This window comes from Bacteroides sp. 224, assembly GCF_010500995.1.
GTDB lineage: Bacteria > Bacteroidota > Bacteroidia > Bacteroidales > Bacteroidaceae > Bacteroides.
Genome location: NZ_QVMK01000004.1, coordinates 1 through 115,343 on the forward strand (window position 1 = coordinate 1; position 115,343 = coordinate 115,343).

The 115,343-nt window shown below is 37.2% G+C and carries 94 protein-coding genes, 1 tRNA gene and 1 pseudogene (1 of these 96 running past the window's edge); 56 read left to right on the forward strand and 40 right to left on the reverse strand.

The genetic code is table 11. The features are described 5' to 3' along the window. Positions 1-259: 259 nt before the first annotated feature. The 6 genes from D0T60_RS03525 to D0T60_RS03550 form a co-directional block, all read right to left on the reverse strand. Complete coding sequence (locus D0T60_RS03525) at positions 260-1,036, reverse strand: N-acetylmuramoyl-L-alanine amidase-like domain-containing protein (protein WP_163216775.1); 777 nt, start codon at positions 1,034-1,036, stop codon at positions 260-262. Positions 1,037-1,069: 33 nt separating this feature from the next. Beyond that, complete coding sequence (locus tag D0T60_RS03530; protein WP_163216776.1) at positions 1,070-1,930, reverse strand: alpha/beta hydrolase; 861 nt, start codon at positions 1,928-1,930, stop codon at positions 1,070-1,072. A 97-nt stretch (positions 1,931-2,027) separates the two neighbouring features. Beyond that, positions 2,028-2,435, reverse strand: coding sequence for a DUF1573 domain-containing protein (locus D0T60_RS03535; protein WP_163216777.1), 408 nt, complete (start codon positions 2,433-2,435; stop codon positions 2,028-2,030). Positions 2,436-2,559: 124 nt separating this feature from the next. Next, positions 2,560-3,156: a DUF4923 family protein gene (locus tag D0T60_RS03540; RefSeq protein ID WP_163216778.1), complete on the reverse strand. Its 597-nt coding sequence runs from the start codon at positions 3,154-3,156 to the stop codon at positions 2,560-2,562. A 19-nt stretch (positions 3,157-3,175) separates the two neighbouring features. Continuing rightward, entirely contained in the window at positions 3,176-3,778 is a 603-nt protein-coding gene (gene yihA / locus D0T60_RS03545; protein WP_163216779.1) for a ribosome biogenesis GTP-binding protein YihA/YsxC, read from the reverse strand. 2 nt (positions 3,779-3,780) lie between these two features. Then, the gene (locus tag D0T60_RS03550) at positions 3,781-5,223 is read right to left on the reverse strand and encodes a sodium:solute symporter (protein WP_163216780.1); all 1,443 of its coding nucleotides are present in this window, start codon (positions 5,221-5,223) and stop codon (positions 3,781-3,783) included. 71 nt (positions 5,224-5,294) lie between these two features. Between D0T60_RS03550 and recR the strand changes: the two genes are divergently transcribed. The 3 genes from recR to D0T60_RS03565 are packed head-to-tail and all read left to right on the forward strand — an operon-like array spanning position 5,295 to position 6,913. Further along, positions 5,295-5,912, forward strand: coding sequence for a recombination mediator RecR (gene recR, locus D0T60_RS03555; protein ID WP_163216993.1), 618 nt, complete (start codon positions 5,295-5,297; stop codon positions 5,910-5,912). 21 nt (positions 5,913-5,933) lie between these two features. Next, entirely contained in the window at positions 5,934-6,389 is a 456-nt protein-coding gene (locus D0T60_RS03560; RefSeq protein ID WP_163216781.1) for a hypothetical protein, read from the forward strand. After that, entirely contained in the window at positions 6,386-6,913 is a 528-nt protein-coding gene (locus tag D0T60_RS03565) for a GNAT family N-acetyltransferase (RefSeq protein WP_163216782.1), read from the forward strand. Before D0T60_RS03560 ends, D0T60_RS03565 begins: the two co-directional genes overlap by 4 nt. A gap of 11 nt (positions 6,914-6,924) precedes the next feature. Here D0T60_RS03565 and D0T60_RS03570 read toward each other — a convergent pair whose 3' ends face one another. The 3 genes from D0T60_RS03570 to D0T60_RS03580 form a co-directional block, all read right to left on the reverse strand. Beyond that, on the reverse strand, positions 6,925-7,512 hold the full coding sequence (locus D0T60_RS03570; protein WP_163216783.1) for a YqgE/AlgH family protein: 588 nt from the start codon (positions 7,510-7,512) through the stop codon (positions 6,925-6,927). A gap of 173 nt (positions 7,513-7,685) precedes the next feature. Then, complete coding sequence (gene aspA, locus D0T60_RS03575) at positions 7,686-9,074, reverse strand: aspartate ammonia-lyase (protein ID WP_163216784.1); 1,389 nt, start codon at positions 9,072-9,074, stop codon at positions 7,686-7,688. Between the two features lie 156 nt (positions 9,075-9,230). Then, the gene (locus D0T60_RS03580; protein WP_163216785.1) at positions 9,231-10,547 is read right to left on the reverse strand and encodes a pyridoxal phosphate-dependent aminotransferase; all 1,317 of its coding nucleotides are present in this window, start codon (positions 10,545-10,547) and stop codon (positions 9,231-9,233) included. 426 nt (positions 10,548-10,973) lie between these two features. On the opposite strand from D0T60_RS03580, the gene D0T60_RS03585 reads away from it, so the two are divergent. Both D0T60_RS03585 and D0T60_RS03590 read left to right on the forward strand, forming a co-directional pair. Beyond that, complete coding sequence (locus D0T60_RS03585) at positions 10,974-11,909, forward strand: UDP-glucuronic acid decarboxylase family protein (protein ID WP_163216786.1); 936 nt, start codon at positions 10,974-10,976, stop codon at positions 11,907-11,909. A 26-nt stretch (positions 11,910-11,935) separates the two neighbouring features. After that, a complete protein-coding gene (locus D0T60_RS03590) occupies positions 11,936-13,057 on the forward strand; it encodes a response regulator (RefSeq protein WP_163216787.1) in 1,122 nt (373 codons plus the stop codon). A gap of 74 nt (positions 13,058-13,131) precedes the next feature. On the opposite strand, the gene D0T60_RS03595 is transcribed toward D0T60_RS03590, so the two are convergent. The 4 genes from D0T60_RS03595 to D0T60_RS03610 all read right to left on the reverse strand — a co-directional run bounded on the left by D0T60_RS03595 (position 13,132) and on the right by D0T60_RS03610 (position 21,485). Then, complete coding sequence (locus tag D0T60_RS03595; protein ID WP_163216788.1) at positions 13,132-15,990, reverse strand: PD-(D/E)XK nuclease family protein; 2,859 nt, start codon at positions 15,988-15,990, stop codon at positions 13,132-13,134. Further along, positions 15,990-19,172, reverse strand: coding sequence for an exodeoxyribonuclease V subunit beta (locus D0T60_RS03600; protein WP_163216789.1), 3,183 nt, complete (start codon positions 19,170-19,172; stop codon positions 15,990-15,992). The genes D0T60_RS03595 and D0T60_RS03600 overlap by 1 nt, the downstream gene beginning before the upstream one ends. Before the next feature lie 193 nt (positions 19,173-19,365). Beyond that, positions 19,366-20,037: an OmpA family protein gene (locus tag D0T60_RS03605; RefSeq protein ID WP_163216790.1), complete on the reverse strand. Its 672-nt coding sequence runs from the start codon at positions 20,035-20,037 to the stop codon at positions 19,366-19,368. Between the two features lie 107 nt (positions 20,038-20,144). Then, on the reverse strand, positions 20,145-21,485 hold the full coding sequence (locus tag D0T60_RS03610) for an MATE family efflux transporter (protein ID WP_163216791.1): 1,341 nt from the start codon (positions 21,483-21,485) through the stop codon (positions 20,145-20,147). A 114-nt stretch (positions 21,486-21,599) separates the two neighbouring features. On the opposite strand from D0T60_RS03610, the gene ileS reads away from it, so the two are divergent. The 5 genes from ileS (at position 21,600) to D0T60_RS03635 (ending at position 27,421) form a co-directional block, all read left to right on the forward strand. Continuing rightward, entirely contained in the window at positions 21,600-25,031 is a 3,432-nt protein-coding gene (gene ileS / locus D0T60_RS03615) for an isoleucine--tRNA ligase (RefSeq protein ID WP_163216792.1), read from the forward strand. Positions 25,032-25,060: 29 nt separating this feature from the next. Further along, on the forward strand, positions 25,061-25,441 hold the full coding sequence (locus tag D0T60_RS03620; protein WP_163216793.1) for a TraR/DksA C4-type zinc finger protein: 381 nt from the start codon (positions 25,061-25,063) through the stop codon (positions 25,439-25,441). A gap of 101 nt (positions 25,442-25,542) precedes the next feature. After that, positions 25,543-26,196: a lipoprotein signal peptidase gene (locus D0T60_RS03625; protein ID WP_163216794.1), complete on the forward strand. Its 654-nt coding sequence runs from the start codon at positions 25,543-25,545 to the stop codon at positions 26,194-26,196. Continuing rightward, on the forward strand, positions 26,186-27,163 hold the full coding sequence (locus tag D0T60_RS03630) for a DUF4296 domain-containing protein (RefSeq protein ID WP_163216795.1): 978 nt from the start codon (positions 26,186-26,188) through the stop codon (positions 27,161-27,163). Before D0T60_RS03625 ends, D0T60_RS03630 begins: the two co-directional genes overlap by 11 nt. Beyond that, positions 27,164-27,421 carry a hypothetical protein gene (locus D0T60_RS03635; protein WP_163216796.1) on the forward strand — a complete coding sequence of 86 codons (258 nt, stop codon included), beginning with the start codon at positions 27,164-27,166 and terminating at the stop codon, positions 27,419-27,421. An 8-nt stretch (positions 27,422-27,429) separates the two neighbouring features. On the opposite strand, the gene D0T60_RS03640 is transcribed toward D0T60_RS03635, so the two are convergent. Continuing rightward, positions 27,430-28,185 carry an RNA methyltransferase gene (locus tag D0T60_RS03640; RefSeq protein WP_163216797.1) on the reverse strand — a complete coding sequence of 252 codons (756 nt, stop codon included), beginning with the start codon at positions 28,183-28,185 and terminating at the stop codon, positions 27,430-27,432. A 179-nt stretch (positions 28,186-28,364) separates the two neighbouring features. On the opposite strand from D0T60_RS03640, the gene D0T60_RS03645 reads away from it, so the two are divergent. Further along, positions 28,365-30,671, forward strand: coding sequence for a BamA/TamA family outer membrane protein (locus D0T60_RS03645; protein WP_163216798.1), 2,307 nt, complete (start codon positions 28,365-28,367; stop codon positions 30,669-30,671). Between the two features lie 221 nt (positions 30,672-30,892). Here the strand turns inward: D0T60_RS03645 and D0T60_RS03650 are convergent, their stop codons facing one another. The 3 genes from D0T60_RS03650 to uvrB form a co-directional block, all read right to left on the reverse strand. Next, positions 30,893-31,441, reverse strand: coding sequence for a DUF3332 domain-containing protein (locus D0T60_RS03650; protein WP_163216799.1), 549 nt, complete (start codon positions 31,439-31,441; stop codon positions 30,893-30,895). Positions 31,442-31,482: 41 nt separating this feature from the next. Further along, positions 31,483-31,914 (reverse strand): DoxX family protein, encoded by a 432-nt coding sequence (locus D0T60_RS03655; protein ID WP_163216800.1) that lies wholly within the window; start codon positions 31,912-31,914, stop codon positions 31,483-31,485. Between the two features lie 83 nt (positions 31,915-31,997). Beyond that, positions 31,998-34,025 carry an excinuclease ABC subunit UvrB gene (uvrB, locus tag D0T60_RS03660; protein WP_163216801.1) on the reverse strand — a complete coding sequence of 676 codons (2,028 nt, stop codon included), beginning with the start codon at positions 34,023-34,025 and terminating at the stop codon, positions 31,998-32,000. A 230-nt stretch (positions 34,026-34,255) separates the two neighbouring features. On the opposite strand from uvrB, the gene D0T60_RS03665 reads away from it, so the two are divergent. The 5 genes from D0T60_RS03665 (at position 34,256) to D0T60_RS03685 (ending at position 37,779) form a co-directional block, all read left to right on the forward strand. Further along, positions 34,256-35,554, forward strand: coding sequence for a phenylacetate--CoA ligase family protein (locus D0T60_RS03665; protein ID WP_163216802.1), 1,299 nt, complete (start codon positions 34,256-34,258; stop codon positions 35,552-35,554). Between the two features lie 97 nt (positions 35,555-35,651). Then, entirely contained in the window at positions 35,652-36,077 is a 426-nt protein-coding gene (locus tag D0T60_RS03670) for an amino acid-binding protein (protein WP_163216803.1), read from the forward strand. A gap of 82 nt (positions 36,078-36,159) precedes the next feature. Next, the gene (locus D0T60_RS03675; RefSeq protein ID WP_163216804.1) at positions 36,160-36,978 is read left to right on the forward strand and encodes an outer membrane protein assembly factor BamD; all 819 of its coding nucleotides are present in this window, start codon (positions 36,160-36,162) and stop codon (positions 36,976-36,978) included. Between the two features lie 14 nt (positions 36,979-36,992). Beyond that, positions 36,993-37,328, forward strand: a complete 336-nt coding sequence (locus D0T60_RS03680; RefSeq protein ID WP_163216805.1) for a DNA-directed RNA polymerase subunit omega — start codon at positions 36,993-36,995, stop codon at positions 37,326-37,328. A 1-nt stretch (position 37,329) separates the two neighbouring features. Further along, entirely contained in the window at positions 37,330-37,779 is a 450-nt protein-coding gene (locus D0T60_RS03685; protein ID WP_163216806.1) for a DUF4293 domain-containing protein, read from the forward strand. A gap of 77 nt (positions 37,780-37,856) precedes the next feature. On the opposite strand, the gene D0T60_RS03690 is transcribed toward D0T60_RS03685, so the two are convergent. Beyond that, positions 37,857-38,351 (reverse strand): DUF4488 domain-containing protein, encoded by a 495-nt coding sequence (locus tag D0T60_RS03690; protein ID WP_163216807.1) that lies wholly within the window; start codon positions 38,349-38,351, stop codon positions 37,857-37,859. Between the two features lie 249 nt (positions 38,352-38,600). Here D0T60_RS03690 and D0T60_RS03695 point away from each other — a divergent pair. The 6 genes and pseudogenes from D0T60_RS03695 to D0T60_RS03720 all read left to right on the forward strand — a co-directional run. Further along, positions 38,601-39,191: pseudogene (locus D0T60_RS03695) on the forward strand (GDSL-type esterase/lipase family protein); the annotation flags it as partial. Positions 39,192-39,205: 14 nt separating this feature from the next. Beyond that, complete coding sequence (locus tag D0T60_RS03700) at positions 39,206-40,006, forward strand: alpha/beta hydrolase family protein (protein WP_163216809.1); 801 nt, start codon at positions 39,206-39,208, stop codon at positions 40,004-40,006. 303 nt (positions 40,007-40,309) lie between these two features. Then, the gene (locus D0T60_RS03705) at positions 40,310-42,730 is read left to right on the forward strand and encodes an SLBB domain-containing protein (protein WP_163216810.1); all 2,421 of its coding nucleotides are present in this window, start codon (positions 40,310-40,312) and stop codon (positions 42,728-42,730) included. Between the two features lie 5 nt (positions 42,731-42,735). After that, positions 42,736-43,854: a Wzz/FepE/Etk N-terminal domain-containing protein gene (locus D0T60_RS03710; protein ID WP_163216811.1), complete on the forward strand. Its 1,119-nt coding sequence runs from the start codon at positions 42,736-42,738 to the stop codon at positions 43,852-43,854. 155 nt (positions 43,855-44,009) lie between these two features. After that, entirely contained in the window at positions 44,010-44,792 is a 783-nt protein-coding gene (locus D0T60_RS03715) for a HipA family kinase (RefSeq protein WP_370524374.1), read from the forward strand. Further along, positions 44,770-45,153: a DUF3037 domain-containing protein gene (locus tag D0T60_RS03720; RefSeq protein ID WP_163216813.1), complete on the forward strand. Its 384-nt coding sequence runs from the start codon at positions 44,770-44,772 to the stop codon at positions 45,151-45,153. The genes D0T60_RS03715 and D0T60_RS03720 overlap by 23 nt, the downstream gene beginning before the upstream one ends. 25 nt (positions 45,154-45,178) lie before the next feature. Here the strand turns inward: D0T60_RS03720 and D0T60_RS03725 are convergent, their stop codons facing one another. Genes D0T60_RS03725 through lon form a run of 3 tightly spaced genes read right to left on the reverse strand, consistent with a single transcriptional unit; the run spans position 45,179 to position 49,877 of the window. Continuing rightward, positions 45,179-46,270 (reverse strand): LptF/LptG family permease, encoded by a 1,092-nt coding sequence (locus D0T60_RS03725; protein ID WP_163216814.1) that lies wholly within the window; start codon positions 46,268-46,270, stop codon positions 45,179-45,181. Between the two features lie 3 nt (positions 46,271-46,273). Then, positions 46,274-47,404, reverse strand: coding sequence for a tRNA guanosine(34) transglycosylase Tgt (gene tgt, locus D0T60_RS03730; RefSeq protein ID WP_163216815.1), 1,131 nt, complete (start codon positions 47,402-47,404; stop codon positions 46,274-46,276). A gap of 4 nt (positions 47,405-47,408) precedes the next feature. Beyond that, positions 47,409-49,877, reverse strand: coding sequence for an endopeptidase La (gene lon, locus D0T60_RS03735; RefSeq protein WP_163216816.1), 2,469 nt, complete (start codon positions 49,875-49,877; stop codon positions 47,409-47,411). A 187-nt stretch (positions 49,878-50,064) separates the two neighbouring features. On the opposite strand from lon, the gene D0T60_RS03740 reads away from it, so the two are divergent. Continuing rightward, the gene (locus tag D0T60_RS03740; protein WP_163216817.1) at positions 50,065-50,775 is read left to right on the forward strand and encodes a tRNA1(Val) (adenine(37)-N6)-methyltransferase; all 711 of its coding nucleotides are present in this window, start codon (positions 50,065-50,067) and stop codon (positions 50,773-50,775) included. Between the two features lie 81 nt (positions 50,776-50,856). On the opposite strand, the gene D0T60_RS03745 is transcribed toward D0T60_RS03740, so the two are convergent. The 4 genes from D0T60_RS03745 to D0T60_RS03760 all read right to left on the reverse strand — a co-directional run bounded on the left by D0T60_RS03745 (position 50,857) and on the right by D0T60_RS03760 (position 54,157). Next, positions 50,857-50,931 (reverse strand) — tRNA-Pro (locus D0T60_RS03745). 249 nt (positions 50,932-51,180) lie between these two features. After that, positions 51,181-52,065 carry a vitamin B12 dependent-methionine synthase activation domain-containing protein gene (locus D0T60_RS03750; protein WP_163216818.1) on the reverse strand — a complete coding sequence of 295 codons (885 nt, stop codon included), beginning with the start codon at positions 52,063-52,065 and terminating at the stop codon, positions 51,181-51,183. Beyond that, on the reverse strand, positions 52,062-53,417 hold the full coding sequence (locus D0T60_RS03755; protein ID WP_163216819.1) for a dihydroorotase: 1,356 nt from the start codon (positions 53,415-53,417) through the stop codon (positions 52,062-52,064). The genes D0T60_RS03750 and D0T60_RS03755 overlap by 4 nt, the downstream gene beginning before the upstream one ends. Beyond that, entirely contained in the window at positions 53,414-54,157 is a 744-nt protein-coding gene (locus D0T60_RS03760) for a polyprenol monophosphomannose synthase (protein ID WP_163216820.1), read from the reverse strand. Before D0T60_RS03760 ends, D0T60_RS03755 begins: the two co-directional genes overlap by 4 nt. 132 nt (positions 54,158-54,289) lie before the next feature. On the opposite strand from D0T60_RS03760, the gene mfd reads away from it, so the two are divergent. Then, positions 54,290-57,661 (forward strand): transcription-repair coupling factor, encoded by a 3,372-nt coding sequence (gene mfd / locus D0T60_RS03765; protein WP_163216821.1) that lies wholly within the window; start codon positions 54,290-54,292, stop codon positions 57,659-57,661. Between the two features lie 143 nt (positions 57,662-57,804). After that, the gene (locus D0T60_RS03770; RefSeq protein ID WP_163216822.1) at positions 57,805-58,110 is read left to right on the forward strand and encodes a hypothetical protein; all 306 of its coding nucleotides are present in this window, start codon (positions 57,805-57,807) and stop codon (positions 58,108-58,110) included. Between the two features lie 338 nt (positions 58,111-58,448). On the opposite strand, the gene fucO is transcribed toward D0T60_RS03770, so the two are convergent. After that, a complete protein-coding gene (gene fucO, locus D0T60_RS03775) occupies positions 58,449-59,603 on the reverse strand; it encodes a lactaldehyde reductase (protein WP_163216823.1) in 1,155 nt (384 codons plus the stop codon). Between the two features lie 293 nt (positions 59,604-59,896). On the opposite strand from fucO, the gene D0T60_RS03780 reads away from it, so the two are divergent. Further along, positions 59,897-63,394, forward strand: coding sequence for a proline dehydrogenase family protein (locus D0T60_RS03780; protein ID WP_163216824.1), 3,498 nt, complete (start codon positions 59,897-59,899; stop codon positions 63,392-63,394). Here D0T60_RS03780 and D0T60_RS03785 read toward each other — a convergent pair. The 6 genes from D0T60_RS03785 to D0T60_RS03810 form a co-directional block, all read right to left on the reverse strand. Beyond that, positions 63,342-63,938 carry an HU family DNA-binding protein gene (locus tag D0T60_RS03785; RefSeq protein WP_163216825.1) on the reverse strand — a complete coding sequence of 199 codons (597 nt, stop codon included), beginning with the start codon at positions 63,936-63,938 and terminating at the stop codon, positions 63,342-63,344. The genes D0T60_RS03780 and D0T60_RS03785 overlap by 53 nt on opposite strands. A gap of 421 nt (positions 63,939-64,359) precedes the next feature. Beyond that, positions 64,360-66,162, reverse strand: a complete 1,803-nt coding sequence (locus D0T60_RS03790) for a YgiQ family radical SAM protein (protein WP_163216826.1) — start codon at positions 66,160-66,162, stop codon at positions 64,360-64,362. After that, positions 66,159-66,635: a DUF456 domain-containing protein gene (locus D0T60_RS03795; RefSeq protein ID WP_163216827.1), complete on the reverse strand. Its 477-nt coding sequence runs from the start codon at positions 66,633-66,635 to the stop codon at positions 66,159-66,161. Before D0T60_RS03795 ends, D0T60_RS03790 begins: the two co-directional genes overlap by 4 nt. A 3-nt stretch (positions 66,636-66,638) precedes the next feature. Beyond that, entirely contained in the window at positions 66,639-66,986 is a 348-nt protein-coding gene (locus D0T60_RS03800; protein ID WP_163216828.1) for a hypothetical protein, read from the reverse strand. Continuing rightward, a complete protein-coding gene (locus D0T60_RS03805) occupies positions 66,979-67,200 on the reverse strand; it encodes a sulfurtransferase TusA family protein (protein ID WP_163216829.1) in 222 nt (73 codons plus the stop codon). Before D0T60_RS03805 ends, D0T60_RS03800 begins: the two co-directional genes overlap by 8 nt. Beyond that, positions 67,197-67,502 carry a hypothetical protein gene (locus tag D0T60_RS03810; protein WP_163216830.1) on the reverse strand — a complete coding sequence of 102 codons (306 nt, stop codon included), beginning with the start codon at positions 67,500-67,502 and terminating at the stop codon, positions 67,197-67,199. Before D0T60_RS03810 ends, D0T60_RS03805 begins: the two co-directional genes overlap by 4 nt. Before the next feature lie 303 nt (positions 67,503-67,805). Between D0T60_RS03810 and D0T60_RS03815 the strand changes: the two genes are divergently transcribed. Continuing rightward, the gene (locus tag D0T60_RS03815) at positions 67,806-68,144 is read left to right on the forward strand and encodes a zinc ribbon domain-containing protein YjdM (protein WP_163216831.1); all 339 of its coding nucleotides are present in this window, start codon (positions 67,806-67,808) and stop codon (positions 68,142-68,144) included. A gap of 13 nt (positions 68,145-68,157) precedes the next feature. On the opposite strand, the gene prfH is transcribed toward D0T60_RS03815, so the two are convergent. From prfH to D0T60_RS03835, 4 genes are all read right to left on the reverse strand, one after another. Further along, positions 68,158-68,781 (reverse strand): peptide chain release factor H, encoded by a 624-nt coding sequence (gene prfH, locus D0T60_RS03820; protein WP_163216832.1) that lies wholly within the window; start codon positions 68,779-68,781, stop codon positions 68,158-68,160. Between the two features lie 6 nt (positions 68,782-68,787). Beyond that, on the reverse strand, positions 68,788-70,185 hold the full coding sequence (locus tag D0T60_RS03825) for an RtcB family protein (RefSeq protein ID WP_163216833.1): 1,398 nt from the start codon (positions 70,183-70,185) through the stop codon (positions 68,788-68,790). A 423-nt stretch (positions 70,186-70,608) separates the two neighbouring features. Further along, the gene (fabD, locus tag D0T60_RS03830) at positions 70,609-71,490 is read right to left on the reverse strand and encodes an ACP S-malonyltransferase (protein ID WP_163216834.1); all 882 of its coding nucleotides are present in this window, start codon (positions 71,488-71,490) and stop codon (positions 70,609-70,611) included. Between the two features lie 52 nt (positions 71,491-71,542). After that, positions 71,543-72,376 carry a hydroxymethylpyrimidine/phosphomethylpyrimidine kinase gene (locus D0T60_RS03835; RefSeq protein ID WP_163216835.1) on the reverse strand — a complete coding sequence of 278 codons (834 nt, stop codon included), beginning with the start codon at positions 72,374-72,376 and terminating at the stop codon, positions 71,543-71,545. A 382-nt stretch (positions 72,377-72,758) separates the two neighbouring features. On the opposite strand from D0T60_RS03835, the gene D0T60_RS03840 reads away from it, so the two are divergent. Genes D0T60_RS03840 through xylE form a run of 4 tightly spaced genes read left to right on the forward strand, consistent with a single transcriptional unit; the run spans position 72,759 to position 77,749 of the window. Continuing rightward, positions 72,759-73,493 carry an NrtR DNA-binding winged helix domain-containing protein gene (locus tag D0T60_RS03840; RefSeq protein WP_163216836.1) on the forward strand — a complete coding sequence of 245 codons (735 nt, stop codon included), beginning with the start codon at positions 72,759-72,761 and terminating at the stop codon, positions 73,491-73,493. Then, on the forward strand, positions 73,490-74,980 hold the full coding sequence (locus D0T60_RS03845) for a xylulokinase (protein WP_163216837.1): 1,491 nt from the start codon (positions 73,490-73,492) through the stop codon (positions 74,978-74,980). Before D0T60_RS03840 ends, D0T60_RS03845 begins: the two co-directional genes overlap by 4 nt. A 43-nt stretch (positions 74,981-75,023) precedes the next feature. Next, on the forward strand, positions 75,024-76,340 hold the full coding sequence (xylA, locus tag D0T60_RS03850) for a xylose isomerase (RefSeq protein ID WP_163216838.1): 1,317 nt from the start codon (positions 75,024-75,026) through the stop codon (positions 76,338-76,340). 5 nt (positions 76,341-76,345) lie between these two features. Next, complete coding sequence (xylE, locus tag D0T60_RS03855; RefSeq protein ID WP_163216994.1) at positions 76,346-77,749, forward strand: D-xylose transporter XylE; 1,404 nt, start codon at positions 76,346-76,348, stop codon at positions 77,747-77,749. Between the two features lie 65 nt (positions 77,750-77,814). On the opposite strand, the gene D0T60_RS03860 is transcribed toward xylE, so the two are convergent. Both D0T60_RS03860 and D0T60_RS03865 read right to left on the reverse strand, forming a co-directional pair. After that, positions 77,815-78,948: a DNA recombination protein RmuC gene (locus tag D0T60_RS03860; protein ID WP_370524375.1), complete on the reverse strand. Its 1,134-nt coding sequence runs from the start codon at positions 78,946-78,948 to the stop codon at positions 77,815-77,817. Positions 78,949-79,322: 374 nt separating this feature from the next. Next, a complete protein-coding gene (locus D0T60_RS03865; RefSeq protein WP_163216840.1) occupies positions 79,323-81,455 on the reverse strand; it encodes a Tex family protein in 2,133 nt (710 codons plus the stop codon). Between the two features lie 198 nt (positions 81,456-81,653). Between D0T60_RS03865 and D0T60_RS03870 the strand changes: the two genes are divergently transcribed. From D0T60_RS03870 to D0T60_RS03880, 3 genes are all read left to right on the forward strand, one after another. Then, the gene (locus D0T60_RS03870; RefSeq protein WP_163216995.1) at positions 81,654-83,507 is read left to right on the forward strand and encodes a sensor histidine kinase KdpD; all 1,854 of its coding nucleotides are present in this window, start codon (positions 81,654-81,656) and stop codon (positions 83,505-83,507) included. 458 nt (positions 83,508-83,965) lie between these two features. Further along, on the forward strand, positions 83,966-86,260 hold the full coding sequence (locus D0T60_RS03875; protein WP_163216841.1) for a TonB-dependent receptor: 2,295 nt from the start codon (positions 83,966-83,968) through the stop codon (positions 86,258-86,260). A 208-nt stretch (positions 86,261-86,468) separates the two neighbouring features. After that, positions 86,469-87,368, forward strand: coding sequence for an AraC family transcriptional regulator (locus tag D0T60_RS03880; RefSeq protein WP_163216842.1), 900 nt, complete (start codon positions 86,469-86,471; stop codon positions 87,366-87,368). Positions 87,369-87,375: 7 nt separating this feature from the next. On the opposite strand, the gene D0T60_RS03885 is transcribed toward D0T60_RS03880, so the two are convergent. Beyond that, positions 87,376-88,314 (reverse strand): ribose-phosphate pyrophosphokinase, encoded by a 939-nt coding sequence (locus D0T60_RS03885; protein ID WP_163216843.1) that lies wholly within the window; start codon positions 88,312-88,314, stop codon positions 87,376-87,378. Between the two features lie 285 nt (positions 88,315-88,599). On the opposite strand from D0T60_RS03885, the gene D0T60_RS03890 reads away from it, so the two are divergent. The 6 genes from D0T60_RS03890 to proS all read left to right on the forward strand — a co-directional run bounded on the left by D0T60_RS03890 (position 88,600) and on the right by proS (position 97,372). Next, positions 88,600-91,260 carry a TonB-dependent receptor gene (locus D0T60_RS03890; protein WP_163216844.1) on the forward strand — a complete coding sequence of 887 codons (2,661 nt, stop codon included), beginning with the start codon at positions 88,600-88,602 and terminating at the stop codon, positions 91,258-91,260. Positions 91,261-91,283: 23 nt separating this feature from the next. Beyond that, positions 91,284-93,161 carry a choice-of-anchor J domain-containing protein gene (locus D0T60_RS03895; protein WP_163216845.1) on the forward strand — a complete coding sequence of 626 codons (1,878 nt, stop codon included), beginning with the start codon at positions 91,284-91,286 and terminating at the stop codon, positions 93,159-93,161. A 91-nt stretch (positions 93,162-93,252) separates the two neighbouring features. After that, positions 93,253-93,867, forward strand: a complete 615-nt coding sequence (locus D0T60_RS03900) for a YigZ family protein (protein ID WP_370524376.1) — start codon at positions 93,253-93,255, stop codon at positions 93,865-93,867. Positions 93,868-93,886: 19 nt separating this feature from the next. Beyond that, entirely contained in the window at positions 93,887-94,936 is a 1,050-nt protein-coding gene (locus D0T60_RS03905; RefSeq protein ID WP_163216847.1) for an HpaII family restriction endonuclease, read from the forward strand. A gap of 15 nt (positions 94,937-94,951) precedes the next feature. Further along, positions 94,952-95,515 (forward strand): nitroreductase, encoded by a 564-nt coding sequence (locus tag D0T60_RS03910; protein ID WP_163216848.1) that lies wholly within the window; start codon positions 94,952-94,954, stop codon positions 95,513-95,515. A 375-nt stretch (positions 95,516-95,890) separates the two neighbouring features. After that, positions 95,891-97,372 carry a proline--tRNA ligase gene (gene proS, locus D0T60_RS03915; RefSeq protein ID WP_163216849.1) on the forward strand — a complete coding sequence of 494 codons (1,482 nt, stop codon included), beginning with the start codon at positions 95,891-95,893 and terminating at the stop codon, positions 97,370-97,372. 111 nt (positions 97,373-97,483) lie between these two features. Here the strand turns inward: proS and D0T60_RS03920 are convergent, their stop codons facing one another. Then, a complete protein-coding gene (locus D0T60_RS03920) occupies positions 97,484-101,935 on the reverse strand; it encodes a translocation/assembly module TamB domain-containing protein (protein ID WP_163216850.1) in 4,452 nt (1,483 codons plus the stop codon). Between the two features lie 198 nt (positions 101,936-102,133). On the opposite strand from D0T60_RS03920, the gene tsaD reads away from it, so the two are divergent. From tsaD to D0T60_RS04000, 16 genes are all read left to right on the forward strand, one after another. Beyond that, positions 102,134-103,153 carry a tRNA (adenosine(37)-N6)-threonylcarbamoyltransferase complex transferase subunit TsaD gene (tsaD, locus tag D0T60_RS03925; protein ID WP_163216851.1) on the forward strand — a complete coding sequence of 340 codons (1,020 nt, stop codon included), beginning with the start codon at positions 102,134-102,136 and terminating at the stop codon, positions 103,151-103,153. Between the two features lie 93 nt (positions 103,154-103,246). Further along, positions 103,247-103,726, forward strand: a complete 480-nt coding sequence (locus tag D0T60_RS03930) for a CinA family protein (protein WP_370524368.1) — start codon at positions 103,247-103,249, stop codon at positions 103,724-103,726. Positions 103,727-103,848: 122 nt separating this feature from the next. Beyond that, a complete protein-coding gene (rpmB, locus tag D0T60_RS03935) occupies positions 103,849-104,109 on the forward strand; it encodes a 50S ribosomal protein L28 (protein ID WP_163216853.1) in 261 nt (86 codons plus the stop codon). A gap of 20 nt (positions 104,110-104,129) precedes the next feature. Beyond that, positions 104,130-104,318, forward strand: coding sequence for a 50S ribosomal protein L33 (rpmG, locus tag D0T60_RS03940; protein ID WP_008761579.1), 189 nt, complete (start codon positions 104,130-104,132; stop codon positions 104,316-104,318). A 12-nt stretch (positions 104,319-104,330) separates the two neighbouring features. Next, a complete protein-coding gene (locus D0T60_RS03945; RefSeq protein ID WP_163216854.1) occupies positions 104,331-104,489 on the forward strand; it encodes a DUF4295 domain-containing protein in 159 nt (52 codons plus the stop codon). A gap of 153 nt (positions 104,490-104,642) precedes the next feature. Then, positions 104,643-105,602 carry a signal recognition particle-docking protein FtsY gene (gene ftsY / locus D0T60_RS03950; RefSeq protein WP_163216855.1) on the forward strand — a complete coding sequence of 320 codons (960 nt, stop codon included), beginning with the start codon at positions 104,643-104,645 and terminating at the stop codon, positions 105,600-105,602. After that, the gene (gene rimO / locus D0T60_RS03955; protein ID WP_163216856.1) at positions 105,599-106,897 is read left to right on the forward strand and encodes a 30S ribosomal protein S12 methylthiotransferase RimO; all 1,299 of its coding nucleotides are present in this window, start codon (positions 105,599-105,601) and stop codon (positions 106,895-106,897) included. Before ftsY ends, rimO begins: the two co-directional genes overlap by 4 nt. Positions 106,898-106,969: 72 nt before the next feature. Then, a complete protein-coding gene (locus tag D0T60_RS03960; RefSeq protein WP_163216857.1) occupies positions 106,970-107,242 on the forward strand; it encodes an HU family DNA-binding protein in 273 nt (90 codons plus the stop codon). Between the two features lie 12 nt (positions 107,243-107,254). Beyond that, positions 107,255-108,400, forward strand: coding sequence for an HU family DNA-binding protein (locus D0T60_RS03965; RefSeq protein WP_163216858.1), 1,146 nt, complete (start codon positions 107,255-107,257; stop codon positions 108,398-108,400). Between the two features lie 498 nt (positions 108,401-108,898). Beyond that, positions 108,899-109,894, forward strand: coding sequence for a MoxR family ATPase (locus tag D0T60_RS03970; RefSeq protein WP_163216859.1), 996 nt, complete (start codon positions 108,899-108,901; stop codon positions 109,892-109,894). A gap of 85 nt (positions 109,895-109,979) precedes the next feature. Then, positions 109,980-110,849, forward strand: a complete 870-nt coding sequence (locus tag D0T60_RS03975; RefSeq protein ID WP_163216860.1) for a DUF58 domain-containing protein — start codon at positions 109,980-109,982, stop codon at positions 110,847-110,849. Between the two features lie 7 nt (positions 110,850-110,856). Further along, positions 110,857-111,927, forward strand: coding sequence for a BatD family protein (locus tag D0T60_RS03980; RefSeq protein WP_163216861.1), 1,071 nt, complete (start codon positions 110,857-110,859; stop codon positions 111,925-111,927). 23 nt (positions 111,928-111,950) lie between these two features. Beyond that, the gene (locus D0T60_RS03985) at positions 111,951-112,934 is read left to right on the forward strand and encodes a VWA domain-containing protein (RefSeq protein ID WP_163216862.1); all 984 of its coding nucleotides are present in this window, start codon (positions 111,951-111,953) and stop codon (positions 112,932-112,934) included. Between the two features lie 18 nt (positions 112,935-112,952). After that, the gene (locus D0T60_RS03990; RefSeq protein ID WP_163216863.1) at positions 112,953-113,978 is read left to right on the forward strand and encodes a VWA domain-containing protein; all 1,026 of its coding nucleotides are present in this window, start codon (positions 112,953-112,955) and stop codon (positions 113,976-113,978) included. Positions 113,979-113,983: 5 nt separating this feature from the next. Next, complete coding sequence (locus tag D0T60_RS03995) at positions 113,984-114,709, forward strand: tetratricopeptide repeat protein (RefSeq protein ID WP_163216864.1); 726 nt, start codon at positions 113,984-113,986, stop codon at positions 114,707-114,709. A gap of 35 nt (positions 114,710-114,744) precedes the next feature. Next, positions 114,745-115,343, forward strand: partial view of a BatD family protein gene (locus D0T60_RS04000; RefSeq protein ID WP_163216865.1) — the 5' end (the start) only. Its footprint extends 1,261 nt past the window's final position; only the first 599 of its 1,860 coding nucleotides appear in the window; it begins with the start codon at positions 114,745-114,747; its stop codon lies beyond the right edge, outside the window.

Sequence of the window (115,343 nt, forward strand, 5' to 3'; positions counted from 1 at the left end):
AGTTATGAATGACAACCAGTTTAGAAGAAAAAAAGATATTGTGACAACCGGTTTAGTAACAAGCAGCAAAAAATGACAACCACTTTCAGTATAAGTCAACGTATTCCATACTTAAAAGGTCAGACCTAACACTACATTAGGTCTGACCTTTTCAATAATTAGATCCGACCTTTTACCTCGTTAGGTCTGACCAAACTAAAAATTGCCCATCGGGCAATTTATATCAATAAAAAACCAATTATAAGCATTTACTTAAGCGTTATTTTTTTAGTCTGAATACCCGGATTCCTGTTTGGTTTTTACTTCTTGCCAGTTGGCGGTTTAGTGAAAGTTTGTCTACTACTACTTTACCTTCTTTCGAGGAAGCGTGTAATAAATGTAGGTTTCCTTTGATGTAAATGGCAATTCCTATATGGCTAACGTCTAATCCCGGGATGTCTGTAGTCAACATAATGATGTCGCCGTTCTTAATCCATTTCAATCCTTCCACCGGAAGCTGATCTTTTGGAAGATAGAAGAAACTCTGACTGGATAATTCTCTTTCAATAGCAACAATTTTGTTCACATTGCCCGGAGAATTTCTTAGGTGCTTATACTGTTCCGGATGAGTAGACATATATGAAACAGTTACCTTTTTCTTTGTTGGGCTGTATGTTGCTGTAATATCTTCAATGATTCCCATACGCACATTGTCTTTTGCCCAATCGCTTGCATAATGCAAGCGCGAAGTATATCCCTCGATCTTTCCGTTGCGATAACGTATGTTTTGCAGGTTTTTAGCAAAATCGCTTTCCTGCATATCATCTCCTTGTTCTGGACAAAGTGACATAGCTAAGGCAAACTCTACAAAAGTAGTACAGTCTAATTCGTCGCCATTGATGATTAATTCTTCTTCATCAGTCACCTCTAAAGTGTTGGCTACATAAGGTGTGCCTACATATTTTAATGCATTACTAAGCATTAGGTTGTAGCTCTCTTGTGCGAATGTTATTGTAGACAAAGCACAAGCTATCAATAATAATGTAATTTTTCTCATATTCTTTTTAGTTTGTAATTATTCTGTTATTTCTTATGGTTGAATGACGGCTCTAATCCATTTTTCTAATTCCTCTGTCCATTGACGTTTATATATGAAATTATCACGGAATCCCCAACCATGTCCTCCGGTAGGATAAGCATGTAGGGCTACGGGTACCTTATGATTTACCAATGCCAAGTAATAATTTACTCCATTAGCTGCGGGAACTGCGCGATCATCGGAAGAAAGAGTAATAAATGCCTGAGGAGTATCTGAATTAACTTGTAGTTCGTTGGAATATAGAGTCTCTAATTCTTTAGAAGGTTCCTTACCTAACAAGTTTAGTCTGGAACCTCCATGTGTATAACTCTTATCCATGGTTATGACCGGATAGAGTAAAATTTGAAAATCCGGACGAGTTTCTTTACTACTGTAATGAGTAGCAAGGGTAGAAGCCAGATGTCCACCGGCCGAAGCACCCATGATACCTACTTTATTGAGATCAATATTCCATTCTGATGCATGCTTTCTTACTATACGGATAGCTTGTTCTGCATCTGATAATGGAATTTGGTGGTTTCCATTGGGCATTCTGTATTTGAGTACTACATAAGTAATGCCCAAGCTATTAAACCAGGAAGCCATATCGTGTCCTTCGTGATTCATGGCTAAGCGGGCATATCCGCCTCCCGGGCACATAATAATAGCTGTTCCATTGGGATTTTCTGCCTTATACACTGTTATAGAAGGATCTGTGATGTTGGCCACACGACCTTCACCCATATTCTGTTCATTACCTTGCTGTCCGTTTGTATTAGGAGCTCCTTCAGCCCAAAGAGGAAGAGTAATCGGTTTCTGCGCCATAATGCTTGTGGCTATACCCAATAAAGTCATTAATAATACCTTTTTCATTTGCATAATCTCATTTGTATCTATTGAATCAGGTGTCAAAGAAAGCAAAAAAGAAGGAGAATCGAAAGATTCTCCTTGGGTATGTTACGTTGATTATTTACTTTTTGCTTTTCTTATCTTCTTTCGCCAACATGGTTCCTTCTATAAACAATCGCATCATTTCTGTTTTGGCATTTGTGCGGATTGTTATTGATTTCTTAAAATAACCGGGATACTTACCAGTGCCGTTGTAAGTTACTTTGATAGTACCGCTTTTTCCGGGTAAGATGGGCTCTTTAGGATAATCGGGTACGGTACATCCGCAAGATGCAATAGCCTGATGAATAACCAACGGAGCTTTTCCAATATTGGTGAAAGTATATGTTACAGATACAACAGGGTCATTTTCAGAGAATTCACCCACATCTTGGGTCGTTTTATCAAACTTAATTTCGGCCGTGGCTTGTGCAAATGCAAAGTTTATGCTTAGTGCCAGTACGGCTATCAATGCTACAATCTTTTTCATTTTCTTTCTCTATTTTAGAATATATACAATGCAAAGGTAAAGCTTTTTTTTAAATTAAATCTGGTATATTAGCCAAATTGTTTTAAAAACGCCCTAATATAGCTTGTATAAATAAAAACTAATACTACTTTGGAGAGAACTCAAGACCCAGCATCATGCCATCATATCCTTTTGCAAGAGTAGTAATGGCTTTTAGAGTGGTGTTCGTAGATTTATTTCCGAAATATACCAGTAGTTGCAACAGTTTATCTGCATCAAACATCAATGACATACTATTTGATTGTTGAGCAACCTTGGCATTGAGTCCTACAAGACCGGCATATTTCAAGTTGACTGTTTTGTTTTCCTGATCGTATCCATAAGTGCCATTGAAAGTACGACTACCAATAGTACTGGTGAAAGTACTATCTGCATTAAAAGTAAAATTCGTGATACCTTGTTTAACACCTGCTTTACTTAAATATCCATTCAATTTATTTTCTACGGTACTTGAAGCCAAACTACCACCTGCTTTCTTTAATATATCATCGGATTCGAATTCAACGGCCGAACCTGTGTAGCTCCACGTTCCGGTTAAATCAATAGTGCTTGATCCTCCGGTTACTGCATTAACGATACCGGATACAGTTTCTTTGTTAAGAAGATCTTTCCATGATTGTGCCCATGTGCTTGTACATAACAGGCAAGCTGCAATTACTAAAATCAGTTTTGTTCTGTTCATCTCTTTTTTCGGTTTTAAGTTATTCATTTATTGCTTGATTAATGCTCTCAATATAATTGAGTATTTCATTTCTTCCTAATCTGGTTTCTGATGAAGAAATAAAATAAGGAGGAAGTTCTTCCCATTGTTTTCGTAATTCATTTAGATAGGAATTTATATTGTTACCCAGTTTGCCTCCTTTCAGTTTATCAGATTTGGTAAATACAATAGAAAATGGAACTCCGTTTTCTCCTAACCATTCCATAAATTCCAAATCAATTTTCTGAGGTTCCAATCTGCTATCTATTAAAAGGAATAAATTGGTCATTTGTTTACGCTCCAGGATATAATCTTCGATAATTTTTTGTATCTGGCTTTTACCCTTTTGCCCGCGGCGTGCATATCCGTATCCCGGTAAGTCTACAATATACCAATTATTATTAATCAGAAAGTGATTGATAAGCATTGTCTTTCCCGGAGTAGCAGAAGTCATGGCTAATCCTTTTCGCGAGGTCAGCATATTGATTAAACTTGATTTTCCCACATTGGAGCGTCCGATAAAAGCGTATTCCGGTAAGTCGCCGGTAGGGCATTTTTTTACGTCGGTATTACTAATAATAAATTCAGCACTGGTAATTTCCATAATTAATTGTTTTTGGATTGTGAAAACATCCACATTCCGGTAAATGTAAGTAATCCGTTTAGCATGAGTAATTCATAACCAAACTGATAACCTGTATATGAGGATACTATTTTATCAATAGCATAACAAAGTAGCGGAGAAGCTACGGCAATAAACGGAACATAGCTATCTTTGGTTTGCCGTTTTGTAAACAAACCGAAGGCAAACATACCTAATAGCGGTCCATACGTATAAGAAGCAATGACATAGATGGCATCTATCACACTTTGATTGTTCACTATACGGAAGAAACAAATAAAGCAAATCAATATAATAGACATGCCCAGATGCACTTTCTTTCTTTTGCTGCGAGCTACTTCTTCTTTATCTTTATCAGTTTCCAATATATCAATACAGAAGCTTGTAGTCATAGAGGTTAAAGCAGAATCTGAGTTACTGAAAGCTGCTGCAACAACTCCGATTGTAAACAAAATAAGAACAGCTTGACCTAAATGTCCTTGTGTGGCAAACATCGGGAGAATATCATCATTGGAAGCCGGAAGCTCAATCTGCATTTGATTAGCCAGAATAAGTAAAAGTATTCCCAGCGAGAGAAAAAGAAGATTCAAAGGAATAAAGGAGAAACCATAACAATACATATTCTTTTGTGCATCTTTCAGGTTACGACAAGTCAGATTTTTCTGCATCATATCCTGATCAAGCCCGGTCATTACAATAACAATGAATATACCACTTGTGAATTGCTTAAAGAAGTTTTGTTTAGACATCCAGTCGTCAAAAACAAAAATACGCGAGTGCTCATGAACGCTTATAGCTTGAACCATCTCTCCGAAACCCATTTGAAGATGCCCTGTAACAGCGATGATGATGCATATCAATGCAGCTATCAAACAAAAGGTTTGCAAAGTATCTGTCCAGACAATCGTTTTGATTCCGTTTTTTTGAGTATATATCCAAACAAGTGCGACAGCCCCCACTGCAATAGCCCAAAAAGGAACTCCCATTTCCTGAAACACATAGTGGTAAAGGATAAGGCATACCAAATAGATTTTAGCTGCCGTACCTGTCATGCGTGAAAGTAAAAAGAAAAAAGAACCTGTAATATAAGAACGTCGCCCGATTCGTGTACCTAAATAAGTATATATGCTGGTGAGGTTGAGCTTGTAATAAAGAGGCAGCAATACATGAGCTACTACCATATAGCCAAAAAAGAAACCGATAACAGTCTGCATATAAGTCATATCCATACTGCGAACCATGCCTGGAACCGATACGAAAGTAACCCCTGAAATGGTGGCTCCAATCATTCCGAATGCAACTATATACCAAGGAGATTGATTCTCTCCCCGAAAAAAAGCGGCATTGGAACCTCCTTTCTTCCCAGTGATGCGTGCTATGACCAATAAAGCAGAGAAATAGCAAATAATGGTAATGAGTATCATCATGGCGCAAAGTTAATACTAAATATCGATATTTTTATCTACATTTGTCGACAGAAAAGAGGAGATCATCTATGATAAATCAACAATATCCATCTATACTACTGGAAAAAGCGGTGAATGAATTTGCCAAATTGCCCGGTATCGGACGGAAAACAGCAATGAGGCTGGTGCTTCATTTGCTCAGACAGGAAAAAACTACTGTAGAAGCCTTCAGCCATGCCATAACTACTCTAAAACAAGAGGTGAAATATTGTAAGGTATGCCACAATATTTCTGATACGGAAGTATGTCAGATTTGTGCGAATACTCAACGAGACTCCTCTGTGGTTTGTGTAGTAGAAAACATTCGGGATGTAATGGCGGTTGAAGCTACCCAACAATTCCGGGGTTTATATCATGTGTTGGGAGGTGTAATTTCTCCGATGGATGGGGTAGGACCCAGTGATTTGCAAATCGAAAGTCTGGTAGGAAGAGTGACCTCCGGCGAAGTGAAGGAGGTAATCTTAGCTTTAAGCTCTACAATGGAAGGAGATACAACGAATTTTTATATATTCCGTAAATTGGATAAAATGGACGTAAAGCTTTCTGTGATTGCTCGTGGTATATCCATAGGGGACGAATTGGAATATACGGATGAAGTAACCTTAGGACGCAGTATTGTGAACCGGATGCCTTTTAATGGTACTCTTTAAATTAATTACTCAAACATACTTATGGAAAAACAAATAAAACAAACGATAAACGGACTTAAAATACAATATGTATTATTTTGGATACTCCCGATTTTATTAATTATAGCCGGTGAAAGCAATTGGATGCCTGTGGGGCTCTATGCCGATGATGCAGGAATGCAATATATATGGGATACTGTTGGAATATTGGTGACTATAGCCTTTGTACCTTTGTCATTGAAACTTTTCAGTTTGGTATTAAAAAAACAAATAGATACGCTGACCTTTCCGGTTGCCTTAAAGAGATATTCTCTTTGGAGTGGTATTCGGTTGGGATTATTAGAATTTGTTGTTATTTTGAATATTGTTATATACTATCTTACTTTGGGTAATATAGGTAGTTTATGTGCATTGATAGCTCTTACGGCTTCTTTCTTTTGTATGCCAAGTGAGAAACGCCTAAGAGAAGAACTTCATATTATTGCAGATCAACCATGAAAAGTTATTTAAGCAATGAGTACGTGAAACTTCGTGCCATGGAGCCGGAAGATTTGCATTTGATGTACAAAATAGAAAATAATCCGGATCTTTGGGAAGTTAGTAGCTTTACGGTTCCTTATTCTCGTTATGCATTAAAGGAGTATATTGAACAATCGCAGAGTGATATTTTTGCAGATAAACAGCTTCGGTTAATGATTGTTCGTTGTGCAGATAATCGGGTAGTTGGTACCATCGACATAACGGACTTTGTTCCCCTCCATGCACGAGGAGCCTTGGGAATCGCTATACTGGAAGAATTCAGACATAAAGGATATGCGCGGAATGCCTTAGAGTTATTATGTGAATATGCTTTTGAATTTTTACGTATGAAGCAACTGTATGCACATGTTCCGGTGGATAATACATCAAGCTTAAACCTCTTTTTGAATAATGGATTTCAACAATGTGGCGTATTGAAAGAATGGATACAATCCGGCAATGTATATAAAGATGTATTTCTTTTACAAAAAATACGTACTTAAGCAGGCGGAATCTAATTAAGTGTTGGAATTTGTGGAAAGCGCGACCATGTTTGATATTTACTACCCAAATGCCTTAAAGATCTTTTCCACATGCTTTCTATTTTATCAGACATGAGTTCGGTTATTTCTTCTTTGCTGACGATCCAGGTATCTTCTTTTATTTCATGATCCAGTTGTTCCAGCTCCCAACCAGAGTATCCAAGGAAGAATTTTATAACTCCATCTACCGGTTTACCTTTTAACATATACTCTTTAATGAATGAGAAATCACCATTCATATATAAACCATTTGAAATAGAGAGTGCCCCGGGTACATCGGGTAAAGTATGTAAGAAGAATAAGGTGTCTGTTCCTATTGGCCCTCCTTTATAAATAGGAATGTCATCCAGGTATTTGAATTCCTTAATAACTTCGTTTAAAAGCAGAGGAAGTTGTTTATTCATAATAAGCCCCATACTTCCCTCATTTGTATGATCGACAAGTAATACTACAGATCTTCCGAATGTAGCATCTCTAAGGAAGGGTTCTGAAATCAGAATCTTTCCTCTGGAAGGAAGTGCGTTGTTTGATTTTATTTTAAATATATCCGTATCGTTCATACACCGAATATAAACAAATAATTTACACCTTCCAAATTTATGATTGATTTTCTCTACTTATCTGATAAAAAAGATGATTGAAGATTAAGAATAATAGGATAAATAAAAGCTGCAAATTTAGAAAATGCAGCTTTTATGTAGAAATATTGGGGGTAATGTGTTATCTGACCGGATTATTTTGTTCCAACCATGTTTTCTGGATTTAGTATCTTATCAAGTTCCTCTTTAGAGAGTACATTCTTTTTCAGAACTAAATTATAAACACTTTCTCCTGTTTCCAATGCCTCTTTGGCTATGGATGTACTATTGTTATAACCGATGTATGGATTTAAGGCTGTTACAATACCGATACTATTCATTACCAGAGATTTGCAGTGTTCTTCGTTGGCGGTAATTCCATCGATGCAATTGGTACGGAAACAATCAATAACATTAGTCAAAAGGTTTTGCGACTCCAATATACTATATGTTATAACAGGCTCCATTACATTGAGTTGCAATTGTCCGGCTTCGGATGCCATCATTACAGTGAGATCATTTCCCATTACTTTGAAACAAGTTTGAGATACCACCTCGGCAATAACCGGATTTACTTTTCCCGGCATAATAGATGAACCTGCTTGTCGTGGAGGAAGATTAATTTCATATATTCCGCAACGAGGTCCGGAGGTAAGTATTCTGAGGTCGTTTGCCATTTTCGACAGTTTGGTTGTCAACCTCTTTAGTGCAGAAGAATAAGCAACAAAAGCTCCTGTGCCGGAAGTTGCTTCTACAAAGTTTTCTGCGGGATAAAAATCATAACCGGTTATCTTTGCTAAAGTTTTAGCACAAAGTTCGGCGTAGCCGGGAATTGCGTTTAAGCCGGTTCCTACCGCAGTTGCGCCCATGTTTATTTCAAGGCACTGATCTGCATTGTATTTTAAATATTCAATTTCTTTTTGAAGAGTAGCTGCATACGCATTAAATTCTTGCCCTAAAGTTAAAGGTATAGCATCTTGCAAATGTGTGCGACCCATTGTTATTACATGAGCAAACTCTTTACCTTTGTTCTTTAGTGATTCTACTAAATTTAATAAAGCCTTGGTTAGTTTTTCATTATAAAATAGAATACCTAGTTTCAATCCTGTTGGATAAGCATCGTTAGTTGATTGAGAAAGATTTACATGGTCGTACGGAGAACAATATTTATATTCACCTTTTTGATAACCCATGTCTTCCAAGGCAATGTTGGCAATTACTTCATTTATATTCATGTTGGTTGAAGTACCTGCTCCCCCCTGAAGCATATCGCTTGGAAACTGATCGAGATATTCTCCACTAACAATCTTTTTACAAGCTTTTATGATAGATTCCTCTACCTTCTTATCTAATGCCTGTAATTGGCAGTTAGATTCGGCCGCAGCCCATTTAACATAAGCAAGAGCTTTAATAAACTCGGGGAAATGAGAAAGCTTTACTCCCGAAATGTTGAAATTATTAATCGCTCTCTGTGTGTGAATTCCATAATAAGCGTCGGCCGGAATATTTAAACTGCCGATCAAATCTTTTTCTGTCCGATTCATAATGTATCAAATTGTAAATAGTAAACCTTAGTTTTAATAATAATAAAGTCTTCAAAGTTACAAAATGATTTTTGAATGACGCAACGTTTAGAGTGAGAAAAATAAAATCTTTTCTCACTTTCGTTTTTTTGTGTTCTAAATAATCTCTTAATCGAACTAAGAAACCGGATTGTTTTGAGCAAATAAAGCCATTCTTTCTTCCAACTGATCATACTGATGATCTCCAATGAAAGAAGTGCAAGCGCGTAAACCTTCCTGGTCGCTACCCGTAGTAACTAACGAAATGGCACTTACTCCATAATACATTAATTCTTTGGCAAGTTCTCCACTCGTCATTCCCGGATAACCAATGGTGAAATAGAAGCCATCAGCTACAGGCTTATCAAGGTCTTTATCGTATACCAGATAGAAACCATTGCGCAGGAATATGTCTTTTAATTTGCGGGCACGGTCACCATAAATCTTTACTTCGTCTAAGAAATTATATTCTCCCTGATTGGCGGCTTTTAGCATAGCTGCCATAGCATACTGAACAGAATGACTTGTACCGGATGATAAAGCATAAAGAACCCGATGAATAAATACTGTACCAAATGTTCCCCCGCCATAGCGTTTAGTTAAGCCTGGGTAAGAACGGTGATATAGTTTGTTGGAAATACAACTTACGCCAATACGTTGTCCGGCATAGCTGAAAGCCTTGGAGCCCGAAATGAGCAATACATAATTATCTGTGTAATTGGCTATGGTAGGTTGGTAGGGTGCTTGGTAAGGGTTGCTTAAATCGTTGCGGAAGTCCATGGCAAAATAAGCCAAGTCCTCCAATACAATCACATCGTATGTAGTGGCAAGGTTGCCAATAATTTGAAGTTCTTCTTCATTGAAACATATCCAACTTGGATTATTGGGATTTGAATAGATCACAGCCGATATATTTCCTTTTTTCAAATAACTCTCCAGTTTTTCTTTGAGCTTATCTCCCCGGTAATTATATACATCGAAAGTCTCGTACTTTTGCCCCATTACTACCAACTGTTGTTTTTGTACGGGAAATCCAGGATCAATAAAAAGGATTGTATCTTTTTTCTCATCACACTGACTGCAAGTTAGGAAAGAGGCAAATGTGCCTTGCATGGAACCGGTAACGGGTACACATCCTTCCGGACGAAGGTCAACATTCATAAAGGCTTTGATAAATTGAGAAGCAGCTTCTTTTAATTCCGGTAGTCCGTTGATATCCGGATAAAGACCTGCAACTCCTTGTTGTAATGCTTCTATTTCGGCTTTTACTCCTACAGCAGAAGGAGGCAGACCCGGAACGCCCATTTCCATTTTTATGAATTCTATACCGGATTGAGCTTCGGCTTTGGCAGCTATGGCCTTTACTTCACGAATTGTTGCTTTGGAGAAATCTGTAATATGAAACTCATTGATTGTATTATCAATGAGCTGACGATTAATGGGTGTATTTTTCATTTTCTCTTTAGTTTGTAATTTCCTATAGATGCAAAAATACACAATAATAAATTCAAAACGGTTTCTAAGTAGTATTTATTTTATTATGTCTTGTGCCACTCATTGCCATAGGCTTGGCACAGTTGTGCCACGCGCAAGGCACAACAGTGCCACAAGCATGGCACACTTGTGCCACAGGCATGGCACAACTATACTGTTTTAAAGGTGCAAAATCAACATTCAAACATCTAATATAGATGAATTCATACTTTAAGAAAATGGGCGAACGGGCGTGTATTTAATATGTAATCTTCAACTAAAAACTGGTTCTTGTTTTTTTCTTAAAATATGTTTTGCCATTTTCTTGCGTATTCTGGTCAAAACTTATATTTTTGTCTCTGTATTCTATAGCAAAAAACCTTTTTATTCCTATTTAACAATTTATTGATGAAGCGAATATTAGTAACCGGCGGTGCCGGCTTTATTGGATCACATTTGTGTACCCGACTCGTAAATGAAGGACATGATGTGATTTGTGTAGATAATTTCTATACCGGGTCAAAAAAAAATGTAGCCCATCTGATTAGTAATTATAATTTTGAGTTGGTTCGCCATGATGTAGTTTTTCCTTATTTTGCAGAAGTTGATGAAATCTACAATTTAGCCTGTCCGGCATCACCAATTCAATATCAGATAGACCCGATACAAACGGTTAAAACTTCTGTAATGGGAGCTATTAATATGTTGGGGTTGGCCAATCGTGTAGGTGCAAAAATCTTACAGGCTTCTACCAGCGAAATATATGGAGATCCTACCATTCATCCGCAACCTGAGTTGTATTGGGGAAACGTTAACCCTATTGGGTATAGGTCTTGCTATGATGAAGGAAAAAGATGTGCCGAAACTTTATTTATGGATTATCACAGGCAAAATGGAGTTCGTATTAAAATAATACGTATCTTTAACACGTATGGACCTCGTATGTTGCCCAATGATGGTCGGGTGGTTTCTAATTTTATTCTTCAGGCTTTGCAAGGAGAAGATATAACGATTTATGGAAATGGAAGCCAAACTCGTAGTTTTCAATATGTGGATGACCTTATAGAAGGTATGATTCGTGTGATGGGAACAGACGATAATTTTATAGGTCCAGTAAATATTGGTAATCCTAATGAGTTTACTATTTTGGAATTAGCAAAAAAGGTAATAGAAATAACAGGTTCTAAATCGAGTATAGTATTTAAGCCATTACCCCATGATGATCCAAAACAGAGACAACCGGATATCTCTTTAGCTAAAGAAATGCTAAATTGGAAACCGACTGTGCAGCTAAACGAGGGATTACACAAAATGATCAATTACTTTAAAGAATTTGTTATATAAGATAATTGTAAAAAAAGCATAGAAGCATGGAAATTAATCCTTCGGACTATAAGATCCTTATCGTTGACGATGTGATGTCAAACGTTTTGTTGTTAAAGGTACTTTTAACAAATGAAAAATTTCAAATAGCAACGGCAAGCAATGGAAAACAAGCCCTTGAACAAGTAGCAGCAGAAAAACCGGATTTAATTCTATTAGATGTTATGATGCCTGATATGGACGGTTTTGAAGTGGCTCAACATCTGAAAAAAGATCCAATAGCATACGATATACCTATCATATTTTTAACGGCGTTGAATAGTACGGCAGATGTTGTTAAAGGATTCCAAGTTGGAGCTAATGATTTTATATCCAAGCCTTTTAATAAGGAAGAATTGATTATTCGTGTTACTCACCAGATTTCATTAATTGCAGCTAAAAGAATTATTTTGGCACAAACCGAGGAATTAAGGAAGACCATTATGGGACGAGATAAACTTTATTCCGTAATTGCTCATGACTTACGTTCGCCAATGGGATCTATTAAGATGGTGCTTAATATGTTGATTCTGAACCTACCTACTACTACAATAGGAGAAGAGATGTATGAACTACTGACAATGGCTAATCAGACCACAGAAGATGTTTTTGCATTGTTGGATAATCTTCTGAAATGGACAAAGAGCCAGATAGGCAAATTAAAAGTTGTTTATCAGGATATGGACATGGTGGAAGTGGTAGAAGGTGTTATTGAAATTTTCTCAATGGTTGCCGGATTGAAATCCATAAAAGTGGAACTAACTGCTCCTGAAAAAATGGCTGTACATGCTGATATTGATATGATTAAAACTGTTGTTCGTAATCTATTAAGCAATGCCATTAAGTTTAGCAATAAAGGAACGGAAGTGCAGGTTACTGTAGAAGAAAAAGATGGAATGGCTATGGTAAGCGTTCAGGATTATGGTTGTGGTATTGATGAAGAAAATCAAAAGAAACTATTACATACAGATACTCACTTCAGTACATTTGGCACAAATAATGAAGAAGGTTCGGGCTTAGGATTACTTTTATGCAAGGACTTTGTGCAGAAAAATGGTGGTGAATTAGGATTTACTTCGGTTAAAGGTGAAGGATCCACTTTCTATTTTACTATTCCTCTAAAAAAATAGAGAAAACAATTAAGAATTAGAAATTAAGAAGCCATCTCAGTGATCTTAATTTTTAATTCTTAATTGCTCAAAGATTATCTTTTGCAGATCGATTTATAATCACAATATTCACAGAACTTTTTATTATCGGTCTGTACAAAAGGAATTTCAGGATTGAATATTTCTTCCAGCAGATTTTGTAATCGTTCTCTGAATTCATCTTCATAAAAGGCAAAGTTATCTACCGGATATTTCTCTTTTCTGGCTTCTCCCATTTCTATAATCGGAGAATAATCTTCTGATGCCGCCCGATGTATATAGAGTAGGGAAGGGGCCACTTTTAAAGACTGCTTTTGGGTCATTATAGCTGCATACAGAAAGGTTTGGAAGATATAACTGGGACGATCTTCCGAAGGAGTAAACAATTGCTCTATGTTAGCGGGAGTTTTAGGATTTCCTCCGGTTTTGTAATCTACGATGCGTAGTGTAGCTTCTTTGCTGTCTAAACGGTCGATGGTTCCTCCAATATTAACTTCGGTAATTCCTTTTGTTGTTTTTATGTAGAGGGTTTCTTGCACATTCTTTTCCATCGCAACCATCTGAAAAGGTGCATATTGGGCATCAATACGAAGCAATTGCTTTATATAAGTGGCAATAACCTTAGAGTTAATTAGTTGAGTACCATTGTATTCGGATTTTTCTTCCGGGGGTATCTTGAAAAAGTGTTTTTTGAAAGAGAGGTCTACGAATTCTTGTATAGTTACCTCACTTTTTGCTATTTTCTCAAGATCTTCTTTGATGATTTGCTTATTTTTCTCAGTCAGCTTTTTATAGATACGTTCTACGGCATCATGGAAAATAATTCCGAATGTGCTTGAGTCTATTTCTGTGTTAACTTCATTAGGTTCTTTCAGCCTTGCCACATATTTATAATAAAATCGTAATGTACAATTTAAATAAGCGTTTAGGGCTGAGGGCGACAGAATTCTTGTTGTTTTCTTTGCATCATATAGTGTATGAAGCAATTCTATAATTTCCTCGGACTTAAGTACCTCTATGTTATGAGTACTTTGAGGGGATTGTCCTGCCTCTAAGAACTTCCGAGTGATTTCATGGGGCCATTCAATCAGGAATTGTTTGAGGAATCTGGATTCTTCTCCTTTATTTAAACCATCAGATGAGGTATTATATAATAAAGTAATATTCTCGGCCCGTTGTATCAGGCGATAAAAATAGTAGGCATAAAGTGCATCCTGATGCTCAACCGTTGTCATTCCAAACGCTTTGCGAAGTGAATAGGGGATAAACGAAGAACTTCCTCCTGTTTTAGGAAGCAATCCTTCATTTAAAGACATGACGATGATGTTTTTAAAATCAAGATTACGTGTTTCCAGTACTCCCATTACTTGCATTCCAATGGCAGGTTCTCCGTGGAAAGGTATATTAGTTGCTGAAAGGAGTCTGTGAATGAGGCGTTTAAAGGTATCTGTTCTTACAACCAATTCTCCCGAACTTACTAAATTCAGCATGCGGTTGCAAATAGTATAGCACTTAAACAGCGATTCACGATATAATTGGCTAAACACATCTTTATATTCGGATTCCTCCCGATAGATTACTGCTGTTTCTTTCAACAATACAGTAGTATAATAGCATAAATCTCCCAGTGTAGCACATGGACTGAAAATCATGGTTAAGAATGGATCTCGTTTAAGTTCCGAGGGCAAAGGATAAAAACGATTTGTAACAGTGATTTCTCTTTCCAATGCATCTGCATGAGGAGATAATCTTTGTGTATATGGATGTTTCAGTACCTTTTGTACGGCTTCATAAGTGTATCTTCCGGTTTTGGGGTCGTATCCATTTGTTTGCAGCTCCAGAATAGCATCCACAAAAGTATATGCCGGAGTCTGTGCAAGAGGAAATCCCATGGTAACATTGACATTCTTTACACTGTCAGGGATACTGTGTAGTGTTGGAAGCAGCAAAGATTCATTACAGAGTACAACGGCATTTTCTTTTTCTTTGCCTGATAAATTGGTTCGTATCCATTCCGGAAGATATCTTGTCTGGGCATTTTCGGTAGAAGCGGATATAAATTGTACTTTCTTTGGTTTTCGTAAATTGTCGAATGATTCTTCCGATAATTCAGAAGGAAACTCTTTTAAATTACGATTGATGTATATACCTGCTTCGTGCTTGGTTTCCTTCATTTCGGTGTAGAATACATCATAATCCCAGTAGAAAAGTGCTCTTTCTGCGTCTTTTAGTTCTTGAAATAACTTGGTTTCGACTTTATTTAGCACATTGAAGCCTACAAATACATATTTATCATAAGGTAAAGAAGAGAGAGAAAGATTATTAATCCCATCTCTGTAAAGCATTCCTTCATAAGCTATTCCTAATTCCTCCAAACGTTTCTTATAGGTATTGTAGATGGCTCCCAGCTTATCCCAAAGAGAAATAAACCGCTCTTTCAATTCAGTATGTTTCTCAATGGAGAAGTTCTGAAAGAACTGCTGGATAGCTTCTTCCTGCTCTTCGTTCAGGAAATCATAACCTTCCATAATCTGTTTCAGGTCTTTTAGATTGGTGAATAATCTATCCGCTTGAACCAGATTCTTATCTATATCATCGAAATCGGCTAATAATAATTCTCCCCAAAAATAGAATTCATCCAGAGGTTCCTCTCTTTCTGTTTCTTTAAGGAAGGCTTTATGAAGTTCGCAAATCAAACGAATGGAATCTCCGAGATGTAATTTGGAGAGACTTTGCAATAATTCGCTAATGTTTAGATAGGCAGGAGACCAGATCGGAATATCCGACTCATTGGCCAGGTATTCATTGAAGAATAATCCGGCACGCTTATTAGGAAATACAACGGCTACACGAGAAAGATCATTCCCTACTTTTGAATATAAATTTTTGGCTACTAATTGCAAAAAGGTTTCCATTATTGTTTTATTTTCTCTATCAGATTTTCTTCTACATACCATAAATAACCTTCTACATTATCATATCCCATTTGCTCCAGAAGGTTTATATATGCTTTTACTTGTTTATTGTATTTCTTTTGAGATTTTCCGAACTTAAAATCAACTACCACGGTTTGATCCTCTTTCATCATCACCCTGTCCGGGCGACGAATTTGCAATTCTCCTTCTTCTGTATAGAGAATAGTGCATTCGCTGAAAAGTCTCCATGAATCTGAATACCAATTCTGTACTTGAGGATCTAAAAATGCTTTTCGGGTAATCTCTCTAATTTCTTGTTCGGTTTCCTGATCTCCTATAATTCCTTCAAATATAAGCTTATCAATAGCCGGTTCTATGTCGGACAGGATTCGTATATCAGAAAATAAGGTATGAAGCAGCTTTCCACGATCAATAAACCTGTTGGTAGATTCGGATTCATCGATGCCTTGTATAAAATCTGCCGATCGGTTGGATTGTCGGAATTGGATATCATGCCGCATGGCTTCCATTTTAACCGGAAGTTTAGCCGGCTTTTGCAGCAGCTTATTGGTTACTTGCTTAGATTCTTCCTCGACAGAAGGACAAAGTTCTCCCCATTCGTAGGGGTCTTCTTCTTCATTCCAAATTATTTTTTGTTCGGCAGCAACCGAACCGAGTGAGTTAAATAATAATTCGGATACTGTGTTTCGTTGTGCCTTTTTGCTCCAGATAATCAGGTTCTTTCCTGCGCGGGTAAAAGCTACATAGAGTAGATTTAGGTTATCTACCCATAGTTGCAGGCGTTCGTTTAAATAATCTTCCCGATATACAGACTCCGCCATTGTAGATGAATAAGTAATCGGAACTATATCTATTTCATTGTATGGTGCTTCTTGTGGAGCACACCATACAAGTTGATTAAAGGTTTCGTTTTCCAGTTTCCAATCACAGAAAGGAACCAAAACCGTGTGAAACTCCAACCCTTTGGATTTATGAATGGAAAAGATACGTACTCCTTCTATTTCTCCACCCGGAATGGTTTTTGATCTTAGTTTTTTCTCCCAGAACTCAATGAAACTGTCGAGATCAGAAGAATGATCTTCCAGATAATTCATAACAGCATCAAAGAAAGCAAACAGGTAAGCATCCTGCTCTTTAATCAATTCCATTCGGAATATAACAAAGAGTTCTTCCAATAGCTCGTACAAGGGCATCAGGCGGAGTGAATGAATGCTTTCAATAAATTGTTTAGGCAAGAAATGAGAGGCCTCGTTTAGCAGAAGCTCATTCAGCTCATACTGATTACCTAAAACCTCGTTTTGGTAGGTAATGATTAACTGTGCCCGGGCAATATTATTTTCTGTATCCGAAAGATATCGTAGTGCATCAATCATTATATTGATGGCTAATGAAGCATCCATCCGAAATGCCTCGTCCGATACTACTTTACATTGCATCTCTTTATCGAAGTAATCGGCAATCAGAGGGATATTCTTATTCTTACGAACCAGTATGGTTATATCATTCAGATGCACCCCATTCTCTAACAGACGATTCACTTCATTACCCAGTTCAATCAATGTTTGTTCTGAATAGTCGCTTGTATCATCTCCTTCTAAAAAAGAAACTTTTACATATCCTTTTGCTTCTTCGCGAGGAGATTCCTGTGCTACATCTTGATAAGCTTTCTTCAACGGACGACACTCTTCTTCCAATTGACTTTTGTGAACCATATTCAGATACTCCACAGCTTCCCGGAAAAAGAGGTTGTTGAACTGAATGATGTTAGTTTCGCTTCTTCGATTGGTGGTCAGTGTTTTCGACTGAATAGAGAAATGACCAATCCGATCATTCAGACCGTTCAGGATATTCCAATCCCCATTTCTCCATCGGTAAATAGACTGTTTTACATCTCCCACAATTAAGCTGTCGGCTCCTTGAGCGAGTCCTTCCAGTAATAAGAGTCGGAAGTTGCCCCATTGCATTCGACTGGTATCCTGAAACTCATCAATCATAACATTGCGTATGCTCGTACCTATTTTTTCGAAAACAAAGGAGGGGTCATCATCTTGTATCAACTGATGTAAAAGCGCGTTGGTATCTGATAGCAGGAAGCGATTATTTTCTCTGTTCAAAGTACGGACTTCTTCATCAATATTAGCCAATAATTGCAGCTTGTTGAGATGTTGCAAAGACAGTTTGCAGCTATTTACAATGTAATTGTTTCTTTCTCGCATTTTCTCTGCCTGTTGCAGTAAAGGCATTAGTGTAGAAGATGCAAGAGATATGATTTCTTTGTAAGAAGGCGATGTTTTGGCAGCCCATTGTTTTTCATCTGTCAAGCACTTCTCTACGGTGGCTGTTCTTATTTTATTGTTGATTTCGCCATTTCTTAATTTGCGAAAATAGCTTCCGATGCCTCTTGAACCACTCTTTAAATCTTCGGGTGTCAAGGCTCTTCCGGATAGTTCTTCTTCAAAACGATCGGCAAAATCCTCCATATCTTTTAAAGCGGCTGCAGTTAGCTCATTTAGCTTTTGGCGGTAGCTTTTTATCGTTTCCGGATTTTTAAGGCGTTCGCGTAGGTTTGCACCTCTTTCCTGATAACCTTCATCGAAAATGTTCTTGCCGAATTTCTTTATTTCGTCAGATACATTCCAACGTTTATCGTTTGCTATTTTCTCGTTAATATAGTCCAAAAGCCAGGCAAGGAGGGGAGAGGTAGGCTCCAATTTCTCAATCATAGAGTCGACTGCATCACTTAATACTTCATCATTATTGAGCTCCACATTTAGATTGGGGCTTAACTCCAGTTCTCTGGCCAGATTGCGCATTACAGATTGAAAGAACGAATCAATGGTTTCTACGCGAAAGTGACTGTAATCATGAATCATATTTCGAAGAGCCTGTCCGGCAGCTTTTCTTATGTCCTCCTCTGACAGGGATGTTTCTTCAATGATTCGTTTTAGATAGGGTTCCGAGGCTTTATCGAATGTTAAGATGCCATACAGTTGGCTTAAGATTCTCTCTTTCATCTCAGCCGTAGCTTTATTGGTAAAGGTAACAGCCAATATACGGCGATAAGCTCGCGGATTCAGAATTAATAATTTAATGTACTCAACTGCCAATGTAAATGTTTTACCAGACCCGGCAGATGCTTTGTATATAAGTAGTTCTCCCATGAAACTGCATTCCTTATTTTAAAAGCAAAGATACAACTTATTTCTATCTTTAATGGTATATGCATTTCAGATTGCCAGTTTATTACCAATCAAAACACCCGGGTGTTTTAATGCAAAAGACCCAGGTGTTTCTGGTTAAAACACCCGGGTCTTTTTAAACTTATATATAGTTAAGAACTATAACTACTATTCTTTAGTTACCTGCTTGAGCATTCTTAATCATTTGCTCACTTGCATACATAAAGATTTCTACTCTACGATTTTGTTCTGCAGATACAGAGTTGTCATATTGATCATAACCAACACCTTGTACCGATTTAATTTGAGCAGGAGCTACTCCACATGTTTGTAAGTAATCGCTTACTGCTTTGGCACGTCTTGAAGATACAGTAATATTTGCATCGTATGTACCCACTTTATCTGTGTGTCCAATAACTGCAATATCAGTAGTTCCATCTTCTTTCAGAATATTAGAAAACTCGCGCAATGCAGATTTAGAAGTTTCATTCAATGTAGAAGAGTTAAATCCAAATAATATACCTGAGTTGAAAGTTACTTTAACTGCAGTTAAACCATTATTATCTGTTACTTTTTCTACTTCAGCACCTTTAATAGCTTCAGCAGCTTTAGCTTTCTTATCCATTTTGTTACCAATAATAGCACCGGCACCACCACCAACAGCTGTACCAATAGCAGCACCAATAAGCGCACCTTTACCATCTCCGGCAATACCACCGATAATAGCACCCAATGCAGCACCGCCGCCTGCACCAATAGCACCACCTTGCACAGTTTTGCTGGCATTACAACTTCCTAATACAATAACTGCACTTAATAACAGTGCTGTAAACTTAAATTTTTTCATACTAATTTCAATTTGATTAATCTGTTTTCTTAAAAACTATAATATTATAACAAACAACAATATTAAAGGTTTGCTCACGAACAATTAATTTATTTTAGTTAAAAAAACTAATTGCCAATTTTCAAAGCATTCCTTTTTATGGAAACAAACCAGATGGTAAGTATAATTCCTTTGGCAATACTTGTAAGGCAAACAGCCCACCAAATACCTTCAATTCCCATTCCGAGATGAATGAGGAGTAAAGAAAGAGGAATACGCAAATAATTGCATGTTATACCAATAATAGCCGGAGGAAGAGTACGCCCGAGACCATAGAAAATTCCTTGAGTTGTGATTTCAAGCATCATAAATAACTGCGAATATCCATCGATTCTTAAAAAGATTCCACCAGCAGTGTATGCTTCTTTTTCGGGTACGAATATTGAAAATATTTCACTTCCAAAGCAGATAAACAGGATGGTGCATAATCCTCCGAAAATAGATGTTATCCATAAAGTGGTATGCCATGATTTAATAACCCTGTCTACTTTCCCTGCTGCAAAGTTTTGAGCAACAAAAGCACTTAGTGCAGTGGCAAAACCTTGTGAAGTATTCCAGGTAACAGCTTCTATTTGCCCGCCGGTAGTGAAAGTCATAAGTCCAATATGTCCTCCGGTTGCAGATGCAGTACGGCTAATGAACATATTAACAAAGGCAAACATGGTATTAAATACAGCAACAGGAAGCCCTATCTTAATAATTCTGAGAGTATATTTGTTCTTAAGGCGAACAAAGAAAGGAAATTTATCGAGTAATATATTGCGATAACGTAAATGATAGATGAATAAACAAAAAACAACAGCTTGAGCTATCCAGGTTGCATAAGCAGCTCCTTTTGTGCCAAGATTTAAGCCGAAGATAAACAAAGGGTCTAATACTATATTTAGAACCAATCCTGTGCCACTGATATAGAAAGGCACCTTACTCCTTCCGGATGCATTATAGATACCCGTAAAAGCCGCAGACAGAAAAACAAAAGGGAAAGCGGTGGATACAATACGTAAATAGGTAACAGCTTCAGCAGCAATATGGCTTTCTAATTTGTATACTTCGATAATAGGACCAGCCAACATAAATAAAAGTCCTCCCCAACAAAGAGAAATAATCAATGAGATGGTAATGTTGTGAGAAGCAAAATTGCGCGCATCCTCTGTGTTTCTGGCACCAATGGCTTGTGCTACGCTAACCTCCGAACCTACTTTATTTAATAAAGATATGGAAGATGACATCCACGTTAAAATACCTACCGCACCTACTGCGGCTACTGCTTCGCTACCTAAACGACCTACCCATGCCATATCAGTTAAACTGTATGCCATTTGTATAAATGAAGTAGCCATAATAGGCATGGCTAAATTGAATAATTGTTTGCGGATAGAGCCGTGAGTTAAATTTTTGGTACCTTGCATGATTGTTTTTCGTCTGTAATCGCTTAGGAAATATGGTTTGCAAAGGTAGGAAATAATAAATGTTTTTGTAAATTTGCACCTTATTTTTAGATTGATATAAAACAATATAAATTTATGAGTAAGAAATTTGCTGAATATTCTCAGTTTGACCTTTCCGAAGTGAACAAAGAAATACTGAAGAAATGGGATGAAAACAGCGTTTTTGCTAAAAGCATGACAGAGCGCGAAGGATGTCCTTCGTTTGTGTTTTATGAAGGACCTCCTTCGGCTAACGGAATGCCGGGAATCCACCATGTAATGGCTCGTGCCATTAAAGACATATTCTGTCGTTATAAAACGATGAAAGGTTTTCAGGTAAAACGTAAAGCCGGATGGGATACACACGGCTTGCCGGTAGAACTTAGTGTGGAAAAAGCATTGGGAATTACCAAAGAAGATATTGGCAAAAAGATTTCGGTAGCGGAATATAATGCAGCCTGTCGGAAAGATGTAATGAAATATACCAAAGAGTGGGAAGACCTTACTCACAAAATGGGATATTGGGTGGATATGAAGCACCCTTATATTACGTATGATAATCGTTATATCGAAACCCTTTGGTGGTTACTCAAACAGTTATATAAGAAAGACCTGCTTTATAAAGGTTATACTATACAACCGTATTCTCCCGCAGCAGGTACCGGTTTGAGTTCTCACGAACTGAACCAACCGGGTACTTATCGCGATGTAAAGGATACCACTATGGTTGCTCAGTTCAAAATGAAGAACCCTAAGCCTGAAATGGCAGCATGGGGAACTCCTTACTTTTTGGCATGGACAACTACTCCCTGGACACTACCCTCAAACACAGCACTCTGTGTAGGACCTAAGATTGACTATGTAGCAGTACAATCTTATAATGCATATTCAGGAAAGCCCATAACAGTAGTATTGGCTAAAGCTTTACTTAATGCGCACTTTAATCCGAAAGCGGCCGACTTGGCTTTGGAGGATTATAAGCAAGGCGATAAACTGATTCCTTTTAAAGTAGTAGCCGAATATAAAGGTACAGATCTTGTGGGCATGGAATATGAACAACTGATTCCTTGGGTAAACCCGGGAGAAGGAGCTTTCCGTGTTATTCCCGGCGATTATGTAACCACAGAAGATGGTACCGGTATTGTACATATTGCACCAACTTTCGGTGCCGACGATGCTCAGGTAGCTAAAGCCGCAGGTATTCCTCCCTTACATTTGGTTAATAAGAAAGGTGAATTGCGTCCGATGGTTGATCTTACCGGTAAATTCTATAAATTGGATGAACTGGATGATGAATTTGTAGGAAAGCAGGTGAATGTTGAATTATACAAAGAATTTGCCGGACGTTTTGTAAAGAACGTATATGACCCAACATTAAGCGAAACAGATGAATCTTTAGATTTAACTATCTGTATGATGCTTAAAACCAACAATTTGGCATTTAAGATTGAAAAGCATGTACACAACTACCCACATTGTTGGCGTACAGATAAACCGATACTTTATTATCCGTTGGATAGCTGGTTTATTCGTTCTACTGCTTGTAAAGAGCGGATGATCGAATTAAATAAAGAGATCTATTGGAAGCCGGAATCAACAGGGACCGGACGTTTCGGTAAATGGCTTGAAAACCTGAATGACTGGAACCTGAGTCGTTCACGTTATTGGGGAACTCCTCTTCCTATTTGGAGAACAGAAGATAATAGTGCCGAAATCTGCATCGAGTCTGTTGAGGAACTTTATAACGAGATAGAGAAATCTGTAGCTGCCGGATTTATGCAATCAAATCCGTTAAAAGATAAAGGATTTGTTCCAAGAGATTATAGCGATACAAACTATGATAAAATAGACTTGCATCGTCCGTATGTTGATGATATTATCCTGGTATCGGCAGATGGAAGACCTATGAAGCGTGAAGCAGATTTAATTGATGTTTGGTTTGATTCCGGCGCTATGCCTTATGCGCAAATTCACTATCCGTTCGAGAACAAAGAACTGTTGGATAGCGGAGAAGTATATCCGGCTAATTTCATCGCAGAAGGAGTAGACCAAACACGTGGATGGTTCTTTACCCTACATGCCATAGCCACTATGGTATTTGATACAAAATCATTCAAGACTGTTATCTCTAATGGATTAGTACTCGATAAAAACGGCAATAAAATGTCGAAGCGTTGGGGAAATGTAGTAGATCCATTTATGGCTATCGAAAAATATGGTTCCGATCCGGTACGTTGGTATATGATTACCAATTCATCTCCTTGGGATAATCTTAAATTCGACTTAGATGGAGTAGAAGAGGTACGCCGTAAGTACTTTGGTACCTTATATAATACCTATTCTTTCTTTGCGCTGTATGCTAACGTAGATGGCTTCGATTATAAAGAAGCTGATGTTCCGATGAATGAGCGTCCTGAAATTGATCAATGGATTCTGTCATTGTTGAATACATTAATTAAAGAAGTGGATGCATGTTATGACGATTATGAACCCACTAAAGCTGGACGATTGATTTCTGATTTTGTGAATGATAATCTTTCTAACTGGTATGTTCGCTTAAATCGTAAACGTTTCTGGGGAGGTGGTTTTACTCAAGATAAGCTTTCTGCCTATCAAACCTTATATACTTGTTTGGAAACAGTAGCTAAGTTAATGGCTCCTATTGCTCCATTCTATGCAGATCGTTTGTATGCTGATCTTGTTGCTGCAACAGGAAGAGATACTACTGTATCTATTCACTTGGTTAAATTCCCGGAACTAAAAGAGGAATTGATTAATCAAGAACTGGAAACGCGTATGCAAATGGCGCAAGATATCACCTCTATGGTACTTGCTTTGAGACGTAAAGTAAACATCAAAGTACGCCAGCCATTGCAACGTATTATGATTCCTGTGCTGAATGATGAACAAAGAGCACATATTGAAGCGATTAAATCGCTTGTAATGAATGAAGTAAACGTTAAGGAAGTTGAGTTCGTTGATGGTACTGCCGGCATATTGGTTAAGAAAGTTAAATGCGACTTTAAGAAATTAGGACCTAAGTTTGGTAAACAAATGAAAGCTCTTTCTGCCATAGTATCGGAAATGCCTCAGGAGGCTATTGCTGAACTGGAGAGAAATGGTCAATATACATTAATGTTGGATGGCCAGGAGGCTATTCTCGAAGCATCTGATGTTGAAATTATCAGTGAAGACATTCCAGGTTGGTTGGTTGCTAACGAGGGTAAATTAACAGTTGCTCTTGAGGTAACAATCACGGAAGAACTGAGACGCGAAGGTATTGCACGCGAATTAGTTAATCGTATTCAGAATATACGTAAATCAAACGGTTTTGAGATAACAGACAAAATAGAAATTACATTATCTAAAAATCCGCAAACAGATGATGCCGTAAAAGAATATAATACCTATATTTGTAACCAAGTTTTGGCTACATCATTGAATCTTGTTGATGAAGTGAAAGAGGGTACAGAACTGAATTTTGATGATTTCACTTTGTATGTGAATGTAACCAAAAGCAATAATTAGAACTTAACCTTTTAAAAACGAATAATGTTATGGCAGAAAAAACTAGATATTCGGATGCTGAATTAGAAGAATTCCGTGTCATTATTAATGAGAAGTTAGAATTAGCCCAACGTGATTATGAGATGCTAAAGAAGAGCATCATGAATCAGGATAGTAATAACACAGATGATACTTCTCCTACATACAAGGTATTGGAAGAAGGTGCCAGCACACTGTCAAAAGAAGAAACAACCAGATTGGCACAGCGTCAGTTGAAATTTATCCAAGGGCTTCAGGCTGCTTTGGTTCGCATTGAAAACAAAACGTATGGTATCTGTCGCGAAACAGGTAAGCTGATTCCTGCCGAACGTTTGCGTGCTGTTCCTCATGCCACTTTGAGTATTGAAGCTAAGAATGAAGGTAAGAAATAATTTATAAGAATACATGATGTAAAGGTTGAGGGTTTTCCTGATTGGATGACCGTCAACCTTTCTCTTTTAAAAATCGCATTATACACACGATATCGGAATAGATGAAAAAGATATTAACGAAAGGACGGATAGCAATATTAGTTATCGTAGCAGTGATAGTCATCGACCAGATTATTAAGGTGACAGTGAAGTTGAATATGTATTGGCATGGAAACATCCGTATTACCGATTGGTTCTACATATTTTTCACGGAAAATAACGGGATGGCTTTCGGTATGGAAATATTCGGCAAACTATTCCTTACTTTATTCCGAATTGTGGCAGTGTCTGTTATCAGTTGGGTATTATACAAAATTGTAAAAAAGGGATATAAAACCGGTTTTATTGTTTGTGTATCGTTAATATTGGCAGGTGCATTGGGTAATATCATAGATAGTGTGTTTTATGGTGTAATATTTAGCGAAAGCACCAGTGCACAAATAGCTACCTTTATGCCCGAGGCGGGAGGATACTCCTCCTGGTTTCATGGGAAAGTGGTAGATATGTTCTATTTCCCTATCATTGAAACCAATTGGCCAGAGTGGATGCCTTTTGTAGGAGGTGAACACTTTATATTCTTTAGCCCGATATTCAATTTTGCCGATGCAGCCATCAGTTGTGGTATTATAGCTTTGCTCATTTTTTATAATAAATATTTAAGTGATAGCTATCATCATGCTACTCACCAAGTCGAAAATAAGGAGAATGAGAAGTAAATATTATATTCTTAGTGCATTGCTTTTGTCGTTCTGTTTGTCAGGATGTAAAGTAAAGCGTCCGAAAGAGGTTATCTCCGAGAAAAAGATGGAGGATATACTATATGATTATCACATAGCCAAAGCTATGGGAGAGCATGTATCATATACGGACAATTACAAAAAAACATTGTACATGGAATATGTATTTAAAAAACATGGTACTACCGGAGAAGTATTTGATTCTTCTATGGTGTGGTATACCCGTAATACCGAAATTCTATCTAAGATTTATGAGAATGTAACCGATCGCTTTAAAAAAGAACAAGGCTTTATCGACAATTTAGTGTCTATACGCGATAATAAACCAAAGATATCTCAACCAGGTGACAGTGTTGATGTCTGGATTTGGGATCGTATCTATCATTTAACAGGGCATGCGTTGAATAATAAGGTTACTTTTAAACTTCCTTCAGATTCCAACTTCTATGCAAGAGATACTTTATCCTGGCAAGTTCGTTACCACTTTATAGATAATGAGCCGGATAGTGCCGATGCACCTTGGATGGCTATGCAGGTGATGTATACTAATGATAGCATTATCAGCGATATAAGAAGAATATTCAATTCCGGCATTCACCAAGTACATTTACAATCAGATACTTTAGGCGATATAAAAGAAATAAAAGGATTTGTTTATTACCCTGCTACAAGAGATTCTCTGAACAAATTATTGATGGATCAGATTTCTCTGAAGCGTTATCATTCTACTGACACTCTTTTTAAGGCTAAAACGGATTCTATTGATAATGAAAAACAAGAAGAAGAGGTGAAATCTGTCATTACCGAAGAGGTAAAACAGGAAAAGCCGGTTACCCAAGAACCCACCGAAGCTGAAAGACGTAGAGCAGGGCGCGCACGTCCGGCTGCTGCAGGCACAAGCAGAGAGATGGCACCTGTTAGAATGAATACAGATACCCTCAAATAAATGAAACGTTTTGCAGCCCATTATCTTTATGTTCCGAAAAAAGGCTTTCTGAAACAGCAGGTAATTGAAGTAGGAGAGGATGGGTTTGTATTTAATTTCTTTCCTCTGTCAGAAGAGATAGAGTGCGTATCCTGGCTTCCCGGAGTTATTTGTTTAGAAGAGAATAAAGAACTGAAATTACAAGCTTTTCATTTATACCCATTTGATTTTAAAGAAATGAAGCCTGCGGTCGATACACGACGCAGGCTTTTGAGATAAAAGTGGAATTATTGTATTCTTCTTCTAAATTCGGCACATATTACTGCTGTAGCAATGGCCACGTTTAATGACTCGGAAGTTTCTCTATCTTGCGGATAATTGGGTATGTATAATTTGTTTGTTATCAATTCTTCTATTTCAGGACTAATTCCTTTTCCTTCATTTCCCATCACAATTAAGCCGGTATCGGAAAGTGGTTGTTCATAAATGTTTTCACCATTCAGGAAAGTGCCATATACTGGAGTGTGGTGTAAAGAGGATATCAATTCTTTTAGTGGAGTATAACATACTTTTACGCGGGCAATGCCCCCCATAGTTGCTTGTATGGTTTTGGGGTTATAAATGTCTACTGTATTAGGAGAGCAAAATACATATTCAATGCCAAACCAATCTGCCAGACGTATAATGGTGCCCAGATTACCTGGGTCTTGAATGTCATCTAATGCCAAACAGAGCGTTTGATTGATAATCTCCGGAGTAATTTTGTAAGAAGGCTGCTCAAAAATCGCAAGAACTTGTTGCGGAGTTTTAAGGAAACTGGCCCGTGATAATTCTTCCGGAGTAACACTAATAATTTCGTCGGCAAGAACTTTCGTTTGTCCATCTAACCACTCTTCGGTTGCAATTAGAAGGCGACAATGGAAATGTCCAAGCAAATCTCCAACAAGTTTGGGACCTTCTGCTGGGAATACATTTTCTTCTTTACGGTTTTTCTTTAACTCAAGAGCACGGATATATTTAATCTTATTCTTACTTAATGCCATAAATTTCACGAATATAGAGCAAATTTATAAAGATATTCTCAAATAAAAGGAGAGTATATCTGAATTATTAGAGATAGACACAAAATAAAGCCTTTTTTAAAGCAAATATAACTTTACTAAAAGGAAAATATCGGTTATATTTGTGCTTTCTAAAGATATTCTAAATAATAACTTCATACATGAAGAAGACTCTTCTTTACGTAGTTTGGTGTGTGTGTATAATGTTACTTGCTTCGTGTTCTACAACGAAGTATGTACCCGATGGCTCTTATTTATTGGATGCTATTAAAATTCAAACTGATAGTAAAGAAGTGCAACCCTCGTCGTTACAACCTTATATACGTCAAAATCCAAATAGAAAATGGTTCAGTCTGCTGAAAACTCAGCTTCATATTTACAGCCTTTCGGGAAGAGATTCTGCCAATTGGTTTAACAAATTTCTTCGTAAGATTGGAGATGCCCCGGTTATTTATAGCGAAGAACAGGCTCGTCGTTCACGTGAAGAGATAACAAAAGCTGTACATAATATGGGGTATATGGCAGCAAGTGTAGAGCAAAGTACGCAAACAAAGAAGAAAAAGTTGAGGTTATTTTATAAAGTAACATTAGGTAGTCCTTACATAGTACGGAGCTTAAAATATGATATTGCAGATACTTTAATAGAGCATTATTTAGCTAAAGATTCTGTGGGAACAACATTAAAAGAAGGAATGATCTTTGATGTAAATGCATTGGATAATGAGCGTCAACGTATTACTGATGTATTAGCACAGAATGGTTATTATAAATTTCATAAAGATTTTATTTCTTATACGGCAGATACAGTTCGAAGTTCTTATTTAATTGATCTGACATTACATCTGAATCCGTTTCGCACCTCTCTTAATGATACACTTCGAAAACATTCTCAGTATAAAATAAATAAAGTGAGTTTTATTACGGATTTTGATGTAATGAGATCATCTTTATCGACCGGAATTGATATTAATGATTCCATTCATTATAAAGGATACCCTGTATATTATAAAGATAAGCTCTATCTTCGTCCCAAAGTTCTGACCGACAACTTGTTTATACAGCCCGGAACTAATTATAATGAGAAAGATGTACAACGTACTTATAATAATTTTGGTCGGTTAGGTGCCCTGAAATACACTAATATACGTTTCTTTGAAACTCAATTGGGTGATACTGCATTGTTGAATGCCTATGTATTGCTTACCAAGAGTAAGCATCAATCAATATCTTTTGAGGTGGAAGGAACTAATTCTGCTGGCGATTTAGGTGCCGCTGCTTCCGTTTCTTACCAACATCGCAACTTCTTTCATGGTTCCGAACGATTTATGATGAAGTTTCGTGGTGCATACGAAGCTATTTCCGGACTTAGTTCCGATTATACAAATGATAATTATACAGAATATGGGGTTGAAACCAGCTTAAACTTCCCCAGCTTTTTATTTCCGTTTTTATCTTCTAAGTTTAAAAGAGGGGTAAGGGCTTCAACGGAATTGGGTTTGCAATATAATTATCAGATTCGACCGGAGTTTTCCAGAGTAGTCTTATCCGGATCTTGGGGGTATCGTTGGCAACGTGGCAGAAATCAACATCGAATTGATCTTCTGGATGTGAATTACTTATATATGCCTTCCATTTCCGATAAGTTCAAAGAAGACTTCCTGAATGATGGGAAGAACTATATATTAGAATACAATTATAAGAATCGTTTCATTGTTCGTGCGGGGTATATGTATAATTATAATAGTATAGGGGCCAACCTTACCAATAATACGATTGCTTCTAATTCTTATTCTATTCGTGCCGCGTTTGAATCGGCAGGTAATCTATTATATACATTCTCTAAAGCATTTAGTTTACCTCAAAATAGTGATGGAGAGTATTCCGTTTTTGAAATTCCTTTTGCTCAATATCTAAAAGCTGATTTTGATTTTGCAAAGAATATTGTGATAGCTCCGGGTAACTCTATAGCTTATCATGTGGGGTTAGGTATTGCTGTTCCTTATGGAAATGCCAGTGTTATTCCTTTTGAAAAAAGATATTTTTCCGGTGGTGCTAATAGTGTTCGTGGATGGTCTGTCCGCGGATTAGGTCCGGGTTCTTTTGCAGGAGATGGAAATTTCTTAAATCAATCAGGTGATTTAAAATTTGATGCCAGCATAGAATATAGAAGTGAACTCTTTTGGAAATTCCAAGGTGCATTTTTTATTGATGCCGGTAATGTTTGGACACTACGCAATTATGAAATACAGCCCGGAGGTAAATTTCATTTCAATACATTTTATAAGCAAATAGCCGTAGCATACGGTATAGGGCTTCGTTTAGATCTTGATTTCTTTGTCCTTCGTTTTGATGGAGGTATGAAAGCAATCAATCCGGTTTATGAGAGTGGAAGAAATAGATATCCGGTTATTCATCCTAAACTAAACCGGGATTTTGCTTTCCATTTTGCTGTGGGATACCCTTTCTGATTTTCTTTGCGGCTGTATCAAGGTTTTGCCACGGCCGTAACAAGATTTTAACGCGGCCGCAACAAGAATTTGCCACGGCCGTGACAAAACTGTGCTGCGGGCGTGGCAAAACCTGACATAAGAAGTATTAATAGGTGGTAGAGCTAAGATTCATACAAAAAAAGCTGCCTTTCTGTTGGAAAAGACAGCTTTTTAGGATTTATAGAAAAATAAATCAATGATTAACGAGAAGCAAAATAATAATTGTTCATGGTAACTTGACGTGCAGCCATAAGTCCTTGAGCATCTAATGTAATATTCATAGCATCTCCCGTGGGCAGATACAAATCAGCAGTTCCATCATTATTTATTTTGAAAAGATCTGTTTCTATATCTTCTGCAACAACGCTCCACACATTAGTTTCATTATTAAATACTAATTTCATAGATTGCTCTCCATTAGAAATAGAGTAACCGTCTTCTGTGGTTTCTACAGTGTAATCACCGTTTTCTCCTTTTACTTTTTTAATATCACCACCGTTTGCTACCGGATTGTTACCACTCCAGAATTCAATAGAATTAAGAACCAGAACATCAGCTAAGGCTGATATTTCATAAACAGGAACTATGCATAAAGCAACAAAAACTAATTCATTCACAAATTTAGATCCAACTCCCTGATTCCAAGATAAAACGCGGTTGAATAAACTGAATGATCCAATACAAGAGTTAAATAATATGGCACTACTAAGAAAGCAAGCACATACCAGTGTTAATTTAATTTTCTTCATACGATTTTTATTTGAATTAATTCGCCAGCAAATATATGCCTTTATTTTCTTTTTGATACCATCTTTGCTATAAAGTTATCCACAGAAAATTTTCCTGGACCAGCCACATACATGAGTATAAATATTGCCAAGTATAAAAAAGCTAATTCCCTTACAGAAAAAGAATCTCCGCCATGTATAACGAAAAATGCCATAAACATTGTAAATATCATAGGAAGCATCGAAAGCCTGTATAGTACTCCGAAAATAAAAGCCAAAGAACAAATAAGCTCACCAAATATGGCTAAACCAAGAGATGTGGAACCACCAACTCCTAAAGGGTCGGGGAAGACTGTGGACAATTCACTGAAATTGTTCCATTTTTGTATACCGTGACTGAAGAATAGTAAACCTATAATTATACGCGCTGCAAGCAACAATAGGGATGATCTGGTGTCATTTGGTTTTGAAGGAAATAAGAATTTGTAAATCATTAGTCTCTCTTTTTTTAATGTTAATAGAACTGTAATTTAAATCAAAACAAAGAAAGATGAAATTTTGTTTAAATAGAGAGATATTATATACTCCATTTCTCTTTTAGCAAATCTTCTAATTTGATTAATTCATCCCTGTATTGAGCTGCTTCTATAAATTCAAGCTTCTTGGCAGCCTCTTGCATTAACTTACGTGTTCGCTCAATGCTCTTTTCCAATTGAGCTTTACTCATATACTGAACAACCGGATCGGCGGCAACATTGGCAGTCTCCGGTTCTACATAAACGTATTTATTTGTGGCCGCTGCTGAAGATTCATTACCAAAGACTGATAAATTGCGACCTTTTTTAATTTGTTGTGGAGTAATTCCGTTTGCTTCATTATATGCCAACTGCTTTTCACGACGGCGATTGGTTTCGTCTATGGTTAGCCTCATGCTTTCTGTTATTTTGTCAGCATACATAATTACCTTACCATTTACATTTCTTGCTGCGCGCCCGGCTGTTTGGGTTAATGAGCGATGTGAGCGCAAGAATCCTTCTTTATCCGCATCGAGAATAGCAACCAATGACACTTCCGGTAAATCAAGACCTTCTCGAAGAAGGTTTACGCCAATAAGTACATCAAATACTCCCTGGCGTAAGTCATCCATGATTTTTACTCGTTCCAAGGTGTCTACATCGCTGTGTATGTAATTACAACGAATATTGTTTTTTAATAAATACTCAGCAAGCTCTTCCGCCATTCTTTTTGTAAGAGTGGTAATTAGTACACGTTCTTCCTGTTCGATTCGTAGTTGAATTTCTTCCATCAAATCGTCTATCTGATTAAGGCTTGGACGTACTTCGATTATAGGGTCTAACAAACCGGTAGGTCGTATAACTTGGTCAACAACAATTCCTTCCGATTGAATAAGTTCATAATCGGCAGGGGTTGCACTTACATATATAACTTGCTTAATCATGCTTTCAAATTCCTCGAAAGTAAGTGGTCGGTTGTCCATAGCTGCCGGTAGACGAAAACCATACTCAACCAGATTTTTCTTTCGGGCGCGGTCACCTCCATACATAGCTCTGACCTGTGGAATGCTTACATGGCTTTCATCAACTACAAGCAAGTAATCTTCAGGAAAAAAATCTAATAAGCAATAAGGACGAGTTCCGGCTTCCCGACCATCAAAATAACGGGAATAGTTTTCAATGCCTGAACAATGCCCCAATTCCCGAATCATTTCCATGTCATAAGTAACTCGTTCATACAAGCGCTTGGCTTCATAAGGTTTACCCATAGACTGAAAGAATTCTACTTGCTTTGTTAAGTCGTCTTCTATTTGATGTATGGCACGAATGGTTGCTTCTTTGGTTGTCATAAAAAGGTTGGCCGGATATATTTTGTATGAGTCAAATTTTCCGGTAGTATGGTTGCTTATAGGATCTACCTCTTCAATACTTTCTATTTCATCTCCCCAAAAAATTATTCGTAAAATATGATCAGAATATGCCAAAGAAACGTCTACAGTATCTCCTTTTACGCGGAAGTTTCCTCTATTGAGATCAATATCGTTGCGTACATATAAACTATCAACCAAACGGCGTAGAAATACATTTCGGTTGATTGTTTTGCCTTGCCGTATTTCTATTACATTATTATAAAAATCAGAAGGATTTCCCATACCATATATACAGGAAACAGATGATACCACTACTACATCCTGACGGCCGGAAAGTAGAGCCGAGGTAGCAGCAAGACGTAGTTTATCTATCTCATCATTGATGGCAAGATCCTTCTCTATATAAGTATCACTGCTTGGCAAATAAGCTTCCGGTTGGTAATAATCATAATAAGATACGTAATATTCTACAGCATTATTAGGGAAGAAACCTTTAAACTCACTATACAATTGTGCAGCAAGTGTTTTATTGTGACTCAGTATCAGTGTTGGTTTATTGATGTTTTTGATAACATTGGCAATTGTAAATGTTTTCCCCGATCCTGTTACTCCTAATAATGTTTGAGCATGGACTCCGTCAAGCACCCCTTCTGTTAGTTGTGAAATAGCCTCCGGCTGATCTCCTGTAGGCTTATATGCAGATGTTAAGTCAAAATTCATGGATGTATGTTTAAAAAGAATTGCTAAATTAATAATAATAATTGATTCATGTAGCTTATATGCACTAATGTATAGATAAAACCTGCAGATCTTTAGTTAATAAAAGATAAAGTTCTATCTGATAGTAACGTCCCTGAATGACTTTTGTTTGAACTTCAAAATAAATCAGTTACTTTGCATCATTTTGCAGCTAAAAACGGATAATTAATAATAAAATATAAGTAAAAGATATGATTTGGAATGAAACCATCGAATGTATGGACAGGGAAAGTCTTCGTAAGATTCAAAGCATACGATTAAAGAAAATAGTAGAACACGTTTATCACAATACGCCTTTTTACCGTAAAAAAATGCAGGAATTGGGAATTACTCCTGATGATATTAATGATATTGATGACATCGTTAAGCTTCCATTTACTACTAAACATGATTTGAGGGATAATTATCCATTTGGTTTATGTGCCGTACCTATGAGCCAGATTGTTCGTGTGCATGCATCATCAGGTACTACAGGAAAGCCTACTGTTGTTGGGTATACTCGTAAGGACTTATCTGTTTGGACAGAATGCCTGTCGCGTTGTTTTACGGCTTATGGAGCCGGAAATACAGACATGTTCCAGATTGCTTATGGATATGGCCTTTTTACAGGTGGATTGGGTGCTCATTATGGTGCAGAGAATATCGGAGCTTCTGTTATTCCCATGTCAAGCGGTAATACAGAAAAGCAAATCACGCTGATGAATGATTTTGGTGCTACTATTTTATGCTGCACACCTTCTTATGCCTTATTTATTGCAGATGCGATTAAGGATTCGGGTATTAAGAGAGAAGAACTGAAACTTAAAATCGGAGTCTTCGGTGCTGAACCATGGACAGAAAGCATGCGTAAGGAAATAGAAGAAAAACTGGGAATCAAAGCTTATGATATATATGGTCTGAGTGAAATAGCGGGTCCCGGAGTAGGATACGAGTGCGAATGTCAGAATGGAACGCACTTAAATGAAGATCATTATTATCCGGAAATTGTAGATCCTTTGACTATGCAACCTGTTAAACCCGGTGAAACGGGCGAATTAGTCTTCACTCATTTAACCAAAGAGGGAATGCCTCTGTTGCGTTATCGGACGAAAGACTTAACTGCTTTACATTATGAAAAATGTGCTTGTGGACGCACTTTAGTCAGAATGGATCGCATACTGGGTAGAAGTGATGACATGATGATTATACGTGGAGTAAATGTATTCCCAACTCAGATAGAATCTGTTATATTGGAACTTCCTGAATTTGAGCCACATTACTTACTTACAGTAGACCGTATTAATAATACCGATAGGATGGAGCTTAAGGTAGAAGTGCGTTCGGATTACTATTCCGACGAAATAAATAAGATGCTTTCCCTTAAAAAGAAGCTGGTATCTCGTTTGCATAGCGTGCTTGGGCTTGGTGTAGACGTGAAAATCGTAGAACCACGCAGCATAGAACGTAGTACGGGAAAAGCAAAACGGGTTATTGATAATAGAAAACTTTAATAAATATGAATTCATAGATTCCAAATTATGATTTACTGCCAAAATCCATTAACTTGGTCGCATAATTGGAATTTATAATTCTAAAATCATAAAATTTATGGTAGCAAAACAACTTTCAATCTTTTTGGAAAACAATACAGGACGTTTAACAGAGGTTACAGAAGTGCTGGCTAAAGCAAACATAAACCTTTCTGCTCTTTGTATTGCAGAAAATGCAGACTTTGGTATATTGCGAGGCATAGTTTCTGATCCGGATAAAGCGTATGAAGTATTAAAAGAAAACCATTTTGCAGTCAATGTAACTAATGTAATAGGGATAAACTGTCCAAATGTGCCCGGAGCATTAGCCAAGGTTTTAAACTATCTTTCTGATGAAGGCGTTTTCATCGAATATATGTATTCTTTTGCAAACAATAATTCGGCCAATGTAATAATTCGGCCAAGTAACTTAGAAAAATGTATTGAAGTTCTTATGGATAAAAAGGTTGATTTGCTGGCCGCAAGTGATCTGTATAAGTTATAAAACCTTAGTTTAACTCCTTTTTGCATCAAAACAATTGATTTATTCAATGTGAATAAGTAACTTTGCGCATTAATTTTTTTATATGAAGAAAAATCTTATCACAATATTGCTTGCAGCAATTGTGCTTTCCTCGTGTGGAAACTATAACAAATTGCTGAAAAGTACTGATTATGAATATAAGTATGAAGCAGCAAAAAACTATTTTGCTAAAGGCAAATATAATAAAGCTGCAACTTTGCTTAATGAGTTAATTACCATTCTTAAAGGTACCGACAAAGCTGAAGAGTCTTTATATATGTTAGGAATGTGTTATTTTAATCAGAAAGATTATACTACTGCGTCTCAATCTTTTATGACTTACTATAATACTTATCCGCGTGGTACTTATACAGAATTAGCTCGGTTCCATTCAGGAAAAGCTTTATTCTTAGATACACCGGAAGCGCGTTTAGATCAATCAGGTACCTATTTGGCTATTCAGGAACTTCAAATGTTTATGGAGTACTTTCCTGCCAGTTCAAAGAAACTGGAAGCACAAGATATGATTTTTGAATTGCAAGATAAGCTTGTATTGAAAGATTATTTAGCTGCTAAGCTTTATTATAATTTAGGTACATATTTAGGAAATAATTATCTTTCTTGTGTAATCACTGCACAAAATGCACTGAAAGATTATCCTTATACAAAGATGCGTGAGGATTTATCAATTTTGGTGTTACGTGCTAAATATGAAATGGCTGTGAATAGCGTGGAAGAAAAACGTGATGAGAGATATCGTGAAACTATTGATGAATATTATGCTTTCACCAATGAATTTCCCGAAAGCAAATATCTTAAAGATGCAAATAGAATCTTTAAAGCATCTTCTCAAAGTATAGATGGAACAGAAACTGAAGAATAATTTTATATAGATTTATGGACTACAGAAAAACGAATGCTCCTGCGAGTACAGTTACCCGTGATATGATGGAGTTATGTGCTGATACTGGTAATGTTTATGAAACAGTGGCAATCATTGGCAAACGCTCTAATCAAATTAGCGTAGAAATAAAGAGTGATCTTTCCAAGAAATTGCAGGAATTTGCATCTTATAATGATAACCTGGAAGAAGTTTTCGAAAATAGAGAGCAAATAGAGATTTCTCGTTACTATGAAAAACTTCCTAAAGCTACATTGATTGCATCACAAGAGTATTTAGAAGGAAAAGTATACTACAGAAATCCGGCAAAAGAAAAAGAAAAATTGCAGTAATATGATTCAACGTATCCAAACGGTCTATCTGTTACTTGTTGTAGCGCTGTTAGTTGCAAGTGTATGCTTGCCTTTCGGTGCTTTTGTTGATAGAGAAATGGTGACTTACGAATTTACAGCCTTTGGAGTTAAATCTCCAGATGGCTTTTATTCAACATGGGGACTATTCTCTCTTTTATTATTATCTACTATTATAGCCTTTGCTACTATTCTTTTGTTTAAAAATAGAGTTTTACAACTTAGAATGTGCATATTTAATACAGTTGTATTAGTAGGTTATTATATTGCGTTTTTGGTTTTCTTATTTTCAATAAAGAGTGATTTAGATGCCATATATCAAATGAATTGGGCTTTATCTCTACCTTTAGTTGCTATTATATTTAATTATTTAGCTATTAGAGCAATTGGTAAAGATGAAGTATTGGTAAAAGCTGCCGATCGTTTGAGATAAGAAAAAAGATAAAAAATAAATAGAAGGCGAAAGCGTTTATGAATACACTTTCGCCTTCTATTTTGTATAAATTTAAATCATCTTACAAGGTCTTCCGGATACTTGTCTGGCATATCTACTCTTACCCAAGTTTCATGATGCCAAGTATCTAATACATTCCCATTCTCATCTTTTTCAATGTAGAACTTAAGACTGAGATAATCTTCGTCTTTGATATTAAAATGGAGTGCATTAACTTGCTCATTAAGCATTGGTAGGTGAATGGATCGCTTAATATATTCGTTATATATCGTATCCGATACTTGCTTGTATGTACCCATACCTGTGATAATTGCTCCTCTGTTAGGAATCACAGTAAAATTAGTGATGCGACCATCATCGCTTAGTACTTTAAATGTATTGCTGGGCTTTAACTCTCCCGGAGTTTCAGGATTCTCAGCGATATACACACACATCTGCCAAATACCTTTTAGTTTGGCTTCTTTGAATTTAGCTCCTTTTTTCTGAGCTGTAACATTGATAGACACCAACAGCATAGCTGTTAATAATGTTAGAATGTAACGTGTTTTCATGCCGAATATAATTTAGTTAGTTAATACTCAATTAAAATCGGATATAGATAGGCAGTTAGCTCCTTTCTCAAAGATACAAAAATATTTTTAAATTTAAATTTTTGTGCCATTTTCTTAAGAAAAAAGATAATTTTGCAGAATTATTGTCTAATATATAAAGATGAAAGTGGAATTATAATATTTATGAAGATGAAAAAAAGAATTTATCTCTTATGTTTATCATTAGCTATAGTACTGGTGGCTGTTGCTCAAGAAAAAGCAATAAAAGTAGCTTGTATAGGGAATAGTATTACCTATGGTTCAGGAATTAAAGATCGTGCAAATGATAGCTATCCTGCTGTTTTAGGAAAATTGTTGGGCGATAAATATGAAGTTCGCAATTATGGAATAAGTGGAAGAACTTTATTGAATAATGGTGATCGACCTTATATGAAGGAGGATAAGTTCCAAGAAGTGCAAAAATACCTTCCGGATATTGTTGTTATAAAATTGGGTACGAATGATAGTAAACCTCAAAATTGGAAGTATAAAGAAGAATTTTCCAATGATATGCAAACAATGATCAACATACTGAAAAATCTTTCTTCAAAACCCCAAATATACCTTTGTTATCCAGCCAAAGCATACGGAGTTGCATTTGGAATAAATGATAGTATTATAGAAAATAGTGTAATACCTTATATTAAAAAGGTAGCCAAAAAGAATAAACTTCGAACCATTGACCTACAATCGGCCACAGATGGTATGCCGGAAAACTTCCCAGATAAAATACATCCCAATGAAAAGGGAGCTGCTGTAATAGCAGAAACGGTTTATAATGCTATTAAAAAGAAAAAATAATAAATTCTATACTTATGCGATATAATATAGCCTGTCTTTTCCTTTTTATCTCCCTGTCTGTTACTGCATCTCGTATTGATACTATAGATGTATATAGTGGAGCAATGGATAAGAATATTAAAACGACAGTAATAACTCCTGACAATGAGAGTGTAACCGCCTTTCCTGTTGTTTATCTTTTACATGGATATGGAGGTAATGAAATGAGTTGGATTCATTCCAAAGCAAATATACCTCTACTTGCTGATCAATTTCAAGTGATCATAGTATGTCCTGATGGAAAAAATAGTTGGTATTGGGATAGCCCTAAAGATTCTTCTTATAAATATGAAACATTTATTTCTAAAGAATTGATTACATATATTGACTTTAATTATCCCACAATACCCTCTAAAGAAAAAAGAGCTATTACCGGATTAAGCATGGGAGGGCATGGCGCTATGTGGAATGCAATCCGACATACTGACATTTTTGGAGCTGTGGGAAGCATGAGTGGTGGAGTGGATATTCGTCCTTTCCCTAAAAACTGGGAAATGAACAAGCAATTAGGAGAAGCACAAGAGAATCAAGAACTTTGGGAAAATCATACTGTTATCAATCAATTAAATAAGCTAAAAAAAGAAGAATTGGCTATGATTATAGATTGCGGAACAGACGATTTCTTTTTTACAGTAAATAATAATTTTCATCAGGCTCTATTAGATAAGAAATTAGATCATGACTATATAGTAAGACCTGGTAAGCATAACTGGGAATATTGGGTAAATGCTATTGTATATCAACTATTGTTCTTTAAAAGACATTTTGATTCTTAGAGTAAAGTTCTTCTAAATAAGTTCAATTTACTTGTTTCGCCTAATAGTAATAATTATCTCCTTATTTGAACGCAAAATAGAGAGAAATATTTATTATTGATTGAGCCGATAGTCAGACTAAAACCAGCGACCTACGCGTTGCGAATGTGTTACTTTATCAACTGAACTATATTAGTGATTGTTAGTAGGTGCAAAAATCCAGCTTAATTTCAATATCTGAAAAGAAATTATAAAAATAATATTAACTTTGCCACCGATTTATATATTTAACTATAGATTAATGAGGATTAATTAAAATATTATATGCATAGATTTATTACACTTTTTTTGTTAGTTTTTATACTCTCAGGAATGGCTTTTGCTCAGAGTATGTCGGACGATCAGGTGATTCAGTATGTGAAAGACGCTCAGCAACAAGGGCTTACTCAAGCACAAATGACAACCGAATTAGTGAGGCGTGGTGTTACTCGTGAACAAGTAGAAAGAATTAAAAATAAATATGAGGCATCTCAAGGAAGTGAAAGCCAGCCATCAGGTATTGTTCGTGGAAGAAAGAACTTAAGAGAAAATGCACAAGAAAGTGTAAGTACAACCTCTTTTGATGAGATAGAAGCTAAAGTGGAAGATCCTACTGAAAAGAAATCCTCAGTAGCAGCTGCTAAATTAGTCTTTGGTAGAGGATATTTTACCAACCGGACACTATCCTTTGAGCCTAATTCAAATATGGCTACACCGGTAAATTATCAACTAGGTCCTGGCGATGAAGTAATTATTAATATTTGGGGAGATTCTGAAAGTACAATAAGTCAAACGATATCTCCTGAAGGAAGTATTTCTATTAATAAACTGGGACCAGTTTATTTAAGTGGAATGACCATAGAGAAAGCGGAGAATTATATGCGGAATGAATTAAGCAAAATTTATTCTGCTATATCAGATAATACATCTCAGGTAAAACTTACTTTAGGGCAAATTCGTACAATCCAAATTAATATTATGGGAGAAGTTGCGTCTCCAGGTACCTATCGTCTTTCTTCTTTCTCAACTTTATTCCATGCTCTATATAAAGCCGGAGGTGTAAATCCCATTGGTAGTATGCGTAGTATCCAAGTTGTTAGAGCAGGGAAGAAAATAGCTGATGTTGATGTATATGAGTACATTCTTCAAGGAAAAACAAGTGATGATATTCGCTTAATGGAAGGTGATGTGGTGATTGTACCTCCTTATGATTGTTTAGTTAATATATCTGGTAAAGTAAAAAGACCTATGTATTATGAGATGAAGAAAGGCGAAACTGTTGCCACTTTATTGAAGTATGCAGGAGGATTCACAGGAGATGCCTATGATAAAACAGTTCGTTTGATTCGTCTAAGTGGTCGTGAAAAACAGATATATAACATTGATGAAATGGATTTTTCCGTTTTTAAACTATTTGATGAAGATGCGATATCTATTGGAGCTGTTCTTGATCGTTTTGAAAATAGGGTAGAAATACGTGGTGCTGTATATAGAGATGGCATGTATCAAATAGGAGATGGGGTAAGGACAGTTAAGCAACTAATTGCGAAGGCAGAAGGATTAAGAGGTGATGCATTTCTAAATCGCATTCAGTTACAACGTGAACTTGAGGACTTAAGCATAGAGCTTATTCCAATAGACTTGAGAGGAATGATAAATGGTACTGTTCCGGATATAGTTTTACAACGTAATGATATACTTTATATTCCAAGTATACATGATCTCAAAGAATCTGAAATGGTTACTGTACATGGACTGGTAGCTCGTCCGGGAAGCTATTCGTATACATTAAAAACTACTATCGAGGACTTAATTATTCAAGCAGGTGGACTTTTGGAAGCAGCGTCTACAGCTCGTGTGGATGTAGCACGTCGTATTAAAGACCCCAAAGGTGCAACTGCTTCCAGTATTATTGGCCAGACTTATTCTTTTGAAATAAAAGATGGTTATATTATGGGAGATGGGAATGAATTTTATCTTGAACCTTTTGATGAGATTTATATTCGTAAGAGTCCGGCCTATCAACAACAACAAAATGTAACTGTTACAGGACAAGTACTCTTTGGCGGAAATTTTGCTTTAACTCAGAAAAATGAACGTTTAAGTGATATAATAAAAAAGGCAGGAGGTATAACACCGGATGCTTATGTGAAAGGAGCAAGATTAACCCGTCAAATGACCGAAGAAGAAAAACGTCGCGAAGGTGATGTTACTAGATTTGCCGTGAAAGATAGTGCAGATGATTCTGTATCAATGAAGCACTTAGAAGTAGGAATATCTTCATACTCTGTAGGTATTGATTTGGAAAAAGCTTTAAATAAACCCGGCTCAGATGCTGATTTGGTACTTCGTGAAGGTGATCAATTGTTTATTCCTGAGCATGTAAATACAGTGAAGATTAATGGTACTGTAATGTATCCTAATACTGTAGTATATAAAAAAGGAGAAAAATTGAAGTATTACATAAAACAAGCAGGCGGCTATGGATACAGAGCAAAGAAAAGTAAAGCATATATTGTATATATGAATGGTACTGTAGCTCGAGCGTCTAAATATAGCTCTAAATTAATAGAACCGGGATGTGAAATTATAATTCCGGGAAAACCAGAGAAAAAAGCAAGAAATACCAGCGAAATTATTTCTATAGGAACATCAGTAGCTTCATTTGCTGCTGTGATAACAGGTTTGGTTAACTTACTTAAGTAATTGATATGAAGAACGAAGAAAAAATGCAAGATACATCTTCTAAACAAAGTCAAGAGCAAGAGATAGATTTAATAGAATTAGCCCAAAAAATCTGGGATGAAAGGAAGCTTGTTTTTAAATGGTGTGGAATAGCAGCATTGATAGGAATTGTTGTTGCCTTTAGTATTCCTAAGGAATATACAACAACAGTGACCATTACTCCTGAAACCGGATCAAAAGGAGTATCAGGCGGTATGGGTGCTTTAGCTGCTATGGCTGGAGTAAATATAGGAATGCAAAACAGCGAGGATGCGATTTATCCAGAGCTTTATCCGGATATTGTCAGTTCAACTCCTTTCCTTACAGACCTATTTGATGTGAATATAACAGATATTAAGGGGAAGTTAGGTCCTAATTTAACAGTATACACTTATTTAGATGAACATCAACGGGCACCTTGGTGGAGTGCTGTAATTTCAGCGCCCTTTAAAGTGTTAGGGTGGTTTACATCTTTATTTAAGGATGAAGAAGTGGGTGAAAAAGCAGCTCTTGATCCTTTTATGTTAACCAGAGATGAAGCAAACATTGCTAAAGCTTTAAGTAGCCGTATCTCTGTGTCAGTAGATAAAAAAACTGGAGTAGCAACTATTTCCGTTTTAATGCAAGATCCATTAATATCTGCTACTCTTACTGATACTGTTATGTATCGACTACAGAATTATATAACAGATTATCGCACAAATAAGGCACGTCATGATTTAGCATTTACCCAAAAGCTACATGATGAAGCAAAAGAAAAATACTATATAGCTCAACAAAAGTATGCCAAGGCAATGGATGCCAACCTAAATATAGCAAAACAAAGTTATCGTACTGAACTGGATCGTTTACAAAATGAAATGAGCTTAACTTATGGAATATATAACCAGGTTGCTCAACAATTACAAATGGCTAAAGCTAAAGTTCAGGATATAACCCCTGTTTATACAGTTTTGCAGCCTGCTACGGTGCCATTGCAGGCAACTAAACCACGAAAACCAATGATTCTTATAGGTTTCGTTTTCCTTGCAGGTGTAGCCAGTGTAGGTTGGATATTATTTATTAAGGACTTTGTTAAGAACTGGAAGAAAAAGCCAGAACAATGATAGAAGAAAATGAAGCTTATCGTTGTTTGTAAATAGAAATAAAATTAGCTTTTATGAAAAATGAAAGTGTTGTTTATTATAAAAGTAAGCAGCACTTTTTTTATTTAAGTCTTTAATTGTTGTATCTTTATTTTTTAATAACAGAATACATTATGATAGATATACGTACTGAGAATGTAACAAGATATATTTTACCCTTACGTGAAGGAGGTTCTTTGCCTGCACTAGTCGAAGCTGATGACGGCTTTAAGTATGTTCTGAAATTCCGCGGCGCCGGACATGGAACCAAGGCACTTATTGCAGAATTTGTAGGTGGCGAAATAGCCCGTCTATTAGGCTTTAGAGTACCTGAAATTATATTTCTAAATTTGGATGAAGCTTTTGGACGTACTGAAGGAGATGAAGAAATACAGGATTTATTGCAATGGAGTAGGGGATTGAATTTAGGAATACATTTCCTATCAGGAGCTTTAGCATTTGATCCAGCTATTCATGAAATAGATTCAATGACAGCTTCAAGAATTGTTTGGTTGGATGCATTATTAACGAATATAGATCGAACAGTCAGGAATACCAATATGCTTATTTGGCATAAAGAATTATGGCTTATTGATCATGGTGCTTCTCTTTATTTCCATTATTCTTGGATTAATTCGCAGAAACATGCTTTAAGCCCTTTTGCTGAAATTAAGCATCATGTTCTCCTGTCTAAAGCAGATAGATTAGAAGAAGTTGATCAACAATTTAAAGCATTACTTACACTTGATAAAATACAAAACATTATTGATACAATACCAGACGATTGGTTTGATTGGGAAGGGAATAACAATACTCTACAGCAAAAGAGAGATGTATATATGCAGTTCTTTAAAGAAAGAATAAGCCATTCTGAAATCTTTGTAAAAGAAGCCAAAAATGCTCGAAAAACACTTGTATGAATATGCTGTAATCCGCTATCTACCACGTGTAGAGCGTGAAGAATTTATAAATGTGGGTATTATTCTTTTTTCTAAAAAGAGTAAATACATAAAAGCTCTTTACTATTTGGATGAAAATAAGATACAGTTTTTTTCTACAGAGCTTGATATAGATTCTATTCGTGATAATTTACGCACATTTGAAGAAATATGTCTGGGAAAAGCATTGAATACATCTATATCTTTCTTAGATATTGCAGAACGCTTTCGTTGGCTTACTGCTGTAAGAAGTTCATCCATTCAAACATCTCGCCCTCATCCTGGCTTCTCAGATAATTTGGACGAAACCCTCCAACGATTATTTGAAGAGTTAGTTTTATAACTGCTTTTGGGGAGTTTAATTTACTCTATTTAGGAGCTTTCCTATACAAATAAATGGCAATAAATGTATATACAATATTAGGAATCCAAACAGCTAATGCAGGAGGCATACTCCCATTCACCGCAAATGTAGAAGAAACCGTTTGAAATAGAATAAGCGAAAAGCTTAATCCTAAACCAATACCCAGATGAAGTCCCATTCCTCCTTTTACTTTGCGAGAAGAGAGGGAAAGACCTATAGCTGTTAATATGAAGGCTGCAAATGATGCTGATATTCTTCTGTGATATTCTATCTCAAATTCCTTGATATTGGCAAACCCACGTCTTTTTTGTTGGTCAATATATTCACCTAATTGTGGAGTGGTGAGCATCTCCTGTTGATTTCTTGTGATAAGAAAATCAGAAGGTTGCATCTTTATAATAGAATCAATTCGGTCACCTGTTACAATCTTTTCTTTGAATCCACCAACTTCACGAATGGTATAGTCTTTAATAGTCCAACGATATGTACTTGTTGTATCATACGTGATACTACGTGCTGTAAGGTGAGAAACAAGCTTTTTGTCTTTAAACTTATCTAAAGAAAAACGATAACCAGTGTTGTTATAATCCTGATATCTCTCAATATAGGCAATAACTCCGGAATCAACTTCTAACTGAATATTTCGAGCTGTAAGTATCTTACTTTTTTTTACGTATTTATTTTCAAACTCTAATCGGGTAACACTTCCCTTAGGAATTACATAAGCACTTAGTGCAAATGTTGCTATAGCTATGATAGCAGCCGAAATCATGTAAGGCCTCATTAGTCGCTTGAAACTCATGCCTGTAGAGAACATTGCTATGATCTCTGAATTCTCAGCGAGTTTTGAGGTAAAGAAGATAACAGAGATAAATACAAAGAGTGAACTGAAAAGATTAGCGAAATATGGAATAAAATTTAAATAGTAATCAAAAACAATAGCCTGCCAAGGGGCATTATTAGTGATGAATTTATCCAGTTTCTCATTAAAGTCAAATACAACGGCTATAGATATGATAAGAGCAATTGCAAATATATAAGTCCCTAAGAACTTTTTAATGATATATAAATCTAATCGTTTCAGTATTTTGCCCATAAGTTAAAGTCTTGTTGCCAGTTTTTTTACCATCATAGGTTTCCATATAGAAAAATCGCCTTCTATTATATGTCTGCGTGCTTCCCCCGCTAACCAAAGATAGAATGCTAAATTATGAACAGAGGCTATTTGCATTGCCAAAAGTTCTTGTGCATGGAACAGATGACGAAGATATGCTTTACTATATAAAGTATCTACATAAGAGGCACCATCCGCTTCAATAGGAGAGAAATCGGTTTCCCATTTCTTGTTACGCATGTTCATAATACCTTCTTTGGTAAATAACATGCCATTTCGACCATTTCTGGTGGGCATAACACAATCAAACATATCAACTCCACGTTCAATGCCTTCCAATATATTAATAGGTGTACCTACTCCCATTAAATAGCGAGGTTTATCTTTCGGAAGAATCGCATTTACCAGCTCAATCATTTCGTACATTTTGTCTACTGGCTCACCTACAGCAAGTCCGCCAATCGCATTACCATCAGCTTCTTTAGATGCAATATATTCTGCAGATTGTTTACGTAAATCAGGATAAATGCATCCTTGTACAATGGGGAACAAAGATTGATTATACCCATATTTTGGCTCTGTTTCATTGAAGCGTTTAATACATCTATCCAACCAGCGATGAGTCAATCCGAGAGATTTTTTTGCATATTGATAATCAGAATCTCCCGGAGGACATTCATCAAAGGCCATCATAATATCCGCACCTATGGAACGTTCAATATCCATCACGAATTCAGGAGTAAAGAAATGCTTGCTCCCGTCAATATGAGAACGAAATTCGGCACCTTCCTCACGCAATTTGCGAATTCCGGAAAGAGAAAACACTTGAAATCCTCCACTGTCTGTCAACATAGGACGACTAAAACCATTGAATTTATGCAATCCTCCGGCCTTTTCAATTACATCAGTTCCTGGTCTTAAATATAAATGATAAGTATTACCCAGTATAATCTGGGCTTTTATGTCATTCGTTAATTCTGTTTGATGCACTCCTTTAACAGTACCCAATGTACCCACTGGCATAAAGATGGGAGTTTGAATCTGTCCATGATCCGTAGTTAATAATCCTGCACGAGCATTCGTTTTCGAATCTGTATGTTGCAGCTCAAATGTCATTCTTTTAGTTTTTCTTTATAGTTAAATCTATAGCATCGCTCACTTTTTCTTTAGTAAGTGCTATAGCAAAAACCTCTTTTATATCTTTAACATAGTGGAATGTCAGTCCTTTTAAATAGATATCTTCAATCTCGTCAATATTCTTTTTGTTTTCATCGCTAAGAATAATTTCTTTGATTCCGGCACGTTTTGCTGCCAATATCTTTTCTTTAATTCCCCCAACAGGAAGAACTTTTCCACGAAGAGTTATTTCACCTGTCATAGCCAAATTTGCTTTTACCTTCCTTTGGGTTAAAGCCGATGCAAGAGATGTAGCCATTGTGATACCTGCTGAAGGACCGTCTTTAGGTATGGCACCTTCCGGAACGTGTATATGGATGTTCCAGTTTTCAAAGATTTCATCATTCAGAGCCAATAATGGAGCATGAGATTTAATGTACTCCAAAGCTAACATAGCAGATTCTTTCATTACATCTCCCAAATTACCTGTTAATGTCAAACGGCTACCTTTACCACGACTTAGACTGGTTTCAACAAATAAAATTTCGCCTCCGACAGCTGTCCAAGCCAAACCTGTAACTACACCTGCATACTCGTTTCCTTGATACTTATCTCGTGTAACTTCCGGAGCTCCTAAGTATTCATATAAATCATCAGGCTTGATTTCTGTTTTACTGATATATCCGTCTGTAGCATATTGACGTGCTATCTTACGAAGGATTTTTCCTATTTTCTTTTCCAGTTCACGAACACCACTTTCACGTGTATATGATTCAATTACTGCTTCTAAGGTAGTTTTAGGTAATTTTACGTCATTTTTCTTCATACCGGTAGCTTCCAAAGCTTTAGGTACAAGATGCTTGCGAGCTATTTCTTTCTTTTCTTCAGTGATATAACCACTAATCTCTATCAACTCCATACGATCTAACAAAGGTCCGGGAATGGAGTTAAGATTATTAGCAGTGGCAATAAACATTACTTTAGAGAGGTCATAATCTATATCTAGATAGTTGTCATGGAAAGCCATGTTTTGCTCGGGATCCAATACTTCTAACATCGCAGAAGAAGGATCTCCCTGTCTATCTGAACTCATTTTATCTATTTCATCCAAAATAAATACCGGATTAGAAGAACCTGCTTTTATCAAGCTTTTTATAATTCTTCCAGGCATAGCGCCTATATAAGTTTTACGATGCCCACGGATTTCTGCTTCATCATGAACTCCTCCCAAAGACATACGAACATATTTTCTTTTTAAGGCAGAAGCTATTGACTTTCCTAAAGAAGTTTTTCCGACTCCCGGAGGGCCATATAAACATATAATCGGAGATTTCATATCTTGTTTCAGCTTTAAAACAGCCAAATGTTCTAAGATACGTTCTTTTACCTTCTCCAAACCATAATGATCTTTATCTAAAGTTTTTTCAGCTTGAACCAAATTCAGGTTGTCTTCTGTATATACTTTCCATGGAAGAGCAAGCATCGTTTGAAGATAGTTGAGCTGTACACTGTAATCAGGTGATTGAGGGTGAACTCTTTCTAACTTAGCCAGTTCTTTTAAGAATACATTTCTAACGTCTTCTCCCCAAGGCATTCTCATGCCTTTTTCGCGCATTTCTTCTACTTCCTGCTCTTGAGTACTACCTCCCAGCTCATCTTGAATAGTTTTAATTTGCTGTTGCAGGAAGTATTCGCGTTGCTGTTGGTCAATATCCTCTTTGGCGCGCATCTGTATAGATGCTTTCAAATCAGCAAGCTGTACTTCGCGGTTTAGTATCTCAAGTAAACGATAAGCACGTTTTCTTAAAGAGTTAATTTCCAGTAACTCAATCTTTTCTTCTTTCTTGAAAGGGATGTTTGTGCAGATAAAATCTATCAGAAACATGTGATTATTCATGTTCTTAAGAGTAAATGCAGAGTCTTGTGGAAAACTATCTGAAGACTTCATATAACGCATAGCCAGATCTTTGCAGGTCTCAGCTAATGCTACAAATTCCTTATCCTCTTTTGGTGGAACTTCATCTTCCAATAAATCAATTTGTCCTGCTAAATAGGGGCGAAGCTTGGTTAAATCCTTAAGCTCCATTCGTTTTACCCCTTGAAGTATGGCAGTGGTAGTGAGATCCGGCATTTCCAGAATACGTACTACCTTAGCTATTGCTCCAACTTTATGTAAATCATCAAAAAAAGGTTCGTTTATATGAGCTTCTTTCTGACAAACAACAGCAATGTATTTTTTGCTTTTTTCTGCCTCACGAACAAGTTTCAATGATGATTTCCGACCAACAGAAATAGGTAGAAATACTTGTGGAAAGAGCACCATGTCTCTTAATGGTAAAACGGGGATTTCTTCGTCTTGTTTTATATTGATATTGGGTTGAATTTCACTTCCTTCAAAATCAGCAATCAAAGAAAAAGCATCTTCTTGTTCATCGTCAAATTCTCTCTCAATCTGATAATTTTCTTCTTTCATTTTAATCAAATTAGTTTGTATCTTGTACGCATACATATAAAAGCGAATGCAAAGTTAATCTATTCTCATTAATTAAAAAGTGGTATTCCTATAAAAAACAAAAAAACAGTATCGCATGATATTCTAAAATGAAGAATTTCTAAAATATTTATCTATTTTTGATAATTCTCTCTCAACAACAATATTAATGAGTAATTCATATTTTAAATTCAAGCAGTTTTGCATACATCAGGATAGGTGTGCAATGAAAGTAGGAACAGATGGTGTATTGCTTGGTGCATGGACCAAAGTAGATACTGCCAAAAACATACTTGACATTGGCACAGGAACAGGCTTGGTAGCTTTAATGCTTGCTCAGAGATCTTCTGCGCACATAACCGCTTTAGAAATTGACCCACTGGCAGCAAAACAAGCCGAAGAAAACATTCTGGAATCCCCTTGGAAAGACAGAATGGAAGTAGTTTGTATAGATTTCAATGTTTATACTTCTAAGGAAAAATTTGATATTATAGTATCTAATCCACCATTTTTTGTTGATTCGCTTACTTCTCCTGTAGAATCCCGTACTGCTGCCCGGCATAATTATTCTCTGCCTTATAGTGATTTGCTACAAGGTGTTTCTGCTATTTTAAATGATCTTGGAGAGTTTTCGATCATCATCCCTTACGACGTTTCTGATTCGGTTAAGTCTGTGGCAGAAGATTATAATTTGTTTCCATGCAGACAACTAAATATAATCACGACTCCTGGAAAGAATCCTAAAAGGTGCTTAATTACATTTGTTTTAGGGATGGGGGGAGGACAAAATGAAATTAGAGAATTATTGCTGGAAAAGGAAAGGCATTGTTATAGTGATGAATATGCGGCTTTGACTAAAGATTTTTATTTGAAGGGATAGCGGTCGCGCTGGCTAATGTTCTTTCGTTAGTACTAAAAAACAAAGAGACTTAAAACATTTGTTTAAGCCTCTTTATTTCTGTCGGGGTACCAGGATTCGAACCTGGGACCCCCTGCTCCCAAAGCAGGTGCGCTAACCGGACTGCGCTACACCCCGAAAAAGTGTTGTGCTTTTCTCCTAAAGCGTTGCAAAGGTAGAGGTTATTTTTTAATAAACAAACTATTTGAGATATTTTTTTTGAATAAAATTCATTTACCACTCATAATCAGCATTATAGCGTTTTATTTTTTTCTATCTCTTTCAAGTCATCTAAGTTCTTTCTGATATTTCTAAGATTATGATAGATGAGTTTTTTATATATGAAATAGAAAAATCACAAGAAGAGAGGAGAATTCAAAATGGTTTCTATATATTTCCTCCTAAAAATTTCCTCATAGTATCTACATCTATTCCTCTGCGTAAGGCGTAATCTTTGAGCTGATCTTCTCCTATTTTTCCTATTGTAAAATAGTGAGAAGCAGGATGAGATATCATAATACCCGAAACAGCCGCATGGGGAAGCATCATCCCATTTTCCGTGAGACTAATACCGATTTGATTCATTTGAATGATATCATTCAGTATAAAATTCACAGATTGATCCGGAAGAGAAGGATAACCAATTGCTGGCCGTATTCCCTGATACTTTTCGACAAGCAATTCTTTGATAGAAAGCTGTTCGTCTTTTGCATATCCCCAGACTTCCTTCCTTACATACTCATGCATCTTTTCGGTACCAGCTTCTGCCAAACGATCTGCTAATGTTTGAACAAGTAGATGCTTATAAGGGTCATTGGCATATAGCTCCTCAATTTCGGGGTCAGAGCAGGTTGCAAATACTCCTACCGTATCTGAAATACCGGAAGAAAGAGGACGTACAAAATCACTCAAACACAAATAAGGATCATGCTCTTTTTTGACTGTCTGCTGACGGAGCAACGGAAGAACTGTTCCATCTAATAGCAGATTGTCACCATCTCCATTAGCTTTACACAATTTGAAAATAGTTTGTACTTTATACTCTTTATCCAATTGATTAAGCATCCGGTTCGCTTCTTTGTATAGCTGCATAGCCTCGGAGGCTTTAGGACGATCCGATTCTGGAAAAGTAGTAAGCCAGGAAGCACGACAAACATCACAACCATGTATATCTGCAATGGCTGCAAAACGTGGTTGAAAGCCCCATGCATGGAAAAAGTAAATCCAGTTGATGTATGGCGCTATTTGATGAATAGAGTAGGTGATAATCATCTAAACCTAAGTTCTTGCCCTCTGTGAGTATCGCTTATTTGTTCATCTGTGTAAACAAGCGTACCATTCACAAAGGTTTTATCAACTTTCCAGTTGAAAGTGTGCCCTTCAAGTGGACTCCATTTACATTTACTATAGATGCTATCGGTAGTTATCACCCATGAACTGGATGGCTTAACTAATACTAAATCTGCCTGATACCCCGGCCTGATATAACCTCTGTTATTTATCTGGTAAATTTGAGCAGGAGCATGGCACATCTTCTCCACCACCTTTTCTATATCGAATACTCCTTCATCCACCAGTTCCAACATACTGACTAATGAAAATTGAATCATAGGCATTCCGGACATTGCTTTTAAAGCTCCTCCTTCTTTTTCCTGAAGCTGGTGAGGAGCATGATCTGTGGCAATGACATCTATTAAATCGGTATTCACAGCTTCGCGTAAAGCTTTGCGGTCAGTCTCTGTTTTAATGGCCGGATTGCATTTTATACGAGTTCCATAAGTTTCATAATCAGCATCGGTAAATACTAAATGAGGTATACAGGCTTCTGCCGTTATTCTCTTTTCGCTTAAAGGCTTGTTCTCGAACAGTTCCAATTCCTTGGCTGTAGTTAAATGAAGCAAATGAAGACGAGCATTTGCTTTCTGTGCTAATTCTATGGCCAGTTTAGACGATTCATAACAGGCTTCCACCGAACGTATTTCAGGATGAAAACGTAATGGTATATCTATGTCTGTTCCTTCTCCGATACCGTATTCTTCTTTATAGAATTCTGTATTCTTTTTAATTATGTCCTGATTTTCACAGTGCGCGGCAATAAGTAAGTCTGTACCATTAAAGATATTCATCAGGCTACTCATTTGATCTACCAGCATATTGCCGGTGCTCGATCCCATAAACAATTTAATGCCACATACACGATGAGCATCTAATTGACTGAAAAGAGAATAATTATTGTTAGTTGCTCCAAAGTAGCAAGAGTAGTTTACAAGTGACTTGGCAGCCATCAACTCCATCTTCTCATGCCACGCATCCAATGTTACTGTTTGCGGATTGGTGTTTGGCATATCCATAATAGAGGTTACTCCTCCAGCCACGGCTGCCCGACTTTCGGTGGTAATATCTGCTTTCTGCGTTAATCCGGGATCGCGAAAGTGTACATGATCGTCAATTACTCCGGGAAGCAGATATGAACCTTCTGCATCAATTATTTCTTCGCAAGGAGTACTTGTTTCTTCTCCTTGAACTAATATCTCGACTATTTTTTCGCCTTCAATCACTACCGAGCCGTAAACCTTTTGACCTTCGTTTACAATGATAGCATTTTTTATAAGGGTACGTTTCATTTCTTTTGAGGGTATTTATGGAACCAGCTTTTTATTTTCATACTAATAACTCCAAACATGGCTTCACCAAAAATGCTTGTGTTCATTTTGGAGGTGCCCAATTCGCGATTCACAAATATAACCGGTACTTCAACAATCTTAAATCCACATTTATAAGCAGTAAATTTCATTTCTATCTGGAATGCATATCCTTTAAAACGAATATTATCCAGACCGATAGTTTCTAAAACTTCCCGACGATAACAAACGAATCCGGCGGTGGTATCGTGCACAGACATGCGAGTAATCATTTGTACATATTTAGATGCACACCACGACATCAGTACACGTCCCATAGGCCAGTTTACTACATTTACTCCACTTACATAACGCGAGCCAACAGCTAAATCGCCTCCGTCTTCGGCACATGCTTTATATAACTTAGACAAATCCTTGGGATTATGCGAAAAGTCGGCATCCATCTCGAAGATATACTTATAATCATGCGCTAATGCCCATTTGAATCCGGCAATATAGGCAGTTCCTAAACCGGATTTCTCTTTGCGTTCAAGAATAAAAAGCTGATTGGGAAACTCATTTTGCAGTTCTTTCACGATGGCTGCTGTTCCGTCTGGAGAATTGTCTTCTACTACCAGTGCATGAAATTGTTTATCCAATGTGAAAACTGTACGAATAATGTTTTCTATATTTTCTCGTTCGTTGTAAGTTGGAATAATAATAAGGCTGTCGGACATTAACATAAGTATTGATTAAATATCGAAAAACAAATGTAGTATATTTCTCTCATTTACGAAACGATGCTTTATCAAAAGAAAGGAATATTTAGTACTTTTGTGTGAAAATTCAAAATTAGCAATAACAAAGGATAAGGAATGACCATAACCGAATTACAGCAGCGATATGCGGAACACCCCAATACCCATGTGCTGCAAACGTTACTAAATGACCCTGTTATTAATCATATTTATTGCGGCGGTATGCATGCTTCGGCTGCTTCTCTGTTTTTTTCTTCACAGATATCTGCATCTGCAGAACCTTTCATCTTTGTTCTGGGAGATTTGGAAGAAGCCGGATACTTTTACCATGACCTGACACAGATATTGGGAACGGAGAATGTGCTATTTTTCCCTTCTTCTTATCGCCGTGCCATTAAATACGGTCAGAAAGATGCTGCTAATGAGATACTTCGTACAGAAGTGCTTAGTAAAATGCAGAAAAATGCCAAGGGACTTTGTGTAGTTACCTATCCGGATGCATTGGCAGAAAAAGTAGTTTCTCAAGATGAATTAAATGATAAGACATTAAAACTACATACAGGCGAGCAAGTTGATACGGAATTTATTAAAGAAGTATTATATAGTTATGGTTTTGAGTATGTAGATTATGTTTATGAACCGGGGCAGTACGCCGTAAGAGGAAGTATTATTGATGTTTTCTCTTTTTCGTCCGAATATCCTTTTCGTATAGACTTTTTTGGAGATGAAGTAGATAGTATTCGTACATTTGAAGTAGACTCCCAGCTTTCGAAAGAGAAAATGGAAAAAATATCCATTGTACCCGACTTAGCCACCATAACAGAAAGCAATATCTCCTTTCTTGATTTCGTTTCGGAGAAATCTATATTAGCCATGCGTGATTTCTTTTGGTTAGAAGAACGAATTCAAGCCATACACAACGAGATTACAGAAAATGCAACCATTCCCAATGAGATAGACGAGTTAGCAGTGCAAGGAACGAATTTGCTAAAGCTATTAATCAATGGAGCTGAATTTGCTGCTCGTGCATTAAAATTCCGTAGAATAGAGTTTGGAAACAAACCAACCGGAACACCCCATGCCACGCTAACATTTGATACAGCCATTCAGCCCATTTTCCATAAGAATTTTGATTTGGTTGCCACCTCTCTGAAAGAATATCAATCTAACGGATTTGCTATTTATATATGTAGTGATAGTGTGAAGCAAACAGATCGTATCCGTACTATCTTTGAAGATAGGGGAGATCAGATTTCATTTACTGCCGTAGAACGTACATTGCACGAAGGTTTTAGCGATCAGACGCTAAAGATCTGCATATTCACCGATCATCAGATATTTAATCGTTTTCATAAATATAATCTCAAAAGTGACAAGGCCCGTTCGGGAAAGGTGGCTTTATCATTAAAAGAGCTAAACCAATTTATTCCGGGCGATTATGTGGTTCATACAGATCATGGGGTAGGGCGTTTTGCCGGATTGGTAAGATTACCAAATGGAGATACCACCCAGGAAGTTATCAAACTGGTGTATCAAAATGAGGATGTGGTATTTGTATCTATTCACTCCCTGCATAAAGTCTCTAAATATAAAGGCAAAGACGGAGAACCGCCTCGTTTGAATAAACTTGGAACCGGAGCTTGGGAGAAACTGAAAGATCGAACCAAAACGAAGATTAAGGATATAGCTCGTGATTTGATAAAGCTATATTCTAAACGTCGTGAAGAAAAAGGATATGCTTTTAGCTCGGACAGTTTCTTGCAACATGAATTGGAAGCAAGCTTTATTTATGAAGATACTCCCGATCAGAGTAAGGCCACGGCCGATGTAAAGCATGATATGGAACGAGACATTCCAATGGACCGGCTGGTTTGTGGAGATGTAGGTTTCGGTAAAACAGAAGTGGCGATTCGTGCAGCATTTAAAGCAGCTACAGATAATAAGCAAGTGGCAGTGCTCGTACCCACAACGGTGTTAGCCTATCAACACTTTCAAACATTTAAAGAACGCTTGAAAGATTTTCCATGCAAAGTAGACTATTTAAGTCGCGCACGTACTAAGGCACAGGCAAATGCAGTTATTGATGGCTTGAAAAAAGGCGAGGTGAATATTTTAATTGGTACACACCGAATATTAAGTAAGGATATACAATTTAAAGATTTGGGCTTGCTTGTGGTAGATGAAGAACAAAAGTTTGGAGTCAGCGTAAAAGAAAAGCTGCGCCAATTGAAAGTGAATGTCGATACGCTTACCATGACAGCTACTCCCATACCGCGAACCTTACAATTTTCGTTGATGGGTGCCCGCGATTTAAGCGTTATATCCACTCCTCCTCCTAACCGTTACCCTATACAGACGGAGTTACATGTCTTCAATGAGGAAGTAATAACAGATGCTATCAATTTTGAAATGAGTCGTAATGGACAAGTCTTCTTCGTAAATAACCGCATTGGTAACTTGCAGGAACTGAAAGCTATGATCTTGCGTAATATTCCTGATGCTCGCATAACCATAGGACATGGACAAATGGAACCTACGGAATTAGAAAAGATCATCTTCGACTTCGTAAACTATGATTATGATGTACTTATTGCCACCTCCATCATTGAAAGTGGTATAGATATTCCCAACGCAAACACGATTATAGTTAATCAGGCACAAAACTTTGGGTTGAGCGATTTGCATCAATTACGTGGTCGTGTAGGACGAAGCAATAAGAAAGCATTCTGCTATTTATTGGCTCCTCCGCTTTCTTCGTTGACTCCTGAAGCGCGTCGCCGCCTACAAGCCATAGAGAACTTTAGCGATTTGGGCAGCGGCATACACATCGCCATGCAAGATTTAGACATTCGGGGAGCAGGCAACATGTTGGGAGCAGAGCAAAGTGGATTTATAGCAGACCTTGGATATGAAACCTATCAGAAAATTTTAAGCGAAGCTGTACAGGAACTTAAAAATGATGAATTTGCCAATCTATATGCCGAAGAAATAAAAGGAGATGGTATAATCAGCGGAGAACAATTTGTGGAAGACTCAACTGTAGAAAGTGATCTGGAGCTGCTTTTACCAGCCGACTATGTTACAGGAAGCAGTGAACGTATGTTACTGTATCGCGAACTGGATAGTTTAACATTAGATACCGAAGTAGAAGCTTTTCGCGCTCGCTTGGAAGATCGTTTTGGTCCTATACCTCCCGAAACTCAAGAGTTACTTCGTATTGTTCCGCTTCGGCGTTTAGCTGCAAGGTTAGGAGCCGAAAAGGTTTTCCTAAAAGGAGGACGCATGAGTCTATTCCTTGTGTCCAATCAGGAAAGTCCCTATTATCAAAGTGCTGCTTTTGGGAAGTTAATCAGTTATATGATGAAATATCCTAAGCGTTGTGATCTTCGGGAACAGAACGGAAAGCGTTCTATGCTGGTAAAATCAGTATCTAATGTAGAAACAGCTGTAAGCGTTCTGCAAGAAATGGTTGCTATGGAAAGTGATTAATAAATACTTTTTTTAAGCGACATTTGGAATATTTTTCATGACTTACGGAACTTGTTAATATAATTCCATGTTACTATATTTGTGAAAGTACAACTTTTTTAATAAAATATAGATACAGAATTAAACCTTAACAAGAAAAAGTCATGAGAGCAGCCCTTTTTTTAGAGAACAACAAATTGTGCAGCATCGCAGATGATGTGGAACAAAGGAATTTGAGAGTAATTGTGTTTGGACGTGATGAGAATTTTAATATCTGCATGTCCGACGAGTATTTAGAGAACCCAAGCGTTGGTTACTTAATGCTGTGGCTTTACAGCTCACGTATTCATAAAATCTTTGTAAAAGATGTAGATGAAAAATTGAAACCAATGTTAGATGAGATTGATGTTACCGTTAGAGTGAAAAAAGAATTAGAAAATGAACCTCTTTTAATTGGGGTTTCTTATTAGTTTTGTTCAATAAATTACAAGCAATTACCCCGAAGGGATAGGGCATTCAGTTGATCGTCCCAGAGGGACACTTTAAAACAGCCCGGGGTACAGTGAGCATAGCGAACGGCACCCCGGGTATAAATAACGATCCAGGAGATGGCGTCCCGAAGGGACAACTCAATGAAATAACTGGCTAATGGGGCTATTAAGCTGTCCCTTCGGGACGCGGGGTGATGATGCTTTTCAATTTATACCCGGGATGTCGCTTCGCTTTATCCCGGGCTGCTTTAAACTGACCCTTCGGGTCGAAAAACGGCAATAATCCTTAACTTAACACCCTACCTTCGGGGTAATTGCTAAAGCACTTTCTTATAAAGCTCAAGGATAATCTCCTTATTCACTTCTCTTGGGTTACCCGGCGTACAAACATCCGCAGCAGCAGATTCTGCCAACTTATCCAAATCACTTTCTTTAATGCCTAATTCAGACAAATGTTGTGGAATACCTAAGCGGATAGACAACTCTTTCACCGCTTTTACAGCAGCTTCCGCAGCTTGTTCTTTCGTCATATCACAAGAATACACATTCATAGCTTTAGCAATGAGTACATACTTATCTAATGCTGCCGGAGCGTTAAACTCCATAATCGTAGGCAAAAGTAGTGCGTTGGCAACTCCATGAGGAATATCAAAAATAGCTCCTAATGGATGAGCCATACCATGTACAACTCCCAAACCGACATTCGAGAATGCCATACCGGCAATGTATTGAGCTACAGCCATACCATTACGCGCTTCTGCATTATTGGGCTCGTTAGTGGCAGTTTCCAGGTAGCGGGCAATCATTTCAATGGCTTTGATTTCAAACATATCACTCATTTCCCAAGCTCCTTTGGTGATTAAGCCTTCAATGGCATGAGTCAAAGCATCGAGTCCGGTAGAAGCGGTAAGACTTTTAGGAAGTGTGTACATCAGTTCTGCATCTACAATGGCAATGGCAGGAATGTCGTTAGGGTCTACACATACCATTTTCTTTTCGTTCACTTCGTCGGTAATTACATAGTTGATAGTTACTTCCGCAGCAGTTCCGGCAGTAGTAGGCAATGCTATGATGGGAACAGATTTCTTTTTAGTAGGAGCCACGCCTTCCAAAGAAACCACATCACTAAACTCCGGATTATTGGTAATAATACCTATGGCTTTCGCTGTATCTATAGATGATCCTCCTCCAATAGCGAGAATAAAATCGGCTCCGGAAGCAGCATACGCTTCAACACCAGCCTTTACATTGGTTACTGTAGGGTTAGGCTTAATCTCACTGAATATTTCATAAGGTATATGAGCAGCTTCGAGCACCTTCAGCACTTTATCTGCCACACCATACTTAATAAGGTCTTTGTCGGTTGCTACAAATGCTTTCTTTAAACTTAAACGAGCAATTTCTTGAGGGAGAACTTCACGAGCTCCCGGTCCGAAGTAAGATACTTCGTTTAGGATGAAACGGTTAATCATAATTTTACTATTATTTTTAGAGTTTTAAAGTTAGAAACTATTGTTCCTTTAGAAGTCGTAAAAATAATAGTTTTTATTGGTTGAATAATGATAAGAATGATTCAATTATTAATGTATTTGGTTTATTTTGCAGAAACTGCCCAACTAAATTAATCTGTCAGCAGAAAATAGGTTGTATAACATATTTTACTCTGATTCAAGCAGTTATATGCTTAAACTTTGCAAATTCGCGGACTTTTTGTTGTTTTTGTCGGTAAGATCATTTATCTTTCTACACATAATTCTAATATTCTATGACAAACCACATCCATTCTGCGGAAGTTCTTAATTGGGCCAAAGACTTCCTGACGAAAGCAGAGAAAGAACTATCTCCTGCCGAAGTAAAAGAGCAACGCATGTTCGCATCTTTAGTAACCGATCCTAAGAATAAGGTGATTCTAACCAAATTACTTGATGAATCTTCTCAAATACGCGATACCCGGAAACTGTCGCGTAGAATGAAAACTATTTTTGCAGAATATGGAGTTCCCAATTTCTTTGGCAAGACCTACGAATATTTGGGTTATATGTTCAGAGACTTTGGATATCTGTTTGACTTTATTGCAGTACCCATTTTTAAAAGTGTATTGCGCAAAGAAACAAGTAAAATCATTATAAAAGAAGAGCGCCCTGCATTAAGCAAACATTTAGGAGACAGATGGAATCATAATATTGGTCAGAATGTAAACCTGTTGGGCGAAGTTGTATTGGGTGATGGAGAAGCCAATCATCGTTATGAGCATTATCTGGCTGCATTAAAAGAACCGGATATCAATTATATCTCTATTAAAATATCCGGTATTTACGCGCAGTTAAATCCGCTTAGCTATGAAAAAAGCAAAAAGGATTTATGTGAGCGCATTACTCATATCTTCCAAACTGCTATCGACCATCCTTATATAGAAAAGGATGGAACTTCATCTCCTAAGTTTGTCAATCTCGACATGGAGGAATATAAAGATACCGAACTTACGCTTGATGTTTTTACTACTGTTATGGCTATGCCTCAATTTAAGAATTTTACAGCAGGTATTGTGGTACAAGCTTACTTGCCGGATGCTATTTTCTTTTATACTCATTTATTGGAGTTTGCAAAGAAAAGAGTAGAAGAGGGAGGTGCACCTATTAAAGTAAGATTGGTAAAAGGAGCCAATTTGCAGATGGAAACGATTGTCTCTTCTCTTAAAGGATGGTCGAATCCGATACTTCCTACCAAAATAGATGTAGATGCCAATTACCTGCGCATACTTGACATAGCTTTACAGCCGGAGAATATGAAAGCCATACATATTGGCGTTGCTTCGCATAACTTTTTCACTATCGGTTATGCATACCTGCTAAGTAAAGCCAATGGGGTGGAAGAATATGTTACCTTCGAAATGTTGGAAGGCATGGCCAACCATTTACCGCGAGTGATGCGAAGCCTTGGCAAGCAGATTATTCTCTACACACCGGTGGTTAAAAAGGAACATTTCTTGAATGCAGTTTCTTACTTAGTGCGTCGTTTAGATGAGAATACCGGAAAAGATAATTTCCTGACTTATTCTTTTAATCTGAAAGTGCACAGCGATGAATGGAATTTTCTGCAAGAGCAATTTCTGGCTGCTTATGAAAAGAAAGACAAGGTAGAACCCGCCGTTTATCGTACGCAAGACCGGACAAAGACACAAGAACCCTGCAAGGATCTTACTACTTTCAGTAATGAACCGGATACCGATCTTGATTTGAAACAAAACAGAGAGTGGGCGCTTGCTGCATTAGATAGATGGATGAACAAAACGGCAGAAGAATATATTATTCCTGTTCAGGTAGGAGATAAAGAGTTTATCACCGAAAAGAAAAAAAGATATTACGACCGCAGCAGAAATGATGAATATTGCTTTTGTGAAGTTAACATGTCTACCCAGGAGCAAGTAGAAGAAATTATAGACACTGCCCAAAAGGATGCTTCCGGATGGAGAGAAACAACACTCGATGTTCGTAATAAGATTCTTCATGCCACCGCCGAGGTTATGGCGAACAGACGCGAGGATTTGGTTGCCTGTATGTCTGCCATCACCGGTAAAACATTTATGGAGGGTGATGTGGAAGTATCGGAAGGTATTGATTTCTGTCGGTTCTATCCTATTTCAATGAAAGCATTCGAGGAGTTAGAAAGCATCTCTTATAAGCCCAAAGGAGTTATTTTAGTAATTCCGCCTTGGAATTTCCCGTTTGCAATTCCGGTAGGAGGCGTTGCTTCTGCACTGGCAGGAGGTAATACAGTTATACTGAAACCTGCTACGGTTGCATTTCCTATTGCGTGGGAATTTGCCAAATGCTTCTGGGAGGCAGGTGTTCCCAAAGATGCTTTACAGGTTATTTGTCCGGGCGACAGGAGTTCTTTGAACTATCTATCTGCACATCCTTCCGTAAAACACATTATCCTGACCGGAGGAACAGATACCGCGTTCAGGCTCTTGGAAAATAGTCCTCATACGCCACTTTCCGCAGAAACGGGAGGAAAGAATGCTATTATTGTGACTGCGGCGGCAGATCAGGATCATGCCATTTTGAATGTTGTATCTTCTGCATTTAGTAATGCGGGACAAAAGTGTTCTGCCTGTTCTTTGTTATTACTGGATAAAAAGACATATCATGACGAAACTTTTAAATCTAAATTAAAAGATGCTGTTACCAGTATGCATACAGGTAGTGTGTGGGAGAGTGATAATAAGGTAGGCCCTATGATAACCAATGATAATGACAAGCTTCTTTATGCCATAGATAATTTGGAACCCGGCGAATCTTGGCTTGTGCCTCCTGTTTTTGCCGATGAGAAAAAGTATATACTTAAACCGTGTGTGAAATGGGGAGTGAAGCCGGGCAATTATACCTTTAAAACAGAGTTATTTGCTCCATTGCTTTCTGTGGTTTGCATCAACGATTTGGAAGAAGGTCTTACATTCGCCAACTCTACCGACTATGGATTAACGTCGGGACTTCAAAGTTTAGATGAAAAAGAAATAGCGCTTTGGAAAGAAAAGATGGAAGCCGGAAACCTTTATATAAACCGGGGTATTACAGGAGCTATTGTTCGCCGACAACCTTTCGGTGGAATGAAACGTTCTGCTTTTGGTGCCGGTATTAAAGCTGGTGGTCCTAATTATGTATCTTGCTTTGTGGAGTTTACAGACCATAAAATAGGTGTAGCTCCCGATGAAGAATACCTGCTTATGGCTCGCCAAAGTTATGCCAAAGCTTGGGAAAATGAGTTTAGTGTAGAAAGAGATGTCAGTCACATTGTAGGAGAATCAAACATTTTCCGTTATTTGCCTCTGAAGTCGATAGCTGTTCGCTTGCAAGATACAGATAGCTTAACAGATGCTCAATTAATAATGTATGGGGTTGCTAATACGCCAAGCCATGCTGTAATTAGTTTATCTTCTTCCAACCCTTATTTAAAAGAAATCAAGCAAGAGGCGGAAAGCTATAACATTCCGGTCATTGTACAAGAAGAAGATCTATTTATTTCCGAAATGAATAAGTATGAGCGTATTCGTACTTGCTCATCAGATTTGTCGGAAGCCATTTATCGGAAAGCGGCTGAATTGGGATTGTATATCGCTACCCATAAGCCGCTATCAGAAGGACGAATTGAACTGCTTCATTACCTGAAAGAGCAAAGTATATCGTATGAATATCACCGGTATGGGAGTATTATTGAGGAACCCACACATACACCGGCTGCATACGTGTATTCTCATTCTTGATTTTTCCTTCTTCCTTCAGTCTTTTAATATGTCGGGATGCCGTAATAGTCGTCATCCCGCATAATTCTTGAAAAAGTCTACGTGTTATAAAAGAGTTTTTCTGGAAAAAAGCCTCTAACTTCTTATCTATTTGTTCGTGAGTTAACTTTACTGAGTGATTTCTAATGCGGGCACGTTCTGTTTGCACATATTTTAGTTTCTTATTTAGATCTTTATCGGCTCTGAACTTTACCGATTTAAACCATACACTTTGTGCTCTTGTTTTCTTTGGGTCTATTTCGGTAGTAGTTTTAAGTGTCACCTGAAAATACCCAATACCTTCTATGTGTACTCGATTACTTTCGGCTAACTCATCTGCCAATACTTGGCTTAATTGTACTAATACCCCTTTTACATCTCCTATGGTTAATGAAGATGCATGTTGTATCCGAGCGGCTAACTCATTGGTGCTGACGGTTTTCAAGGTAACTGTACGTGCGCAGTACTTGCTTTTCCCTTTTTCTGATAAATCGGGGATCTCATAAAATTCAAATTCTATTGGCATATTCTATTCTTTTGTATTAAGTGTATCAATAATCTAACCACTGTAGTTCTATTGCTAAAGGTAGCTTATTCTATGTCTAAAACTAGATACTTTCTTTAGTACAGTAAGCTGTTTACTGTCTTTATCACAGGCATGATAAATGATTTTCATGTGCATGATGAAATTTTATCATCATGGTGATAAATACTTATCATGGTCGTGATAAAACAACTAACTACTATACAAAGATATACAAAAAGGGCTACTTAGAGAAATAAAGAGAGGTGTTTAAAGGAATGAATAAGGGGAGGGAAAGAACTGTATCCATATAAGTAAGTGCTCAGAATTAATTCATATCTTATCAGTCACCCCGATAGGGGTGAGATGTGCATAACCCCTGTCGGGGTAAATGCTTGCTGTTTAATTAATAGATGAATATCTCCTAATACAACTTATTAATCAGGTCATTGCGGCCTATACGTCTTAGTTCAGCGATAATTCTTTTTTTCTCTTCGGGTTTATACCAGAAAAAGAATTGTCGCTGTGCTATTTTCTCGCGTTGTGTTTTGGCACTATACACAGGTTTTAATGTATATGGGTGAAAACCGGTATACCAAGCTTCGGTAGCTACCGTCATAGGAGTAGGGGTAAAGTCTTGCACCTGTTCCAAATGAAAATCCAAACGCTTGGTTATAACTGCCAGTTCTGCCATATCTTCCTCTTTACATCCGGGATGACTGCTTATAAAGTAAGGAATTAACTGTTGCCGTAGATTCTGTTCTCTATTAATGCGATCAAATTGGCGTTTAAATTCTTCGAATTGTTTAAAAGATGGTTTGCGCATCATTTCCAATACTTGATCGCTGGTATGTTCGGGAGCAACTTTTAACCGACCGCTAACATGCTTGATAATCAACTCGCGGGTATACTCGCCTGCTGCCTTATTAATAGCAGAGTTACTACTATTGTGCAACATTAAATCATACCTTACGCCACTACCAACAAAACTCTTTTTAATTCCTTGTATGGCATCTACAGAACGGTAAATATCTAATAAAGGACGATGATCGGTGTTCAGATTCGGACATATTTGGGGATGAATACAAGAAGGTCGTTTGCACTTCCGACATTTATTTTCATCCAAGCCGCTCATTCGATACATATTGGCCGAGGGTCCTCCTAAATCGCTTAAATATCCTTTGAAATCGGGTAAGTCCATTACCTTTTTTACTTCATCCAGAATGCTTTTCTTACTACGACTTACAATAAACTTGCCTTGATGGGCAGAGATGGTGCAAAAAGCGCATCCTCCAAAGCATCCCCGATGTAGATTGATAGAGAACTTAATCATATCATAAGCAGGTATACGCTTATTCTTATATTTGGGATGCGGCAATCGGGTATAGGGAAGATCAAAAGAACGATCGAGTTCTTCCTCTTTCATAGGAGGGTAGGGAGGATTCACTACAATCGTGCAGTTGTCTACATCTTGCAATATGCGCGATGCTGCATATTTATTGCTTTCTTCTTCTATGTATTTGAAGTTTACAGCTTGTTTCTTTTTATCCTTCAGGCATTCTTCGTGCGAGAAAAGTCGGATATCTCCTTCTTTATCTGTAATCTTTGGAGTAGAATAAGCTGTTTGGGGTAAATCGGTAGGAATTTCGTTCTTCTCCTTCATTCTTTGCGCTAAATCTACAATGGGTTTCTCGCCCATGCCATAGATAAGCAGATCTGCCTTGCTGTCACAAAGAATGCTTTTACGGAGTGCGTCCTGCCAATAATCATAATGGCTCAAACGCCTTAGAGAAGCTTCAATACCTCCTAACACGACGGGAACATCCGGATAGAGCTCTTTGAGTATTTGCGTATATACTATGCTGGGATATTCGGGGCGCATGTCTGGTCGTCCGTCCGGGGTATATGCATCTTCGCTGCGCAAACGTTTGTTAGCAGTGTATTTATTTACCATGCTATCCATGCAACCGGCACTAATACCAAAAAAAAGTCTGGGTCGCCCCAGTTTCTTAAAATCACGAAGGTCATCCCGCCAGTTTGGCTGAGGAATAATAGCTACTTTCAACCCTTCGGCTTCGAGAATGCGACCTATAACAGCCGCGCCAAAAGAGGGATGGTCTACATAAGCGTCTCCACTGAAAAGGATCACATCCAGTTCGTTCCATCCTCGCAGTTCTACTTCTTTCTTAGTGGTTGGTAGCCAGTCGGTTAGTCTATATTCTATCATATCAGCGCACTCACAAAGCAATAAATAAACCAACCGCAAACTATGAACTTAAGAATAGTACCGAATAAAAAACCGAAAAAGGCTCCGGCTCCGGCTTTTAAAGCTTCCTTGGTTTCTTTTCCTCCCAATAGCTCGCCAACGAAGGCTCCTGCAAAGGGGCCAACAATTATTCCCCAGGGCGGAAATACAAAGATTCCTGCTATGGTTCCTATCAGGCAACCCCATACTCCCCATTTGGTGCCTCCCAACTTCTTAGTTCCCAACATAGGAATAAAGTAGTCGACTACTTGCACTATGATGACTATGATTAGCCAAATGATGAGTTGTTTTAACGTAAACTGTACTTTATCAGTAATGTGTAAAAGTAATAAGGCTCCATACGCTAAGGGAGGGCCGGGAAGTATGGGCAGTACACAGCCTATTAAACCTAATAACAGGCAGATGCATCCCAGAATAATTAAGATGATATCCATTATTTATTTTATTTTTTTAATGATGCTGATGAACTCTTCATCCGTCATCCCAAAATCATGTTCTTTGTAGTTTATAAAATCTTCTAAATAATCACTTGCAATGCTGTCCATAAGCTCCTTACCGTTTACTGCGGCTTCGTCGAGCATAAAGCGAATCATGCCCTGATAGGCTCTGATGGTGTTCAAGCGCTGTTCGGCTCCCGGTACGTTCATCATTTCGCATTGATGTGCATTACGGGCAATTAAGTACACGGTAGTATAAAACTTATCTGTACTACCATAGATTTCTTTAATTTGTTTAATAAGAGGTTGGGGCAGTTTCTTTAATCTGTCAATAGTGCTATTATTCATGAGAAATTGTGAATTGCAGGGTCATTCGATCTTCATCATAGATTTCGCGAAACCCTATATTCTGTTCGGAGAGGTATTCTTTTAAATCTTTGAATACCTCTTTATTATCAGTTACTATTTGTATCTTTTCTCCGGCTTTGGCCTTACATATAGCACATACAGCCGGAATTAGCGGACTATATTTTTCTATTCCGCATACATCTATTATCTTCATTCTTCTTCTCGTTTGGATAATCTATCCAGGTATAAACGTATAAGCTGTTGTAACCCAAAAGCTTTCATATTATTGTGGTAGATAACGTCGATGCAAAGATCAAGAAGCTCTTTGCTATCTTCTACCTGAGCTGCAATGAGCGAACGTATGTTTAGCTTCAATTTATCCAGCACATCTTCATCTACAATACCTGTACTATCTATCAGATGACGGAATAAGGCATATTTTTCAATAGTGTCTAAGTTGTTGTCTGACACTTCAATAGTACGGGTTCCTTTGGCATTTGCTTGTATTGTATACATGATTTTTTGTTTTTGGTTATGTAAATATACAATAATAAATCAAACAGACTCTAAGTATGCTCCTAAATTTAATGTACCTTTGCAATCTCAGAGCCTGTTTAAATTTTGCTCGTTCTTTTATTTAGTTCTATTTTTAGGCTGTTTGTTTTCTTTTTAAGGTGATAATAGCGGGCTATTTGAACCGCAAAAAGAGAAGAAACAGACAAAAAGAGTACTAAAGAAAAAACGAAAGCATCCTATAATAATTATTCTGTGGAAAATTTAAACAGGCTCTTATTTTTTTAACGATAAAAGATTATACAAATGGAAGAAACACCTAACTGCCCCAAGTGTGGCATGGCGAACACCTATTTTGATGGTGCATTGAATGTATGCCCCGATTGTTTTCATGAATGGGGAGCCGGTGAGGGAGAAACAGAAAGCGCTGTAGATGAGACACCACGCGACTCTAACGGTGCAGAACTTCAAAATGGCGATTCTGTAACTGTAATAAAGGATTTGAATGTAAGAGGTTCATCCTTAGTAATAAAAAGAGGAACGAAAGTAAAAAACATCCGATTAACCGATAACCCGGAAGAGGTAGATTGTAAAATCAATGGCTCGGGTATTGTTTTGCGGACGGAATTTTTAAGAAAAGGGTGAGGGGAGTTCCCCCTCACTTTTTCATTACCTCTTGGAATGTTTTTATCGGATTACCGCGCTCCAGGGTATTATGATTACTCCAATTTTCCTGTACGGTTTCTACAATTCGTCCGATATTCCACTCGGCTAACTTAATTATCAGTCGTTCGGTAGCCAGCTTTTTGTTTTGCAACTGCGAGCGTTGATCACTGGCCATTACACTGATTCCCGAAGGAAGATGAATGGCTCTTACTGCCGACTCTGTTTTGTTCACATGCTGCCCACCGGGGCCTGATGCGCGTAATGTTTGATAGCTTATTTCCTTTTCGCTAAAACCATAGTGCTCCGGTTGCTTATAAGCGTTTACTCCTACAAACCAATTTTTCCGTTTATGATAGATGCGATAAGGGCTTTGCGCTATCCATTGAACAGAACCTTTCCATTCTTCGGCCAGTGCATCGCATCCTTTTCCGGAAAGCGATAAAGTAGCCGAAGCGAGTGTACGGTTTATGGGGCCTGCTTCGCGATACAGCACTTCGGTTTCAATCCCTTTTGCTTGTGCCTCCGAAAGAATCTTTTCCAGCACCAAGGCAACTACGCGGCAACATTCCGCAGGGCCACGACCTGATGTTATTTGAAGATATATTTTATGATTCATACGTTTTTATTCTTTATTCATTCTTACTATTCTTGGCATAAACTTGCCATGTATATCTACCAGCGATTCTTGTGCCTGCATAATGCGGTCAATCTCTTTATAAGCTAAAGGAGTTTCTTCCACGCTGCCACCAATAAGCGTAACACCTGCCTGAGATAGCATTTTCTTTAAAGCTGATTGTGTAAACTGCTCCTTTGCTTTTTGTCTCGACATGGCTCTTCCGGAACCATGTGAAGCAGAATTCAGAGATTCGGTCACTCCTTTACCACATACCAGGTATCCCGGAGTAGCCATACTTCCCGGAATAAATCCCGGTTGACCTTTTCCGGCAGGGGTTGCTCCTTTGCGATGTACAATGGCATATTGTCCCGGAGCAATTTCTTCTCTCCATGCAAAGTTGTGATGATTACTAATATTGGCTATTGGCTTTATTCCCAATGCTTTAGAGAGATTTATACTAATCCTCTCATGGCAAGCGCGGGCAAAGTCACCGGCCAGATTCATGCTCATCCAGTATTCTTGTCCGGCTTCGCTATCCATTGTTAACCAAGCAAAATGTTGTGCTTCGCGCGGAAGTTTACAGGCTTCTCTTGCTATATCACTATAATGTTTGGCAATAGCAGCACCCATGCCGCGAGAACCGGAATGAGAGAGTAGGGCGGTATATTTACCTTCGGGCAAATTCAATACATTGTCGGCAAATAATTCCATCTCACCAAATTCCACAAAATGATTTCCTCCACCTGAACTACCCAACTGACGAACAACTTTGCCATGCAACATTTTTAATAAAGGAGTTAATTGAAACTCCGAACGATCCAATATTTCATGCTCTTGGGCAAAAGGCAATGCTCCCGTAATTCCAAAATGAGTATACGCTTTCAATGCTTCTTTTATCTGATAGGCATAGCGTTTCAGAAAATCCGTATTTGCATCGAAGAGAGTCAAGCTCATTCTGCATCCAATATCAAGTCCTACAGCATACGGAATCACAGCATTGTTCACAGCCAATACACCGCCTATGGGTAAACCGTATCCGGCGTGGGCGTCGGGCATCAATGCACCTGCCACTGTAACAGGTAAGCGCATGGCCATCTGCATTTGTTGTTTGGCAAGCGAGTCAATGTATTTGCTTCCATACGTTTTGTAAGGCAATGGTTCATCATGTAGTTCATACACAGTAAATACTTTCTCATTGGAAGAAGGTGCGAAGTGATCAGCAAGCTTCTGCCAGATTTCGTTGTTTTTATACCTTTCGGGATATTGCAATAAGTCGTTTAAAACAGCTATTATCTGCTCTTTTGTTTCGTGTTTGCAGTGCTTGTTTATGATATTAATAGCCAGACTCCGAGCTACATTGTTGGTATATCCCAGTTTACTTAATTCTTTAGGTTGTATTCCCATATAATATGACAATCCTTTTCGACATACAGACAGTTGACAAGACACAAGCCATACTGTCGATATATCGACATAATAAAATAATTTTAGAAAGATTTGGAGGGACTAATTAACTATAGTATCAAAAGCAGCCGTTTAAATATTGATAAGTCATAAAGACATGAAGTCACAAGGGTTCATCCTCCCGATGAGCCAGCTTAGTCCCGAATTTGATTATTTTGATATCTCCAACATAATGGTACCCTTTCTCTTCGTTTTTAAGGGTTAATACTTTGTTTTTCGGGGGCAAAGATAGAGATAAATATTGAAATGCAAAATAAAAACAAAAAAAGCTATATAAATACAGAGGCACAAAGTCACAGAGTTTTTTATATTCTCTGTGTCTTTGTGCCTCCTTGTTTGTTGATTTTAAGAACAGTACGTTCTTTATGCTATTCCGTGAGCACTTACTCCCGGCTCAATCTTCTTGATTAACCCTTGAAGCACAGCACCCGGACCACATTCAGTAAAGTCAGTAGCGCCATCAGCTACCATGTTTTTAACAGTCTGTGTCCAACGTACAGAAGCTGTAAGCTGAGCTACCAGATTCTTTTTGATTTCTGCCGGATCTGTGTGAGGCAACGCATCCACATTTTGATATACAGGACATTTAGGCGTATGAATTTCTGTTGCATTGATAGCAGCTTCCAACTCTACCTTAGCAGGTTCCATTAATGGAGAGTGGAAAGCACCACCCACTTTTAATGGAAGCGCACGTTTAGCACCGGCAGCTTTCATCAATTCGCATCCTTTCTCAATACCACCCATCGAACCGGAAATAACTAATTGTCCCGGACAGTTGTAGTTTGCAGGTACACATATCTCATCGGTGATGGTAGCGCATACTTCTTCTACTTTTTCGTCTGATAATCCAATGATTGCAGCCATAGTAGAAGGTTGTAGTTCGCAAGCTTTTTGCATAGCCATGGCACGAGCGTACACTAACTTCAATCCGTCTTCGAAAGAAAGAGCTCCTGCAGCTACTAATGCAGAGAATTCACCTAATGAGTGTCCTGCTGTCATTTCAGGTTGAAAAGCATCTCCCATGCATAATGCAGAGATTACAGAATGTAAAAATACAGCCGGTTGAGTAACCTTGGTTTGACGAAGATCTTCATCCGAACCTTCGAACATAATATCTGTAATGCGATATCCTAAAATATCATTTGCTTTTTCAAATAACTCTTTAGCCAATGGAGAACTTTCATAAAGATCTTTACCCATTCCTGAGAATTGAGCGCCCTGGCCGGGAAATACAAATGCTTTCATTGTTTTCGTCTTTAAATGGTTTTAAAAATAACGATGCAAATGTAAGCATTATTTAGAAACCATTATTAAGAATACGCATTTTTTCGGGTTCGAATGAATGGCAAATGCTGTCGGAACTGCGTCCCAAACGAACACCGCTACCTATTTTTACTGCTTGCTGGATATATACTTGTGCTTCTTCTACTGCTTCATTCAATGTTTTACCCAAAGCTATGTATGCGGCCACAGCAGCAGAGAAACAAGAGCCAACTCCATGAATACGTGGAGGGACAAAGTTACCCAAATCATATATCCACTTTTCCCCATTAGGTGAATGAAGAATATGGCACCTATGACCACTTTCCGGGCAGAATCCTCTTAGCAAGATAGACATGTTACTTATTTCCGAAAGATTTTGGGCAGATTGCGCCATTTCTTCTCTGGAAGATACCTTAATGCTGGTAAGTGCTTCTGCTTCTTCCAGAGTCAGCGTTATTAAATTGGTAAAATGAAATAGCTCGTCTTGAATGGCTTTAATCGCATCCTCCTCAAGCACAGTTTGCCCGGCAATAGTGAAGATAACCGGATCGAACACCACATAACGCGGATGGTATTTCCTTAATCCTTCAGCAATTGTTCGAATAATATTAGTGTCATTCACAAAGCCAATCTTTATGACATCCGGATGAATATCTTCCATAACGGCTTTTATTTGTTTCTCAATGAACTCAACAGGGGCATTATGTATGCTCTCAATAGCTCCCTGAGTGTTATGAACCACGATAGAAGTAGTGGCAGCACAAGCGTATGCTCCTAAAGAAGTTACAACTTTGTTATCTGCCTGTACGCCTGCACTACCTAAACAATCCGACGCACCAATAGAAAAGACAATAGGATAATGTTTCATCACTTTTATTTTTATAGTTAGCTATTAGGTTAATGGCAAAAATATTAAAAAAAACAATACTAAAAAGTAATTTGGAATATATTTTTTGCATTTGTTTCTAATTGTATAATACAATAAGTCGTTTAGTACTTTCTTTGTTCTAAAAGTCCACAAGAATATATACAGGCAGGTTTTATGTCTTTTTGTGAATGCTACAATAAACCGAAAATTAATCCATTAATCTACATAATGTAATTTATAAGATAAGGAGCATTTATCATATTGTATTTTATATGATATTTATTTATCTGATAAATAGCAACTTAACAAATATAAATTTCACATAATTGGTTTGGATAAATAAAGATAATACATATATTTGCAAAACTAAAGATCGAAATATATGCAAAACATACCAGTTCTATCACCCCTGGCAAATAACCACATTTCTGTAGATTGTGTGGTATTCGGTTTTGACGGAGAGCAACTCAAAGTACTCCTTATTAAAAGAGTGGGAGAGGATAATGGAGAAGTTTTTCACGACATGAAACTTCCGGGAAGTCTTATTTACATGGACGAAGATCTCGATGAAGCAGCTCAACGTGTATTAGGAGAGCTAACGGGAGTCAAAAATGTGCATTTGATGCAATTTAAAGCTTTCGGATCTAAAAATAGAACAAGCAATCCTAAAGATGTTCGTTGGCTGGAAAGAGCCATGCAATCTAAAGTAGAGCGTATTGTTACTATTGCTTATGTTGCTTTGGTAAAAATAGACAGAGCAATCAGTCAGTCGGTTTTAGATGATTATCAGGCTTGTTGGGTGGCCATAAAAGACCTTAAAACGTTAGCTTTCGACCATAACCTTATTATAAAGGAAGCCTTGAGCTATATTAATCAATATACAGAATTTAATCCTTCGGCTTTATTTGAACTGCTACCCCGGAAGTTCACAGCCTCTCAATTACGCACACTTTTCGAATTGGTGTATGACAAACCTGTGGATGTACGCAATTTCCATAAAAAAATAGCTATGATGGAATACGTAGTTCCATTAGAAGAGAAACAAAAAGGTGTGCCACATCGTGCTGCACGTTACTATAAATTTGATAAGAAGATATATAATAAATTAAGAAAATGATTTTACTTGGTTATGACATTGGTAGCTCATCTGTAAAAGCGAGCTTGGTTAACGCTGAAACAGGCAAAAGTATTTCTTCGGCGTTCTTTCCTAAAACAGAGGCACCTATCACAGCAGTAAATCCGGGATGGGCGGAGCAAGATCCGGAAAGTTGGTGGGAGTATCTAAAATGTGCTACACAAGCTGTATTAGAAGAGTCGGGGATAAGCTCTGCTGAAATAAAGGCAATCGGTATTTCATATCAAATGCATGGATTGGTTTGTGTAGATAAGAATCAGCAAGTGCTGAGACCTTCCATTATTTGGTGTGACTCTCGTGCGGTTCCTTATGGAGAAAAGGCTTTTAAAACATTGGGAGAGGAGAGGTGTTTATCTCATCTATTGAACTCTCCGGGTAATTTTACAGCTTCCAAGTTGGCCTGGATTAAAGAGAATGAGCCTGCCCTTTATGAGAAGATTGATAAAATTATGCTTCCGGGAGATTACATAGCCATGAAGTTAAGTGGCGAAGTATGTACTACAGTATCCGGTCTATCTGAAGGAATGTTCTGGGATTTTAAAGAAAATCGCGTAGCCGACTTCTTAATGGATTATTATGGATTCGATAATTCTTTAATAGCAAACATCAAACCAACATTCTCCGAACAAGGGTATGTAAATGCCATAGCTGCTAAAGAATTAGGTTTGAAGGAAGGAACTCCTATTACATATAGAGCCGGAGATCAACCTAATAACGCTCTTTCGCTGAATGTATTCAATCCGGGAGAAATTGCTTCTACCGCCGGAACATCGGGTGTAGTATATGGTGTGAATGGAGAGGTTAATTATGATCCTCAATCACGTGTAAACACCTTTGCACATGTAAATCATTCATTAGAGCAAACTCGCTTAGGAGTACTACTTTGTATTAATGGAACAGGTATATTAAATTCCTGGGTAAAAAGAAATATCGCTCCCGAAAGAATTTCGTACAACGAAATGAATGTACTTGCTTCTAAAGCTCCTATAGGAAGTGCAGGAATCAGTATTTTACCTTTTGGTAATGGAGCTGAACGTATGCTGAATAATAAAGAAATTGGTTGCAGCATACGTGGAGTAGATTTTAATACACATGGCAAGCATCACATAATACGGGCAGCGCAGGAAGGAATTGTTTTCTCATTTAAATATGGTATCGATATCATGGAGCAAATGGGTATTCCTGTGAAAAAAATACATGCCGGACATGCTAATATGTTCCTGAGCCCCATATTCCGAGACACCTTAGCAGGCGTAACAGGAGCTGTTATTGAATTGTACAATACAGATGGTTCAGTAGGAGCAGCCAAAGGCGCAGGTATTGGAGCCGGTATTTATAAGGATAACAACGAAGCATTTGCTACACTTGAAAAACTCGATGTAATTGAGCCTAATGTAGCACAAAAGCAAGCTTATGAAGATGCTTACGCCAAATGGAAACATCGCTTAGAAAAATCAATGAGTAAATAATCATTTTGAAATTTATAATTCACAATTCAAAATTAATGTAATTATGGCAACAAAAGAGTATTTTCCCGGTATTGGAAAAATTAAATTTGAAGGTAAAGAAAGTAAAAACCCAATGGCATTCCGTTATTATGATCCTGAAAAGGTAGTTAACGGCAAAAAGATGAAGGATTGGTTTAAGTTTTCTATGGCATGGTGGCATACACTTTGCGCAGAAGGTGGCGACCCATTCGGAGGTGGAACCATGAAATTCCCCTGGAAAACAAGCAATGACAGATTACAGGCTGCCAAAGATAAAATGGATGCCGGATTTGAGTTCATGCAAAAAATAGGTATCGAATATTATTGTTTCCACGATGTTGACTTAATAGATGAAGCAGACACCATTGAACAATACGAAGCAGACCTGAAAGCAATCGTAGCTTATGCTAAACAAAAACAAGCAGAAACAGGCATCAAATTATTGTGGGGTACAGCCAATGTATTTGGTCATGAACGCTACATGAACGGTGCTGCTACTAACCCTAACTTTGATGTGGTAGCTCGTGCTGCTGTTCAAATTAAGAATGCAATTGACGCAACGATTGAACTTGGCGGAGAAAATTACGTATTTTGGGGTGGTCGTGAAGGTTATATGTCTTTATTGAACACAGATCAAAAACGTGAGAAAGATCATTTAGCTCAAATGTTGAAAGCTGCTCGCGACTATGCACGTTCTCGTGGATTCAAAGGAACATTCTTGATTGAACCTAAACCCATGGAACCTACTAAGCATCAATATGATGTAGATACAGAAACTGTTATCGGATTCCTGAAAGCTCATGGATTAGAAAAAGACTTCAAAGTAAATATTGAAGTAAACCATGCCACTTTAGCCGGACACACTTTCGAACATGAATTGGCAGTAGCTGTAGATAATGGCATGCTTGGTTCTATCGACGCTAACCGTGGTGATTATCAAAACGGATGGGATACAGACCAATTCCCAATCGATCAGTTTGAAATGGTACAAGCTATGATGCAAATTATCCGCAATGACGGTTTAGGAACAGGCGGTACAAACTTTGATGCTAAAACTCGTCGTAATTCTACTGATCTGGAAGATATCTTTATCGCTCACATTGCTGCGATGGATGTTATGGCACGTGCTCTGGAAAGTGCAGCAGCTCTTTTGAATGAATCTCCATACAAGAAAATGTTCACAGAACGTTATGCTTCATTTGATTCAGGCAAAGGTCAGGAATTCGAAAATGGCAAACTTACATTGGAAGATTTGGTTGCTTATGCCAAAGCTAATGGCGAACCCAAACAAATCAGCGGAAAACAAGAGCTTTACGAAGCAATCTTGAATATGTATATTTGATGGCCATGATTAAAAACACACAAGAAGGTAGTAAACTCTACCTATACTGTATCACAGCTGTAACCGTTATTGGCGGTTTACTGTTCGGTTATGATACGGCTGTTATTTCCGGCGCCGAACAAGGGTTAGAAGCCTTTTTTCGCTCGGCTCCTGACTTTGAATATACAAAAGCATGGCACGGTATCACTGCTTCCAGCGCATTAATAGGTTGCGTAATTGGGGGAGCAATCTCCGGAATACTTGCTTCAAGACTTGGAAGAAGAAATTCACTTCGTTTAGCTGCATTGCTTTTCTTCTTATCTGCTTTAGGTTCTTATAATCCTGAATTCTTATTCTTCGATTATGGTAAACCAACGAGTGGTTTGCTCGTAGCATTTAATTTATATCGTATTCTTGGCGGTATTGGGGTAGGGCTTGCATCTGCAGTATGCCCCATGTATATTGCTGAAATTGCACCTGCTAATATGCGCGGACGATTGGTGTCTTGCAACCAATTTGCTATAATCTTCGGTATGCTTGTTGTTTACTTTGTGAACTACCTGATTCGTAATCATTTGCCTTCGGCCGAAGCGATGGTTGAAATTGGCTGGCGTCGTATGTTTATAAGTGAAGCTTTCCCGGCTGCCATATTTGGACTATTACTTTTCTTCGTCCCCAAAACTCCACGTTATTTAGTATTGAGTGGACATCCTAACGAAGCATTAAATGTTTTGGAACGTATTAACGGAAAGTCAAAAGCCGCCGGAATACTCGAAGAAATTAAAGCCACTGCTAAAGAGAAAAGCGAGAAGCTATTTACTTATGGGGTGGGAGTTATCATTATCGGTATCTTATTATCCATATTTCAACAAGCTGTAGGTATTAATGTAGTTCTTTACTATGCACCTCGTATTTTTGAAAATATGGGAGCTACCGGTGATATATCCATGATACAGACTGTAGTTATGGGTATTGTAAATATCATCTTTACAGTAGTAGCCATTGTTACTGTGGACAAATTTGGTCGCAAACCTCTATTGATTATCGGTTCTATTGGTATGATGATAGGTATGGTAGCGTTAAGCATCCTTTCATTCATGAATCTAATAGGTATTGGAGCATTAATCTTTATCATTATCTATACTGCTTCATTTATGATGAGCTGGGGACCGATTTGCTGGGTATTGATTTCCGAAATATTCCCCAATACCATTCGTGGGAAAGCTGTTGCTATAGCAGTAGCCGCACAATGGATTGCTAACTTCGCAGTATCGAGTACATTCCCTTCATTATCTGAATGGAGTATAGGAGGTACTTATTTGATATATGCTACTTTTGCCTTGTTGTCTGCTATCTTTGTATGGCGTTTGGTGCCTGAAACAAAAGGAAAGACATTGGAGGAAATGAGCAAACTCTGGAAGAAGAATTAAGAGCTTTCTTTTTTAGAAATATGGTTGAGAACTACTGTTTGATGAATTTCAGACAGCAGTTCTTTTTAGTCTTCTTCTTCCATATCTTCAATGGGTAATATCTTCATGCTTTCTTCATGCGGAAGTTTCTCGACATCACGAAGTTTCCGCTCGATAGCGCGTGTGCGTTTACCCATAACTTCTTCGAGTTGATCTCCTGCACTTTGAATGTTCTTTTGTACTTTTTGAAGCAATCCGCCAAACTTTCCAAATTCGGTTTTAACAGCTCCAAGCACTGTCCAAACCTCATTGGTTCGTTTCTGAATAGCCAGTGTACGGAATCCCATCTGTAAACTGTTTAATATAGCTCCTAAGGTGGTAGGTCCTGTAACTACTACCTTATATTCTTTTTGCAAAAACTCAATCAATGAAGTTCTACGAATAACCTCTGCATATATATTCTCAAAAGGAAGAAACATGATGGCAAAATCGGTTGTAAATGGCGGATCAAGGTATTTTTCATAGATATCTTTAGCCATTTTCTTGATCGTTATTTCCAACTGCTTGCCACAAGTTTCTATTAAAGTGGTGTTGCCGGATTCGTATGCATCATAGTATTGTTCATATACATCTTTAGGAAATTTGGCATCAATAGGTAAATATATAACTTCGTTCGCATCATTTTTTCCGGGAAGCTTAACTGCATATTCTACAAACTCCGTTCCTCGTTTTTTCGTTTTTACGTTGGCCGAATATTGTTCCGGGCTCATCATCTGCTCCAATAAAGCTCCTAACTGAACTTCTCCAAAGGTGCCGCGCATCTTTACGTTGGTCAGTACTTTTTTCAATCCCCCTACATCCTGAGCAAGCGATTGCATTTCTCCCAATCCTTTTTGTACACTTTCCAGTTGCGCCCGTACCAATTCAAATGACTGACTGATCCGCTCGTTCAATGTTTTTTGGAGTTTTTCTTCTACCATCAGTCGCATCTCATCCAATCTCTTTTCGGTAGATAAAATGAGCTTTTCCTGCTGTTTGGCCATCATTTCGAACTTTTGCTTTTGCAGTTCTCCGGTAGTCAGCATGTTTTTGTGCATGCTATCCTGAATTTCCATACGAAGTTCGCGAATGGTTTGACCAAGTTCATGTCGGTTTTCCTGCATTTGTTGCCGCAAAAGAACATCTAACTGATTAGATTTCAACCTATTCAGGTAGTTCATCACTACAACCACCAAGATAATTATTAATAAGAGAACGTTTATAATAAGTAATGCAGTTTCCATTATATAAAGAATTAACTGTCAGAGTGATTTTTTCGATCAAAAAGTGTCACAAGTGTCACACGCCGCACTAATAGGCTGATTTTCAATATCAAATAGCCTGTGACACTTTTCAGAAAAGCATCACAGAAGTGTCACAAGTGTCACACTGTGACTCGTCCTGATTGACTTTCCCTGATTTTGACTGACTATTTTAGATTTCTTTCTCCACCCGGGTGTGGGTGGTTTCCCCATCCGGGTGGAGGAAGTTTCTCCATCCGGGTGTACAACCCCTCTCCACCCGGGTGGAGAAAGATGTTTTAAACCGTTGAAAATTAAGACTGTTCGACGCCTTTCATCGTTAATTGAATACGTTTCCGATCCATATCTACATCCATCACTTTAACCATAACATATTGATGAATGGATACAACTTCAGAAGGGTCTGAAATAAAACGATCTGCTAATTGCGAGAGGTGAACCAATCCATTTTCTTTAATACCTATATCCACAAAAGCACCAAAGTTGGTTATATTCCCAACAATGCCCGGAAGAATCATTCCCTCCCGTAAATCATTTATAGTACGTACGCTTTTATCAAACTCAAAAACTTTAATTGTTTTGCGAGGATCTCTTCCCGGCTTATCCAACTCCGACATAATATCCTTCAGTGTAGGTATTCCGATAGTAGGAGAGACGTATTTATTAATGTCGACTTTAGCCCTTAATTCTTTATCGGCAATCAAATCGGTAACTTTGCATTGCATATCTTTAGCCATCTGCTCTACTACATGGTAGCTTTCCGGGTGTACGGCTGTATTATCCAAAGGATTCGATGCATCCGGAATGCGTAAGAAACCGGCACATTGTTCAAATGCCTTGGCACCCATACGAGGCACTTTCAATATTTCTTTCCGAGATGCAAATGCTCCGTTATTTGCTCTGTAATTTACGATATTCTGCGCCAATTGTGGTCCTAATCCGGAAATATAAGTAAGGAGATGACTACTTGCTGTGTTTAGATTAACTCCCACCTGATTCACGCAATTCTCTACTGTCTGGTCTAATGATTTTTTGAGCTTAGTTTGATCTACATCATGTTGATATTGACCTACACCAATAGATTTTGGGTCTATCTTCACCAACTCGGCCAAAGGGTCCATTAATCTACGACCTATTGAAACAGCTCCTCTAACTGTTACATCATAATCAGGAAATTCTTCACGGGCTATTTTGGAAGCCGAATAGATAGAAGCACCTTGTTCGCTTACCACAAATACCTGAATAGCTCTGTTGAACTGTTGGTTTGTAACAAAAGATTCTGTTTCACGGCTGGCAGTACCATTACCTATAGCAATAGCCTGGATATTATATGCTTCTACCATTTTTCGAAGCTTAGAAGCTGCTTCCGACACTTTATTTACAGGAGGGTGAGGGTAAATATTTTCATTGTGAAGCAAGTTTCCTTGTTCATCTAAACAAACCACCTTACAGCCAGTCCTAAATCCGGGGTCTATGGCAAGTACTCTCTTTTGTCCCAATGGAGGAGCCAACAATAACTGCCGAAGATTTTCCACAAAAACCCGAATAGCTTCATCGTCTGCTTTTTCTTTTGAAAGAGATGCAAACTCCGTTTCGATAGAAGGCTTTAATAACCGCTTATACCCATCCAGAATGGCTTCCGATACTTGCTTACTACTTTCGTTATTATTGCGAATGATTAATCTTTCGATTTTTGATATGCACTCTTCGCTATCAATATCGATACTCACTTTTAATAACCCTTCGCTCTCAGCTCTTCGAATTGCTAACAAACGATGCGAAGTGCATCTTTTTAAAGAATCAGTTATATCAAAATAATCACGATACTTCACAGCTTCCTCTTCTTTTCCTTTTATAACCTTTGCTGTAAGGATGGCTTGTCTGGAAAATTGATTTCTAATCAGATTACGTACACGTTCATCTTCATTGATTTGTTCGGCTATAATATCCCGAGCACCTTTTAGGGCATCTTCTACACTTTTTACTTCTCCTTTTACATATAAACGCGCTTTATCTGTAATATTGTTTTCTCTTTGAAGCATCATGAGAAGAGCAAGTGGTTCCAAACCTTTCTGGCGAGCGGCTTCGGCTCTTGTTTTGCGTTTTGGTTTGTAGGGTAGATATATATCCTCGAGTACGGTAGCATCCCATGTTTCATTGATACGCTGCTTTAACTCTTCTGTGAGTTTACCTTGCTCTTCAATAGTAGATAGAATTGTATCTTTTCGTTTGGATATCTCACAGTATTTATCATTCAATTCTTTTATTTCTCCGATTTTCACTTCATCCAATCCGCCTGTAGCCTCTTTCCGGTAACGACTGATAAATGGAATGGTGGAACCATCATTCAATAATGTTAATGTGTTTTTGACTTGATTTTTGCTGATACTCAGTCTATCTGATATCAATTGATGAAATAACTCCATATAATTCTAATTATATTATTTGAAACACAAATGTAGGTATTAATTTTCACAACTAATAAAATAGATGTATATTTGCTTAATAGAAGCCTATTTATAGATTGTAAGATGAACAGCCAATCAGTAAGAACTTATTATACCCTATTTTGCATATTCACATTTATCTTTTTTAATGTGAGTTTTTTATATGCATCAGTAGCGATGAGCGACAACCCCATTTTAATTATTAGTTCTTATAATCCGGATTCCCGCAACACGGCTACTAATATTTCCGAGTTCATTGAAGAATACAATAAATTAGGAGGAACTAACGCTGTTCAGATAGAAAATATGAACTGTAGAAGTTTTTCTGAGTCTTTTTTATGGAAAGATAGAATGGCATCTATCCTTGATAAATATAGAGGGAATAATAAACCGCAACTTATCATATTATTAGGTCAAGAAGCTTGGGCATCTTATTTATCACAAGAAGATTCTATTTTGGTTGACATTCCGGTCTTCTCGGCAATGGCAAGTCGAAATGCAATTATATTGCCGGATAGTACCACATCTTCTTTAAAAAAATGGATGCCGGAATCGATAGACTTTATATCAGATTCTCTGACTCATCAAATAGAAGGAGGTTTTGTTTATGAATATAATTTTGAAGATAATATTAAATTCATAAGAAGTCTATACCCTGCCATTGAGAATATAGCATTTATATCTGATAACACATACGGCGGAGTATCCATTCAGGCATACGCCAGAAAAGAAATGGAAAAGTTCCCGGAACTGAATTTAATTCTTTTAGATGGCCGCACTCATACTATTTATACTATTGTAGAAGAATTACGCAAGCTTCCACCTAACACTGCATTATTATTGGGCACTTGGCGAGTAGATGAAAATGACGGCTATTTTATGCGAAACGCTACATACGCTATGATGGAGGCTATTCCTACAGTACCTGTATTTTCTATAACTTCTATAGGATTTGGATATTGGGCCATTGGAGGTGTTATGCCTATTTATCGTAATTTTGGTAAAGACATAGCTCATCAGGTTATCAATAAATTAAATGATCCTCACATCCATAATCAAGTGGTTATAATACCTAATCGGCTGATAGTTGATAGCAGGAAAGTTGAAGAGGTAGGCATTCATTTAGAATCATTGCCGTCAGGAACCGAATTGATTAATCTTGACACTTCTTTTTATGAAGAATATAAATATCAAATATGGGCAGGGGTAACCATTCTGGCAACTCTAACAATAGCTCTTCTTGTTTCATTATTCTTTTTCGTGAGAACTAAACGCCTGAAAGATAGTCTGGAGGTTTCCGAAGCTGAATTGCGTGTAGCTAAAGAAGCTGCTGAGGAATCTAATCGCCTGAAAAGTGCTTTTTTGGCAAATATGAGTCATGAAATTCGTACTCCTTTAAATTCTATTGTTGGTTTTTCCAATGTATTAGCTATGGGAGTGGGCACTCAGGAAGAACAGTATTCCTATTCTGAAATTATTCAAGCAAATTCAGACCTTTTACTTAGGCTTATTAATGATATTTTAGATATATCAAGACTTGAAACCGGGAAGGTTACGCTTACACTTGAGATGTGTGATGTGGTACAATTATCTCAACAAGTATTAACAACAATGGAGTATTCAAAGAAAACAACTAATAAGTTCGTTTTTGAATCTGAATACACGACTTTTGAATTAAATACAGATAATCAGCGTATGCAGCAAGTAATGATTAATTTGCTTTCGAATGCTTCAAAGTTCACAAAAAATGGTACAATTACTTTATCATTTGATGTAGATAAAGTAAATAACAAAGCTGTTTTTGCAGTAACAGATACCGGATGTGGTATTCCTCCGGAAAAACGTGACGCTGTATTTGAGCGTTTCGAAAAGCTAAACGAATATGTGCAAGGCACAGGGTTGGGATTATCTATATGTAAACTGATTACATCTAAATGGGGAGGAGATATTTGGGTAGATCCTGATTACAATGATGGTGCTCGTTTTATTTTTACTCATCCTTTGCATATAAAAACAGAGAGTAAGTCTTAAACCAATTTGAAAGTAGAACTATATGATACTATCAAACTATTGCTTACCTTTGCATTCTCGAATTAACGAATAGTGATGAGTCGATCAGCGTGTAGATTACTGGCTTGTTTTTTCTTTTCTATATTTGCCTATTACCAGGTCAATATAGCTATATTCACCCATGTACATTATATAAATGGGAGATACATCACGCATTTTCACCCTACTAAAGGAGAGCATTCACACTCATGTGCTGAATGTGTTTTAATTAATGATTTTTCCACTTTATATTCGTTTTCTCCTTCTTCAAATAATGAATTAATTCATGTAGATCAGTTATTGTGTTGTATAGAGGTTAAAGATACAACACCCATTATAAAAAGTACTCATCTCAAAGTTCTTTCTTTACGTGCTCCTCCTTCAAATATGATAATATAATATAAATAGAAAAGTTATTATTAATCATATTCAATTTCAAAATGAAGAATTATTTTATTCTACTCATGCTTTTTTGCATGGGTACAGAGGTTGTTGCCGTCAATCCGATAAAAGATGGCAATGTTATTGCCGGGCATGTAATAGTAAATGGAAGTGACGAAAATATAGCGTATGCCAGTATACTTATTCTGGAAACCGGAAAAGGTACGACAACGAATGAGCAAGGACAATTTGAATTCCGGAAAATACCGGCAGGTAAATACACATTAAGAGTTCAGGCTTTAGGGTATAAAACTCAGGAGAAATCAGTAATGGTAAGTTCCGAGTATGCCACTGTTGTTCACTTTAAAATGCACGAAGAAGCATTTGTTACAGATGAAGTGGTAGTTTCGGCAAACCGCAATGAAGTTAACCGACGTTCGGCTCCTGTGGTAGTTAATGTGATGACTCCTAAGTTATTTGAATTGGTCAATTCTACTGATTTAGCTAAAACGCTTAATTATCAGTCGGGACTTCGTGTGGAAAACAACTGTCAGAATTGTGGCTTTCCTCAGGTTCGTATTAATGGTTTGGAGGGTCCATATTCTCAAATACTAATCAATAGTCGCCCCATAATTAGTGCTCTTTCCGGCGTATATGGCTTGGAACAGATTCCTGCCAATATGATAGAGAGGGTAGAGGTAGTTCGCGGAGGAGGTTCTGCTCTTTTCGGGGCAAATGCCGTAGCAGGTACCATCAATATCATTACTAAAGACCCTATCAATAACTCTTTTCAATTGGCCGGTTCATTATCAAACATGGACGGACAGTCTTGGGAACAATATTTCGGTGCAAATGCTTCGTTGGTAGGAAAAGATAACTCTTATGGTATAGCTCTTTACCAATCTTATCGAAACAGGAATCCTTATGACAGGGATGACGATGGTTTCTCGGAAGTAGGAAAACTGAATATGAATACATTTGGCGTGAGAGCCTATTATCGCCCTAATCATTGGAGTCGTTTAAATATTGAGTATCATACAACAAATGAATTCCGCAGGGGAGGAAATGATTTCGACAAACAACCTCACGAAACCGATATAACAGAACAAACCAAACACATTATTAATAGTGGAGGACTAAGTTATGATACTTATTGGAAAGAAGATAAGCATAAACTTTCGATATATGGCTCTATTCAGCATATAGATCGTAACAGTTATTACGGTGGTGGTCAAGATTTGGAGGCCTACGGCAAAACTGATGACTTAACCTGGGTAACCGGTGCTATGTATGTAAATAAGATGCGCAACTGTCTTTTTGCCCCTTCGGTATTTACGGGTGGTATTGAGTATCAAAACAATTCGTTAGATGATAATGTAAGAGATCGTAATATAAAACAGAATGTTCGTATTGGAGGAGGTTTTCTTCAGAATGAATGGAATATAAACCTCTTCACTCTTCTTGTTGGAGCCCGTTTGGATAAACACAACCTGATAGACAATCTGATATTTAGCCCCAGAGCTAATTTAATGTATAAACCGAAAGAAAATTTTCAGGCCAGATTAAGTTTCTCTACAGGTTTCCGTGCTCCTCAAGCGTATGACGAGGATTTGCATGTTACTGTTGTACAAGGAGAAAGAGAATTAATAAAATTAGCCGACGGTCTTCGCGAAGAGCGTTCTACCAGCTATAGCGGTTCAGTGGATTGGAGTACTAATATAGGACATTGGCAGGCAAATCTATTGCTGGAAGGCTTTTATACAAACCTCGATCATGTATTCTTTCTGGAAAAAATAGGAGAAAGTGAAAATGGAGATATCATAAAAGAACGTCGTAACGGAGAAGGTGCACGTGTATACGGGCTTAACCTGGATGCTAAATTAGCACACGGCCGCGAAGCCCAATTTCAATTAGGCTTTACCGCTCAACGCAGTAGATACAAAACAGATGAAGAATGGGCTAAAATAGGAGAAGGAGATGATGCTATATCATTGACTACTAAGCGCATGACGCGTACTCCCGATTATTACGGATACCTTACTTTTACCTCTGCTCCATCAAAACAGTTTGATTTCTCCATATCTGGAGTATACACAGGTAAGATGATTGTACCACATGAAGCCCAAGATGGTCCACGTATGGAAAATACACCGGATTTCGCAGATATGAATATTAAGCTAAATTACACATTTCCAATACGCGATCATATAAAGTTACAACTTAATTGCGGTGTACAGAACATCTTTGATTCTTTTCAGAAAGATTTAGATAGAGGAAAAGACAGAGACTCTGGTTATTTTTATGGTCCCACTCAACCCCGCACATTTTTTATAGGGTTTAAAATAACAAACTAACAACACAAAATCCCACAATAAGGCTGTCTTAAGTAGAATAAAGGCAGCCTTATTGCTTTTTTGAAAAACTTTTGTAACATCTACTATTTTGTTTATCTCTTATTTAAGTTCGAATCCTCCCAATAATTGTTCTTTTTCTCCGATTTGCCGTAAGAATAGTTGTTTTAATGCCTAATTATCAATACGTTTGTATAAAACATTACGCCCTATGACTACAAATACTCCAACCCCTCCTCCCCAGTATCAACTTGAGGTTTATCCTGCAGTCTCAAACTCTCAAAGATTTGCATCCATTCAGGATAATGATTTTATCATATTTAATGACCTCAAAAGTATGCCTTTATATGAAGCGCCTACCAGAATGGAAACCTCTGTGGTTTCAATTTGCACAAATGGCTATACAAGGATTACAATTAATATGCAGGAATATTATATATCTTCAGGCACATTATTGATAATATTTCCGGACCAAATTATGCAAAGCTTAGAAATAAGTGATGACTTTCAAGGAGTTTTCATTGCTGTTTCTAAGAAATTATCCGACGAAGTATATCCAAAACTAAAGGTTATACTTCCCCTGTTTTTCTATACAAAGGAATACCCTTGTATAAACTTATCTGGTGAGGAAGTAGGCTCTTTGATGAATTACTATGATTTGTTCTGGGGTAAAATAAAGAGAGAGAACTCTTATTATAGTAAAGAAATCATTCAGGGTATTCTTGTTTCCATGTTTTACGAGATATATGATCTTTACCGGCGGCGCGTTCCGCGTAAATCTGAAAAAAGAAACCGCAAAGAGGTTCTTTTTGATCAGTTTATGCGGTTACTATCAGAATCATATAGAAAAGAGCGTAGTGTTAATTTCTATGCAAAAGAACTGTTTCTTACTCCAAAGCATCTCTCAAGTGTAGTAAAAGAAGTGAGTGGGAAAACAGCAGGCGAGTGGATTGATGTTTTTGTTATTTTCGAAGCAAAATCATTGCTTAAATCTTCCCAGAAGAATATCCAGGAAATATCTGATGAGTTGAACTTTGCCAATCAATCATTCTTTGGGAAATATTTCAAGCATTACACCGGAATGTCTCCCAAAGAATATCGAAAGCTATAACTTCAATTTAAATAATATATTGTGAGCTTATAGACTCATTATTTAAGACCCTTCTTATTGTTTCTGCAAACATATCAGCAATACTGAGTTGTTTTACTTTTGAGCAACATTTGCAGAAGGGGATACTGTCGGTAAATACCATTTCTTCCAAGGCTGAAGCTAATACTCGCTCTGACGCAGGGTCAGACATCACACAATGACTGGCGATAGCGCGTACCGATTTAGCACCGGCTTCGAGCATAACATTAGCAGCTTTGGTGATGGTGCCGGCAGTGTCTACGATATCATCTACCAATACAACATTTTTGCCTTCTACATCACCAATAATCTGCATAGTTGCTACTTCATTGGCTTTCGCGCGGGTTTTGTTGCATAATACCAAAGGCACACCTAAATATTTAGAAAAGGTACTTGCACGTTTTGAACCTCCTACATCAGGAGTCGCAATAACCAAATCGTCTAACTTTAGCGATTGTATATAAGGTAGAAATACGGCCGAACCATATAAATGATCTACAGGAATATTAAAAAAACCTTGAATCTGATCGGCATGTAAATCCATAGTGATTAAACGATCGATACCTGCAACTGATAGCAAATCGGCCACCAACTTAGCACCAATAGATACACGAGGTTTGTCTTTTCTGTCCTGACGGGCCCAACCAAAATAAGGCACTACCGCAATGACACTTTTAGCCGATGCTCTTTTGGCTGCATCAACCATTAAAAGAAGCTCCATCAAATTGTCGGAGTTCGGGAATGTTGATTGAACTAAAAAAACATCTGCTCCACGGATCGATTCTTCGTAAGAAACAGCAAACTCACCGTCAGCAAAATGAGTAATATTCATATTACCCAGAGGACAATTAAGACTAGTGCAGATTTTCTCTGCCAGGTATCTCGATTTAGTACCCGAGAATACCATAAAATTGGCTTTTTCGCTCATTGATTATAAATAGTAGTTACCTAATGGTTAATTTGCTTGCAAAGGTATGAATTCTCCTACCATTATACAAAGACTTATTGTAGAAAAATAAAGTTGTTGAGTATTCGATACTCTTCGATATTTCTCTTAACTTAATTATTTAACACTTGTATAATAGAAAATGAAAAATTGTTTATTCTGCTTGTAAAGAAGCTCCTAAGATGTCTCACAATTATAAATATTATTAATATATTTGCATCAATATACAAAACATCTTAATCGATTTTATTAACAAAAAACAGAATTATGAGAAAACATCTAGTTCATTTCCTGTTAGTTGCCATGCTGTCGGTGCTTTCTGCTTCCGCAGCATTCGCTCAAGTTACAGTGAAAGGTCAAGTAGTGGATGAGTACAATGAGCCATTGATTGGTGCAACAATTACGGTTGTTGGAGGCACACAAGGTACAGTTACCGATGTGAATGGTCATTTTTCATTGGACGTTCCGCAAAACTCTATTATCCTTTTTAAATACTTGGGTTATAAAGAATTAAACAGAAAAATAGGTCAGAAAAGCACTAATTTAGGTGTTATTTCTATGGAATCGGATGCTGTAGCTTTGGGTGATGTAACTATTACATCTTCTATCGCTGTAGCTCGAAAAACCCCTGTAGCTGTTTCTACTATTAATCCGATTTTTATTGAAGAGAAATTAGGCACACAGGAATTTCCTGAAATATTAAAGTCAACTCCTGGGGTATATGCTACTAAAGAAGGAGGAGGGTATGGTGATTCTCGTATCAACCTTCGTGGTTTTGCATCAGCAAATATCGCTGTAATGGTAAATGGTGTTCCCATGAATGAAATGGAGTGGGGTGGAGTTTATTGGTCAAATTGGACCGGGCTAACTGATGTAACACGTAACATGCAAGTACAAAGAGGATTAGGAGCTTCAAAAATAGCTTCGCCTTCAGTGGGTGGTTCTATTAATATTATAACTAATTCAACAGATGCGAAGAAAGGCGGTTCTGTTTCTTACGGTATAGCTAATGACGGTTATAATAAGGTTGCTTTTAGTTTATCTTCGGGAGTAAATGACAAAGGTTGGGCATTCTCTGTTTTAGGTTCTAAAACATGGGGAGATGGATATGTACAAGGTACGGCATTTGATGCTTATGCTTGGTTTGTCAATATCTCAAAGATGATTGGCGATAATCATTCTCTCTCATTAACAGCAACAGGATCTCCCCAAAAGCATAATAAAAGATATGACCGATTGACTATTGTTGAATGGGAAAAACAGAAAAAAGTAGGATCAGGTGCCGGCTATCGCTATAACGCAACTTATGGCTTTGATGCTACTGGCAAAGAACGTGTAGGTACAAACTATAACAGCTATCACAAACCTCAGATTTCTTTAAATCACATCTGGGATATTGATGCAAAATCCAGCTTGTCATCTTCACTTTATATGTCTATAGGAGACGGATATGGATATCGTGGTGTGGGTACTAATTATTCTAATTTATATGGAGCTACCAATGGTGTACCAAATACCGGATATCGTAAAGAAGACGGCACTTTTGACTATGCGAAAATTATGGCAGAGAATGCAGCATCTGACAATGGTAGCTTAGCGGCAGTGGCTAAAAATATCAATAGCCATAAATGGTACGGATTATTATCGACATATACAAATCAAATAACTGACAGAATTAATATTCAGGCTGGTGTTGATATGCGTTATTATGTAGGTACACATAAAGCAAAAATTGTTGATTTATACGGCGGCGAGTATATTATTGACCCAGATCGTGAAAAAGGCAAATTTAAAGATGATCCGACATGGACAAATCAACGTTTGTATATTGGAGATGTTGTATATCGTGATTATGATAGTTATGTAGGACAATATGGCGTATTTGGTCAAGCAGAATATTCTTTGGATAAATTGTCTGCGTTTGTTTCTGCAAATGCGAATATAAATACAACTCAAAGACAGGATTATTTTTATTACGACAATGAAAAATCAGATACTCAAACAAAGTACGGCTTTGGCGTTAAAGGAGGAACCAACTATAATTTAACTAGCAATCATAATGTATTTGCCAATGTAGGTTTCTTCTCACGTGCTCCTTTCTTATCGTATGGGGTATTTTTAAATTCAAATACCAGTAACCTACTGAATGATAAATCAGTTAATGAGAAAGTGTTTTCATTTGAATTGGGTTATGGATATACTTCTCGCAATTTCAATGCTAATTTGAATATTTATCGTACATCTTGGTTAGATAAATCAACAGTAAAAACAGCTACAGATGCTCAAGGAAGTCCTTATTTGAATATGTCTGGTGTTGATGCACTTCATCAAGGAGTAGAGTTGGAACTTGTTTATAAACCAATGCCGAAAATGGAATTAACCGGTATGTTCTCTTTTGGAGATTGGAAATGGAAAAGTAATGCAACAGGATATTGGTATAATCGTAGTGGTCAGGCAATTGATAAAAATGGTAATGCTACCACCCCCGGAAGTCCAGACCATGCATTCGTTACTTTAAATATGAAAGATGTCAAAGTAGGTAACTCGGCACAAACTACTGCAGCTTTAGGAATTTCTTATGAAGTACTTGAAGGGTTGCGCATAGGTCTTAGTGGTAATTTCTATGGAAGAAACTACTCTGACTATGATATTACAGGTGCCACCAAATTTGAGTCAGGAGAATTTACGATTGAACAACCTTGGCGAATTCCAAGTGCATTTGTATATGACGGACATTTAAGTTACAAATTTAAAGTTGGTAATTTGAATGCTACATGGACTGCAAACTGCAATAATCTACTCAATGAGAAATACATTACTGATGCTAAAGATAATGGTGCTAAAACAGGTGGCCATGGTTGGCAAGATGCTACTGTATTTTATGGTTTTGGACGTACTTGGTCTACAAGTTTAAAAATTAGATTTTAATCAATCCGACTAAAGATATTAATATGAAAAAGATATATTTATTCAGTGCTCTTGTTGCAGGACTGTTTACTTTTAATTCTTGCAACAATGAACCAGATTTTCCTGGTTTAGATGACGCAAGTCAAATTAAGAATGTCGCTAAATACATAACTTCCTATGCAGGAGGGGTATTTAGTGCTGATAAGCCAGCCAATACAGTTCTTCCAGAATGGTTATTGGGACGCTATTACACTGCCGATGAAGGTTCTACGGCTATGGTAGATTATAAATACATGCTATCAACACCCGAGTATATAACCAATCTATCTGCTACAAAATCTCATATTCTTGCTGTTGCTGATTATCAGGAAGCATGGGGAGAAGAATCAAGTATTAACTATTTCTCACCTTCTAAACCTGCGAAAACGTTTATACCTACAATTTTAGGTAATACTATTGCTGAGCCAACTGAAGGTGATATCTTGGCAGTTACTTATAATGAAGCAGAAAAGGATGGTGCTATAACTGCCTTTAAAGAAGACTTTGAATCGGGTACTAATAGGGTAAACATTGATTATAATGATTGGATCAATGTTACTGTAAAAGGAAAATACCTATGGCAAACAAGAGATTATTTTAAAACTTTACATGCGCAACAATCTGCAAATAAACATGAAGATGGCGAGTTGGATTCTTATTTAATATCTAAAGAATTCACTGTTGGAAATGGTATGGTTTTAACTTTTGATGCAGTATATGTTTATTATACAGCGGATGGTGGAAGAATTAAAGTTTTGATTACTACCAACCTGCTTGGAAGTGAGAAGGAGCAAGTACAAAACACACAATGGACTGATATAACAAACAACTTTACCATTCCTACTACAGGAGAGTTTGCAAATGCCGGATCATACGACCTGTCTTCTTATGTAGGAAAAAAAATCAGAGTTGCATTTAGATATGAGGGTAATGGTGATCCTGATGTTAATGCAACCAGTACTATAAGAATAGACAATGTTATTGTTAAAGATCCGAATGAAGTTCCGGCTGAGTATACAGCTAAGAATACGCTATATAAATACACTGAAGAAACCTGGAAAATATACGAAGAAGCATCTATTCTTCAATCTGAAGATTATAAGAGTATGGGAGTTGATTACTTTACATCTGCCACAGTTCAGGCACATCTTCCGATGTTCCTTGCTCAAAAATATCCATTAGCAATTGTTGGTACCATTAAAGCTGTGGCATTCAAAACTTCTGAAAATGCGTTTATGGCTTTAGAGTTTCAAAGAGATGCTACCGGATGGGTGCTCACAGGGGGCGTCACAGATTTGACTGATGAATATAAATATAATGGCTCAAAATGGGAGTTTATTCGCACAGTTCCTAAAGCTGCATTAAATGAAGGATTTGAAAATAGAAATTATGCAGAAAAAGAAAAGACTGTAATAGAAGGATGGCTAACCGTTTCTGTAAAAGGAGAAGACTTCTGGCGTGACAGAAAATATAGTAACAATATCTATACAGAAGGAGTTGCTTATGGATCAAAAACTGAAGGCGAAATAGAGCTTTGGCTTATTACTCCCGAATTAGAAATTAAGAAAGATTACCATTTAACTTTTGATATGGTTTCCGGACATTGGATGCATGACGCATTACAAGTATTTGTTTCGTCGAGCTTCTCTGGAAAAGAAGAAGATTTGGCAACCTCTATTGAAGAAGAAAAATGGATTGAAATTACGAATGAATTCAGCTTCCCTAAAAGAGAAGGAGGATATTCTCCATTTACCAATGTGGGTAATGCTTCATTAAATGATTATGTAGGTCAAAAAGTCTATATCGGATTCAAGTATTGGGGCGATAAAAGTAAAGGTAAGACCTCTACAGTTCAATTAGATAATATCTATGTGGGCGAATAATTAATTAGTAAAAGAGGATAAAAAAAGAGGATTCAAACAAAAGTTTGGATCCTCTTTTTTATCTTTGCCACTAATTCAGTTTTATATTCAAATAATGCTCAACGATACCTACAAAACCATATCAACCCTCTCCGAAGCCATCTACACCGAAAAGCGAAGCAAATTCCTTGCTTTTGCCATCCCCGTAACCACTATTGACGAAATTAAAGACCACCTCGAAGTCTATCAAAAGAAATACTACGATTCCCGTCATGTATGTTACGCCTATATGTTAGGTGCTGATAGAAAAGACTTCCGTGCCAATGATAACGGAGAACCTTCCGGTACAGCCGGGAAGCCCATTCTTGGCCAGATAAACTCCAATGAGTTAACAGATATTTTGGTTATTGTAGTGCGTTATTTCGGAGGAATTAAATTAGGTACAAGTGGACTTATAGTTGCCTATAAAGCGGCAGCAGCAGAAGCAATAGCCAACGCAACCATCATTGAAAAAACAGTAGATGAAGAAATAACTGTAATGTTTGAATTTCCTTTTATGAATGATATCATGCGTATCGTTAAAGAGGAAGAGCCTACTATTGTTTCTCAAATCTATGATATGGATTGCACCATGACTTTGAGCATTCGTAAGTCTAAAATGGAGAAACTGCGTGCACGACTGGAAAAAGTAGATTCCGCCCGACTTCTTACTACTGATGAATTATAACAACTAACTACTAAATATTATGCCTTTTGAAGCTACAAAAAGAGAATGGAGTGAACTATATGCTTTCTTTCATTTACTTGCTAATGGAAAAATTAATGATAAACCCATAGCAGTAATTCAGCGAACAGAACATGATGGCTTGAGGAAATACTACATCGAAAAAGAGAACATTTGTATTGAAGGCGAAAAGATAAATAAAAAGATTCTGCGAGAAGATATCCAAACAGTAGCGGAGCTTATATTATCTGCCATTAAATCTTCTTCGGATGATGTAGTAGTTTCTCCCGATGGGGTAGAAGAGTTTCTGGACGAACTTGCCATCTACAACCTGGAAGCACAAACCGAAGATCGTACAGACCTTTCCATTGCTTTTTGGCATCCCGAAGCTCCACTTATTGGGTTTAGTATCTATTCACGTTTAAGCAAAATGCGTTCTTTGTTGGACGGAGGGCGGACAGCTAATCTGAAATTTGAATTAACCGGAGTTAAGTTTGCTGTACCTACTGTAAACAAAGTAAATGCTTTGGATAGCCCTAACGAAGTTCCCGATCGGATGATGCTGATTGAGCGCCTGGGAGGTATACTGAAATATGCAGATGTAGCAGATCGTGTATTCCGCTGTAATTTATTAATGATAGATTTGCATTTCCCTCGCCTGCTGGCTGAAATGTTGCGCATCATGCAGTTAGACGGTATTATGCGCATCAATGAATTAACAGAAACAATGAAAACCATTAATCCACTTAAAATAAAAGAGGAACTGATCAATAAACATGGTTTTTATGAGTTTAAAATGAAACAATTCTTGATGGCTTTGGCATTAGGAATGCGTCCGGCTAAAATTTATAACGGAACAGACTCTGCCATCGAGGGAATTATTTTAATTCATGGAAATGGAGAATTAGATTGTTATCATAAATCAGATAAAAAAGAATTTGAGGATTTTCTTTTCCATAATACACGTTTTGAAAAGGGGGCTATCGAAAAAGATAAATATGGCTACCTGGAACGTGAAAATGGAATCTGGTATTTTAAACTAAATGCCAAAATAGGGCTATCAAAAAGATAATTAAAAGAGATTGTTATGAAAACAAATGCAGTATTAGAAGCAATAAAAAACCGCAGAAGTGTACGTACTTATACCGAACAGCAAGTATCAAAAGAAGATTTAGATGCAATTTTGGAAGCTGCTACTTATGCGCCCAATGGCATGCATCTGGAAACATGGCATTTTACAGCTATACAAAATAAAGAAAAACTTACCCTATTAAATGAACATATCAGAGGGGCTTTTGCTAAATCCGACGATAAACGTTTACAAGAACGCGGAAATAATGTGAACTATAATTGCTATTATCATGCTCCTACACTTATTATTGTATCTAATGAACCTACTCAGTGGTGGGCCGGAATGGATTGTGCCGTAGCTTTGGAAAACATATTTCTGGCTGCTCAATCTTTAGGAATCGGTTCTTGTTGGATAAATCAGTTGGGTACCACTTGTGATGATCCGGAAGTAAGAGCTTACTTAACTTCATTGGGGGTTCCTGAGCATCATAAAGTGTATGGCTGTGCTGCATTAGGATATGCAAATACACCATTAAAAGAAAAAAAGTTAAAAGAAGACACTATTACGGTTGTCGGATAAACATAATTTCACATCTAAAAGCGCTCAGATTTGATTATTTGCGTGCAATGGTTCAAGCGCTTTGAAATAAGCCAGAGAAATTGCCTTTCGCAATTGCATTATGAGGACAAAGGTATATAACTAAGTCTTCCAAAGGTGTATACTTAAACCTCCTTTAGGTATACACCTTTAGGTTCTGTAGGTATATACCTTTGGCATGCTTAACTATATACCTTTGGAGTGCAAGGGCATACACCTTGAACATTTAAAGGTATATATCTTACCGATATAAAGGTATATCCCTTCAAACGATTTAGATATATGTGTTAGAATCGTTTTTTTTAGTAATTTTGCACTTTCAAAATGTATAAAATCAATTAAGAAACAAGATATAAAATGGCAAAAGAATTAAAGGATCTGACAAAGCGCAGCGAAAACTATTCACAGTGGTATAATGACCTGGTACTGAAAGCTGATTTAGCTGAGCAATCGGCTGTTCGCGGATGTATGGTGATTAAGCCTTATGGCTATGCAATATGGGAGAAAATGCAACGTCAATTAGACGATATGTTTAAAGAAACAGGGCATGTAAACGCTTATTTCCCTTTGCTGATCCCGAAATCTTTTTTAAGTCGCGAAGCTGAGCATGTAGAAGGATTTGCCAAAGAATGTGCAGTGGTTACTCATCATCGATTAAAAAATTCTCCCGATGGAAAAGGGGTGGTAGTAGACCCTGAAGCTAAACTGGAAGAAGAATTAATCATCCGTCCTACTTCCGAAACAATTATCTGGAATACCTATAAGAATTGGATTAACTCTTATCGTGATCTTCCTATATTGGTTAATCAATGGGCAAATGTAATGCGTTGGGAAATGCGTACTCGTTTATTCCTTCGTACCGCTGAATTTCTGTGGCAAGAGGGTCATACAGCACATGCTACCAAAGATGAAGCCGAAGAAGAAGCAATCCGAATGTTGCATGTGTATGCCGAATTTGCAGAGAAATATATGGCAGTGCCTGTAGTAAAAGGTATTAAAAGTGCCAACGAACGTTTTGCCGGTGCTCTCGAAACATATACTATTGAAGCAATGATGCAAGATGGTAAAGCTCTACAAAGTGGAACCTCACACTTCTTGGGCCAGAACTTTGCCAAGGCTTTCGATGTACAATTCGTAAACAAAGAAAATAAATTGGAATATGTATGGGCTACTTCCTGGGGAGTTTCCACCCGATTGATGGGAGCACTTATCATGACTCATTCCGATGATAACGGTTTAGTACTTCCTCCAACACTTGCACCTATCCAGGTGGTAATTGTACCTATTTATAAAAATGATGAGCAACTTTCTCTTATCAATGAAAAGGTAGCCAGCATTGTAGCTAATTTAAAGGCAATGGGTGTTTCTGTAAAATATGATAATGCAGACAATAAACGTCCGGGCTTTAAGTTTGCCGACTATGAGTTGAAAGGGGTTCCTGTTCGTTTGGTTATGGGTGGTCGTGACCTGGAAAACAATACAATGGAAGTAATGCGTCGTGATACTCTTGAGAAAGAAACTATTTCTTGTGATGGCATTGAGACTTACGTACAGAATCTGCTTAAAGAAATTCAGGAAAATGTATATAAGAAAGCTTTAGATTATCGTAATTCCCGTACTATCACCGTAGATTCTTACGATGAATTTAAAGAAAAAATAGAAGAAGGTGGATTTATTCTTGCGCATTGGGATGGTACTCCCGAAACAGAAGAAAAAATTAAAGAAGAAACCAAAGCAACAATCCGTTGTATACCTTTAGAAGGAGATAAAACTCCGGGTGTTTGCATGGTTACGGGTAAACCTTCTGCTTGCAGGGTAGTATTTGCAAGAGCTTATTAAATAATATTTTGAAATTTTGAACACAGAGACACAAAGGCACGGAGTTTATAGTTAGACTATCTAAATAAAAAACTCCGTGTCTTTGTGTCTCTGTGTTTTCACCCCCTTCCATTAACGAAGTTGTATCCAAGAAGTAGATTGATTATGCAAAGAATCTGCAGGAATAGTATCTAATGGAGCAACTCTTTCTTTAACTTCCACTTTTTTTGCTTGCTTTTTCTTTCTCCAATTCCTCCAAAAGAACAATTCATTCCACTTATAAAAGTCTTTTTTATACATAATACCAATGCCCTGAGTGGTTAGGTTGGTACGTGTATAATAGCGATCATTAGTTTGGTTATAAGCCTTCAATCGAATATCTCCTGAGCGAGTTAACAACCATTCTGCATCAAAATCACCCACAAAATTAGTGGTAGACATAGGATTATCCCGATAACCAAAGTTTCCATTTATTAATAAACGGTTATTTAATAACTGTCCGGAAAGTATTCCTTCCACTTCTACGTCGGTCCATCCTTTATCGCCTGTACTTAAATTGGTACCAATGTTCCAGTTGTTATTATCAATAATTTGAGATAATAGATTATTTAATTGTCCGGATAGGGTAGAAGATAGCACCGATGACATCACATTCGAATTTTGCCCGGTAGTTAAATGTTCCGGTGGATAGAATTTACCAATACCAAGCAAATAAAGTGTTTGCATATTGATTTCTTCTTCGGTACTAATATAATTGCGTACTAATGCTTGTACCTCATCTCTTTCATTGGGTAACTCAATATTTAATTTGATAGTTGGATTGGTAAGTACTCCCGAAAGATTCATTAAACAATTTACCCTTACGTTGACATTGGCTATCAATGCAGTTTCCTCGGAAGTCAATAAGTCATTAAGCGAGGCAGAATTTACTGTATATGCCGCCTGCACATCCATTGTTGCATCAAAAGGATCTCCATTGAATACAATATTACTACCATCTTTTATAATAAAATCCTTTCGTATCACCTCCTGTAAGCTGAATTTATAGACACCCTGATTAATGGCATAACTTCCAAACATCTTGATGTCTCCTTTATTAAAGAAATCGATGCGTACGTTACCGGTACCTTTACCTCCAATATAGTCTCCGGCTATAGGATCCATAATAATACGCATATTGGCATCCGGCGTAGCATCTATCTGGAGATTTAGGCGTACATCTATATCCAACTCTTCCTCTTCTTTTTTCTGCTGTTGTCTTGCCCGATCGAAGTCCGAAATATTACTCAAAAAATCCAGGTCTGTTCTGTTTGGCGTTTTATCTACAAACTTAATAAACTGATTGCTTACAGCAGATGCAGTTGGAGACATGGTATAAACAAAGGTTGTATTCCGATTCGTGGTTATGGCAGCATCAATATTTAATCCCTCTCCATTTCCTCTGAGTAATCCGTTTCCTGTAGCGTAAACAGTACCATAGAACGGCACTTCTGCATCCTCATAAGTTTTCATCACCAGCATATTGTTGGTGTTAATATCCAGTCTATAGTTCATATCTTTGAAATGCTGATGCCTTAAATATCCATTAACAGCTCCTCTGTGCCCTTCTATATCATAAAAGGGAATATTCTTAAATGAAACCTCGCGAGGAGAGAGGTAGACACTATCTCTTACTGCAAAATAAGTATCCAGCACATTCACCTTAAATGTAGCATCCGGCTTACCGGCACCATCGAGATTTAATGTTTTAAAAGTCCCGTAAAGCCTTACTTTACCCGATACGCGACCGGAGAAGTCGGAGGCAAGGCTTTTTACGTATGTTTCGAGAAATCTGATATCTACATTTTGGGTTCTTATGTCTAAATCAAGTCCACTTTTAGGCTTTAAAGGGAAAATATAACCTTTTACCAGCGTTTCTGAAATATTCCGTTCTTTGATATGTGCATCTACCCAAATACCTTCTTCCTCCTGGTGCCACTCTCCGGTAACATTCATGTCGCCCATTAATCCGTCGTTGAAATAGAAGTCTTTAACAAACAAACGGGTGTTCATTATCGGCTTTTTCAATACTCCACATGCCATGGCCGTTCCTGTGGCATGTCCTTTGAAATCAACGCTTTTGAAATTAAGCAAATCGAATACGTATTCTATATTGATTCCTTTTAGATCAACCTTTACGGTATCTGTCAAGTTGTCAGAAGCAAGTCCGTCGATATGCAGATGTTGATTTTCATGACTAAAATAGAAATCGTTGATATGAACTTTTCCCGAGTCTGCTACAATTTGAGAAGGATGTATTTTCCAAATAGTATCATTTAAGATCACATCTGTTTGTTTTACGTCAATAACCGTTTTTAAGTGAGATTTTTTGTTTTCTCCCGAACGCGAGAAGTTTGTGAGGGCAGCAAACTTACCACTATAGGTAATGTTTCCGGTGTTTCCCCAATTTATCTGTGTATCTAACACATTGTCTTTGGCTTGTGTATCTAATGATAGGTTAACAATGCTGTTTTTCCGATGGTTACTCAGTCTAACTCTACCTCTTAAGTAATCAGAAGTATTCTCACATAAAATAAATCCGGACTCAAGAAACATGTTTCCATATTGTAATTGAGGTATATAACCTTCCAACATCATTCGATTGGCTTTATCGTTGAAATAACCTTTGAAAGTAGAATGAGTATAAACCTTTAAAGGTATATCAAATACGATAGGCAAAAACTTCGTGTTAAATATATTGATATCGAAACTAAAATTATTGGATGTTTCAATCTCCTTTTTTCCATTAGGAGGGAAAACAGCCGGAACATATCGCCTTATAGTGTTCATAATACTTATAGGCAATGTACGATATGAGTATGTGCCTTCTACACGCGCATTCATAAACTCAGAATCAAGAGTTAAGATATTCTTTGTGTCTGTACGTGTAGATAAAATACGAATTTTGTCGATAGAAAGAGTGTCATTGGGAGCTATAAAAGATACACTGTCCATGTGTATGCTCCCCACCATATCATCGATGGTACTCCCAGTGAAATTAGCAGTTAACTTCATCGAGAAGTTAGTATCCTTATATTTATCTGAAGCTATATTTAGCTCATAAGGACGAACATTTTTAATAATGGCGTTAAAATCGAATGTTGGAACTCTTTCTGCTACATTAATGTTTCCATTTAGAAAAACAGAACCGTTTTCGTCATTCAAGGCTATTTTCCCATCGAATCCTCCCTGCTTATATTCGCCATCCAGTTCAATATTATCATATTGATAATTGCTATATTCTATAGACGAAACCAATCCTTTTAATAATATATAAGGATATTGTTTAGGCTGATGGTTACTTTTTACATTAAAATCGAAGGTGATTTTACCCAACTTATTATTATTCAATAATGCTCCAAGTTCAAAGTTTTCAGTTTTTACTCCTCCGGAATAGGAAATAATACCCTTTTCTTTATCAGAACTTACTTTTACGTCACTTTTAACACTTCCCAAGCCGGTTTGAAAGGTCCCGTATGTAACCAAGTCATTAAAATATCCGGATATCTCTCCTGTAAAAGAAACATTTCCCAATCGTTTCAATATATCCGGAGTTGTACTGTATTCCTTACTAAAGTTACGTACCAGAAAGTCGATGCCATCCTGATTTACCGACAAGTAGGAGAGTTTGCCGTAAATAAACGCATTTTCAGGAGTAGAAAGATCATGTAGCGAAACGTTTCCTCTTACTCGCAAATGATTGTCGGAGTTGATGGTTAATTCGGGGCAATTCAATTGATCAATAGTTCCGTTTGCCCTCAGTTCGAGCTTTATCTTCTCTTTAAAATGTTCCAATACAGGAACAAACGGAGATATATCGTGCAATGTTATATGAGAGGGTTTTATTTTAAGTGAGAATTGTACATCTGTCAGGAAATTCCGAAAGGCTCCCAAACTATCATAATTCATGTGGATAGTATCCATTTGCAAAGATGTGTTTGGCAGATTTACAGCAAAGTTATCAATAGTCAGGTTATTATCATTGCCCAATATCTTCATATTTAACTTCTGAAGTTCGAATCCCGACTGTTCATCCAGGCTTAAACGCTTAATCTGTGCATTGATAGAATCATTTTGGAGTGCCTTTAATGATATATTCCCTATTATATTATATAATTTAATATGTTTGGGGTTAAACTTTCCGGGAGTCTCTTTTTCCGAAAGTACATCATAAGCCAGCTTACCACGACGAACTAAAAGAGAGTTAATGCGTAAATCAATATCACTTTGAGTTTTTACACTATCTTTGGAAGCAAAAGCATCAAGCACGAATTTGAAATTAGAATCTGCATCAGGAGTCGGCTTATTCAAATTGATATTAAACCCGAAAAGTTGTACATTGCTAATTGATATTCGACCACTAAGAAGATCTATAAGGTCAAACTTAACAGAAAGGCGTGTAACTTTCAGCATTTCTTTGTCGGATTGATCATCCAATAATAAATCATCTAGAATGATTCGGTTTAGCAACCCGACATTGATACGGCCAATTTCAACTTTGGTATGGAGTGTAGAAGACAGTTCTTTAGCTATATATACAGTCATCTTCTGCTGAATAAAAGGAATATTCAACAAGATAAGAGCCCCGACATATACACCTATTAATATACCGAGCAGATAGCGTACTATTCTTTTTATTCTTCTGATATGGTGGATTTAGTTAATTTGCCAACAAAAATATAAAATAATAACCAATGAAATCCGGTTTATCATTACTTTTGCATCTTAAAAATACCCAAAAAGATGAGTACGATTATATTAGGGATTGAATCATCCTGCGATGATACTTCGGCAGCTGTCATAAAAGATGGCGTTTTATTATCGAATGTGGTGTCTAGTCAGGCTGTGCATGAAGCTTATGGTGGGGTAGTGCCCGAGTTGGCTTCACGTGCCCACCAGCAAAATATAGTTCCTGTAGTACATGAAGCATTGAAATGTGCCGAGGTTAACAAAGACGATTTAAGTGCAGTAGCATTTACAAGAGGTCCCGGACTTATGGGGTCCTTATTAGTTGGAGTGTCATTTGCTAAAGGGCTTGCCCGTTCTTTGAATATTCCGATGATAGATGTTAACCATCTGAAAGCTCACGTTTTAGCACACTTTATTAAAGAAAAGGATGAAGATACAAATCAACCAAAATTCCCTTTTCTTTGCCTGCTTGTTTCCGGTGGAAACTCACAAATTATTTTAGTAAAAGATTATAATGAGATGGAAGTGCTTGGACAAACCATTGATGATGCTGCCGGCGAAGCCATCGATAAATGTTCCAAAGTAATGGGGCTGGGGTATCCGGGTGGTCCTATTATTGATCGGTTGGCCAGACAAGGCAATCCCAAAGCATATACCTTCAACAAACCACATATCCCCAGATTAGATTATAGCTTTAGCGGTTTAAAGACTTCTTTTCTATACTCTCTACGAGATTGGATAAAAGAAGACCCCGAATTCATCGAGCATCATAAAGAAGATCTTGCAGCTTCATTGGAAGCCACTGTAGTGGATATTTTAATGGATAAACTTCGTAAAGCTGCCAAACAATACCAAATTAAGCAAGTAGCTGTGGCAGGAGGTGTGTCGGCTAATACCGGGTTGAGGAATGCTTTTCATGAACATGCTAAGAAGTATGGCTGGGAAATATTTATCCCTAAATTTAACTATACCACCGATAATGCTGCTATGATAGCCATTACAGGGTATTTCAAATATCAGAATAACGATTTTTGTTCGATAGACTTGCCAGCTTACTCGCGAGTTGTAATTTAGATAAAATAATAATGAACACAGAGACGTAAAGACACAAAGTGTTTAATTATTCTCTGTAACTCAGTGCCTCTGTGTTCATTTAAATAAATGGTCATGCAAAACGATAATCTCATAGAAAAATATATTGGTGAAGTTCTAATAAAGAAGAATCTGACCCTTTCCACCGCCGAAAGTTGTACCGGAGGGAATATTGCAGCCAAAATCACATCTATTCCCGGAAGCTCCTCTTATTATAAAGGAAGTATTATTGCCTATTCGAACGAGATAAAAGAATCTATTTTGCATGTAAACCCTGCAACCCTACAAACTTATGGAGCTGTGAGCGAGGAAACCGTAATTGAGATGGTAAAAGGTGCGATGAAATCATTAAATACGGATTGCAGCATAGCAACATCGGGCATTGCAGGTCCCGAAGGAGGAACACCAACTAAACCTGTAGGCACAATCTGGATAGCTGTTGCCAATAAAAACGAAATAGTAACAATGAAACAAGAAACGGATCAGGGAAGAGAAATGAATACGGAAAGAGCTGTAAACAATGCACTTCTGTTATTCCTAAATCTTATAAAATAAGGAAATATTGCTATTACACAGCGAATTATTGGCTAAATAATTTGTTTTTTATCAATAAAAGCACTTACTTTGCGCTCTGTTTAAGATAACTAAAGATAAAAACTATAAAAAATAAGATAGAAATGTCTAAGATTTGTCAAATTACCGGAAAGAAAGCCATGATTGGCAACAATGTTTCACACTCTAAAAGAAGAACTAAGAGAACTTTTGATGTGAACTTGTTTAAAAAGAAGTTCTACTATGTAGAGCAAGATTGTTGGATCAGCCTGAGTATTTCAGCCGCAGGTCTTCGCACTATTAATAAGAAAGGTTTAGATGCAGCTTTGAATGATGCAGTATCTAAAGGTTATTGTGATTGGAAAACCATTAAAGTAATCGGTTAAAACGAAGGAGAGATAGACTTATGGCTAAGAAAGCAAAAGGTAATAGAGTACAGGTAATTCTTGAATGCACAGAACATAAAGAAAGTGGTATGCCAGGTACTTCTCGTTATATTACGACTAAAAACAGAAAAAATACCACCGAAAGACTTGAGTTGAAAAAGTACAACCCAATTCTGAAAAGAGTAACTGTTCATAAAGAAATTAAATAAGCATTATAACCCATGGCAAAGAAAACAGTAGCAAGTTTGCAAGATGGCACCAAAGAAGGCCGTTCTTATTCCAAAGTTATCAAAATGGTGAAGTCTCCTAAAACCGGAGCTTACATCTTTGATGAACAAATGGTTCCTAATGAAAAAGTACAAGACTTCTTTAAGAAGTAATTAGCGCCGGTAATTTTACGGTATCATATATAAATCCTCTTATTTTAAAGTAATAAGAGGATTTTTTATATTCCTACACAATTACTTTTTACTTTTCATTTGTTGTTATATCTTTGTAGAATTATAAGTTATATAATATAAATACCAGATATTATGGGATTCTTCAACTTCTTTTCCAAAGAAAAAAAAGAGACACTGGATAAAGGGCTATCTAAAACCAAAGAAAGTGTATTTAGTAAAATCAATAGGGCTATTGCCGGAAAGTCTAAAGTAGATGATGAGGTACTTGATGACCTGGAAGAAATATTGATTACCTCTGATGTGGGAGTGGAAACTACGCTGAATATCATTAAAAGAATAGAAAAACGAGTAGCTACCGACAAATATGTAAATACACAAGAACTGAATGCTATATTACGTGACGAAATAGCAGATTTGCTAACAGAAAATCACTCGGATGACGTAGCCGATTTTGATGTTCCTATTGAGAAGAAACCATACGTAATTATGGTGGTAGGAGTAAACGGCGTAGGAAAAACTACTACGATCGGTAAATTAGCTTATCAATTCAAAAAAGCCGGAAAATCAGTGTATTTAGGAGCTGCCGATACATTTAGAGCAGCAGCAGTAGAACAATTGGTTATTTGGGGAGAACGAGTGGGAGTGCCGGTGATTAAACAACAGATGGGCTCCGATCCTGCTTCAGTAGCTTTTGACACTCTTAACTCTGCTGTTAGAAATAATGCAGATGTAGTAATTATAGATACCGCCGGACGTCTTCATAACAAAGTTGGCTTAATGAATGAATTAACCAAGATTAAAAATGTAATGAAGAAAGTACTTCCGGATGCTCCCAACGAAGTATTATTAGTATTAGACGGATCTACCGGGCAAAATGCCTTTGAGCAGGCGAAACAATTTACCTTAGCTACGGAAGTAACTACTATGGCCATTACTAAATTAGATGGTACAGCCAAGGGTGGAGTAGTAATAGGTATATCAGATCAATTTAAAATTCCTGTTAAATATATAGGGTTAGGAGAAGGAATGGAGGATTTGCAAGTATTCCGCAGGAAAGAGTTTGTAGATTCTTTGTTTGGAGAAAATAAATGAAAAGAAAGACTGTTGATATAATAACGATGGGGTGTTCCAAAAACCTCGTCGATTCGGAACAATTAATAAGGCAACTGGAAGAAGAGGGGTATTGCGTAACCCACGATTCGGAATCGCCTAAAGGAGAAATAGCTGTCATTAACACCTGTGGTTTTATTGGGGATGCTAAAGAAGAATCAATCAATATGATTCTTGAATTTGCACAGGCCAAAGAAGAAGGCGATTTAGAAAAGCTGTATGTGATGGGGTGTTTGTCGGAGCGCTATTTGAAAGAACTTTCTATTGAAATTCCACAAGTAGATAAATTTTATGGTAAATTCAATTGGAAAGAGCTTTTAGCTGACTTAGGAAAGAGCTATCATGATGAATTTTGTATAGAGCGCTCGCTAACTACGCCTAAACACTATGCTTATTTAAAGATTTCTGAGGGATGTGATAGGAAGTGTGCCTATTGTGCAATTCCTATAATCACAGGGCGACATGTATCGAAACCCATCGAAGAGATTGTAGAAGAGGTTAAATACCTGGTTTCTTTAGGAGTTAAGGAGTTTCAGGTTATTGCACAAGAGCTTACATATTATGGTATTGACCTGTATAAAAAACAAATGCTTCCTGAGCTTATAGAACAAATATCCGACGTTCCCGGTGTAGAGTGGATACGCCTGCATTATGCATATCCGGCACATTTTCCTACCGACTTATTTAGAGTAATGAGAGAACGCGATAATGTATGTAAATACATGGATATTGCACTACAGCATATTAGTGATAATATGTTATCGAAAATGAAACGTCATGTTTCCAAAGAAGAAACTTATGGACTCATCGAACAATTTCGCAAAGAAGTTCCGGGAATCCATTTAAGAACAACATTAATGGTAGGGCATCCCGGAGAAACAGAAGAAGATTTTGAGGAGTTGAAAGAATTTGTTCATAAAGCACAGTTCGATAGAATGGGAGCATTTACTTACTCGGAAGAAGAGGGTACTTATTCTGCAAATAATTATGAAGACTCCATTCCACAAGAAATTAAGCAGGCTCGCTTAGATGAAATCATGAATATCCAACAAGAATTTGCAGGAAAACTAAGCGCACAAAAAGTTGGCAAAGAATTTAAAGTGATTATAGATCGTTCGGAAGGAGATTATTACATTGGAAGAACTGAGTTTGATTCCCCTGAAGTTGATCCGGAGGTACTCATACACCATCAGGAAGGTGAACTTAAAATAGGACATTTTTACCATGTCTTGATTACTGATTCCGATGAATTCGATCTTTTTGGGAAAATTATTTAAACATATTTTCCTTGAACATTTGCTTTTTACGCTGATTATTAGTAATATAGCAGCGAATTAAAATTTTAGACCTTGAATAACAAAGAATTTATATCAGCACTTGCCAGTAAGTTAGAGTATCCTATTAACTATACCTCGAAGCTTACTGAATCCTTTATCAATGAAGTGATTGAGCAGTTAGAAGAAGGAAATACAGTTTCGGTTCATAATTTTGGTACCTTTGAAGTAAAAAAGAAAGCAGAACGCATATCTGTAAATCCTACTACTAAACTTCGTATGCTCGTTCCACCTAAACTTGCTATAAGCTATAAGCCTCACAGTTATTTAAAGGAGAAATTTAAATAAATAAGGTAGTTTATGGGAAATAAGATCACTGTTCAAGATATAGTTAATCTGTTCATCCGGAAGTTCGAGATAGAACAGGAACATGCTGAAGCTTTTTCCAAAGCCTTTTTCGAGTTAATTATAGAAGGGCTGGAGAAAGATCGTTATGTTAAAATCAAAGGTTTAGGTACTTTCAAATTAGTTAATATAGATAGCAGAGAGAGTATCAATGTTAATACCGGTGAACGTTTCGAAATTCAAAGCCATACAAAAGTCTCTTTCACACCGGAAACCAGTTTGCGTGATAGAATAAATAAACCGTTTGCTCATTTTGAAACTGTTGTTTTGAATGAAAATGTTACTTTTGATGACGAACAGGAAAATATAAAGCCTACAGAGCCGGAAGAAACAAAAGAACCGGAAATTCTGGTTTCTCCTGTTATTCCCAAGCAAGAAGATAAAGACTCTGTAGAAGAAAACTCTGCTCAGAAAGAAGAAGTTAACATGACTTCCGACCTTGATAGGGAAGAAAATACACAAGAAGAAGTTGAAGAAAAAGAAATAGAACAACCAACAGAAAGGGTAGCAGAAGAAATTCCTGAATTGGCTCCTACTGAAAGCACTCCTCAAACAGAGGTCAAACCTTCTTCGAAAGCTACTACAACAAATAATGATACTCGTGTTAGAAACTATCTTATTATTTTAATTATAGTTGTACTCCTTTTGTGTGGTGGAATTATTTTATATGTTTGCTATCCGGATCTTTTTTCAAAGAAGCAAAATTCCAGTGCTGACATAACCATGCCTGTACCTGAAAAAACAGAAATAATAATACCTGCTGATACGGTAGAGATTAAAGATAAAGATACAGTTACTGTTGATCTAGCTCCAACTGAATTGGAAAAAAACGTTGATCAGGTAAAAGTAAAAAGAAAGACAAATACCACATCTAAACCCAAAACTCCTGTAAATCCGGACTCAACAAGTTATAAAATTACAGGAACAAAAACAACCTACAAATTGCAAGAAGGAGAAACTTTAATCAGAGTGTCCCTGCGTTTTTATGGAACAAAAGATCTTTGGCCGTATTTACTAAAGCATAATAGGGATATTATAAAGAATCCGGATGTGGTTCCCAGTGGAATTACACTAAAAATACCCGAACTAAAAAAGAAATAAAAGCCAGTCCTTCTTCTTTGCTGTTAACTATAGCTAATGCTTAAATTGGCTAAAATCCTTTTCCATCTCGTTAACGAGGTACAGTCGCTCTTTAACATTTATTATTCGTTTAAATACAACTATTTTTACTCATCATTTTTTTAGAGTTACTTTTAATGCATGCAGAAAATAGCATTTATCTTTCGATAACTCAACTTTAATGCCTTAAATACATCTATTATTCAATAAAACTATCTATTACAAATGATCGATCAATTTTATCTGTTATTTTGCATTTTCCAAACAGGCTTAAAATCGCATAAAATCCAATAGTAGAACAGAAGGACGGTTTTAAATCAAAATAGAGGCATTTGGTAATATTACATTTTTAAATCCTATAAATCCACTAAAGACTTAACATAATTTTTTAATATAATTTAGTTGCGGTGATTAATTATATAATGTACTTTTGGAATCAATTTAAGTAAAAGGCATTAAACAATAAATTATACTATAATTATGGCTGAAACAATTGATATTCGTGAGCTAAATGAACGAATTGAAAGACAGAGTGCTTTCATAACCAATCTCACAGCAGGAATAGACCAGGTTATTGTTGGTCAAAAACATTTGGTTGAATCATTATTAATTGGTTTATTATCTGATGGACATGTGCTTTTAGAAGGGGTTCCCGGTTTGGCAAAAACATTGGCTATCAAAACATTAGCCTCTTTAATAGACTCAAAATATAGCCGTGTACAATTTACACCTGACTTGCTTCCTGCCGATGTTATCGGTACAATGGTTTATAGTCAGAAAGATGAATCTTTTCAGATAAAAAAGGGACCAATTTTTGCTAATTTTGTATTGGCTGATGAAATTAACCGTGCTCCGGCTAAAGTACAGAGTGCCTTACTCGAAGCCATGCAGGAGCGACAAGTGACCATCGGAAAAGAAACATTCAAACTGGATGAACCTTTCTTAGTTCTTGCTACACAAAATCCTATTGAACAGGAGGGTACATACCCACTTCCTGAAGCACAGGTAGACCGTTTTATGCTAAAGGTAGTTATCGATTACCCGAAGCATGAAGAAGAAAAATTAATCATTCGACAGAATATCAGTGGCGAAAAGTTCAATGTAAAACCCATCATGAAGGCCGAAGAAATAATGGAAGCCCGCAAAGTGGTACGACAGGTATATTTGGACGAAAAGATTGAGCGATATATTGTAGACATTGTATTTGCAACTCGTTATCCTGAAAAATATGGTTTGAAAGAGTTGAAAGATATGATCGGATTTGGAGGTTCTCCTCGTGCATCCATCAATTTAGCATTAGCTGCTCGTAGTTATGCTTTCATCAAACGCCGTGGATATGTAATTCCTGAAGATGTACGTGCCATTGCTCATGATGTACTTCGTCATCGTATCGGTTTAACTTATGAAGCTGAAGCAAGCAATATTACATCCGAAGAAATTATCAGTAAGATTTTGAATAAAGTAGAAGTACCTTAAGTTATGAATTTTGAGATTTGAGTTATAAATTACGTTTTGTATAGAATAACTCAAAACTTAAAGCTTAAAACTTAAAACTTAAAGAATGGAAACAGCTGATATATTAAAAAAAGTTCGTCAGATTGAAATAAAAACCCGCGGATTGTCCAGCAATATCTTTGCCGGACAGTATCATACAGCCTTTAAAGGTAGAGGGATGGCATTTTCTGAGGTACGCGAATACCAATTTGGAGATGACATACGCGATATTGACTGGAATGTGACTGCACGCTTTAATAAACCTTATGTGAAGGTTTTTGAAGAAGAACGTGAATTAACAGTTATGTTATTGGTGGACGTTTCGGGTAGTTTGGAGTTCGGTACATCTAAACAATTTAAAAAGGACATGGTTACTGAAATTGCTGCTACATTGGCTTTTTCAGCAATTCAAAACAACGATAAAATAGGTGTTATCTTTTTCTCTGATCGAATTGAAAAGTTTATTCCTCCTAAAAAGGGAAAAAAACATATTCTTTATATTATACGTGAATTGATTGATTTTAAAGCTGAAAGCCGTCGAACAAATATACGAATGGGAATTGAATACCTGACAAACGTTATGAAAAGACGTTGTACTGCTTTTATTCTTTCAGATTTCATTGATCAAGAGAGTTTTCAAAATGCGCTGACTATTGCCAACCGTAAGCATGATGTCGTTGCTATACAAGTATATGACAAGCGTGTGGCTGAACTCCCATCCATCGGATTAATGAAAGTTGTAGATGCAGAAACCGGTCATGAACAGTGGATAGATACCTCTTCGAAAGCTGTGCGTAGAACCCATCATGAATGGTGGGTCAATAAACAAACTGCTCTCAACGAAACATTTACCAAAAGCAATGTCGACTCGGTGTCTGTGCGTACTGATCAGGACTTTGTAAAAGCATTGCTAAGTTTGTTTGCAAAACGAAACTAAAAGAAAAATGAAGAAATATATATTTCTACTCATCGGACTATTGGGATTATCTGTTGCTTCTTATGCTCAAACCGTAACGGTGGAAGCAAGAATTGATTCTTTGCAGATTTTGATTGGAGAACAGGCTAAGATTCAACTCGAAGTTTCAATGGATAGTAAGCAACATGCTGTATTTCCTCAATTCACTGATACATTGATGCAGGGAATTGAGGTCTTGGAAGTATCTCAACCAGATACACAATATCTTAATAATAAACAACGATTGCTTATTACTCAAGAGTATACCATTACTTCTTTTGACTCTGCTCTTTATTATGTACAACCATTGTCTGTGATGATTGATGAAAAAGAGTATAAGTCGAACCCTTTGGCACTGAAAGTATACTCTATTCCTGTTGATACAGAAAATCCGGATCATTTTTTCGGTCCGAAAGATGTAATGAAAGCGCCTTTTGCATGGGAAGATTGGTGGGGATTAATAGCTATTTCATTCTTAGCTATACCTCTATTAATAGTATTAATCTATTTAATTATCCGGGTACGTGATAATAAGCCAATTATTCGTCGTGTAAAAGTAGAGCCTAAATTACCTCCGCATGTATTGGCTATGAAAGAGATTGAACGTGTGAAAACCGAAAAAGTATGGCAAAAAGGCGAACCTAAAGCATACTATACAGAATTAACGGATATTATACGTACTTATATAAGTGATCGATTTGGTTTTAATGCGTTGGAAATGACTTCATCCGAAATCGTAGACCAACTGACAGAGATCAAAGAGAAAGAAGACATTAGTGAATTAAAACTTCTTTTCCAAACAGCCGATTTGGTGAAGTTTGCCAAACATAATCCATTAATGAATGAAAATGATGCGAACTTGATTAATGCCATTGAATTCATTAATGAAACCAAAGAGCCAGAAGTAGAGAATCAAAAGCCACAACCTACAGAGATTACTATTATTGAAAAACGTTCATTATGCGCTAAGATATTATTGATTTCCGGTATTGTGATACTCTCTGCATCCATTATTGCATCATTTGTATACATAGGCATACAATTATATAACTTGTTGTAAACATTAAAACAAATAGTTGAAGAATGGTATTTGCCAATATTGAATATTTATTTTTGTTGCTGTTACTTATACCTTATATAGTATGGTATATTCTAAAACGGAAGAATAATGAAGCTACCCTTCAAATTTCTGATGCCAGAGTATATGCCCATACTCCTAAAAGCTATAAGATATATTTGCTACATGTTCCCTTTTTATTGCGTTTAGCTACGTTGGTAATGATTATTTTGGTGTTGGCGCGCCCTCAATCTACCGATAGTTGGCAAAGTAGTGAAATTGAAGGTATTGATATTATGCTGGCCATTGACGTATCTACCAGTATGCTGGCCGAGGATTTGAAACCTAATCGACTGGAAGCAGCCAAAGATGTAGCAGCAGAATTTATAAACGGACGTCCGAATGATAACATCGGAATTGTATTATTCGCGGGAGAAACATTCACACAATGTCCGCTAACAACAGATCATGCTGTATTGCTTAACCTTTTTCAAAGTATAAGAACAGGACTTATAGAAGATGGTACAGCAGTCGGAATGGGAGTAGCCAACGCCGTTTCTCGTTTGAAAGACAGCAAAGCTAAATCCAAGGTAATCATACTGTTAACCGACGGTACAAATAACCGAGGAGATATTTCGCCACTGACTGCTGCTGAAATAGCCAAAAACTTTGGAATACGTGTTTATACGATTGGAGTTGGAACCAATGGAACGGCTCCTTACCCATATCCTACTGCAATGGGAGTGCAATATGTTAATGTACCTGTAGAAATTGATGAAAAGGCACTTTCTGAAATTGCAAATGTAACAGATGGAGAATATTATCGTGCTACAAGCAATTCAAAGTTGAAAGAAGTTTATGAACAGATTGATAAACTGGAAAAAACCAGACTGAATGTGAAAGAGTTCAGTAAACGGCAGGAAGAATATCGTTTGTTTGCTTTAATTGCACTTTTATGTGTATTGCTTGAAGTATTATTGCGTAACTCTATCTTAAAAAAGATACCATAACTTAAAATATAGATTGAAATGTTTCGATTCGAAGATCCTACATATTTATATTTACTGCTGATATTACCATTTTTGGCAGCTTTCTATCTCTATTCTAATTATAGAAGAAGAAAAGCGCTTCGGAAATTCGGCGATCTGGTACTTATGGCACCACTCATGCCAAATGTGTCAAAGTATCGTCCCGATGTTAAGTTCTGGTTAGTTTTTTCAGCAATCGGATTATTAGCTTTTCTGCTGGCTCGTCCGCAATTTGGAGCAAAACCCGAAGTCGTGAAACGAAGTGGGATAGAAGTTCTTATAACTTTAGATATCTCTAACTCGATGTTAGCTCAAGACGTTCAACCAAGCAGATTGGAAAGTGCTAAAAGACTTATATCCAGAATGGTTGATGAACTGGAAAATGATAAAGTGGGGCTAATTGTCTTTGCAGGCGATGCTTTTACACAACTTCCGATAACAAGTGATTTTATTTCGGCTAAAATGTTTTTAGAGTCAATCAATCCTTCTTTAATATCTAAACAAGGAACAGCGATTGGCACAGCTGTTAATTTAGCAGTCCGTAGTTTTACGCCTCAGGAAGGGGTAGGGAGAACCATCATCATTATTACAGATGGTGAAAATCATGAAGGAGGAACTATGGAAGCAGTTAAAGCAGCAAAGGAAAAAGGAATCCAAGTCAATGTAATTGGTATAGGTACACCGGAAGGGGCGCCCATTCCAACCGAAGGAACTAATGACTATAGAAAAGACAAACAGGGAAATGTGATTGTAACTCGCCTGAATGAGGCAATGTGCCAGGAAATTGCAAAAGAAGGTAATGGTATCTATACACGTGCTGATAATAGTAGCTCTGCACAACGTGTAATAACCGGTGAAATCAATAAATTGGCTAAAGCCGATGTTGAAACCACCATCTATACTGATTATAACGAACAATTTCAAGCCGTTGCATGGATCATTTTATTGTTGTTATTGGCTGAGTTATTGATATTGGAATGCAAAAACCCACTATTCAAAAACATCAGGTTATTTTCTAACAAGTAATTGATATGTTGAACAATAGATATATAATATTCATATTATTCTTAGTTTCTGCCACTTTTACAACAATGGCGCAGAAAACGGAGAGAGATTATATTCGTAAAGGAAATCGTGCCTATAAAGATAGTACTTATGTAGATGCAGAAGTAAGCTACCGGAAAGCACTGGAAGCAAATTCGCAATCGAGTATATCCATGTATAATTTGGGGAATGCACTTCTTCATCAACAAAAAGCACAAGAGGCGATGGAGCAGTATCAAAAAGCTGCTCAGATAGAAAAAGACAAAGGCAAATTAGCTCAAATTTACCATAATGCAGGTGTTGTATTTCATGCATCAAAAGATTATGCGAAAGCAATAGAAGCATATAAAATGTCTTTACGCAATAATCCAAAGGATGATGAAACGCGTTATAATCTGGCATTAGCACAAAAAATGTTGCAAGATCAGCAAGACCAGAATCAAGATCAAGATCAAAATCAGGATCAAGAAGATAAACAAGACAAAGAAGAACAAAAAGATCAGAAGGATCAGCAACAGAACCAACAAGATCAACAGCAACAGGATCAGCAAAATCAAGAGCAACAACAACCTGAGCAACAAGAGAATGAAATATCCAAAGAAAACGCAGAGCAAATGCTGAATGCTGTTATGCAGGATGAGAAAGATGTTCAGGAAAAAGTGAAGAAGCAAATGCAGGTTATTCAAAGCAGGCCTTTGGAAAATGATTGGTAATAACATAGTATAGACGATATAAAAGCAATAGATAAATGAGAAAACTGTTTTTCTTATTAACAGCCTTATTAATTACAAATAGCATCTTTGCAGATGAAAAGGCTACATTTACAGCTTCTGCCCCGAATACGGTAGTAGTAGGAGATCAATTTAGGATTTCTTATGTAGTAACAACAGATAAGATAAAAGACTTTCGGGCGCCAGCCAGCTTTACCGGATTTGATGTATTGATGGGACCTACCCGGTCACAGCAAAGTAGCACTCAAATTATAAATGGGAAGTATTCTTCTTCTGCAAGCATTACTTTTACTTATATATTAATGGCCAATAAGGAGGGGAATTTTTCTATACCAGCTGCTACAATCGTAGCTAATGGCAATCAATTAATATCTAATGCCGTTGATATAAAGGTACTTCCTAAAGATAAAACCAGTAATTCAGGAGCATCATCAAACAATAATAGTAGCTCCGGGCAACAAAGACAAGGAGGTGTATCCTCTTCTTCCTCTGGTTCAACGATTTCCAGTCAGGACTTATTTATAACTTCGAATGTAACTAAAACAACAGTATATGAGCAAGAAGCATTTTTGCTTACCTATAAAATATATACAGCAGTTGATTTGAGAAACTTTGA

Excerpts from the sequence above, each read along its gene's own strand:
- D0T60_RS03525 (WP_163216775.1), bottom strand. The coding sequence starts at position 1,036 with ATGAGAAAAATTACATTATTATTGATAGCTTGTGCTTTGTCTACAATA.
- D0T60_RS03530 (WP_163216776.1), bottom strand. The coding sequence starts at position 1,930 with ATGAAAAAGGTATTATTAATGACTTTATTGGGTATAGCCACAAGCATT.
- D0T60_RS03535 (WP_163216777.1), bottom strand. The coding sequence starts at position 2,435 with ATGAAAAAGATTGTAGCATTGATAGCCGTACTGGCACTAAGCATAAAC.
- D0T60_RS03540 (WP_163216778.1), bottom strand. The coding sequence starts at position 3,156 with ATGAACAGAACAAAACTGATTTTAGTAATTGCAGCTTGCCTGTTATGT.
- yihA (WP_163216779.1), bottom strand. The coding sequence starts at position 3,778 with ATGGAAATTACCAGTGCTGAATTTATTATTAGTAATACCGACGTAAAA.
- D0T60_RS03550 (WP_163216780.1), bottom strand. The coding sequence starts at position 5,223 with ATGATGATACTCATTACCATTATTTGCTATTTCTCTGCTTTATTGGTC.
- D0T60_RS03560 (WP_163216781.1), top strand. The coding sequence starts at position 5,934 with ATGGAAAAACAAATAAAACAAACGATAAACGGACTTAAAATACAATAT.
- D0T60_RS03565 (WP_163216782.1), top strand. The coding sequence starts at position 6,386 with ATGAAAAGTTATTTAAGCAATGAGTACGTGAAACTTCGTGCCATGGAG.
- D0T60_RS03570 (WP_163216783.1), bottom strand. The coding sequence starts at position 7,512 with ATGAACGATACGGATATATTTAAAATAAAATCAAACAACGCACTTCCT.
- aspA (WP_163216784.1), bottom strand. The coding sequence starts at position 9,074 with ATGAATCGGACAGAAAAAGATTTGATCGGCAGTTTAAATATTCCGGCC.
- D0T60_RS03580 (WP_163216785.1), bottom strand. The coding sequence starts at position 10,547 with ATGAAAAATACACCCATTAATCGTCAGCTCATTGATAATACAATCAAT.
- D0T60_RS03585 (WP_163216786.1), top strand. The coding sequence starts at position 10,974 with ATGAAGCGAATATTAGTAACCGGCGGTGCCGGCTTTATTGGATCACAT.
- D0T60_RS03590 (WP_163216787.1), top strand. The coding sequence starts at position 11,936 with ATGGAAATTAATCCTTCGGACTATAAGATCCTTATCGTTGACGATGTG.
- D0T60_RS03595 (WP_163216788.1), bottom strand. The coding sequence starts at position 15,990 with ATGGAAACCTTTTTGCAATTAGTAGCCAAAAATTTATATTCAAAAGTA.
- D0T60_RS03600 (WP_163216789.1), bottom strand. The coding sequence starts at position 19,172 with ATGGGAGAACTACTTATATACAAAGCATCTGCCGGGTCTGGTAAAACA.
- D0T60_RS03605 (WP_163216790.1), bottom strand. The coding sequence starts at position 20,037 with ATGAAAAAATTTAAGTTTACAGCACTGTTATTAAGTGCAGTTATTGTA.
- D0T60_RS03610 (WP_163216791.1), bottom strand. The coding sequence starts at position 21,485 with ATGCAAGGTACCAAAAATTTAACTCACGGCTCTATCCGCAAACAATTA.
- ileS (WP_163216792.1), top strand. The coding sequence starts at position 21,600 with ATGAGTAAGAAATTTGCTGAATATTCTCAGTTTGACCTTTCCGAAGTG.
- D0T60_RS03620 (WP_163216793.1), top strand. The coding sequence starts at position 25,061 with ATGGCAGAAAAAACTAGATATTCGGATGCTGAATTAGAAGAATTCCGT.
- D0T60_RS03625 (WP_163216794.1), top strand. The coding sequence starts at position 25,543 with ATGAAAAAGATATTAACGAAAGGACGGATAGCAATATTAGTTATCGTA.
- D0T60_RS03630 (WP_163216795.1), top strand. The coding sequence starts at position 26,186 with ATGAGAAGTAAATATTATATTCTTAGTGCATTGCTTTTGTCGTTCTGT.
- D0T60_RS03635 (WP_163216796.1), top strand. The coding sequence starts at position 27,164 with ATGAAACGTTTTGCAGCCCATTATCTTTATGTTCCGAAAAAAGGCTTT.
- D0T60_RS03640 (WP_163216797.1), bottom strand. The coding sequence starts at position 28,185 with ATGGCATTAAGTAAGAATAAGATTAAATATATCCGTGCTCTTGAGTTA.
- D0T60_RS03645 (WP_163216798.1), top strand. The coding sequence starts at position 28,365 with ATGAAGAAGACTCTTCTTTACGTAGTTTGGTGTGTGTGTATAATGTTA.
- D0T60_RS03650 (WP_163216799.1), bottom strand. The coding sequence starts at position 31,441 with ATGAAGAAAATTAAATTAACACTGGTATGTGCTTGCTTTCTTAGTAGT.
- D0T60_RS03655 (WP_163216800.1), bottom strand. The coding sequence starts at position 31,914 with ATGATTTACAAATTCTTATTTCCTTCAAAACCAAATGACACCAGATCA.
- uvrB (WP_163216801.1), bottom strand. The coding sequence starts at position 34,025 with ATGAATTTTGACTTAACATCTGCATATAAGCCTACAGGAGATCAGCCG.
- D0T60_RS03665 (WP_163216802.1), top strand. The coding sequence starts at position 34,256 with ATGATTTGGAATGAAACCATCGAATGTATGGACAGGGAAAGTCTTCGT.
- D0T60_RS03670 (WP_163216803.1), top strand. The coding sequence starts at position 35,652 with ATGGTAGCAAAACAACTTTCAATCTTTTTGGAAAACAATACAGGACGT.
- D0T60_RS03675 (WP_163216804.1), top strand. The coding sequence starts at position 36,160 with ATGAAGAAAAATCTTATCACAATATTGCTTGCAGCAATTGTGCTTTCC.
- D0T60_RS03680 (WP_163216805.1), top strand. The coding sequence starts at position 36,993 with ATGGACTACAGAAAAACGAATGCTCCTGCGAGTACAGTTACCCGTGAT.
- D0T60_RS03685 (WP_163216806.1), top strand. The coding sequence starts at position 37,330 with ATGATTCAACGTATCCAAACGGTCTATCTGTTACTTGTTGTAGCGCTG.
- D0T60_RS03690 (WP_163216807.1), bottom strand. The coding sequence starts at position 38,351 with ATGAAAACACGTTACATTCTAACATTATTAACAGCTATGCTGTTGGTG.
- D0T60_RS03700 (WP_163216809.1), top strand. The coding sequence starts at position 39,206 with ATGCGATATAATATAGCCTGTCTTTTCCTTTTTATCTCCCTGTCTGTT.
- D0T60_RS03705 (WP_163216810.1), top strand. The coding sequence starts at position 40,310 with ATGCATAGATTTATTACACTTTTTTTGTTAGTTTTTATACTCTCAGGA.
- D0T60_RS03710 (WP_163216811.1), top strand. The coding sequence starts at position 42,736 with ATGAAGAACGAAGAAAAAATGCAAGATACATCTTCTAAACAAAGTCAA.
- D0T60_RS03720 (WP_163216813.1), top strand. The coding sequence starts at position 44,770 with ATGCTCGAAAAACACTTGTATGAATATGCTGTAATCCGCTATCTACCA.
- D0T60_RS03725 (WP_163216814.1), bottom strand. The coding sequence starts at position 46,270 with ATGGGCAAAATACTGAAACGATTAGATTTATATATCATTAAAAAGTTC.
- tgt (WP_163216815.1), bottom strand. The coding sequence starts at position 47,404 with ATGACATTTGAGCTGCAACATACAGATTCGAAAACGAATGCTCGTGCA.
- lon (WP_163216816.1), bottom strand. The coding sequence starts at position 49,877 with ATGAAAGAAGAAAATTATCAGATTGAGAGAGAATTTGACGATGAACAA.
- D0T60_RS03740 (WP_163216817.1), top strand. The coding sequence starts at position 50,065 with ATGAGTAATTCATATTTTAAATTCAAGCAGTTTTGCATACATCAGGAT.
- D0T60_RS03750 (WP_163216818.1), bottom strand. The coding sequence starts at position 52,065 with ATGATTATCACCTACTCTATTCATCAAATAGCGCCATACATCAACTGG.
- D0T60_RS03755 (WP_163216819.1), bottom strand. The coding sequence starts at position 53,417 with ATGAAACGTACCCTTATAAAAAATGCTATCATTGTAAACGAAGGTCAA.
- D0T60_RS03760 (WP_163216820.1), bottom strand. The coding sequence starts at position 54,157 with ATGTTAATGTCCGACAGCCTTATTATTATTCCAACTTACAACGAACGA.
- mfd (WP_163216821.1), top strand. The coding sequence starts at position 54,290 with ATGACCATAACCGAATTACAGCAGCGATATGCGGAACACCCCAATACC.
- D0T60_RS03770 (WP_163216822.1), top strand. The coding sequence starts at position 57,805 with ATGAGAGCAGCCCTTTTTTTAGAGAACAACAAATTGTGCAGCATCGCA.
- fucO (WP_163216823.1), bottom strand. The coding sequence starts at position 59,603 with ATGATTAACCGTTTCATCCTAAACGAAGTATCTTACTTCGGACCGGGA.
- D0T60_RS03780 (WP_163216824.1), top strand. The coding sequence starts at position 59,897 with ATGACAAACCACATCCATTCTGCGGAAGTTCTTAATTGGGCCAAAGAC.
- D0T60_RS03785 (WP_163216825.1), bottom strand. The coding sequence starts at position 63,938 with ATGCCAATAGAATTTGAATTTTATGAGATCCCCGATTTATCAGAAAAA.
- D0T60_RS03790 (WP_163216826.1), bottom strand. The coding sequence starts at position 66,162 with ATGATAGAATATAGACTAACCGACTGGCTACCAACCACTAAGAAAGAA.
- D0T60_RS03795 (WP_163216827.1), bottom strand. The coding sequence starts at position 66,635 with ATGGATATCATCTTAATTATTCTGGGATGCATCTGCCTGTTATTAGGT.
- D0T60_RS03800 (WP_163216828.1), bottom strand. The coding sequence starts at position 66,986 with ATGAATAATAGCACTATTGACAGATTAAAGAAACTGCCCCAACCTCTT.
- D0T60_RS03805 (WP_163216829.1), bottom strand. The coding sequence starts at position 67,200 with ATGAAGATAATAGATGTATGCGGAATAGAAAAATATAGTCCGCTAATT.
- D0T60_RS03810 (WP_163216830.1), bottom strand. The coding sequence starts at position 67,502 with ATGTATACAATACAAGCAAATGCCAAAGGAACCCGTACTATTGAAGTG.
- D0T60_RS03815 (WP_163216831.1), top strand. The coding sequence starts at position 67,806 with ATGGAAGAAACACCTAACTGCCCCAAGTGTGGCATGGCGAACACCTAT.
- prfH (WP_163216832.1), bottom strand. The coding sequence starts at position 68,781 with ATGAATCATAAAATATATCTTCAAATAACATCAGGTCGTGGCCCTGCG.
- D0T60_RS03825 (WP_163216833.1), bottom strand. The coding sequence starts at position 70,185 with ATGGGAATACAACCTAAAGAATTAAGTAAACTGGGATATACCAACAAT.
- fabD (WP_163216834.1), bottom strand. The coding sequence starts at position 71,490 with ATGAAAGCATTTGTATTTCCCGGCCAGGGCGCTCAATTCTCAGGAATG.
- D0T60_RS03835 (WP_163216835.1), bottom strand. The coding sequence starts at position 72,376 with ATGAAACATTATCCTATTGTCTTTTCTATTGGTGCGTCGGATTGTTTA.
- D0T60_RS03840 (WP_163216836.1), top strand. The coding sequence starts at position 72,759 with ATGCAAAACATACCAGTTCTATCACCCCTGGCAAATAACCACATTTCT.
- D0T60_RS03845 (WP_163216837.1), top strand. The coding sequence starts at position 73,490 with ATGATTTTACTTGGTTATGACATTGGTAGCTCATCTGTAAAAGCGAGC.
- xylA (WP_163216838.1), top strand. The coding sequence starts at position 75,024 with ATGGCAACAAAAGAGTATTTTCCCGGTATTGGAAAAATTAAATTTGAA.
- xylE (WP_163216994.1), top strand. The coding sequence starts at position 76,346 with ATGATTAAAAACACACAAGAAGGTAGTAAACTCTACCTATACTGTATC.
- D0T60_RS03860 (WP_370524375.1), bottom strand. The coding sequence starts at position 78,948 with ATGAACTACCTGAATAGGTTGAAATCTAATCAGTTAGATGTTCTTTTG.
- D0T60_RS03865 (WP_163216840.1), bottom strand. The coding sequence starts at position 81,455 with ATGGAGTTATTTCATCAATTGATATCAGATAGACTGAGTATCAGCAAA.
- D0T60_RS03870 (WP_163216995.1), top strand. The coding sequence starts at position 81,654 with ATGAGCGACAACCCCATTTTAATTATTAGTTCTTATAATCCGGATTCC.
- D0T60_RS03875 (WP_163216841.1), top strand. The coding sequence starts at position 83,966 with ATGAAGAATTATTTTATTCTACTCATGCTTTTTTGCATGGGTACAGAG.
- D0T60_RS03880 (WP_163216842.1), top strand. The coding sequence starts at position 86,469 with ATGACTACAAATACTCCAACCCCTCCTCCCCAGTATCAACTTGAGGTT.
- D0T60_RS03885 (WP_163216843.1), bottom strand. The coding sequence starts at position 88,314 with ATGAGCGAAAAAGCCAATTTTATGGTATTCTCGGGTACTAAATCGAGA.
- D0T60_RS03890 (WP_163216844.1), top strand. The coding sequence starts at position 88,600 with ATGAGAAAACATCTAGTTCATTTCCTGTTAGTTGCCATGCTGTCGGTG.
- D0T60_RS03895 (WP_163216845.1), top strand. The coding sequence starts at position 91,284 with ATGAAAAAGATATATTTATTCAGTGCTCTTGTTGCAGGACTGTTTACT.
- D0T60_RS03905 (WP_163216847.1), top strand. The coding sequence starts at position 93,887 with ATGCCTTTTGAAGCTACAAAAAGAGAATGGAGTGAACTATATGCTTTC.
- D0T60_RS03910 (WP_163216848.1), top strand. The coding sequence starts at position 94,952 with ATGAAAACAAATGCAGTATTAGAAGCAATAAAAAACCGCAGAAGTGTA.
- proS (WP_163216849.1), top strand. The coding sequence starts at position 95,891 with ATGGCAAAAGAATTAAAGGATCTGACAAAGCGCAGCGAAAACTATTCA.
- D0T60_RS03920 (WP_163216850.1), bottom strand. The coding sequence starts at position 101,935 with ATGACTGTATATATAGCTAAAGAACTGTCTTCTACACTCCATACCAAA.
- tsaD (WP_163216851.1), top strand. The coding sequence starts at position 102,134 with ATGAGTACGATTATATTAGGGATTGAATCATCCTGCGATGATACTTCG.
- D0T60_RS03930 (WP_370524368.1), top strand. The coding sequence starts at position 103,247 with ATGCAAAACGATAATCTCATAGAAAAATATATTGGTGAAGTTCTAATA.
- rpmB (WP_163216853.1), top strand. The coding sequence starts at position 103,849 with ATGTCTAAGATTTGTCAAATTACCGGAAAGAAAGCCATGATTGGCAAC.
- rpmG (WP_008761579.1), top strand. The coding sequence starts at position 104,130 with ATGGCTAAGAAAGCAAAAGGTAATAGAGTACAGGTAATTCTTGAATGC.
- D0T60_RS03945 (WP_163216854.1), top strand. The coding sequence starts at position 104,331 with ATGGCAAAGAAAACAGTAGCAAGTTTGCAAGATGGCACCAAAGAAGGC.
- ftsY (WP_163216855.1), top strand. The coding sequence starts at position 104,643 with ATGGGATTCTTCAACTTCTTTTCCAAAGAAAAAAAAGAGACACTGGAT.
- rimO (WP_163216856.1), top strand. The coding sequence starts at position 105,599 with ATGAAAAGAAAGACTGTTGATATAATAACGATGGGGTGTTCCAAAAAC.
- D0T60_RS03965 (WP_163216858.1), top strand. The coding sequence starts at position 107,255 with ATGGGAAATAAGATCACTGTTCAAGATATAGTTAATCTGTTCATCCGG.
- D0T60_RS03970 (WP_163216859.1), top strand. The coding sequence starts at position 108,899 with ATGGCTGAAACAATTGATATTCGTGAGCTAAATGAACGAATTGAAAGA.
- D0T60_RS03975 (WP_163216860.1), top strand. The coding sequence starts at position 109,980 with ATGGAAACAGCTGATATATTAAAAAAAGTTCGTCAGATTGAAATAAAA.
- D0T60_RS03980 (WP_163216861.1), top strand. The coding sequence starts at position 110,857 with ATGAAGAAATATATATTTCTACTCATCGGACTATTGGGATTATCTGTT.
- D0T60_RS03985 (WP_163216862.1), top strand. The coding sequence starts at position 111,951 with ATGGTATTTGCCAATATTGAATATTTATTTTTGTTGCTGTTACTTATA.
- D0T60_RS03990 (WP_163216863.1), top strand. The coding sequence starts at position 112,953 with ATGTTTCGATTCGAAGATCCTACATATTTATATTTACTGCTGATATTA.
- D0T60_RS03995 (WP_163216864.1), top strand. The coding sequence starts at position 113,984 with ATGTTGAACAATAGATATATAATATTCATATTATTCTTAGTTTCTGCC.